This window comes from Ruegeria sp. AD5, from assembly GCF_056542345.1.
Window position 1 is genome coordinate 903134 of the sequence record NZ_JBQFZR010000001.1, and the last position, 113295, is coordinate 1016428.

At 57.3% G+C, this 113295-nt stretch carries 111 protein-coding genes, 1 other RNA gene, 1 pseudogene and 1 riboswitch (2 of these 114 only partly in view); of the genes and pseudogenes, 35 read left to right on the forward strand and 78 right to left on the reverse strand.

The window, feature by feature from the left end:
- The 20 genes and pseudogenes from ACR0JG_RS04555 to rpsL all read right to left on the reverse strand — a co-directional run.
- Positions 1-155: the beginning of a 2OG-Fe(II) oxygenase family protein gene (locus tag ACR0JG_RS04555; RefSeq protein ID WP_170609980.1), read on the reverse strand. Its footprint begins 466 nt before the window's first position; 155 of the gene's 621 nt are visible here — the first part of the coding sequence; the start codon lies at positions 153-155; its stop codon lies beyond the left edge, outside the window.
- Positions 156-195: 40 nt separating this feature from the next.
- The gene (locus ACR0JG_RS04560) at positions 196-744 is read right to left on the reverse strand and encodes an amino acid synthesis family protein (RefSeq protein ID WP_170663177.1); all 549 of its coding nucleotides are present in this window, start codon (positions 742-744) and stop codon (positions 196-198) included.
- A 160-nt stretch (positions 745-904) separates the two neighbouring features.
- Complete coding sequence (rplP, locus tag ACR0JG_RS04565; RefSeq protein ID WP_039538270.1) at positions 905-1318, reverse strand: 50S ribosomal protein L16; 414 nt, start codon at positions 1316-1318, stop codon at positions 905-907.
- Between the two features lie 12 nt (positions 1319-1330).
- Positions 1331-2041, reverse strand: a complete 711-nt coding sequence (gene rpsC, locus ACR0JG_RS04570; protein ID WP_008758042.1) for a 30S ribosomal protein S3 — start codon at positions 2039-2041, stop codon at positions 1331-1333.
- On the reverse strand, positions 2041-2421 hold the full coding sequence (rplV, locus tag ACR0JG_RS04575) for a 50S ribosomal protein L22 (RefSeq protein WP_039538267.1): 381 nt from the start codon (positions 2419-2421) through the stop codon (positions 2041-2043). The genes rpsC and rplV overlap by 1 nt, the downstream gene beginning before the upstream one ends.
- 3 nt (positions 2422-2424) lie before the next feature.
- Positions 2425-2703, reverse strand: a complete 279-nt coding sequence (rpsS, locus tag ACR0JG_RS04580) for a 30S ribosomal protein S19 (protein WP_010437056.1) — start codon at positions 2701-2703, stop codon at positions 2425-2427.
- Positions 2704-2706: 3 nt separating this feature from the next.
- Entirely contained in the window at positions 2707-3549 is an 843-nt protein-coding gene (rplB, locus tag ACR0JG_RS04585; protein WP_008757664.1) for a 50S ribosomal protein L2, read from the reverse strand.
- 307 nt (positions 3550-3856) lie between these two features.
- Entirely contained in the window at positions 3857-4891 is a 1035-nt protein-coding gene (locus ACR0JG_RS04590) for a fatty acid desaturase (protein ID WP_480567811.1), read from the reverse strand.
- Positions 4892-5142: 251 nt separating this feature from the next.
- Positions 5143-5775, reverse strand: coding sequence for a hypothetical protein (locus tag ACR0JG_RS04595; RefSeq protein ID WP_480567814.1), 633 nt, complete (start codon positions 5773-5775; stop codon positions 5143-5145).
- Positions 5772-6068, reverse strand: a complete 297-nt coding sequence (locus ACR0JG_RS04600) for a 50S ribosomal protein L23 (protein ID WP_010437040.1) — start codon at positions 6066-6068, stop codon at positions 5772-5774. The genes ACR0JG_RS04595 and ACR0JG_RS04600 overlap by 4 nt, the downstream gene beginning before the upstream one ends.
- A complete protein-coding gene (gene rplD / locus ACR0JG_RS04605) occupies positions 6065-6682 on the reverse strand; it encodes a 50S ribosomal protein L4 (RefSeq protein ID WP_010437039.1) in 618 nt (205 codons plus the stop codon). The genes ACR0JG_RS04600 and rplD overlap by 4 nt, the downstream gene beginning before the upstream one ends.
- Positions 6679-7404, reverse strand: a complete 726-nt coding sequence (gene rplC, locus ACR0JG_RS04610) for a 50S ribosomal protein L3 (RefSeq protein WP_039538255.1) — start codon at positions 7402-7404, stop codon at positions 6679-6681. Before rplC ends, rplD begins: the two co-directional genes overlap by 4 nt.
- Before the next feature lie 18 nt (positions 7405-7422).
- Positions 7423-7737: a 30S ribosomal protein S10 gene (gene rpsJ, locus ACR0JG_RS04615; protein ID WP_008756422.1), complete on the reverse strand. Its 315-nt coding sequence runs from the start codon at positions 7735-7737 to the stop codon at positions 7423-7425.
- A gap of 185 nt (positions 7738-7922) precedes the next feature.
- On the reverse strand, positions 7923-8579 hold the full coding sequence (locus ACR0JG_RS04620) for a hypothetical protein (protein ID WP_480567817.1): 657 nt from the start codon (positions 8577-8579) through the stop codon (positions 7923-7925).
- Positions 8580-8742: 163 nt separating this feature from the next.
- Positions 8743-8886, reverse strand: a pseudogene (locus ACR0JG_RS04625) (EF-Tu C-terminal domain-related protein); the annotation flags it as partial.
- A gap of 27 nt (positions 8887-8913) precedes the next feature.
- Positions 8914-10626 carry an amidohydrolase gene (locus ACR0JG_RS04630; protein WP_480503737.1) on the reverse strand — a complete coding sequence of 571 codons (1713 nt, stop codon included), beginning with the start codon at positions 10624-10626 and terminating at the stop codon, positions 8914-8916.
- Between the two features lie 238 nt (positions 10627-10864).
- Positions 10865-12040 carry an elongation factor Tu gene (tuf, locus tag ACR0JG_RS04635; RefSeq protein ID WP_010441214.1) on the reverse strand — a complete coding sequence of 392 codons (1176 nt, stop codon included), beginning with the start codon at positions 12038-12040 and terminating at the stop codon, positions 10865-10867.
- Between the two features lie 60 nt (positions 12041-12100).
- Positions 12101-14218 carry an elongation factor G gene (gene fusA / locus ACR0JG_RS04640; protein ID WP_170328783.1) on the reverse strand — a complete coding sequence of 706 codons (2118 nt, stop codon included), beginning with the start codon at positions 14216-14218 and terminating at the stop codon, positions 12101-12103.
- Between the two features lie 18 nt (positions 14219-14236).
- A complete protein-coding gene (gene rpsG / locus ACR0JG_RS04645; RefSeq protein ID WP_010441203.1) occupies positions 14237-14707 on the reverse strand; it encodes a 30S ribosomal protein S7 in 471 nt (156 codons plus the stop codon).
- 15 nt (positions 14708-14722) lie between these two features.
- Positions 14723-15094, reverse strand: coding sequence for a 30S ribosomal protein S12 (rpsL, locus tag ACR0JG_RS04650; protein WP_005621086.1), 372 nt, complete (start codon positions 15092-15094; stop codon positions 14723-14725).
- 359 nt (positions 15095-15453) lie between these two features.
- Between rpsL and ACR0JG_RS04655 the strand changes: the two genes are divergently transcribed.
- Positions 15454-16308, forward strand: a complete 855-nt coding sequence (locus ACR0JG_RS04655; protein WP_480567820.1) for a putative rhamnosyl transferase — start codon at positions 15454-15456, stop codon at positions 16306-16308.
- Here the strand turns inward: ACR0JG_RS04655 and ACR0JG_RS04660 are convergent.
- From ACR0JG_RS04660 to rplK, 10 genes are all read right to left on the reverse strand, one after another.
- On the reverse strand, positions 16293-17162 hold the full coding sequence (locus ACR0JG_RS04660) for a DMT family transporter (RefSeq protein WP_480567822.1): 870 nt from the start codon (positions 17160-17162) through the stop codon (positions 16293-16295). The two genes, ACR0JG_RS04655 and ACR0JG_RS04660, sit on opposite strands and share 16 nt — an antisense overlap.
- Before the next feature lie 129 nt (positions 17163-17291).
- On the reverse strand, positions 17292-18365 hold the full coding sequence (locus ACR0JG_RS04665; protein WP_480567824.1) for a PLP-dependent cysteine synthase family protein: 1074 nt from the start codon (positions 18363-18365) through the stop codon (positions 17292-17294).
- A gap of 141 nt (positions 18366-18506) precedes the next feature.
- The gene (gene rpoC / locus ACR0JG_RS04670) at positions 18507-22748 is read right to left on the reverse strand and encodes a DNA-directed RNA polymerase subunit beta' (protein ID WP_170596850.1); all 4242 of its coding nucleotides are present in this window, start codon (positions 22746-22748) and stop codon (positions 18507-18509) included.
- A gap of 50 nt (positions 22749-22798) precedes the next feature.
- Positions 22799-26935 carry a DNA-directed RNA polymerase subunit beta gene (gene rpoB, locus ACR0JG_RS04675; RefSeq protein ID WP_170611190.1) on the reverse strand — a complete coding sequence of 1379 codons (4137 nt, stop codon included), beginning with the start codon at positions 26933-26935 and terminating at the stop codon, positions 22799-22801.
- A 250-nt stretch (positions 26936-27185) separates the two neighbouring features.
- The gene (gene rplL, locus ACR0JG_RS04680) at positions 27186-27560 is read right to left on the reverse strand and encodes a 50S ribosomal protein L7/L12 (RefSeq protein ID WP_010441182.1); all 375 of its coding nucleotides are present in this window, start codon (positions 27558-27560) and stop codon (positions 27186-27188) included.
- A gap of 80 nt (positions 27561-27640) precedes the next feature.
- Positions 27641-28159 carry a 50S ribosomal protein L10 gene (gene rplJ, locus ACR0JG_RS04685; protein ID WP_010441181.1) on the reverse strand — a complete coding sequence of 173 codons (519 nt, stop codon included), beginning with the start codon at positions 28157-28159 and terminating at the stop codon, positions 27641-27643.
- Between the two features lie 515 nt (positions 28160-28674).
- Positions 28675-29595, reverse strand: a complete 921-nt coding sequence (locus ACR0JG_RS04690; RefSeq protein ID WP_480567826.1) for a hypothetical protein — start codon at positions 29593-29595, stop codon at positions 28675-28677.
- Complete coding sequence (locus ACR0JG_RS04695; RefSeq protein WP_480567828.1) at positions 29592-30260, reverse strand: class I SAM-dependent methyltransferase; 669 nt, start codon at positions 30258-30260, stop codon at positions 29592-29594. The genes ACR0JG_RS04690 and ACR0JG_RS04695 overlap by 4 nt, the downstream gene beginning before the upstream one ends.
- A 304-nt stretch (positions 30261-30564) precedes the next feature.
- Positions 30565-31263: a 50S ribosomal protein L1 gene (gene rplA / locus ACR0JG_RS04700; protein WP_010440987.1), complete on the reverse strand. Its 699-nt coding sequence runs from the start codon at positions 31261-31263 to the stop codon at positions 30565-30567.
- Between the two features lies 1 nt (position 31264).
- Positions 31265-31714 carry a 50S ribosomal protein L11 gene (rplK, locus tag ACR0JG_RS04705; RefSeq protein ID WP_010440985.1) on the reverse strand — a complete coding sequence of 150 codons (450 nt, stop codon included), beginning with the start codon at positions 31712-31714 and terminating at the stop codon, positions 31265-31267.
- Positions 31715-32095: 381 nt separating this feature from the next.
- On the opposite strand from rplK, the gene ACR0JG_RS04710 reads away from it, so the two are divergent.
- Both ACR0JG_RS04710 and ACR0JG_RS04715 read left to right on the forward strand, forming a co-directional pair.
- Positions 32096-33337 carry a peptidoglycan-binding domain-containing protein gene (locus ACR0JG_RS04710; protein ID WP_170398593.1) on the forward strand — a complete coding sequence of 414 codons (1242 nt, stop codon included), beginning with the start codon at positions 32096-32098 and terminating at the stop codon, positions 33335-33337.
- A gap of 95 nt (positions 33338-33432) precedes the next feature.
- Complete coding sequence (locus ACR0JG_RS04715; protein WP_480567830.1) at positions 33433-34620, forward strand: adenylate/guanylate cyclase domain-containing protein; 1188 nt, start codon at positions 33433-33435, stop codon at positions 34618-34620.
- A gap of 47 nt (positions 34621-34667) precedes the next feature.
- Here the strand turns inward: ACR0JG_RS04715 and nusG are convergent, their stop codons facing one another.
- From nusG to ACR0JG_RS04750, 7 genes are all read right to left on the reverse strand, one after another.
- Positions 34668-35201, reverse strand: a complete 534-nt coding sequence (gene nusG, locus ACR0JG_RS04720; RefSeq protein WP_152459924.1) for a transcription termination/antitermination protein NusG — start codon at positions 35199-35201, stop codon at positions 34668-34670.
- Between the two features lie 192 nt (positions 35202-35393).
- Positions 35394-35591 (reverse strand): preprotein translocase subunit SecE, encoded by a 198-nt coding sequence (gene secE, locus ACR0JG_RS04725; protein WP_170398600.1) that lies wholly within the window; start codon positions 35589-35591, stop codon positions 35394-35396.
- 80 nt (positions 35592-35671) lie between these two features.
- Entirely contained in the window at positions 35672-35830 is a 159-nt protein-coding gene (gene ccoS / locus ACR0JG_RS04730) for a cbb3-type cytochrome oxidase assembly protein CcoS (protein ID WP_074737762.1), read from the reverse strand.
- Between the two features lie 5 nt (positions 35831-35835).
- Positions 35836-38013, reverse strand: coding sequence for a heavy metal translocating P-type ATPase (locus ACR0JG_RS04735; RefSeq protein ID WP_480567832.1), 2178 nt, complete (start codon positions 38011-38013; stop codon positions 35836-35838).
- Between the two features lie 2 nt (positions 38014-38015).
- Positions 38016-38474: a FixH family protein gene (locus tag ACR0JG_RS04740; RefSeq protein WP_170406514.1), complete on the reverse strand. Its 459-nt coding sequence runs from the start codon at positions 38472-38474 to the stop codon at positions 38016-38018.
- A gap of 2 nt (positions 38475-38476) precedes the next feature.
- Complete coding sequence (gene ccoG / locus ACR0JG_RS04745) at positions 38477-39904, reverse strand: cytochrome c oxidase accessory protein CcoG (protein ID WP_170398610.1); 1428 nt, start codon at positions 39902-39904, stop codon at positions 38477-38479.
- A 111-nt stretch (positions 39905-40015) separates the two neighbouring features.
- Positions 40016-40894, reverse strand: a complete 879-nt coding sequence (locus tag ACR0JG_RS04750; protein WP_170406517.1) for a LysR family transcriptional regulator — start codon at positions 40892-40894, stop codon at positions 40016-40018.
- Positions 40895-40995: 101 nt separating this feature from the next.
- On the opposite strand from ACR0JG_RS04750, the gene ACR0JG_RS04755 reads away from it, so the two are divergent.
- Positions 40996-41154, forward strand: a complete 159-nt coding sequence (locus ACR0JG_RS04755) for a hypothetical protein (RefSeq protein ID WP_170406520.1) — start codon at positions 40996-40998, stop codon at positions 41152-41154.
- Positions 41155-41305: 151 nt separating this feature from the next.
- Here ACR0JG_RS04755 and ccoP read toward each other — a convergent pair whose 3' ends face one another.
- The 4 genes from ccoP to ccoN are packed head-to-tail and all read right to left on the reverse strand — an operon-like array spanning position 41306 to position 44740.
- The gene (gene ccoP / locus ACR0JG_RS04760; protein WP_170398621.1) at positions 41306-42169 is read right to left on the reverse strand and encodes a cytochrome-c oxidase, cbb3-type subunit III; all 864 of its coding nucleotides are present in this window, start codon (positions 42167-42169) and stop codon (positions 41306-41308) included.
- Complete coding sequence (locus ACR0JG_RS04765; protein WP_170398624.1) at positions 42166-42378, reverse strand: cbb3-type cytochrome c oxidase subunit 3; 213 nt, start codon at positions 42376-42378, stop codon at positions 42166-42168. The genes ccoP and ACR0JG_RS04765 overlap by 4 nt, the downstream gene beginning before the upstream one ends.
- 11 nt (positions 42379-42389) lie before the next feature.
- Positions 42390-43118 carry a cytochrome-c oxidase, cbb3-type subunit II gene (ccoO, locus tag ACR0JG_RS04770; protein WP_170398627.1) on the reverse strand — a complete coding sequence of 243 codons (729 nt, stop codon included), beginning with the start codon at positions 43116-43118 and terminating at the stop codon, positions 42390-42392.
- Positions 43119-43132: 14 nt separating this feature from the next.
- Positions 43133-44740, reverse strand: a complete 1608-nt coding sequence (ccoN, locus tag ACR0JG_RS04775; RefSeq protein ID WP_170398630.1) for a cytochrome-c oxidase, cbb3-type subunit I — start codon at positions 44738-44740, stop codon at positions 43133-43135.
- 192 nt (positions 44741-44932) lie between these two features.
- Between ccoN and ACR0JG_RS04780 the strand changes: the two genes are divergently transcribed.
- On the forward strand, positions 44933-45772 hold the full coding sequence (locus ACR0JG_RS04780; RefSeq protein ID WP_170398633.1) for a universal stress protein: 840 nt from the start codon (positions 44933-44935) through the stop codon (positions 45770-45772).
- Between the two features lie 42 nt (positions 45773-45814).
- Here ACR0JG_RS04780 and ACR0JG_RS04785 read toward each other — a convergent pair whose 3' ends face one another.
- Together ACR0JG_RS04785 and fnrL are read right to left on the reverse strand one after the other, a co-directional pair.
- Positions 45815-46069: a GlsB/YeaQ/YmgE family stress response membrane protein gene (locus tag ACR0JG_RS04785; protein WP_480563104.1), complete on the reverse strand. Its 255-nt coding sequence runs from the start codon at positions 46067-46069 to the stop codon at positions 45815-45817.
- Between the two features lie 39 nt (positions 46070-46108).
- Positions 46109-46852 carry a transcriptional regulator FnrL gene (gene fnrL / locus ACR0JG_RS04790; protein WP_170406526.1) on the reverse strand — a complete coding sequence of 248 codons (744 nt, stop codon included), beginning with the start codon at positions 46850-46852 and terminating at the stop codon, positions 46109-46111.
- 61 nt (positions 46853-46913) lie between these two features.
- On the opposite strand from fnrL, the gene hemN reads away from it, so the two are divergent.
- Positions 46914-48269, forward strand: a complete 1356-nt coding sequence (hemN, locus tag ACR0JG_RS04795) for an oxygen-independent coproporphyrinogen III oxidase (protein ID WP_170398643.1) — start codon at positions 46914-46916, stop codon at positions 48267-48269.
- 213 nt (positions 48270-48482) lie between these two features.
- Positions 48483-50408 (forward strand): elongation factor G, encoded by a 1926-nt coding sequence (locus ACR0JG_RS04800; protein ID WP_170801443.1) that lies wholly within the window; start codon positions 48483-48485, stop codon positions 50406-50408.
- Between the two features lie 22 nt (positions 50409-50430).
- Here ACR0JG_RS04800 and ACR0JG_RS04805 read toward each other — a convergent pair whose 3' ends face one another.
- From ACR0JG_RS04805 to ACR0JG_RS04825, 5 genes are all read right to left on the reverse strand, one after another.
- Positions 50431-52008 carry an ABC transporter ATP-binding protein gene (locus tag ACR0JG_RS04805; RefSeq protein WP_170398649.1) on the reverse strand — a complete coding sequence of 526 codons (1578 nt, stop codon included), beginning with the start codon at positions 52006-52008 and terminating at the stop codon, positions 50431-50433.
- Positions 52005-53111 (reverse strand): ABC transporter permease, encoded by a 1107-nt coding sequence (locus ACR0JG_RS04810; protein ID WP_170609197.1) that lies wholly within the window; start codon positions 53109-53111, stop codon positions 52005-52007. The genes ACR0JG_RS04805 and ACR0JG_RS04810 overlap by 4 nt, the downstream gene beginning before the upstream one ends.
- Entirely contained in the window at positions 53112-54206 is a 1095-nt protein-coding gene (locus ACR0JG_RS04815) for a microcin C ABC transporter permease YejB (protein ID WP_170398655.1), read from the reverse strand. It abuts the gene before it with no gap.
- 1 nt (position 54207) lies between these two features.
- Positions 54208-56118 carry an extracellular solute-binding protein gene (locus ACR0JG_RS04820; RefSeq protein WP_480567834.1) on the reverse strand — a complete coding sequence of 637 codons (1911 nt, stop codon included), beginning with the start codon at positions 56116-56118 and terminating at the stop codon, positions 54208-54210.
- 174 nt (positions 56119-56292) lie between these two features.
- Positions 56293-56802 (reverse strand): c-type cytochrome, encoded by a 510-nt coding sequence (locus tag ACR0JG_RS04825; protein WP_170398660.1) that lies wholly within the window; start codon positions 56800-56802, stop codon positions 56293-56295.
- Positions 56803-56923: 121 nt separating this feature from the next.
- On the opposite strand from ACR0JG_RS04825, the gene ACR0JG_RS04830 reads away from it, so the two are divergent.
- Positions 56924-57757, forward strand: coding sequence for a prephenate dehydratase (locus ACR0JG_RS04830; protein WP_480567836.1), 834 nt, complete (start codon positions 56924-56926; stop codon positions 57755-57757).
- Positions 57758-57873: 116 nt separating this feature from the next.
- Here the strand turns inward: ACR0JG_RS04830 and ACR0JG_RS04835 are convergent, their stop codons facing one another.
- From ACR0JG_RS04835 to nudC, 3 genes are read right to left on the reverse strand one after another with little or no spacing between them, the layout of a single operon-like run.
- Complete coding sequence (locus ACR0JG_RS04835) at positions 57874-58371, reverse strand: GNAT family N-acetyltransferase (RefSeq protein WP_170508813.1); 498 nt, start codon at positions 58369-58371, stop codon at positions 57874-57876.
- A 14-nt stretch (positions 58372-58385) separates the two neighbouring features.
- Positions 58386-58853, reverse strand: a complete 468-nt coding sequence (locus ACR0JG_RS04840) for an SRPBCC family protein (protein ID WP_170508814.1) — start codon at positions 58851-58853, stop codon at positions 58386-58388.
- Between the two features lie 39 nt (positions 58854-58892).
- Positions 58893-59876 carry an NAD(+) diphosphatase gene (gene nudC / locus ACR0JG_RS04845; RefSeq protein WP_480567838.1) on the reverse strand — a complete coding sequence of 328 codons (984 nt, stop codon included), beginning with the start codon at positions 59874-59876 and terminating at the stop codon, positions 58893-58895.
- A 196-nt stretch (positions 59877-60072) separates the two neighbouring features.
- Here nudC and ACR0JG_RS04850 point away from each other — a divergent pair, with 196 nt between their 5' ends.
- From ACR0JG_RS04850 to rsgA, 3 genes are all read left to right on the forward strand, one after another.
- Positions 60073-61935 (forward strand): bifunctional 2',3'-cyclic-nucleotide 2'-phosphodiesterase/3'-nucleotidase, encoded by a 1863-nt coding sequence (locus ACR0JG_RS04850; RefSeq protein ID WP_480567840.1) that lies wholly within the window; start codon positions 60073-60075, stop codon positions 61933-61935.
- Positions 61936-61973: 38 nt separating this feature from the next.
- Positions 61974-62072, forward strand: an RNA gene (gene ffs, locus ACR0JG_RS04855) — signal recognition particle sRNA small type.
- Between the two features lie 159 nt (positions 62073-62231).
- Positions 62232-63260 (forward strand): ribosome small subunit-dependent GTPase A, encoded by a 1029-nt coding sequence (rsgA, locus tag ACR0JG_RS04860; protein ID WP_170398678.1) that lies wholly within the window; start codon positions 62232-62234, stop codon positions 63258-63260.
- A gap of 36 nt (positions 63261-63296) precedes the next feature.
- Here the strand turns inward: rsgA and ACR0JG_RS04865 are convergent, their stop codons facing one another.
- A complete protein-coding gene (locus ACR0JG_RS04865; RefSeq protein ID WP_480567842.1) occupies positions 63297-64154 on the reverse strand; it encodes an alpha/beta hydrolase family protein in 858 nt (285 codons plus the stop codon).
- A 122-nt stretch (positions 64155-64276) separates the two neighbouring features.
- A riboswitch (cobalamin riboswitch) is annotated at positions 64277-64496 on the forward strand.
- 91 nt (positions 64497-64587) lie between these two features.
- On the opposite strand from ACR0JG_RS04865, the gene ACR0JG_RS04870 reads away from it, so the two are divergent.
- Positions 64588-64995, forward strand: a complete 408-nt coding sequence (locus ACR0JG_RS04870; protein WP_480567844.1) for a hypothetical protein — start codon at positions 64588-64590, stop codon at positions 64993-64995.
- Between the two features lie 4 nt (positions 64996-64999).
- Here ACR0JG_RS04870 and ACR0JG_RS04875 read toward each other — a convergent pair whose 3' ends face one another.
- The gene (locus ACR0JG_RS04875) at positions 65000-65500 is read right to left on the reverse strand and encodes a phosphatase domain-containing protein (RefSeq protein WP_170398687.1); all 501 of its coding nucleotides are present in this window, start codon (positions 65498-65500) and stop codon (positions 65000-65002) included.
- Positions 65501-65672: 172 nt separating this feature from the next.
- On the opposite strand from ACR0JG_RS04875, the gene ACR0JG_RS04880 reads away from it, so the two are divergent.
- The 5 genes from ACR0JG_RS04880 (at position 65673) to ACR0JG_RS04900 (ending at position 69932) form a co-directional block, all read left to right on the forward strand.
- Positions 65673-67433 (forward strand): DNA polymerase III subunit gamma/tau, encoded by a 1761-nt coding sequence (locus tag ACR0JG_RS04880; protein ID WP_480567846.1) that lies wholly within the window; start codon positions 65673-65675, stop codon positions 67431-67433.
- A 231-nt stretch (positions 67434-67664) separates the two neighbouring features.
- Complete coding sequence (locus tag ACR0JG_RS04885) at positions 67665-68009, forward strand: YbaB/EbfC family nucleoid-associated protein (RefSeq protein ID WP_170398693.1); 345 nt, start codon at positions 67665-67667, stop codon at positions 68007-68009.
- Between the two features lie 64 nt (positions 68010-68073).
- Positions 68074-68667, forward strand: a complete 594-nt coding sequence (gene recR / locus ACR0JG_RS04890; RefSeq protein WP_480567848.1) for a recombination mediator RecR — start codon at positions 68074-68076, stop codon at positions 68665-68667.
- A 107-nt stretch (positions 68668-68774) separates the two neighbouring features.
- Positions 68775-69326 carry a thermonuclease family protein gene (locus tag ACR0JG_RS04895; RefSeq protein ID WP_480567850.1) on the forward strand — a complete coding sequence of 184 codons (552 nt, stop codon included), beginning with the start codon at positions 68775-68777 and terminating at the stop codon, positions 69324-69326.
- A 117-nt stretch (positions 69327-69443) separates the two neighbouring features.
- Positions 69444-69932 (forward strand): hypothetical protein, encoded by a 489-nt coding sequence (locus tag ACR0JG_RS04900; protein ID WP_480567852.1) that lies wholly within the window; start codon positions 69444-69446, stop codon positions 69930-69932.
- Here the strand turns inward: ACR0JG_RS04900 and ACR0JG_RS04905 are convergent.
- A complete protein-coding gene (locus ACR0JG_RS04905; protein ID WP_480567854.1) occupies positions 69929-70558 on the reverse strand; it encodes a ribonuclease T2 family protein in 630 nt (209 codons plus the stop codon). The genes ACR0JG_RS04900 and ACR0JG_RS04905 overlap by 4 nt on opposite strands.
- 130 nt (positions 70559-70688) lie before the next feature.
- On the opposite strand from ACR0JG_RS04905, the gene ACR0JG_RS04910 reads away from it, so the two are divergent.
- Both ACR0JG_RS04910 and ACR0JG_RS04915 read left to right on the forward strand, forming a co-directional pair.
- Entirely contained in the window at positions 70689-71450 is a 762-nt protein-coding gene (locus ACR0JG_RS04910; protein ID WP_480567856.1) for a DUF1013 domain-containing protein, read from the forward strand.
- Between the two features lie 54 nt (positions 71451-71504).
- Positions 71505-71894, forward strand: coding sequence for a hypothetical protein (locus ACR0JG_RS04915; protein WP_480567858.1), 390 nt, complete (start codon positions 71505-71507; stop codon positions 71892-71894).
- 43 nt (positions 71895-71937) lie between these two features.
- On the opposite strand, the gene ACR0JG_RS04920 is transcribed toward ACR0JG_RS04915, so the two are convergent.
- Positions 71938-72969 (reverse strand): permease, encoded by a 1032-nt coding sequence (locus ACR0JG_RS04920; RefSeq protein ID WP_170425783.1) that lies wholly within the window; start codon positions 72967-72969, stop codon positions 71938-71940.
- Positions 72962-73270, reverse strand: a complete 309-nt coding sequence (locus tag ACR0JG_RS04925; protein WP_170398716.1) for an ArsR/SmtB family transcription factor — start codon at positions 73268-73270, stop codon at positions 72962-72964. The genes ACR0JG_RS04920 and ACR0JG_RS04925 overlap by 8 nt, the downstream gene beginning before the upstream one ends.
- A 146-nt stretch (positions 73271-73416) precedes the next feature.
- Here ACR0JG_RS04925 and pdxR point away from each other — a divergent pair, with 146 nt between their 5' ends.
- The 5 genes from pdxR (at position 73417) to ACR0JG_RS04950 (ending at position 81492) form a co-directional block, all read left to right on the forward strand.
- A complete protein-coding gene (gene pdxR / locus ACR0JG_RS04930) occupies positions 73417-74877 on the forward strand; it encodes a MocR-like pyridoxine biosynthesis transcription factor PdxR (protein WP_480567860.1) in 1461 nt (486 codons plus the stop codon).
- A 124-nt stretch (positions 74878-75001) separates the two neighbouring features.
- Positions 75002-76777, forward strand: coding sequence for a sulfoacetaldehyde acetyltransferase (gene xsc, locus ACR0JG_RS04935; protein ID WP_170425785.1), 1776 nt, complete (start codon positions 75002-75004; stop codon positions 76775-76777).
- A 170-nt stretch (positions 76778-76947) separates the two neighbouring features.
- The gene (locus tag ACR0JG_RS04940) at positions 76948-79764 is read left to right on the forward strand and encodes a molybdopterin oxidoreductase family protein (protein WP_480567862.1); all 2817 of its coding nucleotides are present in this window, start codon (positions 76948-76950) and stop codon (positions 79762-79764) included.
- Positions 79765-79855: 91 nt separating this feature from the next.
- The gene (locus tag ACR0JG_RS04945) at positions 79856-80605 is read left to right on the forward strand and encodes a 4Fe-4S dicluster domain-containing protein (protein ID WP_170514754.1); all 750 of its coding nucleotides are present in this window, start codon (positions 79856-79858) and stop codon (positions 80603-80605) included.
- Entirely contained in the window at positions 80605-81492 is an 888-nt protein-coding gene (locus tag ACR0JG_RS04950) for a dimethyl sulfoxide reductase anchor subunit family protein (protein WP_480567864.1), read from the forward strand. Before ACR0JG_RS04945 ends, ACR0JG_RS04950 begins: the two co-directional genes overlap by 1 nt.
- A 134-nt stretch (positions 81493-81626) precedes the next feature.
- Here the strand turns inward: ACR0JG_RS04950 and dapA are convergent, their stop codons facing one another.
- Positions 81627-82499 (reverse strand): 4-hydroxy-tetrahydrodipicolinate synthase, encoded by an 873-nt coding sequence (gene dapA, locus ACR0JG_RS04955; protein WP_480567866.1) that lies wholly within the window; start codon positions 82497-82499, stop codon positions 81627-81629.
- Positions 82500-82622: 123 nt separating this feature from the next.
- Here dapA and ACR0JG_RS04960 point away from each other — a divergent pair, with 123 nt between their 5' ends.
- Positions 82623-84596 (forward strand): lytic transglycosylase domain-containing protein, encoded by a 1974-nt coding sequence (locus ACR0JG_RS04960; RefSeq protein WP_480567868.1) that lies wholly within the window; start codon positions 82623-82625, stop codon positions 84594-84596.
- On the opposite strand, the gene ACR0JG_RS04965 is transcribed toward ACR0JG_RS04960, so the two are convergent.
- Both ACR0JG_RS04965 and mnmC2 read right to left on the reverse strand, forming a co-directional pair.
- A complete protein-coding gene (locus ACR0JG_RS04965; protein ID WP_170596824.1) occupies positions 84561-85439 on the reverse strand; it encodes a DMT family transporter in 879 nt (292 codons plus the stop codon). The genes ACR0JG_RS04960 and ACR0JG_RS04965 overlap by 36 nt on opposite strands.
- Positions 85436-86101, reverse strand: a complete 666-nt coding sequence (gene mnmC2, locus ACR0JG_RS04970) for a tRNA (5-methylaminomethyl-2-thiouridine)(34)-methyltransferase MnmC2 (RefSeq protein WP_170406602.1) — start codon at positions 86099-86101, stop codon at positions 85436-85438. The genes ACR0JG_RS04965 and mnmC2 overlap by 4 nt, the downstream gene beginning before the upstream one ends.
- Before the next feature lie 55 nt (positions 86102-86156).
- Here mnmC2 and ACR0JG_RS04975 point away from each other — a divergent pair, with 55 nt between their 5' ends.
- Positions 86157-87191, forward strand: a complete 1035-nt coding sequence (locus ACR0JG_RS04975) for an NAD(P)/FAD-dependent oxidoreductase (protein WP_480567870.1) — start codon at positions 86157-86159, stop codon at positions 87189-87191.
- Here ACR0JG_RS04975 and ACR0JG_RS04980 read toward each other — a convergent pair.
- From ACR0JG_RS04980 to ACR0JG_RS04995, 4 genes are all read right to left on the reverse strand, one after another.
- Positions 87183-87995, reverse strand: a complete 813-nt coding sequence (locus ACR0JG_RS04980; protein WP_480567872.1) for an HTD2 family dehydratase — start codon at positions 87993-87995, stop codon at positions 87183-87185. The two genes, ACR0JG_RS04975 and ACR0JG_RS04980, sit on opposite strands and share 9 nt — an antisense overlap.
- 45 nt (positions 87996-88040) lie before the next feature.
- Complete coding sequence (locus ACR0JG_RS04985) at positions 88041-88583, reverse strand: NAD(P)H-dependent oxidoreductase (RefSeq protein WP_170663215.1); 543 nt, start codon at positions 88581-88583, stop codon at positions 88041-88043.
- Between the two features lie 96 nt (positions 88584-88679).
- A complete protein-coding gene (locus ACR0JG_RS04990; protein WP_170398755.1) occupies positions 88680-89351 on the reverse strand; it encodes a YiaD family glycine zipper/OmpA-like lipoprotein in 672 nt (223 codons plus the stop codon).
- A 118-nt stretch (positions 89352-89469) separates the two neighbouring features.
- A complete protein-coding gene (locus ACR0JG_RS04995) occupies positions 89470-90162 on the reverse strand; it encodes a helix-turn-helix transcriptional regulator (protein ID WP_170508863.1) in 693 nt (230 codons plus the stop codon).
- Between the two features lie 104 nt (positions 90163-90266).
- On the opposite strand from ACR0JG_RS04995, the gene ACR0JG_RS05000 reads away from it, so the two are divergent.
- A complete protein-coding gene (locus ACR0JG_RS05000) occupies positions 90267-90458 on the forward strand; it encodes a hypothetical protein (RefSeq protein WP_170732509.1) in 192 nt (63 codons plus the stop codon).
- Positions 90459-90460: 2 nt separating this feature from the next.
- Here the strand turns inward: ACR0JG_RS05000 and ACR0JG_RS05005 are convergent, their stop codons facing one another.
- Positions 90461-91108 (reverse strand): RluA family pseudouridine synthase, encoded by a 648-nt coding sequence (locus ACR0JG_RS05005; protein WP_480567874.1) that lies wholly within the window; start codon positions 91106-91108, stop codon positions 90461-90463.
- Between the two features lie 97 nt (positions 91109-91205).
- On the opposite strand from ACR0JG_RS05005, the gene ACR0JG_RS05010 reads away from it, so the two are divergent.
- Both ACR0JG_RS05010 and ACR0JG_RS05015 read left to right on the forward strand, forming a co-directional pair.
- Positions 91206-91616 (forward strand): nuclear transport factor 2 family protein, encoded by a 411-nt coding sequence (locus ACR0JG_RS05010; protein WP_170818427.1) that lies wholly within the window; start codon positions 91206-91208, stop codon positions 91614-91616.
- Between the two features lie 155 nt (positions 91617-91771).
- Positions 91772-92323: an SGNH/GDSL hydrolase family protein gene (locus ACR0JG_RS05015; protein ID WP_480567876.1), complete on the forward strand. Its 552-nt coding sequence runs from the start codon at positions 91772-91774 to the stop codon at positions 92321-92323.
- Here the strand turns inward: ACR0JG_RS05015 and rarD are convergent.
- From rarD to ACR0JG_RS05060, 9 genes are all read right to left on the reverse strand, one after another.
- The gene (gene rarD / locus ACR0JG_RS05020) at positions 92320-93225 is read right to left on the reverse strand and encodes an EamA family transporter RarD (protein ID WP_480567878.1); all 906 of its coding nucleotides are present in this window, start codon (positions 93223-93225) and stop codon (positions 92320-92322) included. The two genes, ACR0JG_RS05015 and rarD, sit on opposite strands and share 4 nt — an antisense overlap.
- A 258-nt stretch (positions 93226-93483) precedes the next feature.
- Positions 93484-95937: a GcvT family protein gene (locus ACR0JG_RS05025; RefSeq protein ID WP_170406629.1), complete on the reverse strand. Its 2454-nt coding sequence runs from the start codon at positions 95935-95937 to the stop codon at positions 93484-93486.
- Positions 95938-96026: 89 nt separating this feature from the next.
- Positions 96027-97007 (reverse strand): GlxA family transcriptional regulator, encoded by a 981-nt coding sequence (locus tag ACR0JG_RS05030; RefSeq protein ID WP_170406633.1) that lies wholly within the window; start codon positions 97005-97007, stop codon positions 96027-96029.
- Positions 97008-97016: 9 nt separating this feature from the next.
- Entirely contained in the window at positions 97017-97910 is an 894-nt protein-coding gene (locus tag ACR0JG_RS05035; protein WP_480567880.1) for a homocysteine S-methyltransferase family protein, read from the reverse strand.
- An 11-nt stretch (positions 97911-97921) separates the two neighbouring features.
- Positions 97922-98968 (reverse strand): alcohol dehydrogenase family protein, encoded by a 1047-nt coding sequence (locus ACR0JG_RS05040; RefSeq protein WP_480567882.1) that lies wholly within the window; start codon positions 98966-98968, stop codon positions 97922-97924.
- 24 nt (positions 98969-98992) lie between these two features.
- Complete coding sequence (locus tag ACR0JG_RS05045) at positions 98993-101443, reverse strand: GcvT family protein (protein ID WP_480567884.1); 2451 nt, start codon at positions 101441-101443, stop codon at positions 98993-98995.
- Positions 101444-101458: 15 nt separating this feature from the next.
- A complete protein-coding gene (locus tag ACR0JG_RS05050) occupies positions 101459-101839 on the reverse strand; it encodes a GFA family protein (RefSeq protein ID WP_480567886.1) in 381 nt (126 codons plus the stop codon).
- Between the two features lie 4 nt (positions 101840-101843).
- Positions 101844-102467, reverse strand: coding sequence for a LysE family translocator (locus tag ACR0JG_RS05055; protein ID WP_480567888.1), 624 nt, complete (start codon positions 102465-102467; stop codon positions 101844-101846).
- Entirely contained in the window at positions 102467-103036 is a 570-nt protein-coding gene (locus tag ACR0JG_RS05060; RefSeq protein ID WP_170514802.1) for an XRE family transcriptional regulator, read from the reverse strand. Before ACR0JG_RS05060 ends, ACR0JG_RS05055 begins: the two co-directional genes overlap by 1 nt.
- A gap of 117 nt (positions 103037-103153) precedes the next feature.
- Here ACR0JG_RS05060 and ACR0JG_RS05065 point away from each other — a divergent pair, with 117 nt between their 5' ends.
- On the forward strand, positions 103154-103477 hold the full coding sequence (locus ACR0JG_RS05065; RefSeq protein WP_480567890.1) for a DUF1294 domain-containing protein: 324 nt from the start codon (positions 103154-103156) through the stop codon (positions 103475-103477).
- Here ACR0JG_RS05065 and ACR0JG_RS05070 read toward each other — a convergent pair.
- The gene (locus ACR0JG_RS05070; RefSeq protein WP_480567892.1) at positions 103449-103901 is read right to left on the reverse strand and encodes a GAF domain-containing protein; all 453 of its coding nucleotides are present in this window, start codon (positions 103899-103901) and stop codon (positions 103449-103451) included. The two genes, ACR0JG_RS05065 and ACR0JG_RS05070, sit on opposite strands and share 29 nt — an antisense overlap.
- A gap of 74 nt (positions 103902-103975) precedes the next feature.
- Entirely contained in the window at positions 103976-105148 is a 1173-nt protein-coding gene (locus ACR0JG_RS05075) for a thiolase family protein (protein WP_480567894.1), read from the reverse strand.
- 101 nt (positions 105149-105249) lie between these two features.
- On the opposite strand from ACR0JG_RS05075, the gene ACR0JG_RS05080 reads away from it, so the two are divergent.
- From ACR0JG_RS05080 to ggt, 3 genes are all read left to right on the forward strand, one after another.
- Entirely contained in the window at positions 105250-105588 is a 339-nt protein-coding gene (locus ACR0JG_RS05080) for an STAS domain-containing protein (RefSeq protein ID WP_170398809.1), read from the forward strand.
- A 55-nt stretch (positions 105589-105643) separates the two neighbouring features.
- Positions 105644-106060, forward strand: coding sequence for an ATP-binding protein (locus tag ACR0JG_RS05085; RefSeq protein WP_480567896.1), 417 nt, complete (start codon positions 105644-105646; stop codon positions 106058-106060).
- Between the two features lie 212 nt (positions 106061-106272).
- Entirely contained in the window at positions 106273-107850 is a 1578-nt protein-coding gene (ggt, locus tag ACR0JG_RS05090) for a gamma-glutamyltransferase (RefSeq protein WP_480567898.1), read from the forward strand.
- A gap of 24 nt (positions 107851-107874) precedes the next feature.
- On the opposite strand, the gene hspQ is transcribed toward ggt, so the two are convergent.
- Complete coding sequence (gene hspQ / locus ACR0JG_RS05095) at positions 107875-108201, reverse strand: heat shock protein HspQ (protein ID WP_170398818.1); 327 nt, start codon at positions 108199-108201, stop codon at positions 107875-107877.
- 80 nt (positions 108202-108281) lie between these two features.
- Here hspQ and ACR0JG_RS05100 point away from each other — a divergent pair, with 80 nt between their 5' ends.
- Both ACR0JG_RS05100 and ACR0JG_RS05105 read left to right on the forward strand, forming a co-directional pair.
- Complete coding sequence (locus ACR0JG_RS05100; protein WP_170646737.1) at positions 108282-109163, forward strand: AEC family transporter; 882 nt, start codon at positions 108282-108284, stop codon at positions 109161-109163.
- 60 nt (positions 109164-109223) lie between these two features.
- Positions 109224-109805 carry a transglycosylase SLT domain-containing protein gene (locus tag ACR0JG_RS05105; RefSeq protein ID WP_170425842.1) on the forward strand — a complete coding sequence of 194 codons (582 nt, stop codon included), beginning with the start codon at positions 109224-109226 and terminating at the stop codon, positions 109803-109805.
- 15 nt (positions 109806-109820) lie between these two features.
- Here ACR0JG_RS05105 and ACR0JG_RS05110 read toward each other — a convergent pair whose 3' ends face one another.
- Together ACR0JG_RS05110 and ACR0JG_RS05115 are read right to left on the reverse strand one after the other, a co-directional pair.
- Positions 109821-110417, reverse strand: a complete 597-nt coding sequence (locus tag ACR0JG_RS05110; RefSeq protein WP_170398828.1) for a LolA family protein — start codon at positions 110415-110417, stop codon at positions 109821-109823.
- 39 nt (positions 110418-110456) lie between these two features.
- Positions 110457-113295 carry the 3' portion of a DNA translocase FtsK gene (locus ACR0JG_RS05115; RefSeq protein WP_480567900.1) on the reverse strand. 80 nt of this gene lie beyond the right edge of the window, so only the last 2839 of its 2919 coding nucleotides appear in the window; its start codon lies beyond the right edge, outside the window; the stop codon is at positions 110457-110459.

Consider the following 113295-nt stretch of genomic DNA (forward strand, 5'->3'; position numbering starts at 1 on the left):
TACGCGTTCGCTTCACACCAGTCCTGCCCGGCCTCATCATCTTCAGCAATGACGAAGCATGAACTTTCCAATTCCTCCGCGTCGATCCTGGGATCGAACTCGGACAGGGCTGCGCGATAGAGTCGTGTGACGAAGAGTGATTCAATTTGTGCCATGGGCCGGGCATATCCCAGCCTTCTCGGCAAGACCAGCCGCTTAGGTCTTGATGGGCCCTTTGCCACAGCGCGGTATCGGGCGACCTCCGTCGGCATAGGCGAGGCACAGCACGATCTCATCCGGTTTCGGCGCATCTGGGATGTTCAGCGTCATCGTGTCGAAATGATCGAACGACCACGGATTGTCCTTGTGCCCCAGCGGAAGATCAATCGCGCAACCCGGCGCGCCCAGCTTGGCGTTGGACGGTATCACCGCCTCACCTCCGCCCACCGCAGCGCGCATGGGCGCACCGAGTTTGGGGTGGATCACCGCCCCGCCCTGCTCAAGATCGCCGTTCATGCCGACAATCGCGGCTTTGCCGTACGAAACCGGCGGCCCATCAAGCTGAGAAACTGCCTCAGCGGCGAGTTCCAAACCCAGAATGGCGCCGATCTCGAACAACTCTGAAAGATCGTCCGAGAAGTGCCCGGCCAGAGGGTTCTGCATCACCGCCAGCGCTGCAACCCGACTGATCGGATCACAAGGCTGGCCCAACTGGTCGGTGGTTATGACTTCCTTAATGAGCATCTTTTTGCGCAGCTGAACCATAGGACCCTCCCATTCCTGCAAGCTAGCCTAGGGGTGCGGCAGAGGGAGGTCGACGTTTTTCACGATCCACGAAGCACGGGCTGCCGAGCCAAAAGAAAACCCCCGCCGGTTTCCCGACGAGGGTCATTCTTGTAACGAGTGGGGTCAAAGCCCCAATCGCTTACCAGTCTTCGCGGACCACAACGCGGGTCTTGATCGGCAGCTTCATCGCGGCCAGGCGCAGGGCCTCGCGGGCGATGTCGTCATTGACGCCGTCAATTTCGAACATCACACGACCGGGCTTTACTTTCGCTGCCCAGAAGTCAACGGAGCCTTTACCTTTACCCATACGGACTTCGGTCGGCTTCGAGGTCACGGGAGTATCCGGGAAGATCCGGATCCAGACGCGGCCTTGACGTTTCATGTGACGGGTCATGGCACGACGTGCAGCTTCGATCTGACGCGCGGTGACGCGCTCGGGCTGCAGTGCTTTCAGACCGTAGGTGCCAAAGTTCAGATCGGAACCGCCTTTGGCGAGCCCCTTGATCCGGCCTTTGTGCATCTTGCGGAATTTAGTACGCTTTGGTTGAAGCATATCTTTCCCTCCTTAGCGACGACCGCCACCAGCACCACGAGGTGCAGGGCCGTCCTGGAGTTCCTGTGCTTTACGGTCACGTGCCTGCGGATCGTGCTCCATGATCTCACCTTTGAAGATCCAGACCTTGATCCCGATGATCCCGTAAGGAGTCATCGCTTCGGCATGTGCGTAATCGATGTCGGCACGCAGGGTGTGCAGAGGCACGCGGCCTTCGCGGTACCACTCGGTCCGTGCGATTTCGGCGCCACCCAGACGACCAGCGACGTTCACCCGGATACCCAGGGCGCCCATGCGCATGGCGTTCTGAACCGAGCGCTTCATCGCGCGGCGGAACGAGACGCGGCGCTCCAGCTGCTGAGCAATGGACTCGGCAACCAGCTGCGCGTCAAGCTCGGGCTTGCGCACTTCAACGATGTTCAGGTGCAGTTCGCTGTCGGTCATACGAGCAAGCTTTTTGCGCAGAACTTCGATGTCTGCACCTTTCTTGCCGATGATGACACCGGGACGAGCCGTGTGGATCGTGACGCGGCACTTCTTGTGCGGACGTTCGATGATCACACGGGCAACACCGGCCTGCTTGCACTCTTTGTTGATGAACTCACGGATTTTGAGGTCTTCCAGCAGAAGATCACCGTAGTCCTTGGTGTCGGCGTACCAGCGGCTGTCCCAGGTGCGGTTGACCTGAAGGCGCATGCCGATCGGATTGACTTTATGTCCCATTAGGCTTGCTCCTCAACTTGACGCACCTTGATGGTGATCTCCGAGAACGGCTTCATGATCTTGCCGAAACGGCCACGGGCACGCGGACGACCGCGCTTCATGACCAGGTTCTTGCCAACCCAGGCTTCGGCGACGATCAGTTCGTCGACATCCAGGTTGTGGTTGTTCTCGGCGTTGGCGATTGCAGACTGCAGGCACTTCTTGACGTCCTGCGCGACACGCTTGTTCGAGAAAGTCAGGTCGGTCAGAGCCTTCTCAACTTTCTTGCCGCGGATCATCTGCGCAACCAGGTTCAGTTTCTGCGGGCTAGTACGGAGCATGCGCGTTTTCGCCATTGCTTCGTTTTCAGCCACGCGGCGGGGGTTCTTTTCCTTGCCCATGACTTACTTCCGCTTCGCTTTTTTGTCAGCGGCGTGACCGTAATAGGTACGAGTCGGCGAGTATTCACCGAACTTCTGACCGATCATGTCTTCCGAGACGTTGACGGGGATATGCTTATGGCCGTTGTACACACCAAAGGTCAGACCCACGAACTGGGGCAGAATGGTGGAACGACGCGACCAAATCTTGATGACTTCGTTGCGGCCCGACTCGCGCGCTGCTTCGGCTTTTTTCAGCACGTAAGCATCGACGAAAGGACCCTTCCAAACAGAGCGAGACATAGATTAACGTCCCTTCTTCTTGGCGTGCCGCGAGCGGATGATCAGCTTCTGGGACGCTTTGTTCTTGTTGCGGGTACGCTTACCCTTGGTGTCCTTACCCCACGGAGTAACCGGCGTACGGCCACCCGAGGTACGACCTTCACCACCACCGTGCGGGTGGTCGATCGGGTTCATTGCAACACCACGAACCGACGGACGAACGCCCTTGTGGCGCATACGACCGGCTTTACCGAGGTTTTGGTTGCTGTTGTCGGGGTTGGACACGGCACCAACGGTGGCCATGCATTCCTGACGGACCATGCGCAGCTCGCCCGAGCTCAGACGGATCTGAGCGTAGCCGCCATCGCGACCAACGAACTGAGCGTAAGTACCGGCCGCACGTGCGATCTGACCGCCTTTACCAGGCTTCATCTCGATGTTGTGGACGATGGTACCAATGGGCATGCCCGAGAAGGGCATTGCGTTGCCCGGCTTGATGTCGGCCTTGGCGGATGCCACGACTTTGTCACCAACAGCCAGACGCTGCGGAGCCAGGATATATGCCTGCTCGCCGTCTTCGTATTTTACCAGTGCGATGAATGCGGTCCGGTTCGGGTCATATTCGATCCGCTCGACGGTTGCCGCGACATCAAATTTGTTCCGTTTGAAGTCAACGATCCGGTAGAGACGCTTTGCGCCACCGCCGCGGCGGCGTGAAGTGATCCGTCCGGTGTTGTTCCGGCCGCCCGATTTGGTCAAACCCTCTGTGAGAGACTTGACCGGACGTCCTTTCCAAAGCTCCGAACGGTCGATCAGCACCAGCCCGCGCTGGCCCGGCGTCGTCGGCTTGTACGACTTGAGTGCCATGCTTTCTGTCTTCCGTTTAGCAAGTGCAGGGATTTCCCCGCTATGTGATAGGCCCCCGTAGGTGCCAAGGGTATAGGGCCCCGAAGGTCCCCGGTTACAAATATCAGAGGCCCCGGAACGAATCCGAGGCCGCAAGATTGGGAGCGTGTAGCAGTGTTGAGGATGGGTGTCTATAGGGTGCGGCCCAAGATTCTTATGGAGACCAAAGAAAAAGGCACCGCAACATTTGCCCCAGGTTCCAATTTCGCAAGTCGCGCGATCAGTGGGTATTGCTTATCCGGCCGGAAGAACTCAGGTAACTTGCCACTCACTGATACAATGCGCGAACCTCGGCGAAGGACAACAGGCGGCGGTGTTTTTCGTCCCACAGGTGCAACCGCGCGTTGGCAATGCTCTCACGAATGGTCATCCTGTTGCTGTTTGCCAACTCGTCGTGATCGCGCAGCACTTCGGTCAGGCGGTAGAACGGAATGCGGCTGTACAGATGGTGCACGTGGTGGATGCCGATATTGGCACTGAACCACTGTAGCACCGGCGGCAGAACATAATGCGAGCTTCCGTGCAGGGCCGCCTCGTGCAACTGCCAATCCTTGTCCGATTCCCAATGCGTTTCTTCGAATTGGTGCTGAACATAAAACAGCCATACTCCTGCAGTTGCCGCAATCAGGGTTGAGGGCAGAAAAATCAGTAGGACCGGCATCAAGCCGCCATAGTAGTAGACAGCAAAAAGTGCGGTCAGAATAGCTATATTGGTGCCCATCGCGCTGACCCAGAACCGAGCGTTACCAGTTAAACCCAAGGGCAGACGGTTTTGGAGCAGGAACAAATAGCCGGGACCAAGTACGAACAGTGTGACCGGATTGCGGTAAACGCGATACCAGAACCGGTTCATGGGAGACTTGGATTGGTACTCAGCCACTGTCAGCGTGTGGATATCCCCCATTCCCCGCTTATCCAAGTTACCCGAACTGTTGTGATGGTAAGAATGAGTGCGGCGCCAGACATCATAAGGTGTAAGGGTCAGCACCCCGATCACCCGTCCAACCCAGTCGCTGACTGTCCGGTTCTTGAAGAACGCCCTGTGCCCGCAATCGTGTTGGATCGCAAACAGGCGCAGCAGGAAGGCCGCATTCAGGACCGCAATGGCAAATGCCAGCCAGTAGCTGATGGATAATGCCATCCAGGACAGCGCCCAAAGCACAAAGAATGGGATAATGCTGACACCCAGCTCAAAGGAACTGCGCCATTGATTAGGTTCGCGGTATTTGGCAAGCGTCGAAACCCAATCCCGCGCGGCAGTTCTATCCGGGTTTTCCCGGGTCGAGAGAGAGGTTTCGGTCATGCGCCTGCCATGTCTTTTGTTTGTTGGAAGCCGGATAGACTACCCGCGCGACATAGCAAGCGAATTGTGCAAATTATGAGAGTTTAGCGCTCAAATTTTTGTGTCGCCGCGTAAGAACAACCCCCATGAGCACGCCACTTACCTCTCCCCAAAGACGCGTCCAATCACGGACCGCCGGATATATCGATGTGTGGTCTCTCTTCCAGGGTTGCACGTGCTTCTGAAGCGTTTCTGATGAGTCAACACAACTCTTACCCCAACGACCGCCTTCTGCAGAGCGGCTCAGACTCTACCGCGATACGTTGCTTGAGTTTGATATGACCCAAAACCTCGCGAAATGCGCGGTGCTTGGGTTTGCCTTCCAGATAATCCGCCAGTTTGAGCAGGTTGATCGGGTGCTTCGTAATTAACGTCTCGATCCGCTGCACCGCTTCGTCCAGCACGTAGTGATCCACGTACTGGCAGGCCACCTGTGTGGGCGTAAGGAGACAGTAATCCTGCGGGCGTTTCTCAGTATAGCGCGTGATGTCGAAGGGCGACGCACCGAGGGCGTGGAACTTGGGGATGTGCACACGCATCTCGGCCTCGACGTGTTCCAACACCGTACCCGAGGTCTGGCGAAACCCCAGCGGACCAAGCTTACCGACCACATGATTGCGCATCGCCGGAGAGATCATGTCCACATCCGCCCGGTCGTATTTCAGATCGTCGAAAACCGACAAAAGCCCCAGCTTTTCATCGGCGATCTGAAAATAGGGCTCGGCGCTGAAAGCCCGCATCTTCTCCAACAACTGCGCACGCGCAGTTTCAGGGTCCGAAACGAAATCGGCCCCGGCGGGTTGAACCGCCGGGGCCGTGAATAGTCGCAGTAAGCGTCGGATCAAAGGCCGGTGCTCACGTCGATTGTGTTACCCTCTTCCAGGGTCACATATGCTTTTTTGACGTCTTTCCGACGGCCCAGCTGGCCGCGGAACCGCTTGACCTTGCCTTTGGTCACAGTGGTGTTCACCGCTTTGACCTTCACACCAAACAGAGCCTCAACGGCCTCTTTGATTTGCGGCTTGTTACTGTCGATCGCCACTTCAAAGACAACCGCGCCGTTTTCAGACGCCATGGTCGACTTTTCGGTGATGACCGGCTTGCGGATCACGTCGTAGTGTTCTGCCTTCGCGCTCATTTCAGACGAGCCTCCAGTGCTTCGACAGCCGCTTTGGTGAGCACCAGAGTGTCACGCTTGAGGATGTCATAGACGTTTGCGCCCATCGACGGCAGGATATCCAGACCTTCGATGTTCTTGGACGCTTTCAGGAACCCTTCGTTCACGGTCGCGCCGTCGATGACCAGAGCACGTTTCCAGCCCAGGTTTGCAACCTGTTTGGCCAGAGCGGCGGTCTTGCCTTCGGCTTCGGCGTTTTCGATCACAACCAGTTCACCGGCCTTGGCTTTCGCCGACAGAGCGTGGCGCAGGCCAAGCTTGCGGAACTTCTTCGGCAGGTCATGACCGTGCGAACGCACGACGGGGCCTTTGTAGATACCACCACCACGGAAGATCGGCGCGTTACGGTCACCATGGCGTGCGCCACCGGTGCCCTTCTGGCGATAGATCTTCTTGGTCGAGTAGCTGGTTTCCGAGCGGGTCTTGACCTTGTGAGTGCCAGCCTGCGCGTTGTTGCGCTGCCAACGGACCACACGGTGCAGGATGTCCGCGCGCGGCTCAAGGCCGAACAGGTCCGCATCCAGCTCGATGTTGCCGGCTTTGCCGCCGTCCAGTTTGATTACATCAAGTTTCATGCTTCACCACCTTCCGCGGGAGCTTCTTCCGCAGGTGCTTCAGTTGCAGCACCTTTTACGGCTGCCGGGAAAGGCAGGCCTTCCGGTGCTTTCTTCTTGACGGCGTCCTTGACGGTGACCCAGCCCGATTTCGGTCCGGGAACGGCGCCTTTGATGAAGACCAGGTTCCGGTCGGCGTCGGTTTTGACAACTTCCAGGTTCTGGGTGGTAACACGGGCAGCACCCATGTGACCGGCCATCTTCTTGCCTTTGAACACCTTGCCCGGGTCCTGACACTGACCTGTCGAACCGTGCGAACGGTGGCTGATCGAAACACCGTGCGAGGCGCGCAGACCACCAAAGTTCCAACGCTTCATTGCACCGGCAAAGCCTTTACCGATCGAGGTGCCCGAAACGTCAACTTTCTGACCTTCCAGGAAGTGTTCTGCCGAAATCTCGGCGCCCACATCGATCAGGCCATCTTCAGAGACGCGGAACTCGGCCAGCTTACGCTTGGGCTCGACCTTGGCAGCGGCATAGTGACCGCGCATGGCCTTCGAGGTGCGTTTTGCTTTGGCAGCACCGGCGCCCAGCTGAACGGCAGTGTAGCCGTCTTTGTCAGCGGTGCGCTGTGCAACAACCTGCAGGTTGTCCAGGTGAAGAACGGTCACAGGGATCTGCTTGCCGTCTTCCATGAACAGGCGGGTCATGCCAACTTTTTTTGCGATAATACCAGAGCGCATAATCTATACCCTCCGATCTTACGACTGCAGCTTGATCTCGACATCCACACCAGCAGCGAGGTCGAGCTTCATCAGCGCGTCAACGGTCTGGGGGGTCGGATCAACGATGTCCAAGAGACGCTTGTGCGTGCGGATCTCGAACTGGTCGCGGGATTTCTTGTCAACGTGAGGGCCACGGAGAACCGTGAACTTCTCGATCTTGTTCGGCAGCGGGATCGGGCCGCGCACGTTCGCGCCGGTCCGCTTGGCAGTGTTGACGATCTCTTGCGTGCTGGCATCCAGAACGCGATAGTCAAATGCCTTCAGCCGAATACGGATGTTTTGGCTTTGCATAGATACAGCCTTTTATCAGGCGTTGAGGTTGAGAGGAGGACAGACGCGCATCGCCAACCCTCATCGAACCCAAAAGGCGGGAATCACCCCGCCTTGATGTTCTTGTTGAGAACTCGCGCGTATTAGTGGGGTTGGTGGGGTTTGGCAAGTGTATTCGTAATTAAGTCGGTTTCGAGAAGAGATCTTTAGTTATTCTGTTTTTCCATCCATGTTTCGATCATCGCATCCCACTCTTCGACCGACATCGGCCTTTTGTTCTCAGATGGGTAATCTTGCTGGTACTCAAGAATTTCACTGGATCGTCTTGCCGCGATTGTTTGGGCGACAAACTCGGATGCGGCTCCTTCAAAAAAATCGCTGATTGGCGCGTTTACGTTCGCGCTATTGGTGAATATTGATGAGCGTTTGAAGATAGTTGCCGCGTAGTTGAAACTGTAACGACTTTTGCCCTCGGCACCACCCAACGTTAAATTGACCAGAGTCTGGACATCAAATGTCGCGCTGATTGCACATATACCGCTTGAGGTGCGAAAACCAAATGCTGACAACGTCGTAACAACTGTTTCGAAGTTTAGAAACTTCGGTTCATAATCGGGCACGAAAATTTCGTTCGCTTCGTAAGTCAGGTAAACTCGCGAACGTATCGACGATGAATTTGTCCAGCAATTGTCCGTAACTTCATCAGCGACTTTCAGAGTGCTTTTTCTAATGAGACCAAGTTCTCCACCCCAATTGACAGACTTAGGAATGTCATCAAAATCCTCATTCTGTGCCGTTGCAACTGAACCACAAAGCAGCGTTATAGTCGTCGACATCAATAGTCGGCTAAACGGAATTTTCATCACAATGCTTTCGCCTAAAAAGTGAAATGGTCTAAACGTTTTTTCAGAGTGGTGCGAGCATGTCGAGGCAGACTTGATATTGACCGTAAAAAAAGCTGCCCCGGTTTGGGACGGCCTGCTTTAGTCTTGTCGATGTGCCGGGCTGAACCCCGACCTACCGTGATTACTCGATGACTTTCGACACAACACCGGCGCCGACAGTGCGACCGCCTTCGCGGATCGCGAAGCGCAGACCGTCTTCCATCGCGATCGGCGCGATCAGCTCAACGGTGAAGCCAAAGCTGTCGCCGGATAAAACCAATTCGGTGACGTCTCAGTTCCCAAAACCCACAGGCTAGTTCCTAACAAGCCACGGGGCTTCAACCTTCATGCCTTGATAGACCGCGTGCATGAAAAGGTGTGCAATCACAGGGTCATTTGAAAATGGCGAGAATTGCAGATTTCCCTCTCTGACATCGCCTTCCGCTTCATAGACCACCTCGTCGCCTTTAATCGTTACACGCACTTCAAGCTCCGCCAGTGTTTCCGGATCGACGGCAGTAGGATCGTCCGACAAAATCACAAAGTCCGCGACTTTTCCAACTTCGATAGACCCCTTCTCGTCTTCTTCAAAATGCTGCCAGGCGGGCCAGATTGTCATGGCTTTCAAGGCGGTCATAACGTCGACTCTTTGATGGGGACCCAAAATGTCACCAGACCGTGTGCGGCGGGTTACCGTCGCGGCGAGAACACGCATGCTGTTCGGAAAGGCGACCGGCGCATCGTGATGCGTGCCGAACTTCATGCCACGCTCGTGCAGCCATCCTGTAGGCGAAATATTTTCTGCGTTTATCGGCCCGACCGTATGATCCCGGTGCCAATCGCCCCAATAGAACGTATGCATCGGAAAGAGCGACGGAAACACACCAAGGCGCTTAAGGCTTGCGACTTGATCCTCGCGAAGAAACTGACCGTGAATCAGAACTGGGCGGTTGCCAGGATCGCCATACTTGATCTGTGCCTCTTCGAGTGCAGCAATCAGCATGTCAGATGCCCCTTCACCGTTGGAATGCACGAGGATTTGGAAATCGTTGTCGTAACACCAATTCACCGCGTCCTGGAGTTGCTCCATCGTGATGGCTGCGTATCCTGCGTAGCCGGCAGCATAGTTCCCAACCGGATCATAATAGGGTCGATCCCTTAAAGCGGTGAAACCTTGCGGCGAGCCATCAATTGTAAGTTTACAGCCCCCGACCCGAACCCTGTTTTCGTAGCTTTTCGAAGTGTTCGCACCAATAAACTCTTTCGACTCAAGAACATCCGGGAAGGCTACTACATCGATTGGAAGAGCTTCTTCCGCAGCAACTTTCCTGAGAACCTCGACAATCTGACCTGATGATCGGCCTTCCTGCCCGGTCGTATATCCAAACTTTGCCCAAAGGTCGGTTCCAGCTCGGGCAAATGCTGCCAGACCCTCTTCACCCAGATTTCCCAGCAAGGGAACGAGAACAGAAAAGAACGCGTACTCCTCCAGAACACCGTTTGGCTCTCCGGCCTCATCGCGTTGGATCACCCCGCCCGGAGGTGCTTCGGAAGCCGCCGTTATACCAGCTAATTCCAAAGCTTTCGAGTTTGCGACACCTATATGCCCAGACTGATGAATAATGACGACCGGCAAGTCCTCAGACACAATGTCCAGCTCTTGTCGTGTTGGGTGACGGAGTTCCTTTAATTGAGCATTATCGTAACCAAAACCGATGATCATTTTGACCTGCTCAACGGCTTGCGCATTCTCCTCGGCCCAGTCAGTCAGCGTGGATTGCAGACTGGCGATATCAATGACATCCCCGTCCGGTGGCGCAAGAAGGTTAGCGGACAGGGCTTGCAGGCCGCCCATGACGACATGTCCGTGGCTATCAACGAAACCCGGAAGCATCGCGCGCCCTTCCAGATCATAGGTTTCGGTTTCCTCACCCTGATGCACCGACAAGTCAGATAGCGACCCGACCGCAAGAATGCGCCCGTCTTTGACTGCGACAGCTTCGGCGGACGGAGCCGTATCGTTCATCGTTACAATTGGCCCGCCCAAATAGATCCGATCCGCAATCTGTTGTGAGGACGCAGAGGTAGATGAGAAAGCAACCGCTGCGACAAGACAAACTGAACGCGCCCAAAAGTGCATCTTATGACCTCTTTCTAATTGCAATGTCTCAATACGAAAGAAGTTAGCATTACTGTTGGCTTAGGCAAAAACGAAAAAGGGCGCCCCGAGGGACGCCCTTTCTTTGTATATTCGCTTACGCGGATTACTCGATGATTTTCGAGACGACGCCGGCGCCGACGGTGCGGCCGCCTTCGCGGATCGCAAAGCGCAGGCCGTCTTCCATCGCGATCGGGGCGATCAGCTCGACGGTGAAGCCGACGTTGTCGCCGGGCATAACCATCTCGGTGCCAGCCGCCAGGGTCACGGTGCCGGTCACGTCAGTTGTACGGAAGTAGAACTGCGGACGGTAGTTCGCAAAGAACGGGGTGTGACGACCGCCTTCTTCCTTGGTCAGGATGTAGGCTTCGGCTTCGAACTTGGTGTGCGGTGTAACCGAACCCGGCTTACACAGAACCTGGCCACGCTCAACGCCGTCACGGTCGATACCGCGCAGCAGTGCGCCGATGTTGTCGCCCGCTTCACCGCGATCCAGCAGCTTGCGGAACATTTCAACACCAGTACAGGTGGTTTTCTGAGTGTCACGGATGCCGACGATTTCGATCTCGTCGCCAACATTGATCACGCCACGCTCGACACGGCCGGTCACAACGGTACCACGGCCCGAGATCGAGAACACGTCTTCGACCGGCATCAGGAACGGCTTGTCAACTTCACGCTCAGGGGTGTCGATGTAGTCATCAACAGCCGCCATCAGTTCCTTGATCTTCTCTTCGCCGATTTCCGGGTTGTTGCCTTCCATCGCGGCCAGAGCCGAACCTGCGATGATCGGAATATCGTCGCCGGGGTATTCGTAGCTGGACAGCAGTTCGCGAACTTCCATCTCAACCAGTTCCAGCAGCTCTTCGTCGTCAACCTGGTCAACTTTGTTCATGAACACGACCATCTTCGGGATGCCAACCTGGCGGCCCAGCAGGATGTGCTCGCGGGTCTGCGGCATCGGGCCGTCAGCTGCGTTCACAACCAGGATCGCGCCGTCCATCTGGGCAGCACCGGTGATCATGTTCTTGACGTAGTCGGCGTGGCCGGGGCAGTCGACATGCGCATAGTGGCGGTTGTCGGTCTCGTACTCCACGTGGGCGGTCGAGATGGTGATGCCACGTGCTTTTTCTTCAGGCGCGCCGTCAATCTGGTCATACGCTTTGAAGTCACCAAAATACTTGGTGATTGCTGCGGTCAGCGTGGTCTTGCCGTGGTCAACGTGGCCAATCGTGCCGATGTTGACGTGCGGCTTATTACGCTCAAACTTTTCCTTTGCCATGATGGCCTCCTTTTTCGGTAATGAAGGGAGCGCGTTAGCCGCGCTCCCTCAAATCTTCGCTTATGCGTATTTCGCCTGAATCTCGTCCGAGATGTTCTGCGGAACCGGATCGTAGTGGTCGAACTGCATGGTGAACTGGGCACGGCCCGACGACATCGAACGCAGAGTGTTGATGTAGCCGAACATGTTCGCCAGCGGAACGAACGCGTCAATCGCGATCGCGTTGCCGCGCGGTTCCTGACCAGATACCTGGCCACGACGCGAGGTCAGGTCGCCGATGATACCGCCGGTGTATTCTTCCGGGGTGATCACTTCGACCTTCATGATCGGTTCAAGCAGTTTCGCGCCAGCTTTGCGCATGCCTTCACGCATACACATCCGCGATGCGATTTCGAACGCCAGAACGCTCGAGTCAACGTCGTGGAACTTACCGTCCAGCAGGGCAACCTTGAAGTCGATCACGGGGAAGCCAGCCAGCGGGCCGCTATCCATGACCGAGTTGATGCCTTTTTCAACACCCGGGATGTATTCCTTCGGAACGGCGCCGCCAACGATGCGACTTTCGAACGAATAGCCTTCGCCTGCCTCGGTCGGCTGGATCTCCAGCTTGACTTCCGCGAACTGACCCGAACCACCCGACTGTTTCTTGTGGGTGTAGGTGTGCTCGACCGGCATCGAGATGGTTTCACGATAGGCCACCTGAGGTGCACCGATGTTCGCTTCAACCTTGAACTCGCGCTTCAGACGGTCAACCAGGATGTCCAGGTGAAGTTCGCCCATGCCCTTCATGATGGTCTGACCGGATTCCAGATCAGTTTCCACACGGAAGGACGGGTCTTCGGCGGCCAGACGGGCCAGACCCTGAGACATCTTCTCTTGGTCGCCCTTGGTTTTGGGCTCAACCGCGATCTCGATCACCGGATCGGGGAAGGTCATGGTTTCAAGAACCACCGGATCCTTCGCGTCACACAGGGTATCACCGGTGGTGGTGTCTTTCAGACCCGCCAGCGCGATGATGTCGCCTGCAAACGCTTCTTCGATCTCTTCCCGGTTGTTCGAGTGCATCATCATCATACGACCGATGCGCTCTTTCTTACCTTTGGTCGAGTTCAGGATCGAGTCACCCTTGTTCATGGTGCCCGAGTAGATGCGAGTGAAGGTCAGCGAGCCAACGAAGGGGTCGTTCATAATTTTGAACGCCAGGCCCGAGAAGGCCATATCATCGTCTGCACGACGGGCGATGTCACGAACTTCTTCCTCGTCGCCGGGTTTGAAGCCCATGTAATCAACAACGTCCAGCGGGCTGGGCAGATAGTCGATCACAGCGTTGAGCAGCGGCTGAACGCCTTTGTTCTTGAACGCCGAACCACCCAGAACCGGAACGAACGCGATTTCCAGAGTACCTTTGCGCAGCAGGGCGCGCAGGGTCGGAACGTCGGGCTCATTGCCTTCCAGGTATTCCATCATCGCGTCGTCGTCCATTTCGACGGCCGCTTCGATCATCTTGCCGCGCCATTCGTCAGCCATGTCTTTCAGGCTGTCGCGGATAGGAGCTTTGATCCAGCTTGCGCCCAGATCTTCGCCCTGCCACAGCCACTCTTCCATGGTGACCAGGTCGATCAGGCCTTCCAGCTCGGACTCGGCACCGATCGGAATACCAACCGGAACAGCGCGTGCGCCGGTGCGGTCTTCGATCATGTTGACGCAGTTGAAGAAGTCAGCGCCGATCTTGTCCATTTTGTTGACGAAAACCATACGCGGAACCTTGTAGCGGTCAGCCTGACGCCACACGGTTTCGGTCTGGGGCTCAACACCGGCGTTTGCGTCCAGAACGCAGACAGCACCGTCGAGAACCGCCAGCGAACGCTCAACTTCGATGGTGAAGTCAACGTGGCCGGGGGTGTCGATGATGTTCAGGCGGTGCTTAGGAGTTTCTGCGGTCTGACCGTCCTCGGTGCGTTCCCAGAAAGTGGTGGTCGCAGCCGAAGTGATGGTGATGCCGCGTTCCTGCTCCTGCTCCATCCAGTCCATGGTGGCTGCACCATCGTGCACCTCACCGATGTTGTGGGATTTACCAGTGTAATACAGGATACGCTCCGAGCAGGTGGTCTTACCTGCGTCGATGTGCGCCATGATACCGAAGTTACGGTACAGTTCGAGCGGATATTCGCGTGCCATTGGTCTAAGCCTCTCGGATTACCAACGATAATGGCTGAAGGCTTTGTTCGCCTCGGCCATCTTGTGGGTGTCTTCGCGTTTCTTGACGGCAGTACCGCGGGACTGAACGGCGTCCAGCAGCTCGCCTGCAAGGCGCTCTTCCATGGTGTTTTCGTTGCGGCCGCGCGCAGCAGTGATCAGCCAGCGGATGGCCAGTGCTTCGCGGCGCTCAGGGCGCACTTCGACCGGAACCTGATAGGTTGCACCACCAACGCGGCGCGAGCGAACCTCGACCGACGGTTTGATGTTGTCGAGCGCTTCGTGGAACACTTCGACAGGAGCGCGCTTTACCTTGTTCTCAACGCGGTCAAACGCGTTGTAAACGATTCGCTCTGCGACCGACTTCTTGCCGTCGATCATCAGGTTGTTCATGAATTTGGTTAGTACCTTGTCGCCAAATTTGGCGTCAGGCAGGACTTCGCGTTTTTCGGCGGCGTGACGACGTGACATATCAGCCTCTCCTTCTTACTTGGGACGCTTCGCGCCGTATTTCGAACGGCGTTGCTTACGGTCTTTGACGCCCTGAGTATCCAGAACACCGCGCAGGATGTGGTAACGCACACCGGGAAGGTCTTTCACACGGCCGCCACGGATCAGAACAACCGAGTGTTCCTGCAGGTTGTGGCTTTCACCGGGGATGTACGAGATCACCTCGAACCCGTTGGTCAGGCGCACTTTGGCAACCTTACGCATAGCCGAGTTCGGCTTCTTTGGTGTGGTGGTGTACACGCGGGTGCAGACGCCGCGTTTCTGCGGGCACTGCTCCAGGTGCATGGACTTCGAGCGTTTTACTTTGGGCTGCCGCGGTTTGCGGATCAGCTGTTGAATAGTTGGCATTCCGGTTTCTTCCCCGTTTTGCAACACACATGACATGCACGCGCGTTGCGTGCGGTTAAATTCGCTGCACTCATGCGTCCACAAGCGCAAAACCCGCGAGCGTTCCCATTCCGAGGTGAACGTCGCGGTTTGTTATCAGAGGGCGCGAACGATAAAAGTGTCCGGGCCTTGACCAGTTCATTACTGAAATCGGTTATGGGGCGGCCCCCGGTACCGAGATGTCGCGCGTATTAAGGGGAGTCGGCCCGAGTGTCAACAGCCCAGCGGGAAAGGCGTGTTGTACATAAGAGCTCCGGCCGTCTATCAGGAACTAATGGAGATTACCACTGCGCCGACACATTGCAGCACTTCGGCACCGGATGCATAGTGAGCATGCCCTGCAAACCATTGGATGCCCCATGCAAGTCTTTGGCCTGTGCCGATTTTCATTCCCTGCTCTGGGCGATTTCCAGATCGAACATGACACGGTCGCAGATCGGCGCGCCCATCTCTACAACCCTGCTCGTCTGGAAGAGCGGTTCCGCCTGTTCGAATCTGTGACGTTGCCCAGCTTTCGCGCGCAGACAGATGGGGACTATCAGCTTCTGGTCGTTGTTGGGGACTGTCTGCCGCGAAAGGCGCTCGGCCGGCTTAAGGACCTCACCGCTGACATCAAGCAGGTACGAATTGTCCAAAGACCCGTCGAACCAAGCCAGAAACACCGGCAGGTCATGAAACGAATCCTTCAGGAAGCGCGTTCAAATCCGGACCGGCCCTGTCTTCAATTTCGCCATGATGACGACGACAGCATTTCGATTAATTTCATCGAAAGACTGCGCGAGTCCGCCGATGATGTTGCCGGGCTGATTGGAAAAAATCAGGCCATAGGCCTCGATTTCAACAACGGATACCAGGCCTGCTTTGGGCCGAATGGGGTTCGGGCGGCACAAGTCTACAAATCTCTGCTTGGGGTGGGCTTGGGCATGCTTATCGCGGGCGGGTGCGCCCACACGATCATAAGTTTTACCCACAACCGGATCGGGCGTTTCATGCCAGTGGTCAGTTATCCTGATCGCCCGATGTGGATCAGGACATTGAACAACTCCAACGACTCGCCGCGCGCTGAAAAGCAGAAGGCGCAGCTTGCGCCGATCACGCCCGAAATCGAGACCGATTTTGCCACGCGTTTCGCGCTAAACCCCGGTTTCGTACGTTTGCCTCACTTCTCCGCCTGACGCGACCGTTCGCGAAACAGAGTGAACATCCCTGCCCCAACTACCAATGCACCACCCAGCATTGTGATCGCGTCCGGCCAGTCACCAAACACAGCCCACCCCAGTCCCAGTGCCCAAAGCAGGCTGGAATAGCGAAATGGCGCAACAAAACCGACCTCGCCCACGCGCATCACCATGACACTGAACAGATAGCCTATCAGAACAAAGACCGCAGCGCTGGCGATCATCGCTCCAGATGCGGTCGAGACCGGCACCCATCCTTCAAACGTGGAGACGATGATCGCTGCCAATGTGATAGTGAGGGATGTCGCCAGTGTTACCACCATAGAAGGTACTTCGGCTGACATTCGGCGGGTGATCAAATCGCGAACTGTAACGGAAGCAACCGCAATCAATGCGTAAATCGCATAGATGCTGAACCCTTCAGGACCGGGCCGAACGATCAACAACATACCGACGAACCCAAGCGCAATTGCAGCAATACGCCTCCATCCAATTACTTCACCGAAGAATAAGGCAGCACCCAAAGTCACGGTCAGCGGCAACGCCTGTAGAACTGCCGTAACGTTGGCAAGCGGCATGTGCATCAGAGCCGTTAAAAAGAAGATGGTCGCCGCCAACTCTGCCAGGCAACGTAATGCGATAAGCCATTTGTCATGGAGGGGAAAATTCAGGTGAAGCGCCCCAAGATAACGGGCCATTATCAACACAAGGACTGTCGCCAAAACTCCGCGCATGGTCACAAGTTGGAACAGAGGCAGATCTTGCCCCACCACTTTCACCAACGCATCATTGACGGTAAAGGCCACCATGCTGCCCATCATCAGCAGCGCGCCTTTAACGTTAGGACTCATTTAATCAACACCCGGTCTTCAATATATCGCCGTACTCACTGTTCAATCGATCACGAAGTCAATATGCGCCGGACAATCCTGTAGTAATAGTTCCGACGAGCTACACAAACTGTCGACTTTTCAGTCGTTTCAATCTGTCATCTGGGCGGAAGGCGTAGATTTCGAGATCTCGATCTCATCATCCGTCATCTCCTCTTCTACGCCATCAAACAATGGGGTCGAAAGGTAACGCTCGCCCGTATCTGGTAACATTACCAACATGACGGAACCTTCCGGCGCAGTCTCGGCCAGTTTCATCGCGACCGCAAAGGTCGAGCCACCAGAAATACCGGTAAATATCCCCTCTTCCGCGGCCAAACGGCGCGACCATGCAATACCGTCGCTACCGGGAACGGGAATCAACTCATCATAGTACGAGTTATCAATGGCCTCCTGCAGAACCCACGGAATGAAATCAGGCGTCCAACCCTGTATCGGATGCGGTTCGAAGTTCGGGTGGCTCTCGGTCGGCTGGTGTATTTCATTGCGCGTGTTCACATATCCTGACGACACAATGGCTGCGTTGGCAGGCTCTGTCAGTATGATCTTGGTCTCAGGGCGCGCTTTTCTAAGAGCCCGGGCCACGCCCGAGACGGTCCCACCAGTGCCATAGCCCGTAACCCAATAATCCAGATTATGCCCGTCAAAATCACCCAAGATTTCCCTCGCGGTGGTATTTTCGTGAATATCGGCATTGGCTGCGGTTTCGAACTGGCTGGCCAGGAACCAGCCGTTCTGCTCGGCCAATTCCTTGGCTTTTGTATACATGCCGAACCCCTTTTGCGCGCGCGGTGTCAGGACAACTTTTGCCCCCAAAAACCTCATCAGCTTGCGTCGCTCGACCGAGAAACTGTCGGCCATCGTCACAACCAAGGGATAGCCTTTGGCCGCACAGACCATCGCCAGCCCGATACCGGTATTCCCCGAGGTCGCCTCAACTACTGTCTGACCGGGTTTTAAGCTACCGTCGCGTTCTGCCGCTTCGATGATGTTGAGGGCAAGGCGATCCTTGACAGAACTGGCCGGGTTAAATGCTTCGAACTTCACATAGACCGTCACGTTTGAGGGCGCGATCCTGTTTATTCGTATGCTTGGCGTGTCTCCGACGGTGTCCAAAATACTGTCATACAGACGCTTTCGCCCATGCGTTTGACGAGTTGTCATTGCGGCCCCCTCCTCTGTTGACGAAAGCATGCCACAAACCGGGTCACATTAGTAACTATCTTTGTGAGAGTTCGCCTCGGAGCGCTCACAACAAGAAAGGCCCCGCGAAATCGCGGGGCCTTTCTTAGTTATTGAGGGTGCCTATTCGCGGCTTTCCGGTGTTTCCACCAGAACGTCCAGCTCATCACCGACCATGTCGTCGTCGAAGGTCGGAGCGGCCAGAGCAGCGGCTGCTTCGGCCTCTTCCCGGCGGGCTTCGATAACCACGTTGTCACGCGACTGCGCGATGTGGCGGACGGCCTGAGTGGCCCCACCGGTCCCGGCGGGGATCAGTCGACCAACGATTACGTTCTCTTTCAGGCCAACCAGCTTGTCTTTCTTGCCCTGAACCGAGGCTTCGGTCAGCACGCGGGTGGTTTCCTGGAACGACGCCGCCGAGATGAACGAACGCGTCTGCAGCGAAGCTTTGGTGATCCCCAGAAGGATCGGCTCACCCTGAGCCGGACGACCGCCACGCGAGATAGTCTTCTCGTTGGCTGCGTCGAACTCTTGCTTGTCGACATGTTCGCCTTTCAGCAGGGTGGTGTCACCTGAATCCAGGATCTCCCACTTCTGCAGCATCTGGCGCACGATGACTTCGATGTGCTTGTCGTTGATCTTCACGCCCTGCAAGCGGTAGACGTCCTGCACCTCGTCGATCATGTAATCCGCCAGCGCTTCGACACCCATGATGGACAGGATGTCATGCGGAGCCGGGTTACCGTCCATCAGGTATTCACCCTTCTGGATGAAGTCCCCTTCGGCGACCGGGATGTGCTTGCCCTTGGGTACCATGTATTCGATGGTCTCCATGGACTCGTCAGCCGGTTCGATGCTGATGCGGCGCTTGTTCTTGTAGTCGCGGCCAAAGCGCACGTAACCATCGGCTTCTGCGATGATCGCGTGATCTTTCGGACGACGGGCTTCGAACAGTTCGGCCACACGTGGCAGACCACCGGTGATGTCCTTGGTCTTGGCGCCTTCACGCGGGATACGCGCAACAACGTCACCGGCTTCGATGGTCTGACCATCTTCGACGGACAGGATCGCATCCACCGACATCGGATAGTGAACCGGGTTGCCCGCATCGTTGCGGACCGGCTCGCCATCTTCACCAACCAGAATGATCTCGGGCTTGAGGTCGCTGCCTTTGGGGGCCGCGCGCCAGTCGATCACGATCTTCTGGGTCATGCCGGTTGCATCGTCGGTCTCATCCCGGACCGCAAGGCCCGAAACAAGGTCGACATATTTCGCGGTACCGGCTTTCTCGGCGATGATCGGCAGGGTGTAGGGATCCCATTCGAACAGCTTGTCGCCACGAGCAACCTTGGTGCCGTCCCTGACGAACAGCTTGGAGCCATAGCCCAGCTTGTGGCTGGCACGCTCTTCGCCGTGTTCGTCGCTGATCACCAGCTTCATGTTCCGGCCCATAACGAGGCTTTCGCCTGCGGCATTGACCAGAATCTGCGGGTTCTCGAAGGAAACGACGCCTTCCTGGCTGGCTTCCTGGAACGACTGCTGACCACCTTGCGCAACACCACCGATGTGGAAAGTACGCATCGTCAGCTGCGTACCGGGTTCACCAATGGACTGCGCGGCGATGATGCCGACAGCCTCACCTGTGTTCACCATCGTGCCGCGTGCAAGGTCACGACCGTAGCAGGTGGCGCAGACGCCTTCCTCGGACTCACAGGTCAGAGGCGAGCGGATGCGCATCGACGCAACACCAGCTTCGTCAATGGTGTCCGCCATGCGTTCGTCGATCAACTGACCAGCGGCCACGATCACCTCATCGGTGCCCGGACGCAGAACATCGTCAGCCGCCACACGACCCAGCACACGTTCGGCCAGCGAGGCAACAACCTCACCGTCATTCACGGCGGCTTCGGCTGTGATCGCACGCTCAGTACCACAGTCGATCTCGCGAACGATGCAGTCCTGTGCGACGTCCACCAGACGACGGGTCAGGTAACCCGAGTTCGCCGTCTTCAGAGCGGTATCCGACAGACCCTTACGGGCACCGTGGGTCGAGTTGAAGTACTCGAGAACGGTCAGACCTTCTTTAAAGTTCGAGATAATCGGCGTCTCGATGATGTCACCGTTCGGCTTGGCCATCAGGCCACGCATACCGCCCAGCTGTTTCATCTGAGTGACCGAGCCACGCGCACCGGAGTGGGCCATCATGTAGACCGAGTTCGGCTCCTGATCCGACCCGTCTTCGGCCTTGGCAACGTCAGAGATGGTGCTCATCATCGCTTCGGTGACGCGGTCGTTACACTTCGACCAGGCATCAACAACTTTGTTGTACTTTTCGCCCTGAGTGATCAGGCCGTCCATGTACTGCTGTTCAAAGTCCTTCACCTGACCGCGGGTGTCATCAACGATGCCCCACTTGTCATCCGGGATGACCATGTCGTCCTTACCGAACGAGATGCCCGCCTTGAACGCTTCTTTGAAGCCCATCGACATGATCTGGTCACAGAAGATAACCGACTCTTTCTGACCGCAGTAACGGTAGACGGTGTCGATCACCTGCTGCACTTCTTTCTTCCGCAGCAGGCGGTTGACCAGCTCGAACGGGGCTTTGTTGTTCATCGGCAGCAATGCACCCAGACGCAGACGGCCCGGAGTGGTTTCATAGCGCTTCTGAACTTCGTTGCCTTCGTCGTCGATCTGCGTGATCCGCGCGGTGATTTTCGAGTGCAGATGCACCTCACCGGCGTCCAGCGCGTGCTGAACTTCTTCGATCGAACCGAAGACCTTGCCTTCGCCCGGCATGCCTTCGCGTTCGAGGGTCACATAGTACAGACCCAAGATCATATCCTGCGACGGAACGATGATCGGTGCACCGTTTGCAGGCGACAGAACGTTGTTCGTCGACATCATCAGAACACGCGCTTCCAGCTGCGCCTCAAGGCTTAGCGGGACGTGAACGGCCATCTGGTCCCCGTCGAAGTCGGCGTTAAAGGCCGAGCAGACCAGCGGGTGCAGCTGGATGGCTTTACCTTCGATCAGAACCGGCTCGAACGCCTGAATGCCAAGACGGTGCAGCGTCGGCGCACGGTTCAGCATGACAGGATGTTCGCGGATCACCTCGTCGAGGATATCCCACACTTCGGGACGTTCTTTCTCGACCAGTTTCTTCGCTTGCTTAACAGTCGAAGACAGACCCTTGGCTTCAAGGCGCGAGTAGATGAACGGCTTGAACAGCTCCAACGCCATCTTCTTGGGCAGACCACACTGGTGCAGTTTGAGTTCCGGACCGGTCACGATGACCGAACGGCCCGAGAAGTCGACGCGCTTACCAAGAAGGTTCTGACGGAAGCGGCCCTGCTTGCCTTTCAGCATGTCCGACAGCGATTTCAGCGGACGCTTGTTGGCGCCGGTGATCACGCGGCCACGACGGCCGTTGTCGAACAGAGCGTCCACGGATTCCTGCAACATCCGCTTTTCGTTGCGGACGATGATGTCAGGCGCGCGCAGTTCGATCAGACGCTTCAGACGGTTGTTCCGGTTGATGACGCGGCGATACAGATCGTTCAGATCCGAGGTCGCGAAACGGCCACCATCCAGCGGGACCAGCGGACGCAGTTCCGGTGGAATGACCGGGATCACGGTCATCACCATCCATTCAGGCCGGTTGCCCGACTCGAGGAAGGATTCAACAACCTTCAGACGCTTGATGATCTTTTTGGGCTTCAACTCGCCGGTTGCTTCGGCCAGATCAGCGCGCAGCTGCTCGGCTTCGGCTTCCAGATCGATCTGTGCCAGCATCTCGCGGATGGCTTCGGCACCGATATTCGCGGTGAACGCATCCATGCCATAGGCATCCTGCGCGTCCATGTACTCTTCTTCAGTCAGCATCTGGCCGTAGGTCAGGTCAGTCAGACCGGGCTCGATGACGACATAGTTTTCAAAGTACAGAACGCGTTCCAGATCACGCAGCGTCATGTCCAGCATCAGACCGATGCGGGACGGCAGCGATTTCAGGAACCAGATGTGTGCGACGGGCGCGGCCAGTTCGATATGGCCCATACGCTCGCGGCGGACTTTCTGCAGGGTGACTTCCACACCGCATTTCTCGCAGACAACGCCGCGATATTTCATCCGCTTATATTTGCCGCACAGACATTCGTAATCTTTGATCGGGCCAAAGATACGCGCGCAGAACAGACCGTCACGCTCGGGCTTGAACGTGCGGTAGTTGATGGTTTCGGGTTTCTTGATCTCGCCATAGGACCAAGACAGGATTCGCTCGGGCGACGCCAGCGAGACCTTGATCTCGTCAAAGACCTTCGGGGGCGTCAGCGGGTTGAACGGGTTGTTGGTGATTTCCTGGTTCATTTGTTACCTCAAATCTTGCGGAAGGGGGGACGGGAGAAAGGGCTGCGCCCTCACTCCTCAACCTCCGCATCCAGGAGTTCCATATTCAGGCCGAGGCCACGGACTTCTTTCACCAGAACGTTGAACGATTCCGGTACGCCCGCTTCAAAGTTATCCTCGCCCTTGACGATCGACTCATAGACCTTGGTCCGGCCGGCGACGTCATCCGATTTCACGGTGAGCATCTCCTGCAGGGTGTAGGCGGCGCCGTATGCTTCCAGAGCCCAGACTTCCATCTCACCAAAGCGCTGACCACCGAACTGCGCCTTACCACCCAGCGGCTGCTGGGTAACCAGGCTGTACGGCCCGGTCGAACGCGCGTGGATCTTGTCGTCCACCAGGTGGTGCAGTTTCAGCAGGTACTTGATGCCCACGGTCACCGGACGCGCGAATTGCTCACCGGTGCGCCCGTCGAACAGAACCGACTGACCGCTTTCCGAGAAGCCTGCACGCACCAGCGCGTCGTTGACGTCAGCCTCTTTGGCCCCGTCAAAGACCGGGGTCGCAATCGGAACACCGCGGGTCACGTTGCCCGCAGCCTCGATCAGGCCATCCTCGTCCAGACCTGTGATGCCTTCTTCGTAGACATTTTCGCCATAGGCCAGCTTCATCGCTTCGCGTACCGGGGTCAGATCGCCGGACCGGCGGTATTCACCCAAAGCGTCGTCAATGTTCAGACCCAGACCGCGTGCGGCCCAACCCATGTGGGTTTCAAGGATCTGACCGACGTTCATACGCGAAGGCACACCCAGCGGGTTCAGACAGAAGTCAACCGGAGTACCATCGGCCAGGAACGGCATGTCTTCCATCGGAACAACCTTGGAGATCACACCTTTGTTCCCGTGACGACCGGCCATCTTGTCGCCCGGCTGCAGCTTACGCTTCACGGCGATGAAGACTTTGACCATCTTCATCACACCCGGCGGCAGGTCGTCGCCACGGCGGACTTTCTCGACCTTGTCCTCGAAACGGGCGTCCAGAGCACGCTTTTGCACTTCGTACTGCTCGTTCAGAGCCTCGACGATCTGTGCGTCCTGCTCGCCTTCCAGCGCCAGCTGCCACCACTGACCACGGGTCAGGGTTTCCAGCAGATCCTCGGTGATCACCGACCCTGCCTTGACGCCTTTCGGGCCTTTGACAGCGGTTTTACCCAGGATCAGGCCTTGCAGACGCGCATAGATGTTGCGGTCAAGGATCGCCAGCTCGTCGTCCCGGTCACGGGCCAGACGTTCGACTTCCTCACGCTCGATCTGCAGCGCACGCTCGTCTTTCTCGACGCCGTGACGGTTGAAGACGCGAACCTCAACAACCGTACCGTAATCGCCCGGCTTCACGCGCAGCGAGGTGTCGCGCACGTCTGATGCTTTCTCACCAAAGATGGCGCGCAGCAGCTTTTCTTCCGGTGTCATCGGGCTTTCGCCCTTCGGAGTGATCTTGCCGACCAGAATATCGCCCGGCTCAACATCCGCGCCGATGTAAACGATGCCAGCCTCGTCGAGGTTGCGCAGCGCTTCTTCACCGACGTTCGGGATGTCGCGGGTGATCTCTTCCGGGCCCAGCTTGGTGTCACGGGCGGCGACTTCAAATTCCTCGATATGGACCGAGGTAAAGACGTCGTCACGCGCGATACGTTCCGAGATCAGGATCGAGTCTTCGTAGTTGTAACCGTTCCACGGCATGAACGCGACGACCACGTTTTTACCAAGGGCCAGTTCACCCATATCGGTCGACGGACCGTCGGCAATGACCTCGCCCTTCTGCACGGTGTCACCCACCTTGATCAGCGGACGCTGGTTGATGCAGGTGTTCTGGTTCGAACGCTGGAACTTGCGCAGACGATAGATGTCAACGCCAGCATCGCCGAGTTCCAGATCCTCGGTGGCGCGGATAACGATACGCTGGGCATCGACTTGGTCGATGATACCGGCGCGTTTCGCCTGAATTGCAGCGCCCGAGTCGATCGCAACCTTTTCCTCGATTCCGGTACCGACCAGCGGAGCCTCGGCCCGCAGCAGCGGAACCGCCTGACGTTGCATGTTCGAGCCCATCAGAGCGCGGTTGGCGTCGTCATTCTCAAGGAATGGGATCAGCGATGCAGCAACCGAGACCAGCTGTTTCGGCGACACGTCGATCAGGTCCACATTCTCGCGCGGGGCGAGGGTGTAGTCACCGGCCTGACGGGTCGAAACCAGATCGTTGATGAACTTGCCATCGGCATCCAGCGTCGCGTTCGCCTGCGCCACGGTGTGACGCATTTCTTCGGTCGCGGACATGTAGTGTACCTCATCGGTCACCTCGGCGTCTTTGACGACGCGGTAGGGTGTTTCGATGAAGCCATACTTGTTCACGCGGGCAAAGGTGGCCAGCGAGTTGATCAGACCAATGTTCGGACCTTCGGGCGTTTCAATCGGGCACATCCGACCATAGTGGGTCGGGTGTACGTCGCGCACCTCAAAGCCCGCACGCTCACGCGTCAGACCACCCGGGCCAAGCGCCGAGAGACGGCGTTTGTGGGTGACTTCCGAAAGCGGGTTGGTCTGGTCCATGAACTGCGACAGCTGCGATGAGCCAAAGAATTCACGAACAGCAGCCGCAGCTGGTTTCGCATTGATCAGGTCCTGCGGCATGACGGTGTCGATCTCGACCGACGACATACGCTCTTTGATCGCGCGCTCCATGCGCAGCAGGCCAACGCGGTACTGATTTTCCATCAGTTCGCCGACCGAACGCACACGACGGTTGCCGAGGTGGTCGATATCGTCCACGTCGCCTTTGCCGTCACGCAGTTCCACCAGCGCCTTGATGCAGGCCACGATGTCTTCGCGGCGCAGCGTGCGCAGCGTATCCGGCGCGTCCAGAGCCAGACGCATGTTCATCTTCACACGACCAACGGCGGACAGGTCATAGCGCTCGCTGTCGAAGAACAGGGTGTCGAACAGAGCCGACGCAGCCTCGACGGTGGGAGGCTCGCCCGGACGCATGACGCGGTAGATGTCCATCAGCGCGCTTTCACGGTTCAGGTTCTTGTCCTGAGCCATGGTGTTGCGCATGTAGGGGCCAACGTTGACGTTGTCGATGTCCAGAACCGGGATGTCGGTGATGCCCGCATCCATCAGGTCCTTGACAGTGCCGCCGATCAGGTCGCCGTCTTTATCATACTCCAGGGTCAGCTCATCACCGGCTTCGACATAGATCGCGCCGTTTTCTTCGTTGATGATGTCCTTGGCGACATACTTGCCGACGATGTTGTCGAAGGGCACCAGCAGGTCGGTAACAGCACCTTCGTCGATCAGCTTCTTGACCGCGCGCGGGGTGACTTTCTTGCCCGCTTCGGCAATCACTTCGCCCGATTTCGCGTCGATCAGATCATATGTCGGACGGGTGCCGCGCACACGCTCGGGGAAGAAGGGCGTAACCCAGCCTTTCTTCTTGTCCAGCTTGTAGGACACGGTGTTGTAATACGCGTCCATGATCGCTTCCTGATCCAGACCCAGCGCATAAAGCAGGGTTGTCACAGGCAGTTTGCGACGACGGTCGATACGGGCGAACACGATGTCCTTGGCGTCGAACTCAAAGTCCAGCCAGCTGCCGCGATACGGGATGATGCGGCAGGCAAACAGCAGCTTGCCCGAGGAATGGGTCTTGCCCTTGTCGTGATCAAAGAACACACCGGGCGAGCGGTGCATCTGGCTGACGATCACGCGCTCGGTGCCGTTCACGATGAACGTGCCGTTCGGTGTCATCAGGGGCATGTCGCCCATGAACACGTCCTGTTCTTTGATGTCCTTGACCGATTTGGCGCCGGTGTCCTCATCGACATCAAACACGATCAGGCGCAGTGTGACCTTCAGCGGCGCGCTGTAGGTCATGTCGCGCTGCATGCACTCTTCGACGTCGTATTTGGGTTTTTCCAGATCGTATTTCACGAACTCCAGAACGGAGGTTTCGTTGAAATCCTTGATCGGGAAAACCGACTGGAACACACCTTTGATGCCTTCGCCGTCTGTGGGCTGTTCTGCATCGCCGGAGCGCAGGAAAAGATCATAAGAAGATTTCTGCACCTCAATGAGGTTCGGCATCTCCAGCACTTCGCGGATTTTGCCGTAATATTTACGAAGACGTTTCTGGCCAAGGAACGTTTGAGCCATGTCAGATGTCACCTTTCGATGTTCTCAGCGGGCAAAGACACCGTCGGGCCCCGGCATCTTGCACAATCGAGACGACACGTCCGGATCAATTCGTGACCACCGTCCCGAAGGTGGCCTCCCGATCCGAAAACCGTGTCTTAGAAAACGCCCCAGACAATGAGGCCCTTTCTAAGACAGGTTCGGCTGGACCCGGATTTCTCCGGACCCAGCCAAATTTTGCGGCGCATCAGCGATGCACCTGTCGGTTGGCTTAGGCCAGCTCGACTTCGGCGCCAGCTGCTTCCAGCTTGCCTTTGACTTCCTCGGCTTCGTCTTTCGACACGCCTTCTTTGATCTTGCCGCCAGCTTCGACCAGCTCTTTGGCTTCTTTCAGGCCCAGACCGGTGATGCCGCGAACTTCTTTGATCACGTTGATTTTCGAAGCGCCGGCGTTCTTCAGAACGACGTCGAATTCGGTTTTTTCTTCCTCAGCTGCGCCACCGGCGTCGCCACCAGCTGCAACCATTACGGCGCCGCCAGCTGCGGGCTCGATGCCGTATTCGTCTTTGAGGATGGTTTTCAGTTCTTGTGCTTCCAGCAGGGTCAGACCCACGATGCTTTCTGCGAGTGCTTTCAGATCAGCCATTGTATTAGCTCTTTCCGTTTTACAGTGTGTGTTCCAACGTCAGGGTGGTTCCCCTACGCAGATCATTCAGTGCCAACCGCTTACGCAGCTTCCGCCTTCTCTTCGATGGTGGAAAGGATGCTTGCGATGTTGCTTGCAGGTGCGCCAATCGCGCCGGCGATGTTCGAAGCAGGTGCGCCAATGCAGCCAACGATCGAAGCAATAAGCTCTTCACGAGACGGCATTTTCGAAACTGTTTCGACGCCTTTGCGGTCCAGAGCGTTCTCGCCCATTGCACCGCCGAGGATCTCAAAATTCTTGTTATCCTTGGCGAAGTCCTCGGCCACCTTGGCAGCTGCCACGGGGTCCTCGGAATAGGTCAGAACGGTCATCCCTGTCAGCAGGTCGGCCATGCTTTCACACGGCTTACCCTCAAGGGCGATTTTGGCGAGCCTGTTCTTGGCAACACGCACGGCACCACCCGCGTCACGAGCACGTGCGCGAAGGTCCTGCATCTCGGCAACTGTCAGACCGGCGTAGTGCGAAACCACTACGACGCCAGAGCTTTCGAAGATTTGGCCGAGTTCCTCGACCACTTTCTCTTTCTGGGCTCTATCCACAGTTCTCTCCAAGTTAGGGGCGATATCTCACCCCGGCTCATATTTGCCGCAGCTTTCGCTCCGGCGTTCAGGTCCGTTGTTACGGGATGGGCCAAAATGCGCCCGAGGATCGTGACCCTCAGAATTCTTTGGTCTTACCCGTCTCAGGCAGGGAATTAAGGGGCCAGATGGACCCACCCACCGTCTTGGACGAAACAAAATAAAGCGCACGACGAATCGCACGCTTTATTCCGTGGCTCTAATTAGGACAGATGGGCCGGGTTTCCAAGGGGTAAATTTAGGTGACTCGCGTCTTCTGCGCAGAGGAAGCCACATAGCTGGAAATGTTCTGAGACCTCTTGGTTATTGGGAAACAAGCCGACATTAAGGCTTGCAGAATTCGCTGCGCACAAACCATAGCCTCACCCCTGCCGCGACAAAGCGCATATCCCTACATTGATCTGGTCAGGCATACCCCTGACTTACCCCCTTGGCACAAATGTGATTGCAACTTGAGGGCCTATGGCGCGGCGCTTTCAACTGATACTAAAGTCGCGCTGACACAAAGGTGCAAACTTACGGCGCGCCCGTCGCCAATGGAAATGAAAAAGCGGGTCCGGTATCCGCCAATTGTTACCGTAACTTTGGGCCAGCAATGCAGGCGCGTCCTGTGGCAGCATTATTTCACCACCGTTAAGCGATTTGAGTGGGAAAATCGTGCTTTCCGGCAGATCATCAAGTGAGTACGGATACACGCTAAAGCGCCCGTTTTCCGTCCATGCCGGAAACAGATCGATATCAATACCCAAGTTATTTTTGACTTTGAAGATAGGTATGCTGTTTTTCAGCGAATTGTCATCCAAGCAATCGCTGTCCAGCAACTTTCGCTGATAATCAGCCCATTTTTCTGCGACGCCTTCAAGCGTGGACTCACCCAAATACACCGCAAAATCGACATCGTCATCGTGACCGATCAATCCACCCTCGCGAACATGACCCAACAATGCGCCAGCGTACAGCATGATCGGCTTTCCTAAACGGATTACGGGTTCAAGCTCGGCGTCAAGTTTTGAAAAGATATCATCGCCAGTCTTTTCCCCGAATGTTCTGTTATAGCCATGCGGTGTAATGAAATCGGGGTATAGCGTCTGCTTCACGCGCTCAAAGAACGAGGCAAAGCGCGCTTCCTTACCCTGATCCGCATATCGAGTTTCCATATGCTTCAGCCTACCGTGCGTCCGGGCAGGCTTTGTTCTCCCATGGCAGCAAAGAAGGATGAAAATCTCTTCCCAATCATCAAGGAGTGCCTGGTTTTCTAAGCGCTTTATTGGTTCCTTTAGCGAATTAACGGCCAGGCGCGTTTTACGAGGCCGTGGTAGTGCAGTTTGGGCCGCAGCATGCTTGAAAACATGCTCACGAAGTAAGGCAAGCTCCTTGATTACTTCTGCTTCAGTCATGGTGTTTTTTCATAGATCGCGCGGGCGACGATCGCATCTTCTGTTTTATATTTTGCGAAGCCTCCGCCTTCTACACCATAGCATTTTCGGAATTCGGAGGCTTCCATTTTGGCATCCAGATCCGTCGCACTTACGTAACGCCGGAAATGCGGCGCCGCTATTTTCGTTGTGGCGCGGTCCGCCAACGTTCGATATTCGAACGCCACGACATCGCCAGGCCTGCACCCGCTCCGCAGCGCACGGATCAGAGCATCCTCTTCATCATCTGTGATCGCATGCAAAAAGAACCGAGCGTAAACGCAAACGGTTTCAGATCGTCGCTCGGACAACACCCGTTCAACCAATCCATCTTTGAGATTGGTCCGAACAAATTCAAGATCGTCTCCGCCCTGCTTTTGTGCATGCTTTTGCGCTGACGCAATCGCTGCCTCAGACGCATCCATGCCGGTCACTTTGAACCCGTGTCGCGAAAAGAAAAAACTGTCACGGGCATTCCCACACCCTACGTCAATGACATGTGACTGCCGATCAATCTCATTTCCCACAAACGCTGCGAATTGCGACGGCAAGGTAAGCTCCCATGACCCTGCCGATTTCGCATAAAATTGGTCCCAAAAGGCGCGTCGATCTTCTGGAAGTGATTTCTGACGAATATTTTGGTTCATTGATGGGTATTCTCTAACAGCTACTACACGACAATGGGGGAACTGTGTCAGACCGCAACCCCCAGTTCAATCGCTTCTTTAGCCACTGCTGCTGAGGCATTGAATCTATGTTTGTGCGTGCCGCTGCTTTTTAGTCAGCATAGCTATAACCGGGTTCGAAATTGGCAACACTTCAGGATTTCATTTGTGGTGCAAGCACCCACGCTATCACAAAACTACAGCCCGTTTCTCATATGGCACGCGACAAAAATCCCGGGCAGTTCTCACTACCCGGGATCAAGTACTCACAGCTTGACGCTAAGGCTTATTCGCCCGCAGCAGCCGCCACGTCCAGAGTCACACCCGGGCCCATGGTCGAGCTCAGCGCGATTTTCTTCATATAGGTGCCTTTGGCGCCCGACGGCTTGGCCTTGGCCACAGCCGAGATGAAGGCGCGGACGTTTTCAACCAGCTTGGCTTCGTCGAACGACGCTTTGCCAACACCGGCGTGCACAACGCCGCCTTTTTCCGCCTTGAACTGAACTTCACCGCCCTTGGCTGCTTCCACGGCGGCTTTCACGTCCATGGTCACGGTGCCAACTTTGGGGTTCGGCATCAGGTTGCGAGGGCCCAGAACTTTACCCAGACGACCGACGATCGGCATCATGTCCGGGGTTGCAATGCAGCGATCGAATTCGATGGTGCCGCCCTGAATGGTTTCCATCAGATCTTCCGCGCCAACGATATCTGCGCCCGCTTCTTTCGCTTCGTCTGCCTTGGGGCCACGAGCAAATACAGCAACGCGCATCGCTTTGCCGGTACCGTTCGGCAGGCCAACAACGCCGCGAACCATCTGGTCCGCGTGACGGGTGTCAACGCCGAGGTTCAGAGCGATCTCGATGGTCTCGTCGAATTTTGAGGTTGCGTTGCCTTTGACCAGGGAAACAGCTTCTTCGACCGACAGGTTTTCCTTGCCAGCGACAGCTTCGCGCGCAGCGCGGGTACGTTTACCGAGTTTTGCCATCTTACTTCACCTCGATGCCCATAGAGCGGGCCGAGCCCAGGATGATCTGCATTGCGCCTTCGACGTCGTTGGCGTTCAGATCTTTCATTTTGGCTTCGGCGATTTCACGAACCTGCTTCGAGGTTACGGTTGCCACGGTCTCACGACCTGGGTTTTCCGCACCACGAGGGCGGTTACGCTTGCCGACCGGCTTCAGACCAGCCGCTTTTTTCAGGTAGTAAGACGCGGGCGGCGTCTTGATGTCCATGGTGAAGGACTTGTCCTGATAGTAGGTGATCACGGTCGGGCACGGAGCGCCGGGCTCCATGTCTGCGGTCTTGGCGTTGAACGCCTTGCAGAATTCCATGATGTTGATGCCGCGCTGACCCAGCGCCGGACCAACTGGCGGCGACGGGTTCGCCTGACCTGCAGGAACCTGCAGCTTCATTGTACCAGCAAGCTTCTTGGCCATTTGGTTTTCCTTTCAACTTAGGTGAAACGCGTTTCACCCAGACTATGTTGCGTGGTCCGATCCGGGATCGCGATCCCAGCAACCTCCCACGAGAGAATCTCGCCCGAAGACGATAGGGGCGGCACTTACAGCGGAACGGCGGGGTTGGCAAGTGGCCTGCCCTGCTCTCACACATCGAATCAAGCCCCCAAGTGGGTCTCATACGCTCACGGCGTACAGATCGTTACTAACAAGGTGCGACTGACAACTCTTAAGAAATTAATATCAATGCAGAATCCGCGCGGTGGTTGCGGGATGGTCGGGTTTCCGCCACCCCCCTCACCTCAATACTCGCAGCTGTGCTATACTCGACGAAATTAGTATTTTTGGTGGAGGTTAATTATGATCATTCGTTTACTAATAACAGTTGGCATCGCGCTGTCATTTGCGGCGTCTTCTCCTCAGACCGCACGGGCCGATGCTGGCGAGATACTGGGCGGTGCTGTGGTTGGTGGCGTCATCGGCTACGCTATCGGCCGGGATCAGCAGAGAAAACAGCAGGCCCGGACGAGGTCAACAACAACACGCACCTATCGCCCCGGAATTCCGTCGACCACACAAGGGGCGCAAACCCAGACCGCGCTCAACTATTTCGGCTACAATGCGGGTCGCGTTGATGGTCAAGTCGGTCGTGGCACACGGTCTGCGATCGAACGCTATCAGGTCTCGATGGGCTACCCTGTGAATGGCTATGACTTCCAGCCCTATCAGCGCGACTTCCTGATGCAGGCCTATTACTGGGCGACAAGCGGCGGTCAGACGACAACCCAACTCGCAGGCCAACCGCTTTTGATGGAATACCGTCGGCAGATACAAACCGGCTCTGCCCTGGCTGCTGCCCCTCAGGCACCAGCACAAGCCCCAGCAACCACGATTCCGGTTGTGGTTCCTCAAGCTCAGGAACCAGAGCCCGAGGCCAATACAACTGAAACAGCCTCTGCCAGCCTGCCAAGCCTGTTTTCCGGCGGGACCGGCGGCCCATCGCTGGCCAATCGGTGTAGCGGGGTGATGCTGCAGACCTCAACCAACGGGGGCTACACGACACTGTCAAATATGACGGATGCCGATTTTGCCCTCAGCGAACAGTTCTGCCTTGCTCGCAGCTATGCAATGGCGCGTGGCGAAGATCTGATGGCGGATATCCAGGGGCTGACGCCGGATCAGGTGAGCGCACAATGCGACTCGTACGGTGAAATGTTGGCACCGCAAGTTGATGCGCTGTCGATCAGCTCAAAGGCAGAAGCTGAAACCCAGGTACGCAAGCTTGCGCTGGACTCGGGCCTCAGCCCCGCTGATCTTGCCGCGACAAGCAAGGTCTGTCTGTCGATGGGCTACCGTCAGGACAACATGGACACGGCAGTCGGTTCCGCATTGATGCTAGTCGCGATGGGTGAGCCTGCCTATGGAGAGTTGATCGGCCACCACCTGCGCGAAGGCTTTGGTGTGCAACAGCGTCGCGATCTTGCGATGCAGTGGTACGATGCGAGCCTTTCGGCGTTGGATGCCGGTTCGCAGGCCGTCTTCCTGCCATCCCAGACCGACCGCCCGCAACTGTTGCGAGCCGCTATGGTTCAAGCGCAGTAAGTCGCGCACTCAGTCGTTTCAGCCTCTGCGAAGCTGATACAAATAACGCCGCGGTGTCAGTTTGCATCGCGGCGTTCTATATTGAGGGTGCCATTATGCCGACCCCACCGGAACCGATCTCAAAACAGGACAAGATCGACGCTTTGATCGAGTGGATGGTTGACGGTGCCCGCCCAGCTGGAAATGCGGTCGATATCATCGAAGGTATCTGTACCCGTCTGCTGGATGCCGGTGTCGCCATCGACCGGTTCGGTTTGTTCATCTGGACGCTGCATCCCAATCTGATGGGTCGACGTTTCCTGTGGAAAGCGGGCGCTGGCGTTGATCGTGTCGACGCGCCGTCTCAATTGTTCACCGAGGCGATCTACACCGATAACCCCCTTCCGCATGTGATTGAGCGTCAGCAACCCATCCGCCGCCATCTGGAAGATCCCAACTGCCCCGAGGATTACATCATTGTCGGAGAATTGCGCGAGCAGGGCTTCACCGATTATCTGGCGCAACCGCTGATCTATCTCAACGGCGATACCCATGTCTGCACTTGGTCAAGTGCCACGCCCGGTGGGTTTTCAGAGAGTGATCTGGCGATCCTGAACCGGGTTCGCGGTCCGCTCGCCCGCCTGACCGAGACCTATATGCTGCGGCTCGACGCGACCTACCTGCTGTCGACCTATGTCGGCCGCAACAGTGGCGCCCACATTCTGGACGGTAAAGTACATCGCGGTGATGGCAGCAAAATCGAGGCCGTTATCCTGTTTGCGGATCTCAAGGGATTTACCCGCCTTTCGAATTCGGTTTCCGGCGATACGCTGGTCCGGCTGCTGAATGACACGTTTGATTGCCTTGTCCCGTCGGTCATGGACCACGGCGGAGAGATTCTGAAGTTCATGGGCGACGGCTTTTTTGCCATCTTCCCAACCAGCACGGATCTTCCGCCAAAGGTGCAGATTCAGGCCGCCATCGCAGCGGTGCGCGAGGGTGTGGCGTCGCTGGCCGAGGCCGATTTCCAGCACAAGCTAGGCGTACGGACTGCGATCCATCATGGTCGCTTCCACTATGGAAATGTAGGTGGTGGGGATCGGCTGGATTTCACGGCCATCGGTCCCGACGTCAATTTGGCGGCTAGACTTGTAGCGGCGGCCACAGACTTGGATTGCGACCATGTCCTTTCGGATACAGCCGCAGCATTTCTCCCGAAACTCTGCGAACCGGTCGGAACTGTATCAATTAAAGGTTTTGGTGAGGATCAAACTGTCTGGCAGATGAGCACGCCCCAAACGTAAAAAGGGTGCCCATAAGGCACCCCAAACGATGGTTCGATGGAAACCAATCAGCTCTGCTTGGTGACCTGCGTAAAGTCCAGCTCGACCGGTGTTTCTCGGCCAAAGATCGAAACCGAAACTTTCAGTTTCTGGTTCTCGTCGTCCACACCTTCGACCATGCCGTCGAAATCCTCGAACGGGCCGTCGTTGACCTTGACCTTCTCGCCGACCTCGAAGCTGATCATCAGCTTGGGCGCTTCTTCACCTTCCTGAACGCGGTTGAGGATCTGGTTCACCTCGGCGTCGCGCATCGGCATCGGGCGGCCCTGAGGGCCCAGGAAGCCGGTAACGCGATTGATCGAGTTGATCAGGTGATAGCCCTGATCCGACATTTCCATGTGTACCAGCACGTAACCCGGCATAAAGCGACGTTCGGTGGTGACCTTCTTGCCCCGGCGCACTTCGATCACCTCTTCGGTGGGCACCAGAACCTCGTCGATATCGTCTTCAAGGCCCTGCTCAGCCACCGACGTGCGGATCTGCTCTGCGATCTTCTTTTCGAAATTCGAAAGAACGCTGACCGAATACCACCGTTTCGCCATGAACCTGTCGTCCTTGTTTGCCTTTGGGCTGCGACGCATCGCGCCCTTCGTTGAAATCCTATTGCGTCACCCGGAATAAAAAGCGGCGCGCAGCCCGATTCGCCGCACGCCCATTCCGAATAGTCATGTCACCTACTCTGACATCGCAAGCTGTGCAAGGGGGCAGTCGCGTTTCAGCTTGCCCAAACCGGCTTAGCTAAACGCGCCGAGTACCAGTTGCAGACCGCCGCGAATGCCCAGATCAACCAGCGCAAAGAACACAGCCGTCAGCGCAGCCATGATGAACACCATGACCGTGGTCAACAGCACCTCACGACGGGTCGGCCAGACGACCTTTGCGACTTCGGCGCGGACCTGCTGAATGAACTGGATCGGGTTTAAGGTTGCCATGAGGCTACAATCTCTCTTCTAGCGGATGGGCCGGACATAGCCGGGCATTGCGGCAATTTCAAGGGCTGTTGACGCCTCTGTCAGGGCTTGGGCTTGTCATCCCATTCGTCGCTTAGGATACGGCGCGCATCGCCTTCCGGATCCTCATACTGGTTCGAGCGGACCGTGTAGATAAACGCAACCAAGCCAACCCCGCCCAAAAGCAGGGAAATCGGGATCAGATAGGCAAGCACTTCCATCAGAGTTACCTCAGCCGCAAGGCGTTCAGCGAAACAGTAATCGACGAGGTCGACATCGCCAATGCCGCAATAAGGGGTGTCGCCAACCCGGCAACGGCCAGCGGGACCGCGATGATGTTATAGACAGTGGCGATCCGGAAATTCTCGCGAATCCGACGCGTCGCCCTGACGGCTGTATCGCAAGCCTCAGCGATCGGGGACAGATCATTGCCCAGTAGCACGATATCCGACGCCACCCGCGCAGCATCCAAGGCGCTGGCCGGAGAAATCGAGACATGCGCCGCCGCCAATGCCGCCGTATCGTTCAGCCCATCGCCGACCATCAGAACGTGCCGACCCTGATCGCTTAGTTCCTGCACTTTGGCAGCTTTGTCTTGAGGCAAGGCCTGGGCGATCCAGTTCTCAATGCCAAGCTTGCCCGCCAAGGCCTGAACCGCGCCTTCCGTATCGCCGGAAATCAGGATGACGTCTTTGCCTGCCGCACGGAAAGCCGCGACCGCCTCGGCAGCGCCTGCGCGCAGACTGTCGGTAAAAGTAAAGCGCGATGGCGTCCGCGATTCGATTGCGAGCCAGGCTGCGGTCTGCTCACCATCTTCGCCGCCGACCCAGGCCGCTCGACCCAGCCGGACCTGCTGATCACGGTAAACGCCCTCAGTGCCATATCCCGGCACCTCAACAACATCGTGCAACTTGGCAGGCTTGATCCCGGCTTCACGCGCAGCCTTTGCAAGGGCAAGAGACAAGGGGTGCGAAGACGCTTCGGCCAATGCCAGAGCCACTTGCAAATCGGTACGCGAATGATCACCAAGATTGGTCAACTCAGGCGCACCGGATGTTAGGGTGCCGGTCTTGTCAAATACCACAGTATCCACTTCGGCCAGCCGTTCTAACGCGGTCGCGTGTTTGATCAGCATGCCACTGCGGAACAATCGGCCTGATGCTGCAGTGGTTACCGCCGGCACTGCCAAGCCCAGCGCGCAGGGACATGTGATGATCAAAACCGCCGCAGCGATATTCAGCGCCGTCCGGATATCGCCCGAATAAATATACCATCCTAAGAAGCTGAGCGCGGACAGTATATGCACCCCCGGCGCATAAAGCTTGGCCGCCTTGTCTGCCAGCGAGGTATACCGTGATCGGCCCGATTCAGCGATGGCTACCAGATCCGCCATACGGTGCAGCGAGGTATCTTCCCCGACTGCCGTCGCACGGATGGTCAGAGGGCCGGTCAGGTTAACCTCACCAGCACTGACGTTCAGCCCGGCCTCGGCAAAGACCGGGAGGGTTTCCCCGGTCAGCAGCGACCGGTCCAACTCGGACTGGCCCGAGATGATTTCGCCATCCACTGGCATACGCCCTCCGGGGCGCACCAGAATCAGATCACCCACGTTAAGGCTCGCCACCGCCACTTCCGCTTCGGTCCCATCCACTAGCCGGATGGCGCGCGGGACCTCCAGCGCGGTTAGTTCTTCGGCAGCCGAACGTGCCGCGGCACGGGTGCGATAGTCCAAATACCTGCCCGCTAGCAGGAAGAATGTCAGGGTCAAAGCCGCGTCGAAATAAGCATGTTCACCGCTGAGTGCAGTTTCCCAAAGCGACGTGACCAGAGCCAGCAGTATCGCCAAAACAATCGGCACATCCATATTCAACCGGCGTACGCGCAGAGCGCTCCAGGCGTTGGAAAAGAAAGGCTGGGCCGAGAATGCGATTGCAGGCAGCGCAATCGCCGCCGATATCCAATGGAACATGTCGCGCGTCGCATCGGTGGCGCCGGACCAGACCGACACCGATAACAGCATCACGTTCATCGAAGCAAAACCCGCCACTGCCAACCGCATCAGCAGATCGCGCCCGGCCTTATCGGTTTGCGTAACCGAAAGCGCACCCGGATCCAGTTCGTGGGCTTCAAAGCCAGCGCGCTCCAACACCGGGATCAGATCATCGGCGCGCGTATCCGGTGCCGCCTTGATCATCGCGCGTTTCAGCGTGAGATTGACCCGCGCGTCTTCAACGCCGGGATGGGCATTCAACTCACGCTCGACCGTAGAGATGCAGGCCGAGCAGTGGATGCCCGGCAGCGACAGCGCTATCTGCACATCCTCTGGGATTGGCCGCGCCGCTTCCGCCGGGGCTGCGATGCAGCCAGGACAGGCTGCCCGAGATGGAGTGGCTTGCGCAACCATCTCTAACCTTTCACATACAGGGGCACACGTTGCGCGAACTCGGCACCATCTTTTGCTTTGGCCACAAGGCGAATGTTCCAGTTCCCTTCGCCCAGGGCAGCCGGAGCGGCATAGGCGATGCCATCAAAAGTAAAGTCCGGCGAGAAGTCTTCCTTCACATGGGTGGCGCGCCCCACCACGGCCTGCAGATCTGCCACTTCAACAGGGGAACCGGTCTGATCGGTTATGTATAGCACCAGCAGCCCTCCGGTCAGCTCGGCCTTGATGTTCCAACCCAGGGCCTGCTGTTCCTTCAAACGTTCATTGAACTCCTGGCTGGCTACATAGGAGTTCTTCACCTCAAGCCCCGGAAAGGTCTTGATTGCACTATAAGCCAAGACGAGGTTCACCGTGATGATCACGCCAAAGGCCGCGACAAATACCGCCAATGCGTGTTTGCCTGTGAATTGACGTTCCGCCATTCTCAGCTTCCTCGTCCGTTGAAACTGGTATCCTTGTAGGCCCGCTCACCACTTTCCAGATCTTCGACCCAAATGCGAACCGATGTGCTGTCAGCCGCTGCAGGGGCAGTACCCTGCGGAGCGGTGATATAGACGCGGGTCAATTGTGCCGTATCTGCAGTGACATTAACAGTCTCGCCTTCAACACCTTCGATTTCAATCTGCAGCGAAGGATCGCCAGCAATCGTCAGTTTGAATGGCCGATCCTCGCCATGTTTGTTGCGCAGGCGTACATCATAGGTGTTACGGATCGTGCCATCTGAGAGGGTAACGAAAGTCGGGTTCCGCACCGGCGCAACCGTCAAATCGATATCCGAACGAATGAACAGCGCAAAGAGCAATGCAAATCCGACCAGTGACCATAGCGCCGTGTACAGGATCGTGCGCGGACGCAGGATGTGTTTCCAAACGTTTTTGGGTGGCTGACCTTCGCGTTCGCGGGCCTCATCACTCAGCGCCATGTAATCGATCAGACCACGGGGCTTGCCTATCTTGGCCATCATGTCATCGCAGGCGTCGATGCAAAGTGCACAGGTAATGCATTCCAGTTGCTGACCGTCTCGGATGTCGATCCCTACCGGGCAGACATTGACGCAAGCCATACAATCGATGCAATCGCCCAGCTCGCTGTCAGCCGTACGTTTGCCTTTGCCGCGTGGTTCACCCCGCCATTCGCGATATCCGACGACCAGGGTATCCTCGTCCATCATCGCGGCCTGTATGCGCGGCCATGGGCAGGCATAGATGCAGATTTGTTCGCGTGCAAAGCCACCGAAGAAAAACGTGGTGCCGGTCAGAATCAGCATCGTCGTATAGGCCACTGGATGCGCGTTTCCGGTGACCAGATCACGCGCCAGAGTTGGTGCATCCGCAAAATAGAAAACCCAGGCGCCACCGGTCGCGAGCCCGATGAAGAACCAAGCGACCCACTTGGTCAGGCGCAGCCGCGCCTTGCGGAAATCCAGCTTTTTCTGCCTGTGCAGACGCAGGCGCGCATTACGGTCGCCCTCGATCCAGCGCTCGACAAGGATATACAGGTCCGTCCAAACCGTCTGCGGGCAGGCATATCCGCACCAGACCCGCCCAAGCGCCGAGGTGAACAGGAACAGACCCAATCCTGCCATGATCAGCAGCCCAGCGACGAAATAGAACTCGTGCGGCCAAATCTCGATCCAGAAGAAATAGAAGCGGCGGTTCGCCAGATCCAGAAGAACGGCCTGATCCGGAAGGCTTGGACCGCGATCCCACCTGATCCAAGGCGTCACATAGTAAATGCCCAGCGTCACCGCCATGATGATCCATTTCAAATTGCGAAACGGGCCGGACACACGTCTCGGGAAAATCGGCTCTCTGGCGGCGTAGAGACTGGGGGTGGGATTGGAATCGCTCACAGGCTGGCTCCGCAACTGGCTATTCTGAGTGTGTGTTCTTCCAGATCACGAGGCAAGGGACTTTGACATGGGTCAAAACGCGCATCGAGCAGACACCTTTAGACGCGTGAATTACTGCTGGCTTCGCGCTTCGCGCCTCAGCCAGTTGATGAAGATTTTCACGGATCGCCTAAGAGCTTGTTTTTGCGTAACTATATGATACCCGCGCGTATCCGGCTCGGCGAACAGTTCGACGATGCGGCCCGCTTTGATGTCCGCTTCGACGAATTGTCGCACAGTGACGGTGACCCCTTGCCCAGACCGCAAACCATCCAGCAGCAGGTTACCGGGAAGCTGCGTACGCCCCGCGCCGCGTTCGGGTCCGACACCTCGCTCAGTCAGCCATTTTGTCCCCTCAGTCGTGCCAATTTCCTCAAGCCACGGCAACTGCGCAAGTTCTGCCGGGGACCAATCGGTCTTGTTACCCAATAGTGTGGGAGAGGCGACGATGACCATCGGCGTCTGCAACAACATCTCACACTCCACCCCCGGCCAACCGCCGGCGCCATAACGGATCGCTACATCCACGCCACCCGGTTGCAGCTCGACCACCTCAAAGGTTGGATCTAGGATCAGGTTTACGTCGGGATGCGTCGCGCGGAAACTCGGCAGTCGCGGCATCAGCCAAGATGCAGCGAAGGAAGACGTCAGCGACACATGAACCGGGCGGTCCTGAGCCGAGCGAGCCAGATCACCCACAGCAGCCTCGATAGCACCAAATCCAAGCTGCAGGGCACGGGCCAGATGCTCACCTTCCGCGGTAAGTGTCAGCGCTTTGCCCGTTCGGTCCAGCAGAGCCGCGCCCAGATGTTTCTCGAGCGCGCGAAGCTGCTGACTGATTGCAGCGTGGCTAACATTGAGCGCAGCACCGGCCTCGACAACACTTCGCTTCTCAGCGAAGGCTGCAAAGGCCCTGAGAGAGGCCAACGGCGGCAGTGATAGCCAGTCCATATGTAAACCCTACTTACACATTGAAATGGTAATTGAGTCGCATTCGGCGTGCGAAAGGTCAATCTTAAAGCTCAGAAACAACTCTGCACAGGAGGGAAACCATGCTGATCGTATTCGCCAGATCTTTTTTGAACGCGACACGCATCAATACGCCTCACATCTACGATGCGCCAAAGCCGGGCCGTCGCAAGCGGCGCTGGTTGCCCGAACATCATTGGTGGAGAGAAAACCCGCGCGATGTAAATCTGAACGATCTTTGATACTGGATTGAATGCCGTATCTGGACCGGCAGAGATTGCAGCCCTATTGTTTGAAAATCGGCACCGGCTGTTCTGGAAACGCGCGAACAGATGGAACAGCCGGTGCCTCGACCTTCGGGCGGGAGACCGCCCGGAGGTGTTCTTTTAACCCTTACTGACCGCCACCCAACTGGTGGACATAGGCCGTGACAGCGCGAATCTGCGCGTCGGTCAGGCGATTCTCCCACGGGGGCATCACACCAAAGCGGCTGTAGGTGACCGTCTCGGTCAGGGCCTCTTGGCTGCCGCCGTAAAGCCAGATCGCATCGGTCAGATTCGGCGCGCCCTGGGAAACGTCGCCTTTGCCGTCATCACCGTGGCAAGCCGCGCAGTTGTCTTCGAACACAACCTTGCCTGCCTGCGCCGCCGCGTCATCGGTCTGGGCGTTAGTCAGGGACATGACGTATTGAACCACTTGAGTGATCTCATCCTTTTCGAGGATCTCACCAAAGGCCGGCATCTCGGAATAGCGCGCGTCGTCGCTTTCCTCGTTCCGGATGCCATAGGCGATGGTGTACTCGATATCCTCAAGCGAGCCGCCCCACAGCCAGGCATCATCCAGCAGGTTCGGGAAACCCGGCGCACCCTGCGCGCCCGATCCGTGGCACTGCGCACACCAGGTTCGGAACACAGCGCCACCAGAGTTAACTGCGTATTGTTGCAGCTCCGCGTCGGCCGAGATTTCTTCCAGCGGTGTTTCCACCAACTTGGCATTCCACGGCGCATTCGCTTCTTCGAACGCGACCATTTCCTGCTGCACCAGCTCGCGCGAGGACCAACCCAGTACACCGGCGGTTGCCGATTGAACCAAGGGCCATGCGGGGTACATGATCGTGTAGATCACGCCCCAAATGATGGTCGCGTAAAAGGTCCAAAGCCACCAGCGTGGCATCGGATTATCGAATTCCTCGATTCCGTCCCAGCTGTGACCCGTGGTGTTAGGATCACCCGGCTGTTTTTCAGGTGTCTTACTCATTGCCGCGCCTCCTTGGATGTGGCGGGTTTGTCGTCGCCCCGACGGGGCGCTGGGGCATCAGCGTGCCGGAACGGGATGTTGGCGGTGTCCTTGTATTCCTTGCTGGCACCAGGGCGGAAAACCCAGATGATGATGCCAATAAAAAACGAGAACAGGAGCAGCAACATCCAGCTATCCGCGAACTGCCTTAGAATTGTGTATAGTTCCATCACACCCTCCTTTAACGGCTTGCGTCCGGGGTGAAGGTCGAGAAATCGACCAGCGTGCCCAGCATCTGGAGGTAAGCAACCAACGCATCCATTTCAGTCAGCTCGGGCTGACCGTCAAAGTTGCGCACATTGACCTTGTCGCCATAGCGTTCCAACAATCCATCATAATCGCTGTCCGGATCGGCCTGCGCCCGAAAATCGGCCTGCGCCTGTTCAAGCATCTCGTCGGTATACGGGGTGCCGACCACGGCATTTGCCGCCATGATGTCACCGATATACTTGCCGTCTAGCTTACGATCCTCAAGGAAGCCGTATTTCGGCATCACCGATTCCGGCACCACCGATTGTGGATCGCGCAGGTGGTCCACCTGCCATTGATCCGAATACCGGCCACCGACGCGGGCAATATCCGGCCCGGTGCGTTTGGATCCCCATTGGAACGGATGATCATACATGGATTCAGCCGCCAGCGAGTAGTGGCCATAGCGTTCAACCTCATCACGCATCGGGCGGATCATCTGGCTGTGGCAAACATAGCAGCCTTCGCGCAGATAAACCTCACGCCCCGCCAGTTCGAGAGGGGTGTAAGGGCGCATGCCCTCCACCTTCTCGATGGTGTTCTCAAGATAGAACAGGGGCGCGATCTGTACGATGCCACCGATAGTTACGACCAGAAAGCTGAAGATCAGCAGGAGGGTCGCGTTGGTCTCGAGGATCTTGTGTTTGTCGAGAATTGCCATTGCTCCGGCCCTCCTTATTCAGCCGGGACCGCGACGGTCAGGCTGGCCTCTTTGGCCGGCGCTTTCCGTACAGTCATCCACAGGTTGTAGCACATGATCAGCGAGCCAGCGACGAACATCACGCCACCCAGCGCACGCACCACATACATCGGGAACTTCGCGGCAACGGTGTCAGCGAACGAATTCACCAAGAAGCCATTGGCGTCCACTTCACGCCACATCAGGCCTTCCATGATACCGGTGACCCACATCGACGCCGCGTAGAGAACGATGCCAATGGTGGCGAGCCAGAAGTGCCAGCTGACCAGCTGCAGCGAGTAAAGACGCTCACGCTTCCACAGAACAGGGACCAGGAAGTAAAGAGCACCAAAGGTGATCATACCGTTCCAGCCCAGCGCGCCCGAATGTACGTGACCGATAGTCCAGTCGGTATAGTGGCTGAGGCTGTTCACAGCGCGGATCGACATCATCGGACCCTCGAACGTGGACATGCCGTAGAAGCCGACCGAAATCACCATCATCCGGATCACTGGGTCAGTGCGTAGTTTGTCCCATGCACCCGACAGGGTCATCAGACCGTTGATCATACCACCCCACGAAGGCATCCATAGGATCACCGAGAACACCATGCCAAGGGTCGAGGCCCAATCAGGCAGCGCAGTATAATGCAGGTGGTGCGGACCAGCCCAGATATACAGGAAGATCAGCGCCCAGAAGTGGATGATCGACAGCTTGTAGCTGAATACCGGACGCTCAGCCTGTTTCGGGATGAAGTAGTACATCATACCCAGGAAACCGGCAGTCAGGAAGAAGCCCACGGCGTTGTGGCCATACCACCACTGGATCATGGCATCCTGAACACCAGACCAGACGATGACCGATTTCGATCCCCAGATGCTGACCGGGATGGTCATGTTGTTGACCAGGTGCAGCATGGCGACAGTCACGATAAAGGCCAGATAGAACCAGTTTGCCACGTAGATGTGCGGCTCTTTCCGCTTGATGATCGTGCCCAGATAAACAGCCAGATAGGCAACCCAGACAACGGTCAGCCACAGGTCAACGTACCATTCAGGTTCGGCATATTCTTTCGACTGCGTTCCACCAAGTATATAACCGGTTGCCGCAAGCACGATGAACAGCTGATAGCCCCAGAATACGAACCATGCCAGGTTTCCACCCCAAAGTCGCGCAGCGCTGGTGCGCTGTACGACATAGAACGAAGTTGCGATCAACGCGTTACCGCCAAAGGCAAAGATAACCGCCGATGTATGCAAAGGCCGCAGACGCCCGAAATTAAGATAGCCCTGCGCCCATTCGAAGTTCAGCGCCGGAAAGGCTAGCTGGAACGCAATAAAAGTCCCTGCCAGGAACCCGACTACCCCCCAGAATGCGGTTGCGATCACGCCGTAGCGGATCACATCATCCATATACTCACCAGAGCGGTCGACGAGGATATCTGGCTCTTCCGTGTTTCTAAGCGTCCAGATGAACAGACCGCCGGCGATCAACATCACCAGAATTGCGTGCACCTGATACGCCAAATCCCGTGCGTAGTTAGAGCCGATGGCTGCGAACAGCACCACCAGCCCAAGCACGATCAGCTTGATGTAATTTGACATATTGCGTCCCTTTGCCATGCCTCGCGCGATTCTTCGTGTCACGCGAAACCTTTTTGACTGCATGCTGTAATGCAGCGAGGTCGCCTTTGACGCTTTGATCTGCATCAAGACAAGCCCCTGTTTTCTGTGAGAGGTATTTTGCAGAAACAGACACGCGCTGGCAACGGACAGCGCCGGAAACATGAGGTCGACATGGCATTTAAATCTCTTCTTACGGTCATGACGGAAACCAAGCTTTCTCAGAACGCACTGGCACAAATGGTGGCATTGGCAGAAGGGCAGGACGCCCATGTCGAAGCGTTGTGTCTTGGCGTCGATCGCAGTCAGACCGGTTATTATTATGCCGGTGCAAACGCTTTGATCCTGCAGGAGACCCTGAGCCGCGCCAATGCCGAGGCGGACGAGATACTCGCCTACGCTCAGGATTATCTGGGTAAGTCGGGCGTGCGCTGGTCCGCTGAAAACGGGGTAGCTCAGATCGCTGATCTCGGGCGACATGTCGCACGTCGCGCGCGCTTTTCGGATCTCGTGGTATTGCCGCGACCTTATGGAAAAGACCGCGACGCAGAAGCTGAACCCATCGTCGAGGCCGCCATGTTCGAAGGCCATTCGCCGGTGCTGTTAGTGCCCGATGATAACAAACCGATTTCGGCCCCAAAAACCGTCATGGTGGGCTGGAACGAAAGCGTCGAAGCGATGCGCGCCATCCGTCGCGCGTTGCCATTCTTGAAGCAGGCCGAACTCACACGGATTGTCGTGATTGATCCACCGCGTCATGGGCCGGATCGATCGGACCCGGGCGGTCTGCTATCTCAGATGCTGGCGCGACATGGGGTGAAGTGCGAAATCGACGTGCTCAGCAAGACCATGACGCGCGTCTCGGACATCCTCAATCGCCACGCTGCCGATACCGAGGCCGATATGATCGTTATGGGGGCCTATGGCCATTCGCGCTTTCGCGAGGCCATTTTGGGCGGTGCGACCCGCAATATGCTGGAGCAATCAGAAATCCCCGTGTTTCTGGCTCACTAACGACGCCAACAAACGCAAAAGCCGTCCGTCTCTGGTGCGGCTTTATGTCTTGCGGCTCAGGCCGATCAGGAACAGCAGGATCACCGCGCCGATAGTGGCAAAGAAGATCGAAGAGATGAGCCCTCCGCCAACCGCAAAGCCCAGGGCGGGAAAGATCGTGCCCGCCAGAAACGCACCGACAATCCCGACTATAACATTCCCGATCAGGCCGAACCCACGCCCTTCCATGATTTTTCCCGAAAGCCAGCCAGCAATCGCGCCGATGAACAGCATGGCGAGTAAACCGCTAAATTCCATAAGGGACTCCCAATTGTTCGAGGGCGGCGGGCTGAGGCATCAGACCAGAAATCCGCCATCGGTATCGTCGCCCGCCTCTTCCATTAGGCGCCCCATATCGGGGATTGTTACATGGCGTTTACCTTCCAGAGTAATGACCTGATCTTTCTTCAAGGCGGAAATCTGCCGGCTGACAGTTTCCAGGGTCAGCCCAAGATAGTCGGCCATCGCCTCGCGCGTCAGTGGCAGGTCAAAGACAATCGGAGCTACCATTCCGGCTTGATGAATCGATGCGTCCCGGCGCGCGATGATCGAAAGCAGGCTGGCAATCTTTTCCCGCGCCGTCTTGCGCCCAAGCACCAGCATCCACTCACGGGCCGCATCCAATTCGTCCAACGTCATTTCCAGCAGGCGCTGCGAGATGTGCGGCGTCGTGATCATCATGTCCTCGAACGGCTTTTTGCGGAAACAACACATCATCAGATCGGTGGTCGCCACCACGTCGTATGGCGCGTTGTCTCGTCCAGGGCGACCCACGAAATCGCTGGGCAGCAGCAGGCCGACCATTTGCCTGCGCCCATCCTCCATCGTCTGTGTCAAAGACGCGATTCCCGACACGACCGAGCCGACAAAATTCATCGGATCGCCGGACCAGATGATCGTCTGCCCCGCCTCAAAGCTGCGGTAGTACTTGATGTTCTCAAGCTCTTCCAGCTCGTCCTTTTCGCAATGCGCGCACACCGCACGATGCCGGATCGGGCATTCTGCGCAATTGGTGTGGTCGAATTGGGCCTTGAGTGTCATTCGCGCTTCCATTTGATTTCGGTCAAAGTACCCTGGGCCCTCCAGCTATAGTCATATCTTTATGACACTGAAACCTCAACTGGCACGGCTTGGACTTTTTGACGCGAAAGTACCGCGTTACACAAGCTATCCCACCGCACCCCACTTCAGCAATGACGTCGGGGCTGATCTGTTTAGCGACTGGATTTCCGGGATTGCTCCGGGCAGTTCAATCTCGCTTTACATCCACGTACCCTTCTGCCGTCGTCTGTGCTGGTTTTGCGCCTGCCGGACACAAGGCACCCAGACGGATAACCCGGTCATCGCCTATGTCGACGTGCTAAAGGCCGAGCTGGATTTGCTGGCGGCACGCCTGCCAGAGGGTGTTACATTGTCGCGGCTGCACTGGGGCGGCGGCACGCCGACGCTGTTGAATGCAGACCTGATGCGGGATCTGGCCGCGCGAATCCTTGAGATTGTGCCTTTAGGCCCAGACGCCGAGTTTTCCGTCGAGATCGATCCGAATGAGATCGACGAAGCCCGGCTGGATGCACTGGCCGAAGCCGGGATGAACCGCGCATCGATCGGTGTTCAGGATTTTGACGACGAAATCCAGAAAACCATCGGTCGCATTCAAAGCTATGACACCACCCGCGAAGCAGCCGAGATGATCCGAGCGCGTGGTATATCCAGCCTGAATGCGGACATCCTTTATGGCCTGCCCCACCAGACCAAGGCGCGCATGACCGAAAGTGTGCAAAAGCTGTTGTCGCTGAACCCTGACCGGGTCGCACTCTATGGCTACGCGCATGTGCCGTGGATGGCCAAGCGCCAGCAGTTGATTCCATCAGATGCCCTGCCCACACCGGAACAGCGACTGGAACTTTTTGAAACCGCCCGGCGACTGTTCCTATGGGACAATTATGCCGAGATCGGGATTGACCACTTCGCGACGCAGGACGATGGGCTGACCCATGCGCTGCGCGCTGGACGATTGAAACGGAATTTCCAAGGCTACACGGACGATCAGGCCCCAATCCTGATTGGCTTGGGTGCCAGCTCGATCTCACGCTTCCCGCAAGGATATGCGCAGAACGCACCGGCAACCTCGGCTCACACGAAGGCCATTCGCGAAGGGCGGTTCTCGACGTCGCGCGGGCATTTGTTCAAAGGTCAGGATGTTCTACGGTCGCGTCTGATCGAAGCATTGATGTGCGATTTCCAAATCAACTCGGCCGAGATTCTGCGCGATTATGACATTTCAACTGCGGAACTGCAGCAAATGTACGCAACAGCAAACGCGGCCTTCGACGGGTTGCTACGCGTGGATGAAAACGGATTGTTCATACCGCCCGAAGCACGTGCGCTGACCCGCATGATCGCGCGCAGCTTTGACACGTATGATCTGAGTAAGGCTGGGCATAGTTCCGCGATCTGAACACTCTTCGGCAGGTCGTTTTTCGCGACCTTCCCTTACAAACCGGCACGGGGGCTTGACGCATGCCTTCGGTTTTCTCCACACTCAAGGGGTGGAGAGATCCACCTCTTCACAGCCTGAGGCAGGCAAACGCAGACAGTTCTTGCCGACGCGCATGCGTTCGACAGCCCTTTTCGTGCAGCCATACTGCAACCTGAAAGAGGGACAGCACTCATGCGCGTTTTCACCGTCCTCGGCCCCAGCCAATCGGGCAAATCCACCTTGGTCGAAGCGATCAGCCGCCTCGACGGGCGGCCCACCACATTCGATGTTGCCGGAACCGTGCATCTGCACGGTTTTTCTTATTTAAACGAACCGTGGTGCGCGGTGGACGTGGACGGAGGCGGCGATGCGCTAGCCTATGTCGGCCCGGCCATGGCGATCTCGGACGCAGCAGTTGTGGTTGTCCCACCCGATCCGGATGCCGCCGTTCTGTGTGCCCCGTATCTAAGGTTGGTCGAAGAGGCGGGCATTCCCTGCTTCTTGTTCATCAACCGCATGGACAGCCCCAATGGCCGCATCCGCGACATCGTTGCTGCGCTGCAGACCTATTGCACCCACCACATCGCTCTGCGGCAGGTGCCGATCCGGGACGGAGACACCATTATCGGCGCAGTCGATCTGATCTCGGAGCGCGCCTGGAAGTATCAGGAGGGGCAGCCCTCGGCCCTGATCGAGCTACCGCAATCAGCGGAAGACCGCGAACAGGAAGCACGCACCGAGTTGTTGGAGACCCTATCGGATTTCGATGACAATCTGCTGGAGCAACTGATCGAGGACAAACAGCCCCCCAGCGAGGAGGTCTACGAGCTGGCTGCACAGGTCTTGCAGAACCATCAGCTGATCCCGGCTTGTCTGGGTGCCGCGAGCCATGGCAACGGTCTGACCCGTTTGATGAAAGCACTGCGCCATGAAGCGCCGGAATTCAACATTGCAGCTGACCGGGATGAGGCCGAAGAAAACGCCCGCGCCATTGCTGGCTTTGCGGATGTGAAGAAGCATATCGGCAAGATCACCGTATTGCGCGGTCTGGGCGACGGCGTGAAAGCTCATGAATCCCTTGGTGGCGAAACTGTTGGAAATCTGACAACCTTGGACGCCAAGACCCAGATCAGCGCGCTTGAAGCCGGACATATTGGCCTTGCTGTCAAATCCGACCACCTTAATCCTGGCTTCATCTATGACAGCGCGGCGGCAACGCCGTTGCCGGAATGGGCCTCATCCCATCCTGCCGCGCATCGTCAGGTCGTATCGCCTGCGCATGAGCGAGACGACGTGCGCCTGTCGAATGCGTTGACCCGGCTGGTTGAGATCGACCCCGGCCTGCATCTGGAGCAAGACGAGCTGAGCGGTCATTCCATTCTGGGCTCACAAGGTCCGCAGCATATGCGGCGCGTGACCGCCAAACTCGCCGAGGATTTTGGCATCGAGATCGAGGCCGAGGCCGCCGGAACCGCCTATCGCGAAACCATTCGCACAAAGGTCGATCATCGCCATCGCCACCGCAAGCAATCCGGCGGTGCGGGGCAGTTTGCCGATGTGGTCATATCCATCGCTCCGCTGCCGCGCGGCTCGGGGTTCCAGTTCGAGGAAGTGGTGAAAGGTGGGGCCGTACCCCGGAATTACATTCCTTCGGTTGAACACGGGGCCAAAGACGCATTGATCGAAGGGCCTGAAGGCTTCCCAGTTGTGGACGTCAAGGTGACACTCAGCGACGGCAAACACCATAACGTGGATAGTTCCGACTATGCTTTCCGCACCGCTGGCAAGAATGCCGTGCGCGAAGCGCTACCCGAGGCGAAACCCGTCGTCCTGCAACCTATCCTGAACGCCGAAATCCATCTGCCCTCAACCTTCGTCGGCGATCTTGTCCCGACGATCAGCTCGCTGCAGGGGCAGGTTCTTGGGTTTGAAGGCAACCCCAACGCCTCAGGCTGGGAAATATTTAATGCGACACTCCCCGCCGTGGCCGAGGATGAACTGCACCGCACACTTGCCAGTGCTACCCGTGGGACCGGTTGGGTCAAACTACAATTCGATCACTATGAAGAGCTACGCGGCCCCGTTCCCGCGTCAGCCAAAAACAAGGAAATAGCCTGACATCAAAGGCGCGGGCTGCGTATCAGCCCGCTGCCGCGATCAGTTCGCGCGTGTAATCGGTCTGGGCGTGTTCGAACAAATCTTCGGCAGCTCCCATCTCGACGACATCGCCGTTTCGCATGACGATTACGTTATGTGACATCGCGCGCACGACCTTCAGGTCGTGGCTGATAAACAGGTAGGCCAGCCCGTATTTCCTTTGCAGGTCACGCAGCAGGTCAACGATCTGCACCTGCACGGTCATGTCCAGCGCACTTGTAGGCTCGTCCAGAACCAGCAGCTTGGGCCGCAACACCATGGCGCGGGCGATGGCGATCCGCTGTCGTTGCCCGCCGGAAAACTCATGCGGATAGCGGTCCATCGCAGAGGGGTCCAATCCGACCTCGTTCATCACTTCGGCCACCAGATCGCGCGGGGCGCGATGAGGATCGACCTTATGGATGGCCAACCCCTCGGCGATGATCTGCATGCAGGTCATCCGCGGGCTGAGGCTGCCGAACGGATCCTGAAATACGATCTGCATGTCCTTGCGCAATCGCCGCAACTCGCGCGTTGACCAGCGGCGCACATTCTGGTCGCGGAAAGTGATCCCGCCCTCGGACGCGATCAGACGCATGATCGCCAGCGCCAGCGTCGTCTTGCCCGAGCCGCTCTCCCCCACGATCCCAAGCGTTTCCCCGGCACGGACGCTGAGGGTCGCGTCGTTGACGGCCTTCACATAGCCTACGGTCCGTTTCAGGAAACCGCGCTGGATCGGGAACCAGACTTTCAGGTGATCGGTGCGGGCTACCTCTTCGGCATCCGGGGCCACCGGGTCGGGGTGCCCGGACGGCTCGGCCTCCAGAAGCTTGCGAGTATAGGGGTGTTGCGGGTTGTCGAAAATCTCCGTTGTCACTCCGGCTTCGACAATTTCACCGTCCTTCATCACGCAAACCCGGTCGGCGATGCGGCGGACGATGCCAAGGTCATGGGTGATGAACAACATCCCCATGTTCTCGGACTTTTGCAGTTCGGCCAGCAACTCCAGAATCTGCGCCTGGATGGTGACGTCCAGCGCCGTTGTCGGCTCATCCGCGATCAAAATGTCCGGCTTGTTCGCCAACGCCATCGCGATCATCACGCGTTGACGCTGCCCGCCGGACAACTGGTGCGGATAGCTGTCCAGCCGTTCCTCGGGGTCTCGGATGCCGACCTTGGTCAGCAGTTCTACAATCCGTTCCCGTGCCTCATCGCCGGTAACGCCCTGATGCAGAGCCAGCGATTCCGCCATCTGTTTCTGGATCGTGTGCAATGGATTGAGCGAGGTCATCGGCTCCTGAAAGATGAAACTAATGTCGTTGCCGCGCACGTCCATCAACCTGTCTTCGGACGCGCCGATCATCTCTTGCCCTTCATAAGTGACCGAGCCTTCGACAATTGCGCTATCACCCAGCAGCGACACAGTGCTCAACGCCGTCACGGATTTGCCCGAGCCGGATTCGCCCACCAAAGCCACCGTTTCACCCCGATCGACGGTAAAGGACACGCCTTTGACTGCCGCACTCACCTGCCCGTCCTGCCGGAACGAGACCTTGAGGTTGTTCACATCCAAAAGGCTCATGAGAAGGTCTTTCTGGGATCAAACGCATCGCGGACGCCTTCAAAAATGAAGACCAGCAGCGACAGCATGATGGCAAAGGTGAAGAAGGCAGTGAAGGCCAGCCACGGTGCCTGAAGGTTCTGTTTCGCCTGCAAAGTCAACTCTCCAAGCGACGGGGCTGAAGACGGCAAACCGAAGCCAAGGAAATCCAGCGAAGCCAGCCCACCGATGGTTCCAGTCACGATGAACGGCATGAAGGTCAGCGTGGCGACCATCGCATTAGGCAGCATGTGGCGAAACATGATCGTCATGTTACCCACGCCCAGCGCCCGCGCGGCACGGACATACTCCAAATTTCGTGCCCGCAGGAATTCAGCGCGCACGACGCCCACCAGTCCGGTCCAACTGAACAGGATCATCAGAATCACCAAGAGCCAGAAACTTCGCCCAAGAATCGCGAACATGATGATAATGACATAAAGCGAGGGTGTCGCCGACCAGATCTCGATAATACGTTGGAAGATCAGATCCAGCCAACCGCCAAAGAACCCCTGAATGGCCCCAGCAAAAATGCCGATCAAACTGGCCACACCGGTGACGAGTAAAGTGAACAGGATCGACAGGCGGAAGCCATAGATGACACGAGCTAGCACATCTCGCTTGGTGTCGTCAGTGCCGAGCAGATTCTGACCATTAGGCGGCAGCGGTGCAGCGCCCGGGCGGTCCACGCTGGTGTTGAAGGAATACGGGATTGGAGGCCAGATGGCCCAGCCTCGCTCAAACCCATCCGCTTCGAACGTGCCCGCCTTGATTTCGTCGATGATACCTTCGGGGTTGTCGAAGCACTGATCCAATCCGCCGCTATCGATCAGGCACATGACCTCGGGGTCGCGATAGATCGCCTCGGTCTGGAAATCACCGCCGAACTCAGTCTCGGCGTAAAAGTTGAAGACTGGCGTGTAGATTTCACCCCGGTACTTTACCAGGATCGGTTTGTCGTTGGCGATGAACTCGGCAAACAGCGATAGGCCGAACAACACCGAGAAGATGATCAGCGACCAGAACGCCCTGCCATTGCGCCGGAAGTTGCGCCAACGGCGCTGATTGAGAGGGGAGAGTGCCATTTACCCCTCCCGCTTTTCGAAATCGATACGTGGGTCAACGAGCACATACATCAGATCGCTGATAATGCCGACGACCAGCCCCATCAGGCCAAATATGAAAAGCGTACCAAAAATCACCGGATAGTCGCGCGCCACTGCGGCCTCAAAGCCCAGACGCCCAAGACCATCGAGCGAGAAAATGGTCTCGATGATGATCGATCCACCGAAGAACACACCAATGAATACAGCAGGGAAACCTGCAATCACGATCAGCATCGCGTTGCGGAAGACATGACCATACAGCACCTTGCTTTCACTCAAACCCTTGGCGCGAGCGGTCATCACGTACTGCTTCTTGATCTCATCCAGAAACGAGTTCTTGGTCAGCAGCGTCAGCGTCGCAAAGGCCGAGATGGTCAGCGCGATTATCGGCAAAGCGATGTGCCAGAAATAGTCAGTAATCTTCCCAAACAGGCTGAGGCTGTCCCAATTGTCCGAGGTCAAACCCCGTAGCGGGAAAATCTGCCAGTAAGAGCCACCGGCGAACAACACCAGCAGCAGAATGGCAAACAGGAAACCGGGGATCGCATAGGCCACGATGATCGCACCGCTGGTCCAAGTATCAAAGCTCGACCCGTCCTTGATCGCCTTGCGGATACCTAGCGGGATCGAGACCAGATAGGCGATCAGCGTCGACCACAGACCCAGCGAAATAGACACCGGCATCTTTTCCAGCACCAGATCAATCACACTGATCGAGCGGAAATAGCTCTCGCCAAAATCCAATGTCAGGTAGTTGCCCATCATGCCTAGAAAGCGTTCCAGTGGCGGTTTGTCGAAGCCAAACTCTTTTTCCAGTTCAGCGATGAATTCGGGCGGAAGGCCACGCGCACCGACGTATTTGTCATCAAAGGCACCACCTGCGGGCTCGGCCCCGGCTCCGGCATCGCCACCACCAGCGAACCCAGCAAAGACGTCGCCCTGCCCTTCGATCTGCGCGATGATCTGTTCAATGGGACCACCGGGCACGAACTGCACCAGCGTGAAGTTGACGATCATGATGCCCAGAAGGGTCGGAATGACCAGCAACAGGCGTCTTAGGATATAGGCGCCCATGTTATCGCAGCGCGCCTTTGGCTTTCAGGTCAGCCTCTTTCTCGGGGTTGATCCACCACAGATCGAGATACCCAAGCGAGAATGGAGGCAGGTTTTCAGGGTATTCGTACATGTCGTAATAAGCCGTCCAGTAATCCGCCACATACCCATCGGGAATGACGAAGAACTCATAACGCAAGACACGATCCAACGCCATCAGCGCAGCATCCTGTTCTGCCTGATTTGTCGTGTCGAATGACGCTTCGATCACAGCGTCAACAAGCGGGCTGGCAAGACCGGCAGGGTTGAACAAGCTAAACGCGGCTTCTTCCGAACCGTACATCTGACTGAGACCACCACCGGTCGACAGGAACGAGCCATAGCGGTTCGAATATACCATATCATAATCACGCTCACGCCGCCGCAGGGTGAATTGAGAAGGATCTACCTTCTCGGCCGAAGCATCCACACCGATCGACTGCAGGTTCTGCACATAGGTCTCGATCATGGTGGCGGTCGAGGTTGGAATGCTCGACGCATACGGAATATTGACCTTCAGCGTCTGCCCATCGGCATTGCGGCGCAGATTGCCGTCGCCGACGGGCCAACCAGCCTCGTCCAGCAGTTTCGAGGCTTGCCGCAAATTGCGACGGTCGTTCAACCGAGCTGGATTGGATTCGTGGACGACAAGCGCAGGCTCGCTGAACACCTCGGCCGGAACCACGTCACCCAGCGTTTCCAGAAACGCCAGTTCGGCACCCTCCGGGACGCCTGTCGCTTCAAGATGTGTCCCCTGCACAAATGAACTGCGCGGTGCGTTCAGACCGAACATCAGCGATTCATTTGCCCATTCGAAATTGAACGCCAGCGCCAGCGCTTTACGCACATTCTTGTCGGAAAATTGAGGCTTGCCCAGATTGAAAACGAAACCCGACGGCGTCGGTGGGCTACCATCCACGATCTCGTCCTGCACGACAAACCCTTCGCTGAGTTTCGGGAAATCGTAACTAGAGGCCCAGAGCTTGGGGTCACTTTCGATACGCATCGTGTATTCGCCCGCCTTGAACCCTTCGAAGGCGGCGGTTTGATCCGCGAAATACTCGATCCGGATAGTGTCGTAATTGTTGCGGCCTATGTTGATCGGCAGATCCTTGCCCCAATAATCGTCGCGACGCTTGTAGACAATACGGCGGTTGATGTCATAGCTGTCCAGTTTGTAAGGACCTGAACCAACGGCGACCTCCAGCCGCGGTTCGTCCAGACGACGGCTTTCATCGGCCTCGAACCAGGCTTTTGAAAATACCGGGGTCGACCCGACGGTTTCGATCAACCCGCGCCGGGTGACATCCGGACTAAAAGTAAATTTTACAGTGTGGTCATCCAGAGCTTCAGCCCCTGTAACCATGCGCCCGACGGCTTGCGCATAAGACGGCAAACCCTGCTCAATGAACAAACGATGACTATAGACGACGTCTTCGGCAGTCACCGGGGTGCCATCCCAGAACATAGCTTCGGGGCGCAGATTGAAGATCACATAATTGCGCCCTTCGTCATATTCCATACTTTCCGCAACAACCCCATAATACTGCCCAACACTGTCTGCGGTGCTTTCGATCAGCGGGTCATATTGAAGCGTGGTCAAAGCGCCTGCCCGCCCCTTGCGCGAATAAGGGTTCAGGGAATCAAACGTACCTGAGCCCGCCAAAGACAGCTCTCCGCCCTTTGGTGCGTCTGGGTTGACGTAGTTCAAGTACTGATAGTCCGCCGGATAATCCAGATTTCCGAAATAGGAATACCCGTGGCTGCGCGTGACGCCCTCTTCATTGGCACGGGCAGGATCGCTGCTGCCCAGAACCAATGTCGCCGAAATCCCCAAAGCCGCAGCCCAAGCGTGAATTCCGGTAAAGCGCATCTGGGGCAGAAGGGGTTTCATCAGGCTCGTCCTCTGAATTTCTGTCATCTTCATTGTCGTGCCCGCCAGCTAAAGGTCCAGCACTGTCAGTTGCAAGTTTAGAATGCGTGAACGCTTTGTGAAGTTCTTCTCAGACAAAAAATAAAGCCGCTGCGCAAGGCAGCGGCTTTCAATCCTGCAAATCTGATCAACAGATCAGTTGCCGATGGTCTGCAGATACGCAATCAGATCGGCGCGTTCTTGTGGTTTTTTCAGGCCAGCAAAGCTCATCGAAGTGCCCGAGATATAGGCGCTTGGGCGTTCCAGGAACGCGTCCAGGGCTTCGGGTGTCCAGTTGCCACCATGCGCCTGCATCGAGGCCGAATAACCGGTAAAGCCTTTAGCTGAGGCAACCGGGCGATCTACGACACCATAAAGGTAAGGACCTGTACCATTGGCGCCGTCTTCCAGTTTGTGGCAAGCGGTGCACTTGCGGAATACGCGCGCGCCTTTTTCCGGATCGGCTGCAGCCAACATATCTTCAAAGACTACTTCTTCGCCGTCCGCGCTTTCGCCCGAGCTTTCGGTTTCGATAATGTAAGCAGCTTCGGCAAGATGGCTGTCAGAGCTATAGAGGACATCCGCCCCCCATTTTGCCAGAAGCAACACCAGGAAGGTGCCAAACAAGCCGGCTGCGGCTTTGGTAACTGTCATCGTGTCGAACATTTTGATCGCGTGTCCATTTCAGCTGTCTGCGGGGTGTCTAAGGCTTCCCCTGAGAAGACGCAAGGTATAGACACCGCGACTAAACGCCCAATTCAAGAACTTGTTGCACGGAAACGACCAAATGACCAATCGCATAGCATTTCAGGGAGAACCCGGCGCATACAGTCACGAAGCCTGCCGGAACGCGCGACCGGATATGGACGCCCTGCCCTGCCGCACTTTCGAAGATGTGATCGAATCAGTGCGCTCAGGTGAGGCTGATCTGGCCATGCTACCGGTGGAAAATACCACCTATGGTCGTGTGGCCGATATTCACCGCCTGCTTCCGCATAGCGGGCTGCACATCATCGACGAAGCATTTGTGCGCGTGCACATCAACCTGTTGGGCGTACCGGGCGCGACTCTGGCGGATATCACTGAGGCGCATTCCCACCTCGTCTTGCTACCACAATGCGCAGGTTTCCTGAAGCAACACGGAATTCGTGGCAGGGTCAGCCCGGATAATGCTCGTGCCGCACGCGAGGTCGCCGAGATCGGCGACAAACACTCCGCAGCGTTAGCCAGTGAGCTGGCAGGTGAGATTTACGGCCTCAACGTTTTGGCCCGTCACATTGAGGATCAGGGCGACAACACGACCCGTTTTCTGGTGATGTCTCGTGAGGCCGACGAATCGCGCCGTGGTGATCACGGCATGATCACAAGTTTTGTCTTTCAGGTGCGTAACATCCCGGCAGCGCTGTACAAAGCGATGGGCGGATTTGCCACCAACGGAATCAACATGACCAAGCTGGAAAGCTATATGGTCGACGGGTCCTTCACCGCGACCCAGTTCTATGCCGATATCGTGGGTCATCCATGCGATCGAAATGTGCAACTGGCGATGGATGAGCTTGAGCATTTTACCACCAACGTAGAAGTCCTCGGCGTTTATCCGGCGGCGCAACCCCGTGGATAGTGCGGGTAATTGGCTCGCCCCTTCAAAGGAACGGCCTGGATAGGCGGGGCAGCTACGCTTGCACCTTAGAACAGTGATTAGAGTCCTTCGGTGCGACATCCTGAAAGTGCGGCGGACTACGGGTTGGTCACTCCGGTCCCCATGCGATAGACCTTGCAAATCGCGCCATCCATCTGCCGGTACTCTCTGAATCCCATCGCCTCATAATAGCCAAGGCCGTCGAAATTATTGGCCCCGATCGTAGCATCGATAGCGGGCAATCCCTGCTGCCGAGCGGCTTGAAGAGAACGTTTGAACAACGCCCGACCGATACCACATCGCGCAGCGGACGGTTTGATATGCGTCCCAATGATGCCCCACCCGACCGCAACGCCATACGGGTTGTTTCGGGTGGCAAGCTTCAACGACTGGAAACCCAGTATTTGTCCGTCCGGCGCAACGGCAAGGCTACACTGAATCCGCTCAGGGTCGCAGATGTAATGCGTCAGTGCAAAGGCGCTGTCGGCGGGCTTGGTCCGCTTTCCAGCCGCTACAAGCGCTGTTAGCACACCGGACAAGCCATCCGCATCGGCTTCGACAGCGTCGCGTATGATCGGTCTCGTTAAAGTGCTCATCTACTTCTCGGTTGTCAGACACCATGGAGGTGTCGTTCCTCCATATCGCGCGCGAATTCGCTGAGACGGGTCTGGAACTGCCGCCTGAATCGGGATTGCCCTAACTTCAGGGATTGAAGCAATAGGCGGGCGGGCAGCGTTTTCGCACCCAGCGATGTTTCAACGCGCAGCCGTGTCCGACGTTGGGAAAGCGCCAAAAGCTCGATCACCGTGTCGCCGTTCATTCCCTTGCTGCTGGACTGGAACCGCATCAAGGACGGGCGGTCGCATTCAGTCATCTCGATAATGATATGACGTGGCTTGCCACGTATCTTGAATTCGGTCTCCCAGGTTATTCCGGCCTGCGGCACAACCGACCCCGTGACCCGACGCACATCGACCCCGCGCCGTAAGGCTTTGCGTTCGAAGCGCTCAAAATCCGAGACCATCGTGAAGACCGTCTCGATCGGGACGTCGATATCTTCCTGCGCTGAAAACTGCATGTTTGCTTTTCTCTGCCCTAGATTGGGTTCAGTTTCTCGTCAGTCCAACGTGTCTGCAAGCCAGTGTTGCAACAAAAAATGTGCAATTGCACCTTTTCGGGCGGGCAGCAGCTTGGGGTGATCTCCGGCGAAAGCCTGCATCATCTCGGTCCGGGTGACCCAGATCGCATCCTCGATCTCGACCGGGTCGATCTGGATGTCGCGCGATAAGGCCTCGCCCGCACATCCGAACATCAGGGATGCGGGAAAGGGCCAGGGTTGGCTGGCGAGATAGCTCACCGCACCCACGGGCACGCCCGCCTCTTCCATCACCTCGCGCCGTACAGCGGCTTCCAGCGTTTCACCGGGCTCAACAAAACCGGCCAAAAGCGAATACATGCCTTCGGGCCAGCCCGGAGAGCGCCCCATCAGCACTGAATTGCCACGGGTAATCAACATGATGACCACGGGATCGGTGCGCGGGAAATGCTGGCCGCCGCAGGCAGGGCAACTGCGCTGCCAACCACCCTGAGACATCTCGCTGCGGGCACCACACCGGGCACAGAATTGATGGGTTTCGTGCCAGCCGATCACCGCCTTGGCGGTTGCCGCTATCTCTGCGTCTCGTGAATTGAGGCGCGTCATGATGCGGCGCAGTTCGGCAAAGACATACCCCTCGGGCAGATCAGGGTGCTGCTGTTCGCTGCGGTCGACAAAATCTCCGACACCGGACAAATCCAGCCCCTCAGCCGCCCAGCCCGAGATGTCCATGGCAAAAAGCGGCGAACCATCCTCGGATTTTCCAAGGAAAATCGGCTGCTCAATCACGCCGCCCGGACCCTGTTCGAGGATCTTGTGCGTCATCGGAAGCCGGACGAGCCGGTCCAGCGCCTCACCCTCAACCAGCAGTTTACCGCGCCAAAGCAACACACATGTTGCCAAAGGATCACGATAAACCTGTGCCAGTTTGTCCGCGTCGCCGCGCAGTAAACCTGCCCGATCCAGTGCCGAGCCGCCAAATGTCACCTGTTCTGCGCGTTTCATGCCTGCCGTTCCTGAGTGCCGCGCAAAGGGCTGCCACGTCTTACCTGATCGTGCAACGGGTATCGACCAAACATTTTTCGACCCTGCCGCGGAATGACCGCAGCATCGCCCCGGAAATTGCATTAAATCGACCTCATGGTGGAAACGTTGGCACACTGACAGCTAGAAGTTGAAGATATTGAAATCAAAGCATTTAATGCGACAACGAAGAGATGCAGATGATGGCGCACGGATTCGAATCCTTGCAACATCCGATCTACACATGCACCTGACGTCATATGATTACTATTCGGATCGCGCCGAACCTGCGATTGGTTTGACCCGTACCGCCAGCCTGATTCACGAGGCGCGCAGACAGGCTGAACGCGACGAAGCCCTCGTGCTGTTGTTTGACAATGGTGATAGCCTGCAGGGAACGCCATTTGGCAACTGGGCAGCTGAAAACGTGTCAGACGCCCATCCCCTGCCACGCGCGTTCAACACGTTGAACTATGACGCGATCGGATTGGGTAATCACGATTTCGGATTTGGGCTGGAACTCGTCAATCGCATCGCTCGCCAAACCGCCTGCCCAATGATTTGCAGCAATATGCAAACCACTCAGACCGAACAAGGTTGGGATGCACACACGATTCTGCATCGGGTTGTCAGACTAAATGGACAGGACACCGCAATCCGCATCGGGGTTCTTTCTGTTTTGCCCTCTCAAACCGCACAGTGGGAAGCACATCTGCTAACGGACCGGGTCGTGGTAACAGACATTCTGGCCGCTGCGCGGCGCGCTGCTGAAGATCTCAGCGTGCAAGGTTGCGACCTGATTGTCGCCCTTGCGCATACCGGACTGGGATCGGCAATGGCCGAGCCGGATATGGAAAACGCGATCATCCCGCTGGCCGAGATGCCGCTGATTGATGCCGTCGTCGCAGGCCACACCCATCTGACACTGCCCGGAAAGGCGCATGATGGTTATCCATTCGTCGACAGTACGCGGGGGCTTGTCCATGGAACGCCGGTTGTCATGCAGGGTTGGGCCGGGTCTCATCTTGGGATCATTGATCTGACACTGCAAAAAGATACCTCCGGCGATTGGCGCATTACAGGCAGCCATGTCGAAGCGCGGGCAATCGCTCAATCGGGCACCGAAATACCCGAATGCCAAAGGATCACAGAGCTGTTTGCGACCGGCCACGCTGCGACGCGCAAAAGGGTGACCAGGCCAGTGGGCACAATCCCACACACGCTGCACAGCTACTTCTCATATTGCGTACCGGATCGCGGTCTGGCCTTGGTTGCGGCGGCTCAGGCCGCTGCCCTACGCCCGCATTTGGTCGATACCGACTGGGCAGATTTGCCGATCATATCGTCAGCCGCCCCGGCAAAGTTCGGCGGGCGCGCAGGAAGCAAGTACTACACTGATATCCCCTCAGGCGAGATTTCAGTTCGACATATCGCCGATCTCAGTGTCTTTCCTAATGAATTGCGCGCGGTGCTGGCCTCAGGTTCTCAGATTCGGGACTGGCTTGAGATGTCAGCCGGGCTGTTCCATCAACTTGGATCAGACGCCCCGATCGATCTTGCCGATCCTCAGCGCACGGGCTTCAATTTCGATGTCCTGCATGGCGTCACCTACCAGATCGATCTTTCGCAACCGGCGCGGTTCGATACGCTCGGTCGAGTGATTGATCCGGCATTTTCCCGCATACGCAACCTGGAATTCGATGGGCAGCCGATTGCGCCTGGCCAGAGTTTCCTTGTCGCCACCAATAACTACCGCGCCAATGGCGGTGGTCATTTTCCAATTGCGCGACAAGCCCGTATGATTGACCTGCCGCAGATCAGCATACAGGATATTCTATGCAAATACGTCGCGGGCACACTGCCCGCCGACCCACTTGCGCATGCACCGCGCCCCTTTTCTTTTGTGTCAAACCAAAGACAGGGCGCGATCCTGACAACGGGGCCGCGCGCGCTACACCATGTTGCAGAGCTTGCTGAGTATCATCCACGCATTCTGCCCGACGATGCGGATGGTTTCATGCGCATTCATCTGACCTTCTGACGGGTTGCCATTTTCAGGGGATGCACCTATATCGGCTTTGAGAGGTTGGCGCGGGCGAGCGCCTCGCCAACCTGGTCAGGTCCGGAAGGAAGCAGCCACAACGAGCCCCGCTTGGGTCGATGTCCAACCTCTCACTTAGAACCTATCAGCCGCAGGAGGGCGTTTATGATTGTAGCAAAAACCCTTCGGGCAGACCGGTTCTGATCCTTTCCGATCAACTGATTGCCTGAACACGTCGCCGGCGGATGCGCGATTGCCATTCGACGGGATTGCTGTTTCTGATCACAGGCAGACCAATGTTACTTTCCTTATCGGACCTCGGATGGTCCTCTCATTTCGCGGCTCAGCATACGGCTGATCCGTCACTTCTTCCGTATCGCATCTCGGCAGTACACCGGGATCGACTGATCGGGCTGAGCCCTGAAGGTGAATCGCCTTTGTTATCTCCGGATCAATCAACCGGTGCATATGCCGTCGGAGATTGGGTTCTGGTGGATGAAAACAAACGAATACGCCGTATGCTTGACCGGCGAAGCCAGCTTCAACGCCGAGCGGCAGGTACCGGAGCTGCAGCGCAGTTGATCGCTGCAAATGTAGACGTGCTGTTCATCGTCAGTTCCTGCAACGCCGATTTTAATCTGCCACGATTGGAGCGGTATCTTGCGCTGGCGCATCAGGCAGGCTGCTATCCGGTGGTCGTTCTGACCAAATCGGACATGTGCGATGATCCGAGCCTTTATGTAGATCAAGCCCAATCGCTCGCCCCGTTTCTGACGGTACTTGCGGTCAACGCGCTGGATCACGGCGATCTCGAACAAGTTCTGTCGTGGTGTCCGAAAGGACAAACCAGCGCCTTGCTTGGATCATCCGGCGTTGGGAAAACGACGCTCGCCAACGGGATGACGGGGCAGGATCAGGCCACCGCAGGTATCCGTGAAGATGATGCGCGCGGCAGGCACACAACAACTGCACGCGCCTTGCATCGCATGCGCAACGGCGGTTGGCTGATCGATACGCCCGGCATGCGCGCGTTACGTCTGCTAGATGCGCAAGAGGGGTTGGATGAGGTGTTCTCGGACATCTCAAACCTCAGCCTGAATTGCCGCTTCTCGGATTGTCAGCACGAGACCGAGCCCGGATGTGCGGTGCAGGCGGCAATCGACGCTGGTACGCTTGATCCCGCGCGGCTGGACCGCTGGCGCAAGCTGCGGCGCGAAGACCAACACAATTCCGCTTCGGTGGCGCAGGCCCGCGCCCGCGACAAGGCGTTCGGCAAGATGGTGCGCAGCGTGATGCACGAGAAAAAATCCCGTAAAGGGCTATAACGAAGCTGGGCAACGGCCTACCGGTGCCCAGCGCTATCAGGCGATCAGCCTAGGCCAGACTGCCGCATTCCGTCTTGCGAATGCACCGATATGGCCGATCTTGGATACTCCGAATTCGCTTGGTGCAAGCAGATGGCGCCCGGCTTTGGGTCCATAGAGATCGGCAAGACGCCAGACAGCATCCGGCGGCACCATTTCATCATCTGCGAAGGTAAACAGATCGACACGTTTGCCCAAGTCTTCCCAGCGGGCGGCGGGCAGTGTCGTGCCGATCTCTGGCACATAGCTTTTGGGGGCGGTGCACCATTTGCGCCATTGCCAATAGACTTGGGCAGGCAGGTCCGATCCAAACCCGACCAACCGTCCGGGCAGGTAGCCAAGCGCCTTGACCACCAGCGGCGCGTGACCAAACCAGAACAACGCCGCCAAAGCGCGATAAGGCCAAGGGTGATCCGCCAGCGTTACCAGACCCGAACAGACACAGATCATCCTATCAATCTGATCGATATCGGGTTGGATCGGGCCAAACATTCCGCCCAAGGAATGACCGATGCTCCATAGCTTGGCCTGCGGAAACCGTCGGCGCATCTCGGCCCGGGCGGATGGAATGTCGATCAACGCCCAATCGGCCATGGTGACATTTGACCGCTTTTGCGAACCCACCAAAGAGTGACCAAAATCCCGGTAATCGTAAGTCAGGCAGGCCATGCCCTGTTCTTCGGCGAGCCATCGGGCGAAGTACTGATAGTAATCCCTCGGCACCCCAGTCGCACCGTTTATGACGACCACCTTTTCGGGGTCGGCAACCGGACGGTAAAGCCGCGCCGACAACATTGCCGGGCCGGACGGGATTTGAAAATCCTCGGTCACAACCGCCTGCTGCGTGTCCAACATGGTGCCCTCCAATACCGACTGAACTGATCAGTTCACCCGAAGCGCCTCAAGTCAAGGTTGACGTGGCTGGACCGTACGTCACTTGCCTGACGCAATCTTCTTGACTCGGGCACGGCGCAGCCGATAGCCATGTCGCGATGGTTCTCGCGCCCAATCGGGCCGGGATGAAAAGGGAACACGGTGCGGTTCTGCACGGAGAAAACCGGAAAGAACCTAGTCCGAGACTGCCCCCGCAACTGTAAGCGGAGAGCAATGCCGAGATACCACTGGCCTTGAAGGCTGGGAAGGTCGGCAAAGCGATGACCCGCAAGTCAGGAGACCTGCCATCAGATGTAGAACCGAAACTCGGGCGGGGTGTCCGGGACGGGTTTGATCGTGCTCTGCACCGACCAACCTGTGCCACGCCCTCGCCCTGCGCGCGGAGGGCGCATTGATGATCTGGAAGACTAAAACGCACGAATTCGCGGCGACCGTGTGCCAACGTACTGGGGCAACCTGCCCCGCACTGGCGCAAATGGCGCGGGCTCTGACGCAGGCCATGTCCGCCACAAAACCGGTCACGAAATCTGAGTTTGAGATTGAAGGCACCATAGATCTGTCGCACTGCCCGGAAGGATGCACCGCCCGCTTTCGCGCCCAATGCGACCAGATACGTGTATTCTGCGGAACCGATCCTGAAATCGATACCGGCCGGCTGGATGACTACGCAGACATGATGTTCGGAACCGAGTACCGCAGCCTACCCGCAGACCTGCTAAGGAATCCTCCTTGCGCCATGCTTGAGGCTTCGCTTCTGGTGCAGCACAACGGTGGCGAAATCTCGCCACATGTTGGTGTCTAAGCCGTCAAACTGCTTGAACACGGGCCGGTTCAACGGCCCAAAGCATCTGGGCATTTGTCTCGACTGCGCAAGGACGCACCGTACGCAATCGCTTCAATGCCGCCTCAGGCCGTTCACCGCATTCAACCATCAGACGCAGAACCACCATCCCGGATCGGCCACAGCCACCACGGCAATGCACTAGCACACGGCCACCACCTGACAACGCCTGACGTGCGGTCGCGCCAACGCGGGGCCAGCGGTCCAAAATCTCTTTGGGTGGCGTGCCAAAATCTTCGATCGGCAAATGCACCCATCTGCTGGCACGCCCCTGAATATCAGCGCCAAAATTCCGCGCACCATCCTGAATCATCTCGACCTCAGTGGTCATCGAGATCACAAGTCCCGGCTTCCAGTCTGCGATAAGATCAAGGTCTTCTGTATACGTTCCTCCACGCCCAGGCATCGAGGACAAGGCCAAGGTGCCTCCGCCAACCTGCAACGCATAAACCACCAGTTGCGACATAATCTCCCCCCAAACAAACTTCACCCAACAACATACTGGTCCAGTAAATAGAATAGAGTGGATTTTAGCCGCATACCCACGCATTCCAAAATGAAAATCGTCCCGGCTGGCTGTGGACGCGGGCGGCGGGGGCCTCTACGCTGCGGCGTAACGCGAATCCGACAGAGCAGACATGACCGAGACGCCCAACCCCGCCTACCAGGTTCTTGCCCGCAAATACCGCCCCGAAACCTTTGCCGATCTAGTCGGTCAGGACGCCATGGTGCGTACCCTGAAAAACGCATTCGAAGCGGATCGGATCGCGCAGGCCTTTATCATGACCGGCATCCGCGGCACCGGTAAGACGACGACCGCCCGGATCATCGCCAAGGGTATGAACTGCATCGGTCCCGATGGCAGCGGCGGCCCTACCACCGAACCCTGCGGTCAATGTGAACACTGCGTAGCCATCATGGAGGGCCGCCATGTCGATGTGATGGAGATGGACGCCGCCAGCCGCACCGGTGTCAATGACATCCGCGAGATCATAGACAGCGTCCGCTATCGCGCTGCGTCTGCGCGCTACAAGATCTATATCATCGACGAGGTTCACATGCTGTCGACCAGCGCTTTCAACGCGCTGCTCAAGACGCTGGAAGAACCCCCCGAACACGTGAAGTTCATCTTTGCCACCACCGAGATTCGCAAGGTCCCGGTAACCGTCCTGTCCCGTTGCCAGCGCTTTGATCTGCGCCGGATCGAGCCGGAGGATATGATCGGACTGCTGCGCAAAATTGCAGATGCCGAAGGGGCGCAGATTGCCGAGGATGCGTTATCGTTGATCACCCGGGCTGCCGAAGGATCAGCGCGGGATGCGACCTCACTGCTGGATCAGGCGATCTCGCACGGGGCCGGTGAAACCAGCGCGGATCAGGTGCGCGCGATGCTGGGGCTGGCCGATCGGGGCCGGGTGCTGGATCTGATGGATATGATCCTGCGCGGCGATGCTGCAGGCGCGTTGACCGAGCTGAGCGGGCAATATGCCGAAGGGGCTGATCCACTCGCCGTCTTACGCGATCTGGCTGAAATCACGCATTGGGTTTCGGTGGTCAAGATCACCCCGGATGCCGCCGAAGATCCCACCGTTTCCCCCGACGAACGCGCCCGAGGTCAACAAATGGCCGAGGCTCTGCCCATGCGAGTCCTTACACGCATGTGGCAAATGCTGCTGAAAGCGCTTGAGGAAGTTTCCGCCGCACCCAACGCAATGATGGCTGCGGAAATGGCCGTGATCCGCCTGACCCATGTGGCCGACTTGCCTAGCCCGGAGGAGCTGATCAAGCGTCTGCAAGATACGCCTCCGCCGCCCAATGGTGGGCCCGGCAAGGGAATCGGTGCGCCGGGACATGCTCCTGCCGCGCCGCAGGCTGCGGCCCGATCGGCCTATGCCGCATCGGGAATCGGCGGCAACGCAGGCGGGCCAACAGCCGCGCTAGCCCAAGATGTGCAGGCAGCGCTGGCGCGCTATCCAACATTTGAACATGTGGTCGAACTGATCCGAGCGAACCGGGACGTGAAGTTGTTGGTCGAGGTTGAAAACGGCGTGCGTCTGGTATCCTACCAACCAGGCAGGATCGAGTTCGCCCCAACCGACAACGCCCCGACCGACCTGTCACAACGATTGGGCGCGTCGCTGCAGCGTTGGACAGGCAACCGGTGGGCCGTTTCTATTGTCGCTGAGGGCAACGCACCGACCATTGCCGAGGTACGGGACGCTGCAGACTTGGCCCTGAAGGCCGAGGCTGAACAGCATCCTCTGGTGCAAGCAGTGCTGACTCATTTCCCGAAAGCGCGGATCAAGAGCATCGAAACCGCAGAACAACGCGCCGCTCAAGTCGAAACCGAAGCCCTGCCCGAGGTCGAAGACGAATGGGACCCGTTCGAAGAAGACTAAGCTTCGAGCATAAGCGCACCTCAACCAAATGCTCCCGCACCCGCCACGGGCCATCGGCTGGCGCCGACCTGAGCGGCTATGGGCCCTGCAGCGCGCCTTACGCACCGCCGGGCCTAACGGGAGCAAAGGTCTTGCCAAAGACCTTGACAACGGGCAGGAGCATCCAGGCCTCTTGTGCCGCGCGGTTACGCTTCGTATCTAGGCCACAAATCGAGTGACAGGAGATTACCGATGCTAAAAGGTTTAGGCGGCCTGGGTGACATGGCCAAGATGATGAAATCCGCGCAGGATCTGCAAACCAAGATGACAGACATGCAGGAAGAGCTGAACACCATCATGGTTGTCGGCGAATCCGGTGCCGGGCTGGTCAAGGCCACCGCGACCGCCAAGGGCGAGTTGAAAGGTCTGGATATCGACCCGTCGATCTTTAACGGTGACGATAAGGAAGTAGTCGAAGACCTCATCCTCGCCGCGATCAAGGACGCCCAAACCAAGGCGCAGGAACGTTCACAGGCAGAAATGGCCAAGCTGACCGAAAGCATGGGCCTGCCCGCAGACATCAAGCTGCCGTTCTGATACACCCTCCTGACGGATCTATGGCCGGGGCGTGTTTCTCTGGCCCAATTGCGAGGGTCTCACGGTGAGTTCGAACAGTGACATCGACAATCTGATCGACCTGATGGCCAAGCTGCCCGGTCTCGGCCCCCGCTCGGCCCGCCGCGCAGTCCTGCACCTGATCCGCAAACGCGCCCTGCTGCTAACGCCGCTTTCTGACGCCATGCAGCAGGTAGCCGTAACTGCCCGTGAATGCCTGAACTGCGGCAATGTGGGCACCACTGATATCTGCGACATCTGTAACAACGAGGCTCGCGCATCCGGAGAGCTGTGCGTGGTCGAGGACGTCGCCGACCTTTGGGCGATGGAGCGTGCCGGGGTCTTCAAGGGTCGCTATCACGTTCTGGGCGGCACTTTGTCGGCTTTGGACGGGGTCGGCCCGGATGAATTGCGTATCCCCCGGTTGAAGGACCGGGTTGTGGCCGAGAGTATCACCGAGATCATCCTCGCCCTGAACGCCACCGTCGATGGCCAGACCACTGCCCACTACATCGCTGATCAGTTGGAGGGGCAGGTTCGTCTGACATCCCTGGCGCAAGGTGTACCGATTGGGGGAGAGTTGGACTATCTGGATGACGGGACGATTACGGCAGCGCTTAGGGCGCGGAAGGAGTTGTAGGAGCAGCAACAGATATATTAATCGTTTCGAACTATAGGTTTACTCTAAAAGCAATCATCTAATAGCATCTTCAGCATTGCGATAACCATTCTAAGTTCAGGTTTATGATGCTGAGATTTCTACTGCGTACTTTATCGCGCCCTCCACGGAAGGGGAGAAAAGCGGCGCCGTTCAGGTCCATTACACCGGCAAATACGACTCGCGAGGTTGGGCGAATTACTGAATCGACAGCGCCCTCAAAACTGCCCACGACCACGACGCTAAAGGGAAAATGTCATGTAATTGATGGTGATACGATAGTAGTCAGCGGCACGAAGATCAGGATCGCCGGCATAGATGCACCAGAGTTGGAACACCCTTGGGGTAAGAAATCCAAATTTGCGCTAATCGAAATGTGCAAGGGCAAGGTGGTCACTGCCATCATCAAGGAAGAAGTCTCATATGATCGGATCGTAGCCAAATGCATTCTGCCGGACGGCACTGATGTAGCGGCTGAACTGGTCAAGCAAGGGCTGGCATTGGATTGGCCAAAATTCTCTGGCGGTACATATGCGCATCTTGAACCTCAAGATGCACGCAAGAAGCTATGGCGCGCTGCTGCGCGGCAGAAAGGCCATATGAGAGCGTTCCACTCCGAAGTAAAACTGCGCAGTAAGTAGATTTGAGATCAGGCCAACCAACACCAAGACTCTCAAAGAGTGTTTTTATCCGGCAACTCTTTGCTTCTAAGTCAATTAAGGATAGGAAAGGACATACCGTTGAAAACCCGAGCCCCCATGCCCCGCCTTCTCGCCCTCACCTTCGCCGCTGTCACTGCCACTGCCGCCCTTTCGCAGGCACTCATCGACAAGGGCTTCGTCGAAGGCTGGAACATCATGATGGACCCCAATCTCGGAAATGGATGCCTGATACAAACCGTGTATCAGGACCTCTCGGTGGTGCGGCTAGGTTATGACGCGCTGGATAATCGCGGGTATTTCACCGTTTACAACAAGGCTTGGGGCGACATTAAACCGGGGGAACAATATCCGATCCGGTTCGAGCTGGACGGCAAGAGCTTTGATGCCACCGCCATCGGGTTCAAGCAGGATCGCGTGCCCGGCGCGACGGTGTTCTTTACGGACCGGAGTTTCGTCACCTCGATTGCGCAGAACAAGACCATGACCGTCTACAATCCAGAAGGTCAGACCGTCATGGCGATTGATCTGAAAGGCACCGCCAAAGCGCTGGATTATGCGCGCGACTGCCAGAACAAAAAACTCTAACGAATCGGATCAAACACCGCGTTTTTAGCGGTGCAATCACGGATCACGTCGCGGCCACAGGGCACCGGGGCAAGATCGCGGGACAAGCACAGGCGGACTTCTTCGATATAGCCTTGCTTACAGGTGATGGTGATCATGTCAGGCTCGAGCGTGGGATTGGCCTTGAGAAAGGCCTCTTCCACCACCGAAGCGGGCAGTTTGACCGTCGCGTCCAGCTTGCGGAACACCTCGGGGCGCGCAACTCCTGCATAAGCCTGCCGCGACAGGGCGAAATAGTCGGGTGCACTGAGGCCCGAACAGGTGCCGTGCTTTTTCCATTGATGCCAGGCCAACCCGGATGAGCCCTGAATATCCTCCATTTCCCGCGTCATGCGGCGTGTGGGTGGCGCTTCGGACGTGCGACAATACGAAGGCCAGCCCTGATGGAATTGCGGCCAGAGCCCATGCAATATCCATCCGTGATCGTGTCGTGCGTTGCACTGATCCGATCGGCGCGCATCGCCTTCGCGGGCGCACCAATTGGGCGACCAGCTGAGCGACAGGACGTAGTAGTCAAAATCGCCCGCCTTTTCGCCCTCGGCCATCGCAGCCATGGCACTCAGCACCCACAAAATCGCCCAGCGCATTCGCCTCTTCCCTTCTTTAGCTGTCGCGACTATATAGGCCCCAAGTTCCCCGACAACGGAAACCTGCCCCATAGCTTCGGGGCCGCCGAATTCCGGCGACGGGACAGATGTATTTATAGGAGACGGGCTGATGGCAAAACCGCTTATGGCCAAGGCAACCGCCGTATGGCTGGTGGACAACACCACGATCAGCTTCAAGCAGATCGCGGATTTCGTAGGCATGCACGAGCTGGAAGTGCAGGGTATTGCGGATGGTGATGTGGCTGCAGGTGTCAAAGGGTTTGACCCGATTGCCAACAACCAGCTGACTCAGGAAGAAATTGACACCGCGCAAAACAACCCGCTGCACAAGCTGAAGCTGAAATTCAATCCGGCGGCATCAGGCGAAGAGAAACGCCGTGGTCCACGCTACACCCCGCTGTCCAAGCGTCAGGACCGTCCGAACTCAATCCTGTGGCTGGTCAAGTTCCACCCGGAACTCAGCGACGGCCAGATTGCCAAGCTGGTCGGCACCACCAAGCCGACCATCCAGTCGATCCGCGAGCGGACGCACTGGAACATCTCGAACATGCAGCCGATCGATCCGGTTGCCCTGGGTCTGTGCAAACAATCCGAACTGGATGCCATCGTGCAAAAGGCCGCGGCCAAGAAAGCAGCCGAAGGTGGCGTGATGAGCGATGATGAGCGTCGCAAACTGGTCTCGACCGAACAGTCGCTCGAGATGGATTCAGCGCCCAAGATCCCGACCGCGATCGAAGGTCTCGAGACATTCTCGTTGTCCGAGGACACCAACGAGAAGGAAGACGAAGAGCCCATCGTCGATGCGGATAGCTTCTTCAACCTGCCCAAGAGTGGTGGTGATGAAGAAGACGAAGACGATCTGCGCCCCTGAGATGCGCATGGTCCCGGCCTCGAATAGCCGGGACCCGATTTTTTGGGTGATTTGATGCTAAAGGTTCTATCCTTATTCTTCGACGCGCATCGTGCCGTTTCAATCTATGTGTTCCTGAAATCCTGGTGGTTGGCCATTACAGGTGCCGTAGTGATGATTGCGATAGTCGCAGGCTTGCTGTTGCTGAATGACGACGGCAAGCACGAGCACGAGGCGTTTCTCACCGTCGCGGTTTTGTCGGCGACACCGATCAATGGCGATCTCAAGAACGGGGTCATTGCTTCGGTGCGCTTGCCGGATGGCTCAGCAGCATCAATCACGTCGACCGAAGGGCCGATTGCTCAAACAGTTGGAACCAAAGCCTGTATCGAGAAACGGGTTTTCGTTGAAAGTGGAGAGCCAAGGTATCGGTTCAAACTGCCACGATATTGCGAAGCTAGCTAGAAAAGCAAAACCGCCCGGTGGCTCAACCGAGCGGTTTTTTTGTTTAGATCATTTGAAACAGGATGCCTGCTACGATGGCACCGCTGATGCCCAAGCCCAGATAGGTGGCAAAGACGCGCGGTTTCACCAGTGACCACACGGCCGCCATCGCAGGTATCGAACTGACGGCGCCGGCCACCATGAACGACATCGCAGCACCCGCACTCATACCCTGTTCCATCAGACCCGCAAGAAGCGGTGGTGCGACGTAAGAGTTCAGATAGGCAGGCATTCCGACCAAGGCAGCGATGACAATTGGCACAACACCCTCACCACCAACAACGCGGGCGATCAGGTCTGCCGGAACATAGCTGACCAGCAGCGCCTCGAGCACGTAGGCGAACGCTAGCCATTTGAGCAAGAACAGACCGTTATGAACGAATTCGGCCCGAAAGCGCGTCCGACGGTCAGGGTCTTGCCAGAACTTCCAGACGGGTTTGTCATCTTGCTTTGGTCCGCAACCGCAGCAACCAGCGGGTTTGTATTCACGCAACGGCTGCGCAAAGGCACCTCCCCGCATCAGGGTGCGCACGGCAAACCCGCCGAACAAACCCAACGCGACAGCGGCAACCGCTTTACCAATTGCAAACGGCCAACCCAGCGCACCCGCAGTAATCAGCAACGTCGGGGGGTCGATCAACGGTGAACTGAGCCAGAATGCCATCACGGCCGACAATGGCGCACCCAGAGCCAGCAATCCCGCGATGAATGGGATCACTTCGCAGGAACAAAATGGGGCCAGCCCGCCAAACAACGCGGCCAGAAAGATCATCCGTGTCTCGCGACCCTCAAATGCACGGGCGACCATCACTTCGGCCCCGGTTGCCTTCAGGTATGATAGCAGCAGAACAGCAAACAGGATGTACTGGCCCGTATGCGCAAGCGCTTTGGCTGCAAAACTCACAACCTCGGTCCAGTTGCCCGGATCAAGAACGGCCACCAGCGCCAGTATGACCACGATCAGAGCCCAGGGCGTTTTGATCAGGTCGATCAGGTTTCTGGCAAGTGGCTTGGGGTTTTGTGTTAGTTCAGCCATCGTTTGCGGCCTTTCCGATTTCGTCTGCGCAGCATTCACTAAGGATGAACTGCGCCAGGTTTCTCAATTCGTCAAAGCACGCGCGGTTGATCGTGCTACGCCCGATCTTCTCTTGCTCAACTACTCCGCCAGCAGCCAGAAACCGCAGATGATGCGCCAGAGTCGAGGGTGCGATTCCTGTCCTCGTCTGAATTTCTCCAACGGTCAGGCCTGCTTCCCCAGCACGAACCAAGGTCTTAAGAACCTTCAATCGGGCTTCCGAGCCCATGGCAGAGAAACCTGCGGCAGCTTCTTCCCACATCCTTTATCTCCATTAAACTAGATTTCTGGTTATTTAGTTTAATTTGTATCCTGCGTCAACCACGCGTGTGCGTAAAACTCCCAACATGGTTCGCAGGGCCATAAGTCCAGATTGCCACCGCCTTAGGTCCAACCTATAACGAGGCAATGGGTATTTCGGTCGACACATTCTTTTTGGAACGCAATGGGCAAGGCACCTTACAGGCGCAGCTGCAACAGTTGATCGCCGAAGGCATTCTGTCAGGACGCTTCCACGTCGGGGAAAAGCTGCCCTCGTCCCGTAAACTTGCTGCCCATTTGGGTGTCAGCCGGATTACGGTCACGCTTGCCTATACTGAACTGCTGGCCAATGATTACCTGACCGCCAAAGGCCGGTCGGGATACTATGTTTCAGAAAATGCGCCAGTGCCGCCGACCTACACGCCAGTGCGGCGCGACACCGAAGTGGTTGACTGGAATCAGGCGTTTGCCCGCCGTTTCTCGGGCGGTGATGTGCTGACAAAACCCAGCAACTGGCGTGACTACCGCTATCCCTTCATTTATGGCCAAGTCGACAGAAAGCTGTTCGATCATGCAAACTGGCGTCTCTGCGCGGTTCGGGCGTTGGGACATAAGGACTTTGATTCTCTGACCGGGGACTATGTCGATCAGGACGACCCGCTGCTGCTTGAATTCATCGCCCGGCATACTCTTCCCCGCCGTGGAATTGTAGCCCGGCCCGAAGAAATCTTGATCACCCTGGGCGCTCAGAACGCCCTTTGGCTGGCGTCTCGCATATTGCTGAACCGGAACCGTAGGGCAGCGATCGAGGACCCCTGCTATTACGCCCTGCGCGATCTTCTGATTCACTCGGAATGCAAGCTGTCTTATCTGAAGGTCGACCGGGACGGGTTGCCGCCGGAAACAATCCCTGACGATACCGACGTCATATTCACCACCCCCAGCCACCAGAGCCCGACAACCGCGACCATGCCGGTGGACCGCCGACATGCACTGCTGCGTCGTGCCCGCGAATTGGATGCCATTATCGTCGAGGATGACTATGAATTTGAAATGTCATTTCTCGGGGCCCCATCACCGGCGCTCAGGTCAATGGATCGCGATGGGCGGGTGATCTACGTGGGCAGCTTTTCCAAGTCGCTGTTTCCGGGGCTTCGATTGGGCTACATGGTCGGGTCCGAACCCTTTATCCGTGAAGCGCGCGCCCTGCGATCTCTGGTCTTGCGTCACCCTCCTGGCCACATGCAGCGAACTGCAGCCTACTTCCTATCGCTCGGCCACTATGATGCTCAGATCCGGCGCATGTCTAAAACGCTGCAACGCCGTCGCGAAGCGATTGAGGAGGCAATTGGACAATATGGTCTGACTGTTGCTGGGCGCGGGATGTTGGGCGGATCATCGATCTGGATGCAAGCGCCGCTGCATGTAGACACCAGCAAACTGGCCCGAGACCTGCAGCGCCAAAGCGTCCATATCGAACCGGGTGAGGCATTTTTTTCAAGCCAGAACAGGCCAAAGAACTTTTATCGGCTGGGCTACTCTTCAATCTCGTCGGATCGTATCGAACCGGGAATCCAACAGATTGCTGAAGCGATCCGGCGTTCTTAAGCACTCTGGACTTAAACCGCTACCGGTTCTGGCCCTAACGCCACAGACACCCGTACGCCAAAACCGATCAGAAAACTGGGTGCAAAACCCCCGTTCCATCCTTCTATGATCGGAGATTACGCAGATGAAGATGACCACTGAAGAAGCCTTTGTAAAAACCCTGCAGATGCATGGCATCGAACATGCGTTCGGTATCATCGGCTCGGCCATGATGCCGATCTCCGACATCTTTGGCAAAGCAGGCATCACTTTCTGGGATTGTGCCCACGAAGGGTCCGGCGGCATGATGGCTGACGGCTACACCCGCGCAACCGGCAAGATGTCGATGATGATCGCCCAGAACGGCCCCGGCATCACCAATTTTGTGACCGCAGTCAAAACTGCCTATTGGAACCACACTCCGCTGCTGCTGGTCACTCCGCAGGCCGCAAACAAGACCATGGGTCAAGGTGGTTTCCAGGAAATGGAGCAGATGCGCATGTTCGCAGACTGCGTTTGCTATCAGGAAGAGGTGCGTGACCCCAGCCGCATGGCAGAGGTTCTGAGCCGGGTGATCATGAACGCCAAGCGCGCTTCGGCACCTGCGCAGATCAACGTTCCGCGCGACTTCTTCACTCAGGTGATCGACATCGAGCTGCCTGCTGTTGTTGAGTTTGAACTGCCTTCGGGTGGTGCATCGGCCGTATCCGAAGCTGCCGCTCTGCTGTCGAACGCAAAGAACCCCGTTATTCTGAACGGTGCAGGCACCGTTCTGTCGAAAGGCGGCATCGAAGCGTCGAAAGCACTGGCCGAGCGTCTGGACGCTCCGGTCTGCGTTGGCTACCAGCACAATGACGCTTTCCCCGGTTCGCACCCACTGTTCGCTGGCCCGCTGGGCTATAACGGCTCGAAAGCCGGTATGCAGCTGATCAAGGAAGCAGACGTTGTTCTGTGCCTCGGCACCCGCCTGAACCCGTTCTCGACCCTTCCAGGCTACGGCATGGAGTACTGGCCTGCAGATGCAAAGATCATTCAGGTCGACATCAACCCCGACCGCATCGGCCTGACCAAGAAGGTTTCGGTTGGTATCGTGGGCGATGCGGCGAGCGTTGCCACCAGCATCCTGAACCAACTGTCCGACACAGCCGGTGACGAAGGCCGCGACGCGCGCAAGGCGAAAATCGCCGAAACCAAATCGCGTTGGGCGCAAGAGCTGACCTCGATGGACCACGAGCAGGACGATCCGGGCACCACCTGGAACGAGCGCGCGCGCGCTGCCAAGCCGGACTGGCTGAGCCCGCGCAAAGCATGGCGCGCGATCCAGTCCGCGCTGCCGAAAGAGGCGATCATCTCGTCCGACATCGGCAACAACTGCGCCATCGGCAACGCCTATCCTTCGTTTGAAGAAGGCCGCAAGTATCTGGCCCCCGGCCTGTTCGGCCCCTGTGGCTATGGTCTGCCTTCGGTCATTGGCGCGAAGATCGGCTGCCCGGATGTACCGGTTGTCGGCTTCTCTGGCGACGGTGCCTTCGGCATTGCAGTCACCGAACTGACCGCCATCGGTCGCGAAGAATGGCCCGCCATCACTCAGGTTGTGTTCCGCAACTACCAGTGGGGTGCGGAAAAGCGCAACTCGACCCTGTGGTTCGATGACAACTTCGTCGGCACCGAGTTGGACACCAAAGTGTCCTATGCCGGCATCGCCAACGCCTGTGGCTTGAAAGGCGTCATCGCACGCACTCAGGATGAGCTGACTGCGGCGCTGAGCCAGGCGATCGAGGATCAGAAGAACGGCATCACCACCCTGATCGAAGCAATGATCAACCAGGAACTGGGTGAACCCTTCCGTCGCGACGCGATGAAGAAGCCGGTTGAAGTTGCAGGTATCGACGCAAGCGACATGCGTCTGCAGCAGGTTTGATTGCTGTCAAAAACATAAGTCGGACCGGGTTCAACCGGTCCGCTTAAAGAAAAGCAGAGGAAGGGGGTGCCTGCACTCTCTTCCTCTATATGGTTGAGCCCGGTGTGCTTACGCTCCAGTGTGTTCAACACGTACAGGTACCAAGGCGATCCGCCACAGGGAGAGACAGCGTGAATCAACAACCGAACCTCAACCTATCCCCACCCGTGTCAGACGAGATCCGCCAGACTACATGCTACATGTGTGCCTGCCGCTGCGGTATCAACGTGCACATGAAGGATGGGAAGGTCGCCTATATCGAAGGCAATCGGGATCATCCGGTAAACAAGGGCGTTCTCTGCGCCAAAGGCAGCGCGGGGATTATGCAGGTGAACGCCCCGTCGCGCCTACGCGCACCGCTCAAACGCGTCGGCCCGCGTGGGTCTGGCGAGTTCGAAGAGATCAGTTGGGACGAGGCGCTCGAGATCGCTGTCGGTTGGCTAAAACCGATCCGCGAAGACAACCCCGAGAAACTGGCCTTTTTCACCGGCCGTGATCAGAGCCAGAGCTTCACCAGTTTCTGGGCACAGAATTTCGGCACCTGTAACTATGCGGCCCATGGCGGGTTCTGTTCGGTCAACATGGCAGCCGGTGGCATCTACACGATGGGCGGTGCATTCTGGGAATTCGGTCAGCCCGACTGGGATCACACCAAGCTGTTCATGCTGTTCGGCGTTGCAGAAGACCACGACAGCAACCCGATTAAAATGGGCATCGGCAAGATCAAGGCGCGCGGTGCCCGGGTGATTGGGGTAAATCCGATCCGCTCGGGCTATAACGCCGTGGCAGATGATTGGGTCGGCATCACCCCCGGTACCGATGGCCTGTTCATCTTGTCGATGATCCATGTGCTGATGAAGGCAGGCAAAATCGATCTGGATTACCTAAGTCGCTACACCAACGCGCCGGTCCTGATCAACGCATCCGACGGTCCGGAAAAGGGTCTGTTCCTGAAAGACGATGACGGCAAGCCATTGGTCATCGACCGCAATACCGGCAAGCTGACTGCTTTCGACACCCCCGGCGTCCGCCCTGACCTATCAGCGACCTACGAAAAGGACGGTGTCACCCACCGCCCCGTCTTCCACCACATGGCAGAACGGTATCTGGCGGATGAATACGCCCCCGAGGCAATCGCAGATAAATGCGGCGTGCCGGCGACCCGCATTCGCGCGATTGCTGGCGAGTTGGCCCGTGTGGCCTTTGATGAAGCGTTCGAACTGGACCATGAATGGATCGATTTCCGGGGCGAGAAACACTCGAAGATGATTGGTCGCCCCGTCGCGATGCACTCGATGCGCGGCGTTTCAGCCCATGCCAACGGTTTCCAGACCTGCCGCGCCCTGCATGTGCTGCAGATCCTGCTTGGAACGGTCGAAGTCCCCGGCGGCTTCCGCTTCAAGCCGCCCTACCCCAAGCCAGTTGAGGCGCATCCGACTCCGCATTGTAAGGTGACGCCGAATACACCTCTGGACGGGCCGCATCTGGGGTTTGTTCGCGGCCCCGAGCATCTGGCGCTGAAAGAAGACGGCAGCCCGGCGCGGATCGACAAAGCGTTTACATGGGAAAACCCGATGTCCAGCCACGGGCTGATGCACATGGTGATCTCGAATGCCCATGCAGGCGATCCCTACAAGATCGATACGTTGTTCATGTACATGGCCAATATGTCCTGGAATTCGACCATGAACACCAAGGGTGTCATGGACATGCTGACGGACAAGGATGAGAACGGCGACTACGTGATCCCGCATATCATCTATTCCGATGCTTATTCCTCGGAAATGGTGGCCTATGCCGACCTTATCCTGCCCGATACAACCTATCTGGAACGACATGACTGTATCTCGCTACTGGACCGCCCGATCTGCGAGGCCGAGGCAGCGGCAGACGCGATCCGCTGGCCGGTGATTGAACCCGACCGCGACGTACGCGGCTTCCAGTCGGTTCTGATCGATCTGGCCAACCGCATGGGCCTGCCCGGCTTTACCAACGATGATGGCAGCGCCAAGTGGACGGATTACGCCGACTATATCGTCAACCACGAACGCAAGCCGGGCATTGGACCGCTTGCCGGTTTCCGGGGCGAAAACGGCGACAAGGAAGGTCGTGGCGAGGTTAACCCCGACCAATTGAACCAATACATCGAGAATGGTGGCTTCTTTGTCGCGCATATTCCCGAAGGTGCGGATTACTACAAACCTTGGAACACTGCCTATCAAGACTGGGCTGTGGGCATGGGTATCTATGACAGCCCACAGCCCTATCTATTCCAGCTCTATTCCGAGCCGATGCGTAAATTCCAACTGGCCGCCGAAGGCTACGGGGAACGCCAGCCCCCAGATCACCTGCGCGCGCAGATCCAAGATACAATGGACCCCCTGCCCATTTGGTACGAAACCGATCAGACCGGCAATGAAGGCTTCACCGTCAACGCTCTGACCCAGCGGCCAATGGCGATGTATCATAGTTGGGGCACACAAAACGCCTGGTTGCGTCAGCTGCATGGGCGCAACCCGCTATACGTCCCGACCAAGCTGATGCGTGAACACGGGCTGCAAGACGGCGATTGGGCCAAAGTCAGCTCTCCACATGGCGAGATCACGGTACCCGTCATGGAGATGGCTGCGCTGAACAACAATACCGTGTGGACTTGGAATGCCATCGGAAAGCGCAAAGGGGCCTGGGCCTTGCAGAAAGGCGCCCCCGAGGCCACCAAGGGTTTCCTGCTCAACCACCTGATCCACGAACTGCTGCCCCCCAAAGGTGACGGCCTGCGCTGGGCAAACTCTGATCCGATCACCGGTCAGGCCGCCTGGTTCGATCTGAAGGTAAAAATCGAAAAGGCCGCCGCTCCAAGCGATGCTGAAAGCCAGCCAGAATTCGCTCCAATCAAATCGCCGGTCGGGCAGGGGCCAAAGGATTTGGCCTGGAAGGTGGGCAAATGACCCGATCCGTTCTTCATCTGGCTATAAATATATCGGGGTCTGGGGCAGAGCCCCAGCCCGCCCTGACCACAATCGCAGAGGCAAGGCAGTCATGACCCAGCTCCCCCAATCAACCGAACGCAAGATGGGTCTGGTCATTGATCTGGACACCTGCGTTGGCTGCCATGCCTGCGTCATTTCATGCAAAGGCTGGAACACCGAAAACTACGGCGCGCCACTGTCGGATCAGGATGCTTATGGTGCTGACCCTTCAGGCACCTTCTTGAACCGGGTGCACTCTTACGAGGTGCAACCCGCCGAAGGGCATGCCCAATTGATCCACTTCCCAAAATCCTGCCTGCATTGTGAAGACGCACCCTGCGTGACCGTCTGCCCCACCGGTGCCAGCTACAAGCGGGTCGAGGACGGCATCGTTCTGGTCAACGAAAGTGACTGCATCGGCTGCGGCCTGTGCGCGTGGTCCTGCCCCTATGGCGCACGCGAGCTGGATCAGGCCGAAGGTGTCATGAAGAAATGCACGCTTTGCGTCGATCGGATTTACAACGAGAACCTACCCGAGGTGGATCGTGTGCCTTCTTGTGTGCGCACCTGCCCGGCGGGTGCCCGGCATTTTGGCGATCTCGGCGACCCTGGCAGTGATGTCAGCAAGCTGGTCGTCGAACGTGGCGGCATGGACCTGATGCCTGAACAGGGCACCAAACCCGTCAACAAGTACCTGCCGCCCCGACCCAAGGACAAAATTGAGGAACAGATTGACATCCTGGCCCCTCTGCTGGCCCCGGTCGCCGAAGAGCCCAAGGGTTTCCTCGGCTGGCTCGACAAGACCCTGGAGAAGCTCTGATGCACCCGGCACCTTCCGTTATCATCTTTACCACCCTGTCCGGCCTCGGATTTGGACTCTTGTTCTTCCTGGGACTCGGCATACCTGACGTCTCGGGCTGGGTCGCGTTTGTGTTTTTCGCAATTGCCTATGGCTTGTCCATCGGCGGTTTGCTCGCGTCGACATTCCACCTCGGCCACCCAGAGCGTGCCTGGAAAGCCTTCACCCAGTGGCGCTCAAGCTGGCTCAGCCGCGAGGGCTGGTGCGCGGTCATCGCGCTGCTCGTCATGGGGCTCTATGCAATTGGTGCGGTCTTTCTAGGCCAACGCTGGGGTGTGCTGGGCTGGATCGGGGCGGCATTTTCGCTGGCCACGGTCTTCACCACATCGATGATCTACACGCAGCTCAAGACCATCCCTCGCTGGAACATGAACCTGACACCGGCCATGTTCTTGTCGTTCAGCCTTGCAGGCGGGGCGTTGTTGGCCGGAGCAGAAGCGCTTGCCCCTTGGTTGCTGGCCATTGCCGGCGCTGTACAGCTTGCCTATTGGGCCAAGGGCGACGGTGCGTTGTCCCGATCGGGAACCACGCTGGCAACCGCGACAGGGCTTGGTGAGCGAGGCGCTGTCCGCGCATTTGAACCACCTCATACAGGTACAAACTATCTGCTGCGTGAGTTTGTGCATGTTGTCGGTCGGAAGCATGCGCAGAAACTACGGATGATATCCTTTGGTCTGGCTTTTGTGCTGCCTTTACTGCTGATCCTGCTCCCCGTCTCAGGTGTTCTGATCAAGCATTTCTTCGCGCTGATGGCGGTACTGTCGCATCTCACCGGCGTCGCTGTTTCACGCTGGTTGTTCTTCGCGCAAGCAGAGCATGTGGTTGGGTTGTACTACGGCAAGCGTTGATGGGGGCTCTGCCCCCGTCGCGGCAAGCCGCGCCTCCCCCGAGGTATTTCTAGCCAGATGAAATTTGGATCCCGAATTAAAAAAAGGGCGGCGCTCGATCTTCGAGGCCGCCCTTACGAGTCCGTGTATTGATTTCAGATTAATCCAGCATGCGCCATTGCTGCTTCGATAGCGGCTTTGGTGCTGTCTTCCAGCTCGGTCAGAGGCGAGCGCACTTCGGTGCTACACAGGCCAAGTTTGCTGAGCGCGTATTTTGCGCCAACCAGACCGGGCTCGATGAAGATCGCTTCGTGCAGGGGCATCAGGCGGTCCTGATACTCCAGCGCAATTTCGTAGTCGCCATTCAGCGTTGCCTGCTGGAATTCAGCACAGAGCTTCGGAGCCACGTTTGCGGTGACCGAGATGCAGCCCACTCCGCCATGAGCATTGAAGCCCAGTGCAGTCGCGTCTTCCCCGGATAGCTGGCAGAAATCCGCACCACAGCTTGCACGCTGCTGGCTGACGCGTGCCAGATCTCCGGTCGCGTCCTTGACTCCGATGATGCGCGGCAGTTTCGCCAGCTCACCCATCGTTGCAGGAGTCATGTCGATGACCGAACGACCCGGGATATTGTAGATGATGATCGGGATATCGGCACTGTCATGCAGAGTTTGGAAATGCGCCAGCAGCCCCTTCTGGGTCGGCTTGTTGTAATAGGGGGTTACGACCAGCGCCGCATCCGCACCGATTTTTTGCGCAAACTGAACAAACCGAATTGCCTCGACAGTATTGTTGGAGCCCGCGCCTGCGATGACAGGCACGCGGCCTGCTACAGCCTTCACCACTTCGGCGATAACCGTTTCATGTTCTTCATGGCTGAGGGTCGGGCTTTCGCCGGTCGTACCAACCGGAACCAAACCGGTCGAACCTTGCTGTATTTGCCATTCCACCAGGTGTTTGAGCGTTTCCAGGTCCAACGCGCCGTTGCTGAACGGGGTGACCAGGGCTGGCATTGAGCCTTTAAACATGGAACGCTCCTTAGGTGTTTTTTGCGCACCGGTCTGTCACGATTAAGGGTTTGTGAGTTGATCCCGGCGGCGCAAGGTTTATCCTGCATGGCTGTATCCTTGGTTTGTTGGGGAATGCAAGGGATGAGACGTATTCTGTCGCTTGGAATAGCGATGATTCTGGCGCTGATGCTACAGCCGCATGCCACTCGTGCGGATGCGACGCAGGATTTGCGCGCGGGGCTCTATGAGATGCGCAAGGGCGATTGGAATGCCGCGCTGCGCGTTGCAGGCCAGCGTGGATCGGTGGCGCGGGACATTATTGTCTGGCATTGGCTACGCGAAGGTTTTGGCAGCTCGGGCGATGTGCTGGTGTTTCTTGAGCGGCGCCCGGATTGGCCCGGTTTGGCCTGGCTGCGCCGTAAGAGCGAGCCATCATTCACCGGGGCCGATCCGAATCGAGTTCTGAAATTCTACGAAGGGTTGCCTCCGCAAACAGCAGAAGGTGCTTTGAATTATGCCGTGGCCTTGAAAAGCCAAGGCCGCAATGGTGAAGCAGAAGCCGACGTCGTAACCGCGTGGCGAACCATGCCGATGGGGTCGGGCCTACAAAAGGATTATCTTGAGAACTTCGGGAAGCTTCTGAGACCACATCACGAGGCCAGGTTGGATCGGATGTTGTGGGATGGGCATCTTGTCAGCGCCGGGCGGATGCTGCCCCTCGTCAACTCTGATCAGCGCAAACTGGCCGAGGCGCGCATTGCCCTGCAAAAGCGCGAAAACGGAGTGGACGGCAAAGTCGCCGCAGTGCCGGAATCACTGGCCAAAGACCCTGGCCTGGCATTTGATCGTTTCGTGTGGCGGGATCGCAAAGAACTGGACGACAGCGCCATTGACCTGATGTTGGCACGCTCGACCGGACCGAAATCGCTGGGTGAACCCGACAAATGGGCGGAAGGGCGACGCAGACTGGCACGTCTTGAGATGCGCACGGGAGATGCCGAACGCGCCTATGCGATTGCCGCCAATCACCACATGACCCCCGAAATGGGCTATGGCTATGCTGATTTGGAGTGGCTCTCGGGATTTCTGGCGCTGCGCAAACTGAATGATCCGGCCACGGCGGTGCGGCATTTCCAGAATTTCTCTGAGGCTGTGCAATCGCCGATTTCGAAGGGTCGCGGTGGATATTGGCTGGGCCGCGCCTTTGCAGCGCAGGGGGATGCTGACAAGGCGCACGAGGCTTATGCCGAAGGCGCGAACTATCAGACCTCGTTCTACGGGTTGCTGGCGGCGGAACAAATCGGCCGTCCGTTTGACAGCGAATTGGCCAACCCACGCCGCGCGCCGCATTGGAAACAAGCCGCATTCGCTGACTCAAGCGTGTTGGAGGCTGGATTGCTGTTGCAGCGCGCAGGAGAGGGAAACCTTTCAGAACGGTTTCTTACCCATTTGGTGGAAGGTCTCGATCAAACCCAGGCCGCTCAGCTGGGTGACCTGGTGATCGAACTGAACGAACCGCATCTGGCCGTCATGATCGCCAAGCGCGCGGCAACAACCGGTGTTGTTTTGCCTGCCGCTTATTACCCAGTGCACCCGGTCGCAGATATGGGACTTCCCATGGCGAAGGAAATGACGCTGGCAATTGCCCGACGCGAAAGTGAGTTCGATCCGGTAGTCATCAGTGGCGCAGGCGCGCGCGGTTTGATGCAGGTCATGCCCGCTACCGCCAAACTTGTGGCTCAGGATTTGGGTATTCTGGGTGGCCATAAAACCGCGCGCCTAACCTCGGACTGGCAATATAACGCAAAGCTGGGGGCGAATTATCTTGCAACGCTTGCAGAGGACTTCAACGGCAATGTCGTGATGATGGCCGCTGGATATAACGCGGGGCCAAGACGGCCGATTTCGTGGATGGAACGCTATGGCGACCCGCGCCGGGGCCAGGTGGATGTGATCGACTGGATTGAGACCATTCCTTTCAAGGAGACGCGCAACTATGTCATGCGTGTCGCCGAAAGCCTGCCGGTCTATCGCGCTCGGCTTGGGCAGCCAGCTTTACCAGTGCCATTCTCAAAGGAACTAACCGGTTCGACCCTTTCGTCGTTCGCGCCATAAGGTGAACAGGCCCGCCGCGATCACCAAAGCTGCGCCCAGAACAACCTCGGGGCGCAGGGTCTCGTGGAAGATCGTGATGCCCAGAATTGCGCTCCACATCAGATGGAAATAGGCAAAGGGTTGCACGGCGCTGGCCTCGGCCATTTCGTAGCACTTAATCAATAGCCAGTGTCCCAGAGCGCCTGCGATGCAAAGCAACCCCATCCAAAACCAATCGCTGCTGGCCATGGGTTCCCAAAACCAGACACCAACAGCAGTCATTGCGACTGCACCAGCCACCCCAGTCCAGAAAAAACTGGTCGCAGTACTGTCCCGCCGAGCCGCATACCGTGTCAGCAGGCCATAAATCGCGAACATAAACGCCGAGATCAGCGGGATCACAGCCCAAGGGTTGAACACACCGGCACCGGGCTGCAGGATGATCAACACCCCGATGCAGCCGACCCCGATGGCGGCCCAGCGACGCCAGCCGACTTTCTCACCCAGAACCGGGCCGCTGAGGGCAGCGATCAGCAGCGGATAGCTGATGAAAACGGCCTGGCTTTCAATCAAGCCCAGAATGGTAAAGCTGAAAACGGCGACACAAATTTCTGCGGCCAGTAACACACCCCGGAATATCTGGAGTCCCAACTGGCTGGTTTGCGCCGCCGCCCGCAAACCTCCGCTAGATCTCGCAGCCAGAGCAATCACGAATGCGGCAAAGAACCAGTACCGGATCATCACCACCATATACGTATTGTAGGTACCGGCCAGATGGCGCGAAATCCCATCCTGCAAAGCAAACACGATCGTCGCGCTGACCATAAGCGCTATACCGGCGTTGACGTTGTTCTTCTGGCTCATTGCTTCACCGCCCGGGTCATGTGCCGTTTACGGCCAAAGCCGGGGCTGCGGGTAACATCAAAACCTGCATCGGATAGACCCCGACGCACGAAACCCGCGGCAGTATAGGTTGCCGCTGTACCGCCTTGGATCGTGTGCTCCGCCACCTGCTGCATCAGGTCAGCCTCCCACAGCTCGGGGTTTTTTGCGGGTGAGAAGCCATCCAGAAACCACGCATCTGCCTCACCTGCCCATGTGGGCAAGGTCTGGCGCGCGTCTCCGACGTTGACCTCAAGATGCAACGTGTCCAGCACGCATTTCTGCCCATTCCATGTTTTCAGAAAGCGATCGGCCCACGGTGTCATCTCGGGGAAGGCGGCTAAAGCACGCGCCATATCGTCAGGCGCCATCGGAAAGGCCTCGAAGCTGGTGAACCGTAAAGGTGTAGTCTGCCCTGCTGCTTCCCACGCCGACCACGCGGTCAACAGATTCAGGCCGGTGCCAAAGCCTAGTTCAGCGATGTGAAACCCCGGTACAAAGCGCGTTGGCAGATCGTTGCCTGCCAGAAACACATGACGCGTTTCCTCTAACCCGTTCTGCAACGAGTAATAGGGGTCATCGAACCGATTCGAGACCGGGATCTGGTCTTCCGTCCAAGTAAGTTCGGCACGCTGGTCTGCCATCGGGGAATCCTGTAGCTAAGCGGCGCGACACTGAACAACGAAAAGGGGATTGGCAATGGTCGATGTGACGGTGCGGGGCGCAGGAATATTTGGCCTCTCCATCGCCTGGACCTGCGCACGGCGCGGCGCGAAGGTTCAGATCGTCGACCCATTTGGTCCGGGCGCGGGGTCCAGTGGAGGGCTTGTTGGCGCGCTGGCCCCACATGTGCCCGAAAACTGGAACACCAAAAAGGCGTTCCAGTTTGAAAGTTTAATCATGGCTGAACCGTTCTGGAAACAGGTCGAGGCCACCGGTGGTGTGTCGCCCGGCTACGCACGTCTTGGGCGTCTGCAACCCATACCAGACGCACGCGGTTTGGAGTTGGCCCAAGCGCGTGAACAAACAGCTGCAACACTCTGGCAGGGTCAGGCTGATTGGCGCGTCCGGTTGGTGGATCAGATTGGTGCCTGGTGCCCACCCAGCCCGACGGGATATGTCGTCCACGATACGCTAAGCGCGCGCATGCACCCAAGGCGTGCCTGCGCGGCGCTGGTGGCCGCGCTTGCCGTAATGGGAGTAGAAGTTACCGCCGAAGCGCCCGACAAGGGACAAGTCGTACACGCCACTGGACTTGCGGGTCTGCAAGAGCTCAGCAAGGCGTTTGGCAAAACAATCGGTAACGGCGTGAAAGGACAGGCGGCGTTGCTGCGATTTGATGCGGGCGACGTACCACAGTTGTTTGCCGATGCTGTTCACATCGTGCCTCATGCCGATGGTACGCTGGCCATTGGCTCGACATCAGAACGCGAATACGACGATCCGACCAGCACAGATGCCGCTCTGGACGATGTACTGGACCGCGCCATGCGTGCCGTGCCGGTCCTGCACGGGGCGGAAGTGATCGAACGCTGGGCCGGTGTCCGCCCCCGCAGCAAAAGCCGCGCGCCGATGCTGGGCGCGCATCCCCTGCACAAAGGGCAGTTTATCGCCAATGGGGGATTCAAGATCGGTTTTGGTATGGCACCGATGGTGGCCGAGGTCATGGCCGAGTTGATGCTGGAAGGGCGCGATAGAATCCCGCAGGATTTTCTGCCCGAAGCTTCACTCTGATTGCGGTATTGCCTTGGCTGACATGCATTGTCGGCCTCCGGGTCCACGCACCCAAAACTCCTGACCGTCCCTACACAGGGTCGCCGTTTCGAAATTCATCAGCGGCGACGATGCGCGAAACGTAAACTCCGCCAGAGGCCCCATCAGATCAGTAGCGAACAACATGAGGGATTGGGCCAGCAGAGGCCCGTGGACAACCAGCCCGGCATAGCCTTCCACGTCGCGCGCATACTCAAGATCGTAATGGATCCGGTGTCCGTTGAACGTTAGCGCCGAATAGCGGAACAGCAGGGTTGTATCAAATTCAACAATGCGGTGATCCAACTCATCCGTTCGGGCCATCGGAACTTGTGGAGCCGGTGCGTTTGATGAGGGATCTTCTCGATAAACCAGATCCTGCCATTCGGTCACGCTCAGCGCGCCCTTTTGCCAAATCTCGTGACGCAGGGTGACAAATGCCAACGGTCCGCTACGTCCTGTCTTTGCCACGGCGCTTTCTCTGACCGTCCGACGCTCGGCTGCGACCCCTGCCACAAAGGGCTGATGAAACTGCAGTCGCCCACCTGCCCACATGCGCCTTGGTAGTCCCATATCGGGGATCAGACCTTGGCCTACCCGAGGATGTCCATCACGCCCCAGATCGCTCGGCACATGCGGCGACCAGAAATAGAGCTGATGAAAGAAGGGAGGGAGTACTGAGCCTGCCTCAATCGTCGGTTCCCGCCCCATTGCTACCTGCAGTGCAGCCGCTCGGGCAGGATCTACGACATCGGCCTGAGTCTCTATCTGGTCTTGATCCTTCATCCGCATAACCTAGAAGTTGCGGTGCAGACCGGCAAGCAAAGGGGATTAAAACCCGGCCTCTGCCCGCAGCTTCTGCATCAGGTTATGCAGCGTATGCTCGTAGCGGTCGTTAGACAGCCGCCCGTCTGCATCAAATTCATTTGAGCTGTCCGCCAAGTGAAGCTCGGGACCTTGCAGAATGCGTGGCTGAAAGGGGACCATGAAGGACCGCAAGATCATTTGCGCCCGCTCCCCCCCGGCCCGGCCCGCAGCCGCAGACATGACGGCGAGCGGTTTATCCATCCAAGGCTTGCCCTTCGTCCGGCTGACCCAGTCCAGCGCGTTTTTTAGAACACCCGAAGGCCCTTTGTTGTATTCCGGGGTTGATATGATCACCGCGTGGGCCTGGGCAATCTGATCGGCCAAAACCTGCACGGTTTCAGGTATGCCTTCGCCAACTTCGAGATCGCCGTCATAAAGCGGCAGACTGAGATCAGCCTCAATGAACGTGCCGGGTTCGAACAGGCGTGCAGCTTCGCGCAGCAATTTACGGTTGGTCGCATCCTGCCGTAGCGAGCCGGAAAGGCCAAGAAGGATCGGTTGGGACATGGGGAAACTCCGCTTTGGTGTTTCCCCTTTGTTATCCCGAGACACCATCGAACCAAAGGCCCGATGACGCGCAGTCATTGTGCGCGAGACGCGTGATCAGGTGTTGTCGCTGGGAACCACCACAATCTCGACCCGCCGGTTCTGGGCTTTCCCCTCAGGTGTCAGGTTCGATGCGATCGGGTTGTTTTCACCTTGCCCGACAGTAGTGATACGGGCGTAGCTGACACCATTGGCCTGCAGAATATCAGCCACCGCATTGGCGCGGCGTTCAGACAGTCCGAGGTTGTAGGACGCCTCTCCGTCACTGTCAGTATGACCGATAATCTGGACATTCGAATTCGGGTAGTTAACCAAATTCTGCCCCACCTTCACCAAATCGGCACGCAAGGCCGGGCGCACGGTGGAACTGTCGGTGTCGAAGGTGATGTCATTCGGAACCGTGACGATTAAGCGATCCCCCGCGTTGACGATCGTTATGCCGTCATTGGCCAGCTGTTGCCGCAACTCAGCCGCCTGCCGATCAAGCTGATTGCCGATCACGCCACCACCTGCGGCACCGATGGCCCCACCGGCCAATGCACCCAGCAGCGGGTCGGAATCATTGGCAATCGCACCCACGCCCGCGCCAATCAGACCACCCAGCAACGCGCCTTGTTTGGCATTCTGATTGGGATCGTTTTGCACGCTGAGAGTGCCCGGGTCGGTACACGCCCCCAAAAACAGGGCTGAACACAGTCCAACCGTCAGTACACATTTGGAAATCGTCATTGAATCACCTTCTGCTCACGTACCCGTTCACCGGGTTTGTTTCGTTACGCTTAGTATAACACAGTGAGAACAATGGGCCTCAAGCAACAATTGAGTGAAATAGGCGAATACCCGCCATTCAGGCCACCCCTGCGGAGTTATCCCAGGTGTTCTGCTCTTGCCAGATTGCACGCAGGAGTTCCCCTTGCCCGCAGAAATGATCCTCGGTCAGTTCGCATGCCCAGATCCGATCTGTGCGGAAATGGCGAAACCCGTTTCGCAGCTCGCACCACGCGGCCAGCATAGTGCATTCTATGTGGTAGATCAGGGCGACGGGCCGCACCGTGCGTTCGGTACGTTCGCCTTCCGAATTCACGTAGGTGATGCGTATTTTGCGTTCAGCCCGGATCGCTTCGCGGTAGTTTACGACCGGCACACAGCCCTTTTCCGGATCATCCATCGGCGCGCCCCAAGGCGCAACCTGAAGCCAGTCAGCTGGCGCACGCAGGGCTTCGATCTTACGACACACCCGGTCAGCGGCCTGTTGCAGGGTACTGTCACCCGTGCGGGCCAGCATCGACAGGCCCACCCACAGGGCCTCAACCTCTTCCGCATCGAAATTCAATGGCGGCAGATCATAGCCGCGCCGCATCAAGTAGCCAACACCCGCTTCGCCTTCGATTGGCGTACGCTGGGCCTGCAACGCGGCAATATCGCGGTAGACGGTGCGCACCGAAACCTCGAGCTTGGCGGCCAACGCATCGGCCGTCACGGGCGCTTCAGCAGCACGCAAGATCTGAATGATTTCGAACAGACGTGTCGATCGGCGCATCCGGGTCTCCTAAAGATCTGCTGACAACTTAGCACACCCCCCTGACAAGGTGGTGTCAGGAGTGTTGGGCGAAGATTGGGCAATTGCAATTCAGGAGAGTGACTATGCCCTACCTCGACAATCACGTCATGATGACCTTGAAACTGGATCGCTGGTCCCAAGGTCACGTTTTGCGCGGATTCGAAATCGAACGTGAAATTGCTGCCGCACGGGAACGCCAAGTTATACGCCCGGTCAAACGCACCCGGCGGTTTTCGCTGGGAAACCTGAAGATGCTTTGGACCAGTAACGCCTAGAATCAGAATTCGGCTGGCGCGCGAAATTTCATCGACACCCCGCCTTCGGGATTTTTGAGGCGCAGTTCTACCGAATGAAGCATCAACCGCGGGAAGTCGCGCGCCGCGCCATCGGCATAAAACGGATCACCCAAGATAGGATGCCCCAGCGCCTGCATATGAACCCGCAACTGGTGCGATCGTCCGGTCTTGGGAGACAGGCGAACACGCGTTGTCTCGCCCTCGTATTTAACCACGCGCCAATCCGTAACAGCAGGCTTGCCGGTGTCGTGACAGACCATCTGACGGGGGCGATTGGGCCAATCGACGATCAGCGGCAGATCAACCGTTCCCGTTTTTGGTTCTACCCGCCCCCATACGCGCGCGACATAAGTTTTGCGGGTCTGGCGATTTTCGAACTGTAGCCCCAGATGCCGCTGGGCATGCGGCGTCTGTGCAAACACCATTACACCGGACGTATCCCGATCCAACCGATGCACCAGCAACGCTTGTGGAAACGCAACTTGCACGCGGGTCAGCAGACAATCAGCAAGATGCGCGCCCCGCCCCGGCACCGATAACAAACCCGCCGGCTTGTTCACCACGATCAATTGCGTGTCTTCAAACAGCACATCCAGAGGGGAGTTTGGGGGATCATAGGTTTCGCTCATGCGCGCTTGCCTATCTCAGGCGGCCCCCTCCCGCAACGTCGTCCTTGCGTGAGTGAAAAGGTTCAGCAACTCTTTGGTCAACAAGAGGGAAGACGGTATGCACCCGACGATCAAACGAATGCAAGAAGTGGTGGCCAAAGGCGATGAAGGCCTGATCCAAGAGTTGCTGGCAGAAGATGTGCGGTTTTCACCACCCACTTACTACAGCACCTGGACCGGGCGTGAACCTGTTGCAGCGGTTCTGGGTCATGTGGGTCAGGTGTTTTCCGAATTTCAGTATCGTCGGATCATGGGCGACGGCGACGATTGGGCATTGGAGTTTCAATGCAAAGTCGGTGCCTTGGACGCCGTGGGTGTAGACTTGATCACGCTGAACGCAAACGGACTTATTCAGGAATTTGAGGTCGTCATGCGTCCTTACAAGACCGTCGGAGCCTTGCGCGAAGCCATGATGGCACGCGTCATGAAAGATGCGCGCTTTCTAAAGTTCAAAGATGCGCTGAGCTAACGGTTCCTTTGCCTGTTGCCGCCGATCAGATTCTCAGAATTCCGCTTTTGCCTATTCTGGCAATTCAGGGGTTCGCGGTAAGACGCAATGCGCAATTTCTGCCAGAACCGACTGGTCCCCGCCAAGGGTGTGCAGGGCGCGGGCCCAGACTGCGCTTGTTGATCACCGGGGACAGCTCGGCCGCTGGCGTTGGGGCGGGCACCCTAGGCCAGGCGCTATCCGGGCAACTGGTCGGCCAATTGGCAAAGCGTTATACCGTGGAATGGCGGCTTGAAGCGACCACCGGGCATACCACTCAAAACACTATTGAGCAGCTGCAAGGGCTTTCCGAACAGTTTGATGTGGCCGTAACGGCGCTGGGTGTGAACGACGTGACCCGAGCGGTAAGCAGACAAAGCTTTGAGGACCACCAAGCACGCCTATTGGACCTTCTGACCGGGCCGATGAAAGCCCGGCAGGTGATCGTGTCTGCGGTTCCTCAGATGGCGCGTTTTCCCGCTCTGCCTCAGCCTCTGGCCTGGTTTTTGGGGCAACAGGCTGCAAGGCTGGATCACGGCTTGCAGTCGGTGGCTGCAGCATATCCGCAAGTTTCACATCTGGCGCTGAACCTGCCCGATGACCCGGCGCTCGCCGCGCCGGACGGATATCATCCAAGCCCCAAGGCCTATGCAATCTGGGCGGAACAGCTTGCCCAGCTCATTCGCTAGGCCTGAGACCGTATTTGCCGGATCATCGGGATCGAATACACAATCAACCCGGCCCAGATCAGGGGGAACGCGATCAATCTTGCCGGATCAATACGCTCTCCGAACAACGTGATCGCGGTGATAAAAATCATCGTGGGCGCGATGTACTGCAGGATGCCCATCGTCGACAGACGCACCAGTTTGGCCCCATTGGCATAAAGCAGCAACGGAATTGCAGTCACCAGCCCCGCGCCTGCAAGCAGCGCAGTGTCTGACACGGCTGCTCCAAAATGCCCGGCACCACTTGTTCCAAGCCAGGTGACGTAGGCCAGGGCGGGTACCAGTAGAATCAGGACTTCCAACAAAAACCCTTGGTTGGGCCCGATCGGGAGTGAGCGCTTGAAGAACGCATAAAACCCCCAGCTGAACATTAAGCCCAAAGCCGCCCAGGGTAAGCTTCCCGCCTGAAACACCAGTACCAGCACCCCCAAAGCGGCCAACCCGACCGCAACCAACTGTGTTCGGTTCAGAGGTTCACGCAGCAATATCGCACCCAACGCAATGCTGAACAAAGGGTTGATGTAATAGCCCAAAGCCGCGTCCAGCGCATGCCCCGATGAAATCGCCCAGACATAAATCGCCCAGTTCACCGAGATCAGCGCCGCTGTAATTGCCGCCATACCCAACATTTTGGGATTGCGAAGTGCAGTTTTCAGATCGCCGGTCCGCCCGAGCGCTATCAGCAGCAGCCCGGCCACCGGCACCGACCAGATCACCCGATGCGCAACTACCTCGATCGGGCCGATATGCTCCATTGCTTTCATGTAAAGTGGCAGGAAGCCCCAAAGCACATAGGCCATCACAGCCAACGCCAGCCCTTTGGGCGTATCGGTATTGTTTGGTGGTACGCGGGTGTCTGCCACAGCGAGTCTCCGACTGATACCGTGTTTCTCTACGGCAAATCAGATGGGCTTGGGAACTATCAAAACTGTGAAGCAGGGCATCAAAGTTTCTGATAGGTCGCGCGTTCTGCAGCCAACCTATATGCGAAGCGCTGTCTCACGCTCATGGATATTGTTGGCCAGATGAGCAGGTGATCCCTTATTCATCTGGCCACAAATACTCTCGCGAGCGTCGCCCGGTACGGACGGTGGGGCAGAGCCTACCACTGTCGATGTTTTCTAGACTTTGACCCGCTCGGATTTCGCATCGTACATCGGTTTCAACGACGCCTCTGCCTGGACTTTCACACCACAGACATCGATCTCATAGGTCGAGGCAAGCACATCTGCAGGCTTTTCGCCCTCGCATGGCACATAGCCCAGACCAATGGCACCACCCAGCGTGTGACCATAATTGCCCGAGCTAAGGTAACCTACATATTCACCATCGCGCACGATTGGTTCGTTGTGGAACAACAGTGGTTCGGGATCAGTCAGTCTAAACTGGACAAGCCGGTTCTTGGGCCCGCTTTCCTTTCGGGCCATCACCGCCTCGCGACCGATGAAATCGCTGCCTTTGTCCACTTTGACGGCAAATCCCAATCCCGCGTCGACCACGTGATCCTCGCAGGTGATGTCATGACCGAAATGGCGAAAACCCTTCTCGATCCGGCAACTGTCCATCATGTGAATGCCGCAGAGTTTCAGGCCCATATCTTGTCCGGCTTCGTGCAGCGCCTCAAAAACATGACCTGCCATGTCGGACGACACATAGATCTCCCACCCTAGCTCACCCACATAGGTCACCCTGTGGGCGCGAGCGAGACCCATACCGATCTCAATCTGTTGTGCTGTGCCAAAGGGGTTAGTCCTGTTCGAGAAATCAGCGGGCGAAACCTTTTCAAGCAATGCACGCGCATTCGGCCCCATGACGGCCAAAACGCCCTCGCCAGCGGTGACATCGGTGATAACAACACTGAAGCCGCCTGCATGACGCATCATCCATGTCTGATCCGCCAATCGGGTCGCCGCGGGGGTGACGACCAGGTAGGCGGTCTCAGTCAACCGTGTGACCGTGACATCTGCTTCGATCCCACCGCTACGGTTCAGAAATTGGGTGTAGACGATCTTGCCATTGGGCACTGAATAATCGCCGCCGCCGATATAATTCATGAATTTCTCGGCATCCGGCCCTTCGACGCGGATTTTGCCGAAGGACGACATGTCATACATGCCTACATTTTCGCGCACGGCACGGTGTTCGGCAGCCGAATTCTCGAACCAGTTCTGCCGATTCCAGCTGTATTGATACTCCCGTTCCTGCCCTTCGTTGGCAAACCAATTGGCGCGCTCCCACCCAGCCAATTCGCCCATCACGGCACCCTGTTCGATCAGGTGATGGTGAAACGGTGTCCGGCGCACACCGCGCGCGGTGGTCTTTTGGCGATAGGGATAGTGGTCGGCATAAAGCAGGCCGAGCGTCTCTTTCGAACGCTCAAAGAGGTACTGCTTGTTGCCCTGAAACGGCTGCATGCGACTGATGTCAACATCGCCCAGATCGAACGGTTTCTCGCCCGAGTCCATCCACTCGGCCAGTGCCATACCAGCACCACCCGCCGACTGAATACCGATCGAGTTGAACCCCGCAGCGACCCAAACGTTATCCATCTCGGGGGCGAGTCCCAAGTGATAGGCATCATCCGGCGTAAAGGATTCGGGGCCGTTAAAGAAGGTGTGAATCCCCGCCTCGGCCAACATCGGCATCCGATTGCAGGCCGCTTCGAGTATTGGTTCAAAGTGATCGAAATCCTCTGGCAACTGGTCGAATTCGAAACTGTCGGGGATGCCGTTCATCGCCCAGGGTTTTGCATTTGGCTCAAACGCGCCCAGCAGGATTTTGCCGGCATCCTCTTTGTAGTAGGCACATTCATCCGGTACGCGCAGCACCGGCAGTTGGGTCAGCCCGTCGATCCCTTCGGTCACGATATAGAAATGTTCGCAGGCGTGAAGCGGCACGTTCACACCTGCCATCTTACCAACCTCGTGGCCCCACATGCCCGCACAGTTCACCACCATGTCGCATTCGATATGGCCCGAGGAACTGCCATCGTCCGCAATCCAGTCCACGCCGGTGACTTTACGACCCTGCTTGACGATGTCGGTGACTTTCACACGTTCTTTGACGACGCCACCGCGCTGACGCGCACCTTTAGCCAAAGCCAGAGCGATATTCGCTGGATCACCCTGCCCGTCCAAAGGCAAATAAACCGCCCCCTTGACCCCTTCGAGGTTGAGATGGGGATACAGCTCTTGCACACGATCATTGCCGATCTCTTCGACCTCAACCCCGAAAGCACGTGCCATGGCGGCCTGACGATAGATCTCTTCCTTGCGCTCTTCAGTCAGCGCCACCGTGATCGATCCGCAACGCTTGAACCCTGTGGCAACGCCAGTTTCTTCCTCAAGTGCGCCATATAGTTCCTGACTGTACTTAGCCAGCTTGGTCATGTTTGCGGTCGCGCGCAGCTGCGCAATCAGACCTGCAGCATGCCATGTGGTGCCGCTGGTCAGTTGCTTGCGCTCAAGCAGCACAACATCGGTCCACCCTTTCTTGGTAAGGTGATACGCGACCGAGCATCCGATGACGCCGCCGCCGATGATGACCACACGGGCCTTGGTGGGAAGATCAACCATCCTGATGTCTCCGCTGTCTCAGGTTTTTTGCAAAATGCCATGAAGGATCGACAAAAAAAGCGTCAAAAACGTCATCTCAATTGCGAAAATCACCTATATTCTGCACGTCTTTTTTGACGTCTCAGAACAAACGGAGTGACGCCAAAGACGCTTTTGTAAACGGATGAGAATCCGTTTGGAAAGCCGCACACCAAGCCGATTTCCCGCACGCTCATCGTTGTGTTCAAAAGCAAGTTGTTGGCTTTGGCCAAGCGCATTTCTCGGTAGAATCCGTTTGGAGTGGTTGCGAAAGTTGCCTTGAACTTGCGCTCAAGCGATCTGTTCGACACGTGTAACATGTCAACGATCTGATTGATCGGTAACGGTTCTTCGATATTCGCCTGCATCAGCTTGATACATTGATCCAGCTTTGCGTCACCTGTGGCTGTATTCCGAGCGCCCGAAAACGGCTGCATGGATGAGAAATCGCGGATGTTCTCGTGCAGCATGATATCCGCAACTGTCATCTTGGCGGCACCCGAAATGTGCCGCCCAATCACCGCCAGTGCCACATCCGTCGTTGCCTCCATTCCTGCGCAGGTGACCACTGAACCCTGTTCGGTCGCAATTGAAAGCTTGGCCTCAAACCGCGCGCCACGTTCGCGTAAGAAAGAGGCGTTTTCCCAATGGGTTGCCATATGATCAGCGCCGTTTTCATCGATGTACCTGCTTGCCGCTTCGGCCAGCAAAAAGACCTGGGCTCCCCGGTACGTATAGTCGGGCACGACGCGACCTAAAGAAAGCTCTGGCTGATCCGGATCCGAGTTTCCGATCACAAACAGATAATCCGCATCGGGCTGCGCAGGTATGGTTTCGGTCGACACCGTCGCGCAACTGCTGCTTTCAACAGGTCCCCCCTTTCGGGACCGGTATGTGAATGTGAACGGAGGATGCGCGCATACCCGGTTGGCCAGGCGCAACACATCGACCAACGAGGCCAATTCAAGCAACACGAAACCGGGTGCAACCAGAATATCGAAATGCTGTTGATCCCGATCTTTTCGCCGTTCAGGTTTGTTGCGGATCGACATGAGGCACACTCAAACAATTGTGTGCCCAGCCGCGCATAAACTGTCGGCAAGGGTTTTAATGTGATCGGGTCCAACTTCGCAGCAACCGCCAACAATCGTCGCGCCCTGCGCCACCCAGCCCATGGCATGCTGCGCGTAGGCGTCAGGGTCTAGGTCATGACGGCTTTCCAGAGAGTCAACCGTCGGGGCTTCCTTCAAAAAACCGTCTTTGATACCAGTAAAGCCATTGGCATAAGCGCCGAACGGGCGACTCAGCTTTGCGATGATCTCCAGTGCAGCCGGAATCGCTTCCGGGCGCGCGCAGTTGATCAAAACGGCCTCGGGGGCGTAACGCGCAACAAGCGGGGCGATGTCCTCCAGCGCTTCGCCTGACCGCAATCGCGTGCCGTCATCATCCATAACCGACAATGCCAGCCAGACGGGTTTGCCGCAATTCTCGGTACCGCGAAGCGCACCTTCGGCTTCCAGAACCGAGGACACGGTTTCGATCAGGAACAGATCAACCCGGTCTGCCATCAGTTGAGCCAGCTCGGCAAATTTTTCAGCCGCATCGTCTGGGTCGGGGTTCAGATCGGGCCGGTAGCTGGCCAAAAGCGGACCAAGCGCACCAGCGATACGACCGTCAGTTCCCTCGCAAGCCTGCTCAGCCCGAGAAAGAGCAGCCTCGATCAGACGTGGCATCTGGTCTTCGATCCCCTCACGCACCAGCCGCGAGCGGTGAATTGCATAGGTATTTGTGGTGGCAATCGTCGCGCCACTGCGGAAATAGGCCGCGTGAACTTCGGTCAGCAAGTCAGGTTTGTCGATCATCACCCGCGTTGACCACAAAGGCGTGGGCTGGTCACCGCTGCGTTTCACCAGTTCCTGCCCGATCGAACCATCTAAAAGCGTAATGTCAGCCATCTACCCCCCTTTCACGGTATTAATACCAGTTTCCCGGGCAAGGTCTTGGACATAAAATCCTCTTGCGCCTGAACAATGTCACGCAACGGGTAGGTTTTTGAGACCAAAGGCCTGATCCGACCTGCATTCATCAGCACAACAAGTCGGCCAAAGACTTCGGGAGGCTGATGGGTGCAGCCATGGATTGTGATGTCGCGCAGATAGATGTCTCGCAAATCGGCGCTGACGATGGGGCCAGCGATTGCACCTGACACCGCATAATGCCCGCCGGGTTTCAGCGCCAGTATGAGATCGGGCCAAGCCGAGCCGCCCACCACATCGATGACGACATCGAACATATCCTTCGGCAGTTGCGCATCCCGGTCAAAGGTTGCCGACGCCCCCTGCGCTTTGACCACATCCGCCTTGGCAGCGCTTGTCACCCCCCAGACCGTCGCTCCTCGTAGGGCCGCGAGCTGGATCGCGGCGAGGCCCACACCGCCTGAAGCCCCTGTAATCAGCACTGTGTGGCCTGCCGATACACCAGCGCGAGTCAGCAGGTTTTCTGCGGTCCCAAACGCGCAGGGAATAGCGGCGATTTCCACGTCTGATAGGGGCGAGGCGGTCACATCATAGAGATCATTGCTCTCGACCAGACAGTATTGGGCAAACGCTCCGTCGATTTCTGAACCAAGTGCGATAAAACCATGCGGTCTACCCGGCCCCGGGCGTGGCAAGTTGATAGGACAGGTCACGCGTTGGCCGGGCTTGAACGCTGCCCCCGGTCCAGCCTCTTCAACAATCCCACACAGATCACCGCCTTGGATGCGGGGAAAGTGCAGCGCACCTCCCCACCCGCCGGCCTCAACCTGCTGATCTACCGATTCCGTCGCTTCTGTAACATCCGGCGAGTACCAGCCGATCCGCGTGTTGATGTCGGTGTTGTTTACCCCGGCAGCGGCGACGCGCACCAGAACCTGCCCTGGACTGGGGGTCGGAACGGGGACGTCTTCCCGCCATTCCAACACCTCAGGACCTCCATGGCCAGTCAGATATACGCCTTCCATCTGCCGGGTCATATCAGCGCCTTTCTGTCGTAGGGGTCAGGCCCTCAACCGTTCATTTGCAGGATCCCAGAGCGGCTGATCCTCCTGAACAACAGCACGACATTTCTGACCGTAGATTTCAACCTCTAGCTCAGTTCCCGGGACAGCCAAATCCGCGCGCACCATGCCCAGCGCGACCGAGGCACCAATGCGATACCCCCACGCACCCGATGTGGTTTCACCCACGATCTCATCACCGCTCCAGATGCAGGACATGTAAGGCGCATCGACCTCACCTGCGTCCACGATCAGAGTGACAAAGGACTTTTTAACGCCTTGCTGTTTTTCGTTCTGAATGGCTGCTTTGCCAACAAAATCCTGCGGTTTATCGAGCTTGACAAAGCGCCCCAAACCACCTTCCAGCAGAGAGTAATCCGTGCTTAGGTCGCCTTTCCACGCGCGATAACCTTTCTCGATCCGCAGCGAATTCAACGCATACATGCCAAAAGGTTTCGCTCCGGCAGCCAGCACAGCTTCGTAGATGGCGGGCATCGCATCATTTTCAGCATGGATTTCCCAACCCAACTCACCCGCGAAAGATACACGGATCAGGAAGGCATCCTGCCCGGCAACTTTGGCGAATTGGTGGGTCAGCCACCCTTGCTGCAAATCTGCATCGGTGATGCCGGACAATACATTCCGCGTCATCGGTCCGGTCACGATCAGTGTGTCGCGCTCGGTTGTGGTTTCCCGAACGGTCACACCTTCGGGCACCGAATTGCGGATCAAATCACCATCGTGCCACTGTGCCGTGGCAGCGGTGATTAGGACGAAATTGTTCTCAGCCAGACGGATACAGGACAGCTCGGTCAGAATGCGCCCTCTTTCATCCGAGACATAGATCAGATTCATGCGCCCTGCTTTAGGGATACCTCCGGTACAGAAGCCACGCAGCCAGTCATCCGCCCCCTCGCCTTGTATCCAGAACCGCGAGAAGCCCGGCAGATCCAGCACCCCGCAGTGATCGCGCACGGCTTCGCATTCTTCTTTGACCCGTTGCTCCCAGGGGCCAGAACGTCCCCAGGTATGGGTGGCTTCCAGTGACGTGTCATCGCCGGTTTGCGCAAACCAGTTTGCGCGTTCCCAGCCGTTGTACGCGCCCATGACACCGCCCAATTCCTTGACCTTGGCGTGCACAGGCGAGACCTTCTTGTCGCGTGCGGCAGGCCATTCGTGATGTGGGAAATGCATGGCGTATTCGTTGCCGTAGACTTCCATCCCTTTCTGATTGCAGTAGTCTTGATCGGTGTAGTCGGTGTAACGACGCGGATCGACGGCCCACATATCCCATTCGGTGTGACCATCGACGATCCATTCGGCCAGAACTTTGCCTGCACCACCACCTTGGGCGATACCGAAAGTGAAGGTATGAGCCTCGAACGCGTTTGTCACACCCGGCATCGGGCCTATCAACGGCAGACCATCTGGCGCATAGGGGATCGGGCCATTGATGACGCGACCAACGCCCGAGGTTGCCATAAGCGGAACCCGTTCCATTGCATCGGTGACGATATCCTCGATCCGGTCCAGATCATCGTTCCACAGTTGGAAGCTGAAATCCTCGGGCATCGGGTCATCCTCGGTCATCCAGTGGCCCCTGCAATTGGGCTCATAAGGGCCAAGGTTGAAGCCATTCTTCTCTTGCCGCAGGTAGTACGAGATATCGACATCGCGCAGCAGCGGTAGCTTCTTGCCACCATTTTCTTTCGACCACGCTTCGATTTCGGGAACTTCGTCAGTCAGCAGATACTGATGGCTCATGACCATGGCCGGGACGGTGCGGCCGCCAAAGGGTTTGAACCATTCCCCTACGCGCTGCGCATAGTAACCGGCGGCGTTCACCACATAATCGCAGGCAATATCACCCTTTTCGGTATGCACGGTCCATGTGCCGTCGTCCCGCTGTGTCACACCGGTTGCCGGGCAGAATCGGATAATCTTTTGCCCCATATCCCGCGCTCCCTTGGCCAGAGCCTGAGTCAGCTGCGCCGGGTCAATGTCACCATCGGTCGGGTCATACAGAACGCCTTCAAGATCATGGGTCTCCAGGAAAGGATAGCGTTCCTTGGCCTCTTCCGGAGTCCACATCTCCATCGGGATGCCTTGATATCGGCCCATGGACATGGCCCGTTCGAATTCCTGCATCCGCTCCTTGCTGTGCGCCAGACGGATCGACCCAGAAACGTGATAGTTCATCGGATAGTCGACCTCGTCCGCGAGGCGCGAATACAGTTCGGTCGAATAGCGCTGCATGTTCATGATCGCCCACGAGGTCGAAAACGTCGGAACGTTACCCGCCGCGTGCCATGTCGAGCCTGCGGTCAGTTCGTTCTTTTCCAGCAGAACACAATCCGTCCAGCCCTTCTTGGCCAGATGATACAGCGATGAACAGCCCACAACGCCGCCGCCGATGATGACCACACGGGCCTTGGTTGGAAAATCACTCATGTGTTTGGTTCCCTATTAGTGTGCCCGCTGGGGCAGGTCGTCTTTGATGTCATAGTAATCGCCCTTGTCTGCCACAAAGATGTGCTGGGCGAGTTTCAACCCGGTCGGCTCATCCAATGAGCCCACGGAAATTGCGATCGTGTCCTCGTCATTGTGCTGCCAGAAGAGGAACGAGCCACAAGCGCGGCAAAATCCGCGCTTGGCAATGGCAGAGGCGCGATACCAGCCCAGCGTTTCGCTGGTGGTAAAGCTGAGATTGTCCTGATGCGTAACGGTCGAGGCCCACAGATGACCTGACTGTTTGCGACACTGCCCGCAATGGCAGGTATTTGGTGGCGTGAGGTCTCCGTCAACAACAAAAGCGACCGCGCCGCACAGACATGATCCGGCATGCATATCCTTACCCCCTCGCTGTCGGCGTCGAACTGGCACCCAGCAAAACGCCATAGATGATGAAACAGGTCGCCATCACGCGGCGCACCCAGATATTGAACACGGCCCCCAATGCGGCCTTGCCCATGAGGGCACCCAGCATCGTGAACACCGTGTAGCTGAGCGTCGTGATGACCAGAGCCGTCGGCATGATCACCGCCATCTGCTGCCAGATGGGTACATCCGGCTGTACAAACTGCGAAAACGCCGCAAGGTATCCGGCGACGCTTTTGGGGTTGATCGTGGCGACAGCCAGCGCATGAAAGTAAACATGCCGCGCCGGACGCTCTGACGCCGGAGCGGGTTTCGCTGCGTTCATCCAACCGCGAATGCCCATCCAGATCAGAAACCCGGCCCCGGTCAGCTTGGCGACAAAGAAACCTGTTGGCGACGCGGCAATCAACGCAGTGATCCCCACTGCCGAGAGGATCAGGAACACACTCGCCTGAGTCAAAATAGCCAAGACACCCAACATAGCCTTGGAGAACGGCAGGCTCATCCCATTTGAGATGCAATTGACCGCATTAGGCCCCGGGGTGGTAACGAACACCACCCAGAACAGGGCGAATATGGTCCAGGCCTCGAAACTCATCAGTACACCGGTGGGGCGATAACCCAGATGGCCACAGCGGGCTCATCAAAGGGGTTGGACCAAGTGTAGGGCTCGTGCTTGATCCGGAAGCTATCGCCGGGGCCGACCTGAAAGCTGCGCGAGCCGATCGTCAGTTCCAGACGGCCTGAAACCATATAGCCGACTTCCTGCGTCGGCCGGTTTGCCGGGGTCTGCATCTGCGAATGCGGCTCAAAGGTCGAATGCACCATCTCGAAATCATCGGTCAGGTCAGGCGAAAGCAGTTCTTCGATCAACCCTTCTTCACCAGAGCCCATCGGGCGACGGGACCCTGCCCGCACAATATACCCTTGCTCATCCGCCGGCGCAGCGGAATGGGCAAACAGCATCGACATCGGCACACCCAGACATTCGGCAATCTGGCGTAGATCCGAAATCGACGGCTCGGACATGTCACGCTCGACCTGGCTGAGCCAGCCAACGGACCGATCCAATCGGTTGGCGATCTCAGTCAGAGTCAGCCCGCGCGCCTTGCGCAGTGCGCGCAGATCGGCACCGAGGGATGCGCTATGAGGGGCTTGCGAATTCAAGTTGCGCTCCGAGTCTGCGTGAAATTTTCTGTTACTTTTTCACGGTGCCTCGAATCGGTGAAATTTCCAAGCATTTTTTCACTTGGGTCTGCAAATTTAGTTGGCTATGCACGGTCCATGTGGATTGCCGTAATCTATCTTTGGGCCATTAATGCCCTGACTTTGATGGCGTTTGGCTGGGATAAGCTGCGCGCGCGCCTTAGAAGGCGACGCATCCCCGAGCGGCGCTTGTTATGGTTGGCGGCACTAGGTGGCAGCTTGGCCGCGCTACTGGGTCGCTGGATCTTCGGGCACAAGACCCGCAAGCGCGGTTTCTCGGCTTGGCTATACACGATCACAGCGTTTCAGGCCGGGCTTTGCTATCTGATTATGTCCCGAGATCTTGGCGCATTTTGCGATAGGTCGGAACCCTCTAACGCGCAAATACATCCGTTAGAATAGCACCAAGTGCGGTCGCATCATCTTTGGTAAACGCGTCGGGCTGGTCGCTGTCGATATCAAAGACAGCGATCACGTTACCATTCGCATCCCGCACCGGTAGAACCAACTCGGACCGAGTGGATGACGCACAAGCGATATGGCCGGGGAAAGCATCTACATCCGAAACCAATTGCACTTGCCCTGAACGGGCAGCCGCACCACACACACCGCGTTCAAAAGGGATTACTAGGCAGCCATGCCCCCCCTGATAAGGCCCGATCTTTAGCACTTCGGGCTCAGTTACGCGGTAAAATCCCGTCCAGTCGAATCGGTCGTCCGAGTGATGCACTTCGCATGCCACCGTAGCCATCAATGCAACCTCGTCGGTTTCACCGTCGGTCAAGGCGGCTATGGTTTTGGCGAGTGTGTCGTAGTCGGCTTTCATGTTGGTAGACCTTGCATCCGGGGAACTGCGGGCGCTGCCGCCAATTCCCCGAGTATTTGCAAAAAGACAAAGCGTCAAACGCGTTCTATTGCGATGGCCGTCCCTTCTCCGCCGCCAATGCAGATTGCAGCGACACCGCGCTTGAGATTTCGCTTTTCCAGCGCATTGAGCAGCGTGACCATAATCCGAGCCCCCGAGGCACCTATCGGGTGGCCAAGCGCACATGCGCCGCCATTCACATTCACGATCTCACGGGACAAGCCCATTTCGTGCATGAAGGCCATCGGTACCACGGCGAAGGCTTCGTTAACCTCCCACAAATCGACATCCTCTTTTTTCCAACCGATACGGTCCAACAATTTCTGCGCTGCCGGAACCGGAGCAGTTGTGAACAGCCCCGGTGCCTGCGCGTGACTGGCGTGGCCAAGAATTCGTGCGCGCACGGTCAGGCCCTGCTGTTCTGCCGCCTCTGCCGAGGCAAGCACAAGGGCGGCTGCGCCATCCGAGATCGAAGAAGAATTGGCCGCCGTTACCGTTCCATCCTTGCGAAAGGCTGGTTTCAGTGTGGGTATCTTCTCGGGCCGCGCCGATTTTGGTTGCTCATCCGCGTCCAGCACAACCTCGCCTTTACGAGTCTGAATCTTGACCTGTGTAATTTCCTGGTCGAACGCATTATTTTCCTGCGCGGACAGCGCGTTCGAAAGCGATCGCAGGGCGTATTCGTCCTGCGCCTCGCGCGTGAACTGATAGGATTCGGCACAATCCTCGGCAAATGTGCCCATAAGCCGACCTTTGTCATAGGCATCCTCGAGTCCGTCCAGAAACATGTGATCAACCACCTGCCCATGTCCGATCCGGGCACCGCCGCGCATCTTGGGCAGCAGATAGGGCGCGTTGGTCATGCTCTCCATCCCGCCAGCGACCATGGTCTGAGTATGGCCCAAAGCGATCTGATCAAACGCGATCATTGCGGCCTTCATGCCTGAACCGCACATTTTGTTGAGCGTTGTGGCAGGTACATCTTCTCCCAGACCGGCGGCAAACCCAGCCTGACGCGCCGGGGCCTGTCCCTGGCCGGCAGGCAGGACGCAGCCCATCAACACCTCATCCACGGCCCGAATGCCTGCACCCTCCAGCGCTGCGCGGATAGCAGCACCGCCGAGATCAGCAGCGGCGACGCCGTCAAACATGCCCTGAAATCCGCCCATTGGTGTACGTGCGGCACCTGCTATCACAACCTCGTTCATCCGAAACCTCCTTGAACTTTCCAGCCTATGGATACCGAATGGTAAGAATTACCGTCTAGCGTATTTCTACCATCATTTTGCATTGCCAAAGGCGGACGAACATGGGGCTCAGCAGCGAGATCACCGGCGAGACACAGATAATATCCGTTCATTGTGATCGAATTGATGCCGCAATGGCGATTCAATTCAAGGAAGATATGCGCGCGGAAACCCAAACCCATGCCAAACGGGTGGTGTTGGATTTGTCTTCTGTTGAATTCATCGATTCCAGCGGTCTGGGCGCCATTGTCGCCTCGATGAAACAATTGGAAAAAGGGCGCAGATTGGATCTGGCCGGCTTGCGCCCGATCGTTGAAAAAGTGTTCCGCCTGACCCGCATGGACACCGTGTTCAGACTGTTCAAATCGCTGGATGAGGCGATCGGCGCTGGTGCAGACTGACGATCGGCAGAGGTGGAACAGCGTGTGCTCGAATTGCAAACAAAACTGCCTGGAGGTGAGCTTTCCCGCGACACAAGTGCAAGCCAGCGCAGGGATCGCGGCGTTAAGCGCACGGCTGGCGGCGCAGGGATTGCCGGAAAGCAAAGCAGATGACGTAAGAATCGCGCTGACGGAAGCGATCAACAACGTGGTCGAACATGCCTATGCCGGGGTGGCCGCCGCTGACGTTCAAATCGATTGCTCATTATGTGCAAAGAAGCTGGTGATTCAGATCACCGATACCGGCGACCCGATGCCTGAATTGCGGATACCGAGCGGCACTCCACCATCTGTCGACACTGCTTTGCAGGACCTGCCCGAGGGCGGCTTTGGCTGGCACCTGATTCATCAACTTGCCAGCGACATACAATATGAACGCAAAAGCGGCAGGAATCTGCTCTGCTTGCGGTTCGACTTTGACGAGATGCCCTAGCAGGCATCAAATGGCCACAATAAGGCCTAGATCGAACCATTGTCGCGCCGCAAACAAAGGTCATAAGTAAGGGGTAGCTCAGATAGCTTCCCTCGGCGCCTAGCGTCACAGCCCCCACCCAGTGAGCGGCGCCGAGGACCTCCTTCCTCTGATAGCATTGGACAATTCCCAGCTGCGGCTTAGTGTCTGCGTGTTTGCAGAAGGAAAGACCCATGCGCGATTTTCACAAGACAGGCCGTTCTGAAGTTTTGGCAACCGAAGGGATGTGCGCAACGTCCCATCCGTTGGCCGCCAAAATCGCGCTGGATATACTGCAGCAGGGCGGCAATGCCATGGACGCAGCCATTGCAGGCGCGGTGCTTCTGGGAATTTGCGAGCCGCAAATGACCGGCTTGGGCGGAGATTGCTTTGTTCTGTACAATCGCGCAGGCGAGCAGACTGTTCGCGCACTAAACGGTTCGGGTCGGGCCGCGGCAGCAGCGGATGCACAGGCATTGCGGGATCGCGGTTTAAATTCGGTTCCCGAGACCAGCCCGGATGCCGTGACAATTCCCGGAGCGGTCGAGGCATTCTGCCGTCTAGCAAAAACCGAAGGTCGGCTGGGCCTGGAAGCAATCCTGCAACCCGCAATCCATTATGCCGAGTCAGGTGTTCCGGTGGCTCCACGCGTTGCCTTTGATTGGAAGAACAGCGCGTCCACCCTGCAAGGCGCGGCTCGTGATCATTATCTGATTGACGGCAAACCCTTGCAAACCGGGCAGGTTTTTCGCGCACCCGGTCAGGCAGAAGTTCTTCGGCGCATTGCCCAACACGGTCAAAAGGCATTTTATTCTGGTGAGATTGCCGATGACATGCTTGCGGCCCTGTACGATCTGGGTGGAGTACAGACTGCGCAGGACTTCGAGGCCGTGCAAAGCGATGAAACTGTGCCCGTCAGCGGAGATTATGGCGGTGTCGAACTGGTCGAGCACCCACCGAACGGCCAAGGCGCGACGGCAATCCTGTTGCTGAATATCTTGAAGCACTTCGATCTGGCCGCAATGGACCCTTGGGGGGCTGAACGCGTACATATCGAAGCCGAGGCCAGCAAACTGGCCTACGACGCACGCAATCGTTTCATCGCCGATCCCGACCACAGCACGCGGATGGCTCATTTTTTTGCACCTGAGACAGCCGCCCAACTTGCCGCGCTGATCAATCCGAAACGCGCCATGGCTGCCGCCGCTCCGCTGACCGAGTCTGTTCACAAAGACACCGTCTATATCACCGTGGTTGACCGGGATCGCATGGCGGTTTCACTGATATATTCGATCTACCACGGGTTCGGGTCGGGCATCGCTTCGGAAAAGTTCGGCATTTTGCTGCAGAATCGGGGGGCGGGTTTCAACCTCGAACCCGGTCATCCAAATGAGCTTGCCAGTGGAAAGCGACCAATGCACACAATCATACCGGGAATGTTGCGCGCCCAAGGCCGCATCGCGATGCCCTTTGGTGTCATGGGAGGTGCCTATCAACCAACCGGACACGCTCGGCTAGTGTCAAATCTCACGGATTTCGACATAGAGCTGCAGGAAGCCATCGATGCGCCTCGGGCATTTGCAGATGGGGGCGTTCTGAAAATTGAGCGCGGCTATTCCGATGCCGTTTTGCAACAATTGTCCGACATGGGGCACACTGTCCAAATACCGGAAACGCCTTTGGGTGGTGCGCAAGCCATTCGAATCTGTTCAAACGGAGTTCTGGAAGGTGCTAGCGATCCCCGTAAAGATGGTTGCGCATTAGGCTACTGACACACGCAATTATGACGGACACATTCAGTTCAACTGAAAGTGCAGCGGATAAGATCCATCCTGAAACGGGCCGAACATGTTGGGGATATCTGGATGGTCTACCGGCTCACCCGATTGATCCTCAACCAGATTTTGTTCTGAAACATAAGCGACATAGAAGGATTGATCATTCTCAGCCAGCAAATGATAGAACGGCTGGTCCTTCAGCGGGCGACTATCTTCGGGAATGGCCTGATACCATTCCTCCGAGTTCGAGAATTCCGGATCGACATCAAAAATAACCCCTCGAAAAGGGTGTCTACGGTGTCGAACCACCTGTCCCAGGCGGTACTTGGCTTGTGTCTTTAGCATTGTTTCGGCCCCCAAAGCATTTAGTACATCTTTTCGGGCAGAAAAGCCAACCAATGAGCTGAAATTCGGGGAAACAGTCTGTGAACCTACTCCTAACAGTGTTCGAAATTGTTGCCCCTGTGTTCCTTCTGGCCGGGATCGGGTTTGCGTGGGTCAAGCTCGGCTTCGAGTATCGGTTACAATTTGTCACGCGGTTTGCGGTGACGCTTGCAGTGCCCAGCCTGATCTTCGTAGCTTTGATGCAAACCGACATTCCTGGCGGTGAATTGACCGTTTTCACGCTCGCTGCGATTGCATCACATGTTGCTTTGGCGGTGGTTTTCTGGGTCTTTGTACGTGTCTCCGGGCTTGAGCAGCGGACCTATCTGTCACCTCTTATCTTCGGTAACACTGGGAATCTGGGCCTGCCTTTGTGCATCTTTGCCTTTGGGCAGGCTGGGTTGGGTTTCGCGGTGATCTTTTTGGCCGTAACCGCTCTGTTTTCTTTTACCTACGGTATCTATCTGGTCGCGGGGCGCGGCGCCTTTGGCAAGGTTCTGCGCGAGCCGATGGTCTGGGCCACGCTGCTGGGGGCATTGTTTCTGTGGCGTGGATGGCAGACGCCACTGTTTCTAACCAACACGCTGGAACTGTTGGGCCAGATGGCGGTGCCTATGATGCTGATCACCCTTGGGGTCGCGATTGCACGCCTGACAACACAGAAGCTGCAACAGGCTATATGGTTGTCCTTGCTGAAACTCGCGGTGTGCTTCGGGTTGGGCTGGGTTCTTGCCATCAGTTTTGAACTGGGCCCTGTGGCTTTCGGAGTTTTAGTCTTGCAGATGTGTACCCCAGTCGCTGTCACCTCATACCTGCTGGCAGAGCGGTTTGAGGCGGATTCAGATGCGGTTGCGGGCATGGTCATGGTCTCGACCGTGCTATCGGTTGCCGCACTGCCTATAATTCTCGCTATTATTCTGTAACGATTGTGATTTCCTCAGAGCTCAATCTGCGCTAGAATAAAGAAAAAAGGCACGAGGCACATGAGCAGAATTCTTTTCGTACTCTTCGGGGTGCTGCTTTTGGCATCCTGTGGTGGCGGGTCCAAACAGCCACCGAGCAGACTGAATGACGCGTGCAGCATTGCGCGCGAAAAACCCGATTATATCAAGGCTTTCAAAAGCACCGAGCGCAAATGGGGTGTCCCCGTTCACGTTCAGATGGCCACGATTTACCAAGAAAGCCGTTATCGCGCAGATGCGCGCACACCGCACAAATACGTGCTGGGCGTCATCCCGATGGGTCGCCAAAGCAGTGCTTACGGCTATGGTCAGGCACTTGATGGCACGTGGGAGCAGTATCAACGCGAAACCGGCAAACGCCGCGCCAAGCGGGATCGCATCCGTGATGCGTCGGATTTCATTGGCTGGTACATGAACAAAAGCTATGAGCGGAACGGGATTCATCCCACCGACGCGCGTAACCAATACCTGGCCTATCACGAAGGGCAAACCGGCTACGCGCGCGGCAGCTACAACAGCAAATCTTGGCTGTTGAACGTTGCGAATGATGTAGACGCCCGAGCGCAACTGTATCAGGCGCAGCTGGCGAACTGCCGTTACTAAACAAACCCTGTCCGGTCAGCGATCGTCTGACCTGATACGGGTTTTGCTTGAAAACACGCTGGAATCGAGATTTCCGCCTTCAGTCAACGGCCCCAGCAGTACGGTCGTTTGACTTCCAGCGTTATCGTGGATCACCCATTTGCGCAGCTCGACCGGATTGGATGTGAACATTAGCTCGATCCGCCCGCTTTCCGGATTCTTGGGGTCCTGAGCCGTCACAACCGTAGCGGTACCGTCAAAATCGTGCCCAACAACCATATTGGCTTGCCCCAGATTGACATTCCGCGCCAACACCAGTGACAGCGGTGTGCGTTTCAGCGGGTACTGTTCGGGCGGCTGATTGGATTTCGGGTCAAAGATCTGCACCGTCCCCGACCGCGCCAAAACTACCGCGCTGTTGGGCGGATCATATTCGAACCGCATTTTTCCGGGCCGCTCGAGCCACAGCTTACCGGTGCTAAGCGATCCGTCATCATTCACCTGCGTGAATGTGGTCTGAACCGTCTTCATCTGGTTCAGGTAGTTAGAGATTTGCGACAGTGGCAGCTTTTCAGCCGCCCACGCGGCGGGCGCAGCCAGTGTCAGAGCAAGGGCAAAAGCAATCTGTTTCATAGGACCCAGATAGGCGTTCTGCCCTTGTTATTAAATATCTTACTGCTCGGGGACGAGGATTTCGCGTTTTCCAACGTGATTTGCCCCGGAAACAACGCCTTCGTCCTCCATCTGCTCAACAAGCCGCGCAGCTTTGTTGTAGCCAATGGCAAGTTTTCGCTGAATGTAGGACGTCGAGCATTTGCGATCTTTGATCACAATCGCCACTGCCTGGTCGTAAAGGGCGTCTTCTCCGTTCGTGTTGCCACCCGTGTTCAGGCCCAGAACAGCGTCGATATTGTCAGCCTTTTCCTCGGCCGGGCCATCGACCACGCCGCTCATGTAGGCCGGCGGACCGAACTGTTTCAGGTGGTTGACGATTTCTTCGACCTCTTCATCCGAGACAAACGGACCGTGACAACGGGTGATCTTCGCCCCGCCCGCCATATACAGCATGTCGCCCTGCCCCAGAAGTTGTTCGGCACCCATCTCGCCCAAAATGGTGCGACTGTCGACTTTCGAAGTCACCTGGAACGAAATACGGGTCGGGAAGTTCGCCTTGATCGTCCCGGTGATCACATCAACAGAGGGGCGCTGAGTGGCCATGATCAGGTGGATGCCCGAGGCCCGCGCCATCTGCGCCAGACGTTGAATGCAGGCCTCGATCTCCTTGCCCGCGACCATCATCAGGTCAGCCATCTCGTCGACGATCACAACGATATAAGGCATTGCTTCGGGCGCGAATTCTTCGGTCTCGAACATTGGCTCGCCGGTTTCATCGTCAAAGCCGGTCTGGACCGTGCGGCTGAACATCTCGCCCTTGGATAGCGCATCCTTCACGCGGCCATTGTAGCCCGCGATATTGCGCACGCCCATTTTGGACATTTTGCGATAGCGATCCTCCATCTCGCCCACGACCCATTTCAGGGCCACAACCGCCTTTTTTGGGTCGGTCACAACGGGCGAGAGCAGGTGCGGGATACCGTCATAGACCGACAGTTCCAGCATCTTGGGGTCGATCATGATCAGGCGGCACTCATCCGGCGTTAGCTTATAAAGCAGCGACAGGATCATCGTATTGATTGCCACCGACTTACCGGAACCGGTCGTACCAGCGATCAAGAGGTGAGGCATTTTTGCCAAGTTCGCCACCACGGACTCACCGCCGATATCCTTGCCCAACGCCAAGGGCAGCGCATGATTACCGTCGCCGAAATCGCGACTGGCGAGGATTTCGCGCAGCACCACCATCTCACGGTTTTCATTGGGCAGTTCAATGCCAATAACCGAGCGCCCCGGTAGAGTTGAAACCCGCGCGGACAAAGCCGACATTGAGCGCGCGATATCGTCGGCCAAACCGATCACACGGCTGGCTTTTAAACCCGGTGCAGGCTCCAATTCGTACATGGTCACAACCGGACCGGGGCGGACGCTGACGATCTCACCCTTGACGCCGTAGTCATCCAGCACGTTTTCCAGCATCCGCGCATTTTCCTCGAGCGCCTCATCGCTTAGGTGATGGCGTTGGATGCTTGCAGGGTTGGACAGAAGGCCCAGCGGTGGCAGTTCGAAATCGGAATGCCGTTCCTCGAAAGAAAGTGTCGGCTGTGCTTCGGCTTGCGCCCTGCGCGAAGGTGGAGGAGTGCGTCGGACCGGTTGAGCTACTACAGGTTTACGCGGCTCAGCGACAGGAATCTTGACAGCCTGTCTCGGTTGGAGCGCGGGTTCGGGGGCATCATCAAACACGGCCTCATCATCATAGTCCGGTTCGGAAACATAGTCCTGCTGCATCCAATTATCAGCCTCGGAGTCAGCCGCCAGCGTCTCAACATCAGATCCTGCTGTCAGCGGTGGTTCGGGTGGCAAACCTGCAGAGGTCATCGGGGGTTCGGGCGGCAACTCGTCTGCCGCGCCAGAGTTCAAAATCAACGGGTCCGGTCCCCTGCCCCGCCCTTTGGTCAATGGCAAGTTGGGATCGGGTTCGGGCGTTAGCACACCAGCGGCCACTTTACGATTGCGCACAGCGGCGGAAATCTTGGACCGGATGCGATCCTCACCCGGCATGTCGTAATACCCTTCGACCGCAACGTTTTCGACCAACTCAGGCTCGGGCATTGGGTCAGGACGACGGATCAGGGAAGGCATCCGAGCCAGAAGGCCTGTCTTGGCGACAGGTTCCTGCGCTTCAATCTCAGGGTCTTCAAAGACCGGATCAGCGTAGGCCAGGTCGTCGTCAAAATCCGCCTGAACCGGAACTGCACGTTCGGCCTTGCGCTCGGCCCATTGGGCCTTCCGGTCCCGTGCTGCCCGCGCTGTCGCCGATGCCCCGCGTCCCAGCGCGTTCATCAACAGATCATAGGCCATGACCAGTCCCAACAGAAACGCCCGGAAGCCATTGCGAACGTCCGCTTTGCCGAAACCCAACACGAATACACCCAGAGCCAGCATACCGACCGCCATCGCCAGCGACATCAGCTTGACCAGGAAATGCGATGAGATCGGCAACAAAGTCAAAATCGCGCCCATCACTGTATCGCCGAATAGACCACCCAAGCCATAGCTGTGCGTCGTGCGCCATTCGGCACCCGGCACCAGAGTCGCTGCATAGACAGCCAGAACGGCGATCCAGATCGGCGAAAAAATCAGGCGGGCAATGGCACGGTCTTCACCTAAATGACCTGCAAATCGAACGCCCCAAGTGATCAGCACCAAGGCGACACCCAAGCTGCCCCAACCCACGATCATAAACAACGGCGCGGCAATCGAGGCCCCAATGCGCCCCATCCAGTTTTGCACGGGCGCATCGGTCGAAACCATCCAGTTTGGATCATCGGGCGTATAGGACCAGATCATCGCTGCAGCGGCCAACCCCAACAGGATCAAAGCGATCCCGATCAGT

Excerpts from the sequence above, each read along its gene's own strand:
- ccoN (WP_170398630.1), bottom strand. The coding sequence starts at position 44,740 with ATGTCAAATTACATCAAGCTGATCGTGCTTGGGCTGGTGGTGCTGTTC.
- ACR0JG_RS04880 (WP_480567846.1), top strand. The coding sequence starts at position 65,673 with ATGACCGAGACGCCCAACCCCGCCTACCAGGTTCTTGCCCGCAAATAC.
- ACR0JG_RS05110 (WP_170398828.1), bottom strand. The coding sequence starts at position 110,417 with ATGAAACAGATTGCTTTTGCCCTTGCTCTGACACTGGCTGCGCCCGCC.
- ACR0JG_RS05070 (WP_480567892.1), bottom strand. The coding sequence starts at position 103,901 with ATGAAAGCCGACTACGACACACTCGCCAAAACCATAGCCGCCTTGACC.
- fusA (WP_170328783.1), bottom strand. The coding sequence starts at position 14,218 with ATGGCACGCGAATATCCGCTCGAACTGTACCGTAACTTCGGTATCATG.
- ACR0JG_RS04885 (WP_170398693.1), top strand. The coding sequence starts at position 67,665 with ATGCTAAAAGGTTTAGGCGGCCTGGGTGACATGGCCAAGATGATGAAA.
- ACR0JG_RS04870 (WP_480567844.1), top strand. The coding sequence starts at position 64,588 with ATGATCTGGAAGACTAAAACGCACGAATTCGCGGCGACCGTGTGCCAA.
- nusG (WP_152459924.1), bottom strand. The coding sequence starts at position 35,201 with ATGGCGAAACGGTGGTATTCGGTCAGCGTTCTTTCGAATTTCGAAAAG.
- ccoP (WP_170398621.1), bottom strand. The coding sequence starts at position 42,169 with ATGAGTAAGACACCTGAAAAACAGCCGGGTGATCCTAACACCACGGGT.
- ACR0JG_RS04920 (WP_170425783.1), bottom strand. The coding sequence starts at position 72,969 with ATGGCTGAACTAACACAAAACCCCAAGCCACTTGCCAGAAACCTGATC.
- tuf (WP_010441214.1), bottom strand. The coding sequence starts at position 12,040 with ATGGCAAAGGAAAAGTTTGAGCGTAATAAGCCGCACGTCAACATCGGC.
- ACR0JG_RS04865 (WP_480567842.1), bottom strand. The coding sequence starts at position 64,154 with ATGTTGGACACGCAGCAGGCGGTTGTGACCGAGGATTTTCAAATCCCG.
- dapA (WP_480567866.1), bottom strand. The coding sequence starts at position 82,499 with ATGTTTAAAGGCTCAATGCCAGCCCTGGTCACCCCGTTCAGCAACGGC.
- ACR0JG_RS05040 (WP_480567882.1), bottom strand. The coding sequence starts at position 98,968 with ATGACCCGGCAGATGGAAGGCGTATATCTGACTGGCCATGGAGGTCCT.
- ACR0JG_RS05075 (WP_480567894.1), bottom strand. The coding sequence starts at position 105,148 with ATGAACGAGGTTGTGATAGCAGGTGCCGCACGTACACCAATGGGCGGA.
- ACR0JG_RS04620 (WP_480567817.1), bottom strand. The coding sequence starts at position 8,579 with ATGAAAATTCCGTTTAGCCGACTATTGATGTCGACGACTATAACGCTG.
- ACR0JG_RS05050 (WP_480567886.1), bottom strand. The coding sequence starts at position 101,839 with ATGCATGCCGGATCATGTCTGTGCGGCGCGGTCGCTTTTGTTGTTGAC.
- ACR0JG_RS04755 (WP_170406520.1), top strand. The coding sequence starts at position 40,996 with ATGCTGATCGTATTCGCCAGATCTTTTTTGAACGCGACACGCATCAAT.
- rpsJ (WP_008756422.1), bottom strand. The coding sequence starts at position 7,737 with ATGCAAAGCCAAAACATCCGTATTCGGCTGAAGGCATTTGACTATCGC.
- ACR0JG_RS04915 (WP_480567858.1), top strand. The coding sequence starts at position 71,505 with ATGCTAAAGGTTCTATCCTTATTCTTCGACGCGCATCGTGCCGTTTCA.
- xsc (WP_170425785.1), top strand. The coding sequence starts at position 75,002 with ATGAAGATGACCACTGAAGAAGCCTTTGTAAAAACCCTGCAGATGCAT.
- rsgA (WP_170398678.1), top strand. The coding sequence starts at position 62,232 with ATGTTACTTTCCTTATCGGACCTCGGATGGTCCTCTCATTTCGCGGCT.
- ACR0JG_RS04830 (WP_480567836.1), top strand. The coding sequence starts at position 56,924 with ATGACCAATCGCATAGCATTTCAGGGAGAACCCGGCGCATACAGTCAC.
- ACR0JG_RS04560 (WP_170663177.1), bottom strand. The coding sequence starts at position 744 with ATGGTTCAGCTGCGCAAAAAGATGCTCATTAAGGAAGTCATAACCACC.
- rplB (WP_008757664.1), bottom strand. The coding sequence starts at position 3,549 with ATGGCACTCAAGTCGTACAAGCCGACGACGCCGGGCCAGCGCGGGCTG.
- ACR0JG_RS04840 (WP_170508814.1), bottom strand. The coding sequence starts at position 58,853 with ATGCAGTTTTCAGCGCAGGAAGATATCGACGTCCCGATCGAGACGGTC.
- rpsG (WP_010441203.1), bottom strand. The coding sequence starts at position 14,707 with ATGTCACGTCGTCACGCCGCCGAAAAACGCGAAGTCCTGCCTGACGCC.
- ACR0JG_RS04815 (WP_170398655.1), bottom strand. The coding sequence starts at position 54,206 with ATGGGCGCCTATATCCTAAGACGCCTGTTGCTGGTCATTCCGACCCTT.
- ACR0JG_RS04925 (WP_170398716.1), bottom strand. The coding sequence starts at position 73,270 with ATGTGGGAAGAAGCTGCCGCAGGTTTCTCTGCCATGGGCTCGGAAGCC.
- ACR0JG_RS04590 (WP_480567811.1), bottom strand. The coding sequence starts at position 4,891 with ATGACCGAAACCTCTCTCTCGACCCGGGAAAACCCGGATAGAACTGCC.
- ACR0JG_RS04900 (WP_480567852.1), top strand. The coding sequence starts at position 69,444 with ATGCCCCGCCTTCTCGCCCTCACCTTCGCCGCTGTCACTGCCACTGCC.
- ACR0JG_RS04765 (WP_170398624.1), bottom strand. The coding sequence starts at position 42,378 with ATGGAACTATACACAATTCTAAGGCAGTTCGCGGATAGCTGGATGTTG.
- rplD (WP_010437039.1), bottom strand. The coding sequence starts at position 6,682 with ATGAAACTTGATGTAATCAAACTGGACGGCGGCAAAGCCGGCAACATC.
- ACR0JG_RS04975 (WP_480567870.1), top strand. The coding sequence starts at position 86,157 with ATGGTCGATGTGACGGTGCGGGGCGCAGGAATATTTGGCCTCTCCATC.
- fnrL (WP_170406526.1), bottom strand. The coding sequence starts at position 46,852 with ATGACACTCAAGGCCCAATTCGACCACACCAATTGCGCAGAATGCCCG.
- rplK (WP_010440985.1), bottom strand. The coding sequence starts at position 31,714 with ATGGCCAAGAAGCTTGCTGGTACAATGAAGCTGCAGGTTCCTGCAGGT.
- rpsS (WP_010437056.1), bottom strand. The coding sequence starts at position 2,703 with ATGTCTCGCTCTGTTTGGAAGGGTCCTTTCGTCGATGCTTACGTGCTG.
- ACR0JG_RS05055 (WP_480567888.1), bottom strand. The coding sequence starts at position 102,467 with ATGAGTTTCGAGGCCTGGACCATATTCGCCCTGTTCTGGGTGGTGTTC.
- ACR0JG_RS04875 (WP_170398687.1), bottom strand. The coding sequence starts at position 65,500 with ATGTCGCAACTGGTGGTTTATGCGTTGCAGGTTGGCGGAGGCACCTTG.
- ACR0JG_RS04825 (WP_170398660.1), bottom strand. The coding sequence starts at position 56,802 with ATGTTCGACACGATGACAGTTACCAAAGCCGCAGCCGGCTTGTTTGGC.
- ACR0JG_RS04910 (WP_480567856.1), top strand. The coding sequence starts at position 70,689 with ATGGCAAAACCGCTTATGGCCAAGGCAACCGCCGTATGGCTGGTGGAC.
- ACR0JG_RS05105 (WP_170425842.1), top strand. The coding sequence starts at position 109,224 with ATGAGCAGAATTCTTTTCGTACTCTTCGGGGTGCTGCTTTTGGCATCC.
- pdxR (WP_480567860.1), top strand. The coding sequence starts at position 73,417 with ATGGGTATTTCGGTCGACACATTCTTTTTGGAACGCAATGGGCAAGGC.
- rplC (WP_039538255.1), bottom strand. The coding sequence starts at position 7,404 with ATGCGCTCTGGTATTATCGCAAAAAAAGTTGGCATGACCCGCCTGTTC.
- ACR0JG_RS04690 (WP_480567826.1), bottom strand. The coding sequence starts at position 29,595 with ATGACTGAAGCAGAAGTAATCAAGGAGCTTGCCTTACTTCGTGAGCAT.
- ACR0JG_RS05045 (WP_480567884.1), bottom strand. The coding sequence starts at position 101,443 with ATGAGTGATTTTCCAACCAAGGCCCGTGTGGTCATCATCGGCGGCGGC.
- ACR0JG_RS05005 (WP_480567874.1), bottom strand. The coding sequence starts at position 91,108 with ATGAGCGAAACCTATGATCCCCCAAACTCCCCTCTGGATGTGCTGTTT.
- rplA (WP_010440987.1), bottom strand. The coding sequence starts at position 31,263 with ATGGCAAAACTCGGTAAACGTACCCGCGCTGCGCGCGAAGCTGTCGCT.
- mnmC2 (WP_170406602.1), bottom strand. The coding sequence starts at position 86,101 with ATGGCAGACCAGCGTGCCGAACTTACTTGGACGGAAGACCAGATCCCG.
- hspQ (WP_170398818.1), bottom strand. The coding sequence starts at position 108,201 with ATGCTAAAGACACAAGCCAAGTACCGCCTGGGACAGGTGGTTCGACAC.
- ACR0JG_RS04835 (WP_170508813.1), bottom strand. The coding sequence starts at position 58,371 with ATGAGCACTTTAACGAGACCGATCATACGCGACGCTGTCGAAGCCGAT.
- ACR0JG_RS04950 (WP_480567864.1), top strand. The coding sequence starts at position 80,605 with ATGCACCCGGCACCTTCCGTTATCATCTTTACCACCCTGTCCGGCCTC.
- ACR0JG_RS05000 (WP_170732509.1), top strand. The coding sequence starts at position 90,267 with ATGCCCTACCTCGACAATCACGTCATGATGACCTTGAAACTGGATCGC.
- ACR0JG_RS04945 (WP_170514754.1), top strand. The coding sequence starts at position 79,856 with ATGACCCAGCTCCCCCAATCAACCGAACGCAAGATGGGTCTGGTCATT.
- ACR0JG_RS05080 (WP_170398809.1), top strand. The coding sequence starts at position 105,250 with ATGGGGCTCAGCAGCGAGATCACCGGCGAGACACAGATAATATCCGTT.
- ACR0JG_RS04905 (WP_480567854.1), bottom strand. The coding sequence starts at position 70,558 with ATGCGCTGGGCGATTTTGTGGGTGCTGAGTGCCATGGCTGCGATGGCC.
- ACR0JG_RS04630 (WP_480503737.1), bottom strand. The coding sequence starts at position 10,626 with ATGAACGATACGGCTCCGTCCGCCGAAGCTGTCGCAGTCAAAGACGGG.
- ACR0JG_RS04810 (WP_170609197.1), bottom strand. The coding sequence starts at position 53,111 with ATGGCACTCTCCCCTCTCAATCAGCGCCGTTGGCGCAACTTCCGGCGC.
- hemN (WP_170398643.1), top strand. The coding sequence starts at position 46,914 with ATGACACTGAAACCTCAACTGGCACGGCTTGGACTTTTTGACGCGAAA.
- ACR0JG_RS04805 (WP_170398649.1), bottom strand. The coding sequence starts at position 52,008 with ATGAGCCTTTTGGATGTGAACAACCTCAAGGTCTCGTTCCGGCAGGAC.
- rplV (WP_039538267.1), bottom strand. The coding sequence starts at position 2,421 with ATGGGCAAGGAAAAGAACCCCCGCCGCGTGGCTGAAAACGAAGCAATG.
- ACR0JG_RS04960 (WP_480567868.1), top strand. The coding sequence starts at position 82,623 with ATGAGACGTATTCTGTCGCTTGGAATAGCGATGATTCTGGCGCTGATG.
- secE (WP_170398600.1), bottom strand. The coding sequence starts at position 35,591 with ATGGCAACCTTAAACCCGATCCAGTTCATTCAGCAGGTCCGCGCCGAA.
- ACR0JG_RS04820 (WP_480567834.1), bottom strand. The coding sequence starts at position 56,118 with ATGAAACCCCTTCTGCCCCAGATGCGCTTTACCGGAATTCACGCTTGG.
- ACR0JG_RS04750 (WP_170406517.1), bottom strand. The coding sequence starts at position 40,894 with ATGGACTGGCTATCACTGCCGCCGTTGGCCTCTCTCAGGGCCTTTGCA.
- ACR0JG_RS04710 (WP_170398593.1), top strand. The coding sequence starts at position 32,096 with ATGATCATTCGTTTACTAATAACAGTTGGCATCGCGCTGTCATTTGCG.
- ACR0JG_RS04740 (WP_170406514.1), bottom strand. The coding sequence starts at position 38,474 with ATGGCGGAACGTCAATTCACAGGCAAACACGCATTGGCGGTATTTGTC.
- ACR0JG_RS04995 (WP_170508863.1), bottom strand. The coding sequence starts at position 90,162 with ATGCGCCGATCGACACGTCTGTTCGAAATCATTCAGATCTTGCGTGCT.
- ACR0JG_RS04735 (WP_480567832.1), bottom strand. The coding sequence starts at position 38,013 with ATGGTTGCGCAAGCCACTCCATCTCGGGCAGCCTGTCCTGGCTGCATC.
- ccoS (WP_074737762.1), bottom strand. The coding sequence starts at position 35,830 with ATGGAAGTGCTTGCCTATCTGATCCCGATTTCCCTGCTTTTGGGCGGG.
- ACR0JG_RS04800 (WP_170801443.1), top strand. The coding sequence starts at position 48,483 with ATGCGCGTTTTCACCGTCCTCGGCCCCAGCCAATCGGGCAAATCCACC.
- ccoO (WP_170398627.1), bottom strand. The coding sequence starts at position 43,118 with ATGGCAATTCTCGACAAACACAAGATCCTCGAGACCAACGCGACCCTC.
- ACR0JG_RS04655 (WP_480567820.1), top strand. The coding sequence starts at position 15,454 with ATGCATAGTGAGCATGCCCTGCAAACCATTGGATGCCCCATGCAAGTC.
- ACR0JG_RS04785 (WP_480563104.1), bottom strand. The coding sequence starts at position 46,069 with ATGGAATTTAGCGGTTTACTCGCCATGCTGTTCATCGGCGCGATTGCT.
- ACR0JG_RS04895 (WP_480567850.1), top strand. The coding sequence starts at position 68,775 with ATGCTGAGATTTCTACTGCGTACTTTATCGCGCCCTCCACGGAAGGGG.
- ACR0JG_RS04985 (WP_170663215.1), bottom strand. The coding sequence starts at position 88,583 with ATGTCCCAACCGATCCTTCTTGGCCTTTCCGGCTCGCTACGGCAGGAT.
- ACR0JG_RS04990 (WP_170398755.1), bottom strand. The coding sequence starts at position 89,351 with ATGACGATTTCCAAATGTGTACTGACGGTTGGACTGTGTTCAGCCCTG.
- ACR0JG_RS04695 (WP_480567828.1), bottom strand. The coding sequence starts at position 30,260 with ATGAACCAAAATATTCGTCAGAAATCACTTCCAGAAGATCGACGCGCC.
- rpsC (WP_008758042.1), bottom strand. The coding sequence starts at position 2,041 with ATGGGACATAAAGTCAATCCGATCGGCATGCGCCTTCAGGTCAACCGC.
- ACR0JG_RS04665 (WP_480567824.1), bottom strand. The coding sequence starts at position 18,365 with ATGACAACTCGTCAAACGCATGGGCGAAAGCGTCTGTATGACAGTATT.
- ACR0JG_RS05010 (WP_170818427.1), top strand. The coding sequence starts at position 91,206 with ATGCACCCGACGATCAAACGAATGCAAGAAGTGGTGGCCAAAGGCGAT.
- ACR0JG_RS04600 (WP_010437040.1), bottom strand. The coding sequence starts at position 6,068 with ATGAGCGCGAAGGCAGAACACTACGACGTGATCCGCAAGCCGGTCATC.
- rpsL (WP_005621086.1), bottom strand. The coding sequence starts at position 15,094 with ATGCCAACTATTCAACAGCTGATCCGCAAACCGCGGCAGCCCAAAGTA.
- ggt (WP_480567898.1), top strand. The coding sequence starts at position 106,273 with ATGCGCGATTTTCACAAGACAGGCCGTTCTGAAGTTTTGGCAACCGAA.
- ACR0JG_RS04715 (WP_480567830.1), top strand. The coding sequence starts at position 33,433 with ATGCCGACCCCACCGGAACCGATCTCAAAACAGGACAAGATCGACGCT.
- rplL (WP_010441182.1), bottom strand. The coding sequence starts at position 27,560 with ATGGCTGATCTGAAAGCACTCGCAGAAAGCATCGTGGGTCTGACCCTG.
- ACR0JG_RS05025 (WP_170406629.1), bottom strand. The coding sequence starts at position 95,937 with ATGGTTGATCTTCCCACCAAGGCCCGTGTGGTCATCATCGGCGGCGGC.
- rpoC (WP_170596850.1), bottom strand. The coding sequence starts at position 22,748 with ATGAACCAGGAAATCACCAACAACCCGTTCAACCCGCTGACGCCCCCG.
- ACR0JG_RS04980 (WP_480567872.1), bottom strand. The coding sequence starts at position 87,995 with ATGAAGGATCAAGACCAGATAGAGACTCAGGCCGATGTCGTAGATCCT.
- rpoB (WP_170611190.1), bottom strand. The coding sequence starts at position 26,935 with ATGGCTCAAACGTTCCTTGGCCAGAAACGTCTTCGTAAATATTACGGC.
- ACR0JG_RS04965 (WP_170596824.1), bottom strand. The coding sequence starts at position 85,439 with ATGAGCCAGAAGAACAACGTCAACGCCGGTATAGCGCTTATGGTCAGC.
- ACR0JG_RS04850 (WP_480567840.1), top strand. The coding sequence starts at position 60,073 with ATGCGACAACGAAGAGATGCAGATGATGGCGCACGGATTCGAATCCTT.
- ACR0JG_RS04780 (WP_170398633.1), top strand. The coding sequence starts at position 44,933 with ATGGCATTTAAATCTCTTCTTACGGTCATGACGGAAACCAAGCTTTCT.
- ACR0JG_RS05035 (WP_480567880.1), bottom strand. The coding sequence starts at position 97,910 with ATGGCTGACATTACGCTTTTAGATGGTTCGATCGGGCAGGAACTGGTG.
- ACR0JG_RS05030 (WP_170406633.1), bottom strand. The coding sequence starts at position 97,007 with ATGTCGATCCGCAACAAACCTGAACGGCGAAAAGATCGGGATCAACAG.
- ACR0JG_RS05065 (WP_480567890.1), top strand. The coding sequence starts at position 103,154 with ATGTGGATTGCCGTAATCTATCTTTGGGCCATTAATGCCCTGACTTTG.
- rplP (WP_039538270.1), bottom strand. The coding sequence starts at position 1,318 with ATGCTTCAACCAAAGCGTACTAAATTCCGCAAGATGCACAAAGGCCGG.
- nudC (WP_480567838.1), bottom strand. The coding sequence starts at position 59,876 with ATGAAACGCGCAGAACAGGTGACATTTGGCGGCTCGGCACTGGATCGG.
- ACR0JG_RS04660 (WP_480567822.1), bottom strand. The coding sequence starts at position 17,162 with ATGAGTCCTAACGTTAAAGGCGCGCTGCTGATGATGGGCAGCATGGTG.